104 protein-coding genes, 6 tRNA genes, 3 pseudogenes and 1 riboswitch (2 of these 114 running past the window's edge) are annotated in these 109,897 nt (G+C 74.4%); of the genes and pseudogenes, 59 read left to right on the top strand and 54 right to left on the bottom strand.

Annotated elements, in window-relative coordinates; genetic code table 11:
* Positions 1-556, bottom strand: partial view of a helix-turn-helix transcriptional regulator gene (locus CG736_RS29700; protein ID WP_100589217.1) — the 5' portion only. Its footprint begins 290 nt before the window's first position; only the first 556 of its 846 coding nucleotides appear in the window; its start codon is at positions 554-556; the stop codon falls past the left edge of the window.
* Between the two features lie 148 nt (positions 557-704).
* Between CG736_RS29700 and CG736_RS29695 the strand changes: the two genes are divergently transcribed.
* The 4 genes and pseudogenes from CG736_RS29695 to CG736_RS29680 form a co-directional block, all read left to right on the top strand.
* A complete protein-coding gene (locus tag CG736_RS29695; protein WP_100589216.1) occupies positions 705-1,484 on the top strand; it encodes an NAD(P)H-dependent oxidoreductase in 780 nt (259 codons plus the stop codon).
* 104 nt (positions 1,485-1,588) lie between these two features.
* Positions 1,589-2,140 carry a nuclear transport factor 2 family protein gene (locus CG736_RS29690; protein ID WP_100589215.1) on the top strand — a complete coding sequence of 184 codons (552 nt, stop codon included), beginning with the start codon at positions 1,589-1,591 and terminating at the stop codon, positions 2,138-2,140.
* A gap of 215 nt (positions 2,141-2,355) precedes the next feature.
* Positions 2,356-2,630, top strand: a pseudogene (locus tag CG736_RS29685) (ABC transporter ATP-binding protein); the annotation flags it as partial.
* Positions 2,620-3,022, top strand: a pseudogene (locus CG736_RS29680) (LuxR C-terminal-related transcriptional regulator); the annotation flags it as partial. The pseudogenes CG736_RS29685 and CG736_RS29680, both read left to right, overlap by 11 nt.
* Here CG736_RS29680 and CG736_RS29675 read toward each other — a convergent pair.
* Together CG736_RS29675 and CG736_RS29670 are read right to left on the bottom strand one after the other, a co-directional pair.
* On the bottom strand, positions 2,977-3,450 hold the full coding sequence (locus CG736_RS29675) for a hypothetical protein (protein WP_100589214.1): 474 nt from the start codon (positions 3,448-3,450) through the stop codon (positions 2,977-2,979). The pseudogene CG736_RS29680 and the gene CG736_RS29675 sit on opposite strands and share 46 nt — an antisense overlap.
* A gap of 64 nt (positions 3,451-3,514) precedes the next feature.
* Positions 3,515-4,480 carry a helix-turn-helix transcriptional regulator gene (locus tag CG736_RS29670; protein WP_100589213.1) on the bottom strand — a complete coding sequence of 322 codons (966 nt, stop codon included), beginning with the start codon at positions 4,478-4,480 and terminating at the stop codon, positions 3,515-3,517.
* A 107-nt stretch (positions 4,481-4,587) separates the two neighbouring features.
* Between CG736_RS29670 and CG736_RS29665 the strand changes: the two genes are divergently transcribed.
* On the top strand, positions 4,588-5,400 hold the full coding sequence (locus tag CG736_RS29665) for an alpha/beta fold hydrolase (protein ID WP_157815790.1): 813 nt from the start codon (positions 4,588-4,590) through the stop codon (positions 5,398-5,400).
* A gap of 7 nt (positions 5,401-5,407) precedes the next feature.
* Here CG736_RS29665 and CG736_RS29660 read toward each other — a convergent pair whose 3' ends face one another.
* Positions 5,408-6,343 (bottom strand): LysR family transcriptional regulator, encoded by a 936-nt coding sequence (locus CG736_RS29660; RefSeq protein WP_100589211.1) that lies wholly within the window; start codon positions 6,341-6,343, stop codon positions 5,408-5,410.
* A gap of 143 nt (positions 6,344-6,486) precedes the next feature.
* On the opposite strand from CG736_RS29660, the gene CG736_RS29655 reads away from it, so the two are divergent.
* Both CG736_RS29655 and CG736_RS29650 read left to right on the top strand, forming a co-directional pair.
* Positions 6,487-7,704, top strand: coding sequence for an MFS transporter (locus tag CG736_RS29655; protein ID WP_369880699.1), 1,218 nt, complete (start codon positions 6,487-6,489; stop codon positions 7,702-7,704).
* A gap of 29 nt (positions 7,705-7,733) precedes the next feature.
* On the top strand, positions 7,734-8,288 hold the full coding sequence (locus tag CG736_RS29650) for a cysteine hydrolase family protein (RefSeq protein WP_232734262.1): 555 nt from the start codon (positions 7,734-7,736) through the stop codon (positions 8,286-8,288).
* 55 nt (positions 8,289-8,343) lie between these two features.
* Here CG736_RS29650 and CG736_RS29645 read toward each other — a convergent pair whose 3' ends face one another.
* Positions 8,344-9,120, bottom strand: a complete 777-nt coding sequence (locus tag CG736_RS29645; RefSeq protein ID WP_100589209.1) for a helix-turn-helix domain-containing protein — start codon at positions 9,118-9,120, stop codon at positions 8,344-8,346.
* Positions 9,121-9,346: 226 nt separating this feature from the next.
* On the opposite strand from CG736_RS29645, the gene CG736_RS29640 reads away from it, so the two are divergent.
* The 4 genes from CG736_RS29640 (at position 9,347) to CG736_RS38130 (ending at position 13,493) form a co-directional block, all read left to right on the top strand.
* Positions 9,347-10,015, top strand: a complete 669-nt coding sequence (locus tag CG736_RS29640; protein ID WP_100589208.1) for a DUF4097 family beta strand repeat-containing protein — start codon at positions 9,347-9,349, stop codon at positions 10,013-10,015.
* 129 nt (positions 10,016-10,144) lie between these two features.
* Positions 10,145-11,155 (top strand): ATP-binding cassette domain-containing protein, encoded by a 1,011-nt coding sequence (locus CG736_RS29635; protein WP_100589207.1) that lies wholly within the window; start codon positions 10,145-10,147, stop codon positions 11,153-11,155.
* Positions 11,152-11,928: an ABC transporter permease gene (locus CG736_RS29630; RefSeq protein WP_100589206.1), complete on the top strand. Its 777-nt coding sequence runs from the start codon at positions 11,152-11,154 to the stop codon at positions 11,926-11,928. The genes CG736_RS29635 and CG736_RS29630 overlap by 4 nt, the downstream gene beginning before the upstream one ends.
* A 158-nt stretch (positions 11,929-12,086) precedes the next feature.
* The gene (locus tag CG736_RS38130) at positions 12,087-13,493 is read left to right on the top strand and encodes a prolyl oligopeptidase family serine peptidase (protein WP_100589205.1); all 1,407 of its coding nucleotides are present in this window, start codon (positions 12,087-12,089) and stop codon (positions 13,491-13,493) included.
* Positions 13,494-13,521: 28 nt separating this feature from the next.
* On the opposite strand, the gene CG736_RS29620 is transcribed toward CG736_RS38130, so the two are convergent.
* Genes CG736_RS29620 through CG736_RS29600 form a run of 5 tightly spaced genes read right to left on the bottom strand, consistent with a single transcriptional unit; the run spans position 13,522 to position 17,084 of the window.
* Positions 13,522-14,424, bottom strand: coding sequence for a hypothetical protein (locus CG736_RS29620; RefSeq protein WP_100589204.1), 903 nt, complete (start codon positions 14,422-14,424; stop codon positions 13,522-13,524).
* On the bottom strand, positions 14,421-14,945 hold the full coding sequence (locus CG736_RS29615) for a SigE family RNA polymerase sigma factor (RefSeq protein ID WP_100589246.1): 525 nt from the start codon (positions 14,943-14,945) through the stop codon (positions 14,421-14,423). The genes CG736_RS29620 and CG736_RS29615 overlap by 4 nt, the downstream gene beginning before the upstream one ends.
* A 59-nt stretch (positions 14,946-15,004) precedes the next feature.
* On the bottom strand, positions 15,005-15,994 hold the full coding sequence (locus tag CG736_RS29610) for a transmembrane transport protein (RefSeq protein ID WP_100589203.1): 990 nt from the start codon (positions 15,992-15,994) through the stop codon (positions 15,005-15,007).
* Complete coding sequence (locus CG736_RS29605) at positions 15,991-16,899, bottom strand: ABC transporter ATP-binding protein (RefSeq protein WP_100589245.1); 909 nt, start codon at positions 16,897-16,899, stop codon at positions 15,991-15,993. The genes CG736_RS29610 and CG736_RS29605 overlap by 4 nt, the downstream gene beginning before the upstream one ends.
* Positions 16,896-17,084, bottom strand: a complete 189-nt coding sequence (locus tag CG736_RS29600) for a hypothetical protein (protein ID WP_043915176.1) — start codon at positions 17,082-17,084, stop codon at positions 16,896-16,898. Before CG736_RS29600 ends, CG736_RS29605 begins: the two co-directional genes overlap by 4 nt.
* Before the next feature lie 120 nt (positions 17,085-17,204).
* On the opposite strand from CG736_RS29600, the gene CG736_RS29595 reads away from it, so the two are divergent.
* The 4 genes from CG736_RS29595 (at position 17,205) to CG736_RS29580 (ending at position 20,608) form a co-directional block, all read left to right on the top strand.
* On the top strand, positions 17,205-18,329 hold the full coding sequence (locus CG736_RS29595; RefSeq protein ID WP_198520651.1) for a sensor histidine kinase: 1,125 nt from the start codon (positions 17,205-17,207) through the stop codon (positions 18,327-18,329).
* Positions 18,326-18,559, top strand: coding sequence for a hypothetical protein (locus CG736_RS38125; RefSeq protein WP_100589201.1), 234 nt, complete (start codon positions 18,326-18,328; stop codon positions 18,557-18,559). The genes CG736_RS29595 and CG736_RS38125 overlap by 4 nt, the downstream gene beginning before the upstream one ends.
* A gap of 64 nt (positions 18,560-18,623) precedes the next feature.
* A complete protein-coding gene (locus tag CG736_RS29585; RefSeq protein ID WP_100589244.1) occupies positions 18,624-19,280 on the top strand; it encodes a response regulator transcription factor in 657 nt (218 codons plus the stop codon).
* 125 nt (positions 19,281-19,405) lie between these two features.
* A complete protein-coding gene (locus CG736_RS29580; protein ID WP_100589200.1) occupies positions 19,406-20,608 on the top strand; it encodes a serine hydrolase in 1,203 nt (400 codons plus the stop codon).
* Between the two features lie 58 nt (positions 20,609-20,666).
* Here CG736_RS29580 and gap read toward each other — a convergent pair whose 3' ends face one another.
* The 4 genes from gap to CG736_RS29560 form a co-directional block, all read right to left on the bottom strand.
* Positions 20,667-21,665 (bottom strand): type I glyceraldehyde-3-phosphate dehydrogenase, encoded by a 999-nt coding sequence (gene gap, locus CG736_RS29575; protein ID WP_043915181.1) that lies wholly within the window; start codon positions 21,663-21,665, stop codon positions 20,667-20,669.
* A gap of 177 nt (positions 21,666-21,842) precedes the next feature.
* Positions 21,843-22,799 carry a GlxA family transcriptional regulator gene (locus CG736_RS29570; RefSeq protein WP_100589199.1) on the bottom strand — a complete coding sequence of 319 codons (957 nt, stop codon included), beginning with the start codon at positions 22,797-22,799 and terminating at the stop codon, positions 21,843-21,845.
* Positions 22,800-22,858: 59 nt separating this feature from the next.
* Positions 22,859-23,530, bottom strand: a complete 672-nt coding sequence (locus tag CG736_RS29565) for an NAD(P)-dependent oxidoreductase (protein ID WP_100589198.1) — start codon at positions 23,528-23,530, stop codon at positions 22,859-22,861.
* A gap of 171 nt (positions 23,531-23,701) precedes the next feature.
* Positions 23,702-24,271 carry a DinB family protein gene (locus CG736_RS29560; protein WP_232734261.1) on the bottom strand — a complete coding sequence of 190 codons (570 nt, stop codon included), beginning with the start codon at positions 24,269-24,271 and terminating at the stop codon, positions 23,702-23,704.
* Positions 24,272-24,410: 139 nt separating this feature from the next.
* Between CG736_RS29560 and CG736_RS29555 the strand changes: the two genes are divergently transcribed.
* Both CG736_RS29555 and CG736_RS29550 read left to right on the top strand, forming a co-directional pair.
* The gene (locus CG736_RS29555; RefSeq protein WP_100589196.1) at positions 24,411-25,403 is read left to right on the top strand and encodes a YafY family protein; all 993 of its coding nucleotides are present in this window, start codon (positions 24,411-24,413) and stop codon (positions 25,401-25,403) included.
* Positions 25,400-25,780: a MerR family transcriptional regulator gene (locus tag CG736_RS29550; protein ID WP_100589195.1), complete on the top strand. Its 381-nt coding sequence runs from the start codon at positions 25,400-25,402 to the stop codon at positions 25,778-25,780. Before CG736_RS29555 ends, CG736_RS29550 begins: the two co-directional genes overlap by 4 nt.
* Before the next feature lie 21 nt (positions 25,781-25,801).
* Here CG736_RS29550 and CG736_RS29545 read toward each other — a convergent pair whose 3' ends face one another.
* The gene (locus tag CG736_RS29545; RefSeq protein ID WP_100589194.1) at positions 25,802-26,323 is read right to left on the bottom strand and encodes a DinB family protein; all 522 of its coding nucleotides are present in this window, start codon (positions 26,321-26,323) and stop codon (positions 25,802-25,804) included.
* A 4-nt stretch (positions 26,324-26,327) separates the two neighbouring features.
* Positions 26,328-27,128, bottom strand: coding sequence for a VOC family protein (locus CG736_RS29540; protein ID WP_100589193.1), 801 nt, complete (start codon positions 27,126-27,128; stop codon positions 26,328-26,330).
* A 332-nt stretch (positions 27,129-27,460) separates the two neighbouring features.
* Between CG736_RS29540 and CG736_RS29535 the strand changes: the two genes are divergently transcribed.
* Positions 27,461-28,570 carry a PD40 domain-containing protein gene (locus tag CG736_RS29535; protein ID WP_100589192.1) on the top strand — a complete coding sequence of 370 codons (1,110 nt, stop codon included), beginning with the start codon at positions 27,461-27,463 and terminating at the stop codon, positions 28,568-28,570.
* 192 nt (positions 28,571-28,762) lie between these two features.
* Positions 28,763-29,761 (top strand): PD40 domain-containing protein, encoded by a 999-nt coding sequence (locus CG736_RS29530; RefSeq protein WP_100589191.1) that lies wholly within the window; start codon positions 28,763-28,765, stop codon positions 29,759-29,761.
* On the opposite strand, the gene CG736_RS29525 is transcribed toward CG736_RS29530, so the two are convergent.
* Both CG736_RS29525 and CG736_RS29520 read right to left on the bottom strand, forming a co-directional pair.
* Entirely contained in the window at positions 29,749-30,348 is a 600-nt protein-coding gene (locus CG736_RS29525) for a hypothetical protein (protein ID WP_100589190.1), read from the bottom strand. The genes CG736_RS29530 and CG736_RS29525 overlap by 13 nt on opposite strands.
* 26 nt (positions 30,349-30,374) lie before the next feature.
* Positions 30,375-30,884, bottom strand: coding sequence for a histidine phosphatase family protein (locus CG736_RS29520; protein WP_100589189.1), 510 nt, complete (start codon positions 30,882-30,884; stop codon positions 30,375-30,377).
* Between the two features lie 96 nt (positions 30,885-30,980).
* On the opposite strand from CG736_RS29520, the gene CG736_RS29515 reads away from it, so the two are divergent.
* Together CG736_RS29515 and CG736_RS29510 are read left to right on the top strand one after the other, a co-directional pair.
* Positions 30,981-31,565 (top strand): HhH-GPD-type base excision DNA repair protein, encoded by a 585-nt coding sequence (locus CG736_RS29515; protein ID WP_100589188.1) that lies wholly within the window; start codon positions 30,981-30,983, stop codon positions 31,563-31,565.
* A gap of 54 nt (positions 31,566-31,619) precedes the next feature.
* On the top strand, positions 31,620-32,114 hold the full coding sequence (locus CG736_RS29510; RefSeq protein ID WP_100589187.1) for an FBP domain-containing protein: 495 nt from the start codon (positions 31,620-31,622) through the stop codon (positions 32,112-32,114).
* A gap of 10 nt (positions 32,115-32,124) precedes the next feature.
* Here CG736_RS29510 and CG736_RS29505 read toward each other — a convergent pair whose 3' ends face one another.
* Entirely contained in the window at positions 32,125-32,643 is a 519-nt protein-coding gene (locus tag CG736_RS29505; protein WP_100589186.1) for a YbhB/YbcL family Raf kinase inhibitor-like protein, read from the bottom strand.
* A gap of 50 nt (positions 32,644-32,693) precedes the next feature.
* The gene (locus CG736_RS29500) at positions 32,694-33,530 is read right to left on the bottom strand and encodes an alpha/beta hydrolase (protein WP_100589185.1); all 837 of its coding nucleotides are present in this window, start codon (positions 33,528-33,530) and stop codon (positions 32,694-32,696) included.
* Positions 33,531-33,624: 94 nt separating this feature from the next.
* On the opposite strand from CG736_RS29500, the gene CG736_RS36630 reads away from it, so the two are divergent.
* The 3 genes from CG736_RS36630 (at position 33,625) to CG736_RS29485 (ending at position 36,027) form a co-directional block, all read left to right on the top strand.
* On the top strand, positions 33,625-34,788 hold the full coding sequence (locus CG736_RS36630) for a hypothetical protein (protein ID WP_157815789.1): 1,164 nt from the start codon (positions 33,625-33,627) through the stop codon (positions 34,786-34,788).
* Between the two features lie 68 nt (positions 34,789-34,856).
* The gene (locus CG736_RS29490) at positions 34,857-35,153 is read left to right on the top strand and encodes a type II toxin-antitoxin system VapB family antitoxin (protein ID WP_014136828.1); all 297 of its coding nucleotides are present in this window, start codon (positions 34,857-34,859) and stop codon (positions 35,151-35,153) included.
* A 205-nt stretch (positions 35,154-35,358) separates the two neighbouring features.
* Positions 35,359-36,027 (top strand): LytR C-terminal domain-containing protein, encoded by a 669-nt coding sequence (locus tag CG736_RS29485; RefSeq protein ID WP_100589184.1) that lies wholly within the window; start codon positions 35,359-35,361, stop codon positions 36,025-36,027.
* Between the two features lie 79 nt (positions 36,028-36,106).
* Here the strand turns inward: CG736_RS29485 and upp are convergent, their stop codons facing one another.
* Positions 36,107-36,742 (bottom strand): uracil phosphoribosyltransferase, encoded by a 636-nt coding sequence (upp, locus tag CG736_RS29480; RefSeq protein ID WP_043915202.1) that lies wholly within the window; start codon positions 36,740-36,742, stop codon positions 36,107-36,109.
* A 159-nt stretch (positions 36,743-36,901) separates the two neighbouring features.
* Between upp and CG736_RS29475 the strand changes: the two genes are divergently transcribed.
* The 10 genes from CG736_RS29475 to CG736_RS29435 all read left to right on the top strand — a co-directional run bounded on the left by CG736_RS29475 (position 36,902) and on the right by CG736_RS29435 (position 45,939).
* A complete protein-coding gene (locus CG736_RS29475; protein ID WP_100589183.1) occupies positions 36,902-37,162 on the top strand; it encodes a hypothetical protein in 261 nt (86 codons plus the stop codon).
* Between the two features lie 285 nt (positions 37,163-37,447).
* Entirely contained in the window at positions 37,448-38,014 is a 567-nt protein-coding gene (locus tag CG736_RS29470) for a hypothetical protein (RefSeq protein ID WP_100589243.1), read from the top strand.
* Between the two features lie 29 nt (positions 38,015-38,043).
* Positions 38,044-38,583: a tRNA adenosine(34) deaminase TadA gene (tadA, locus tag CG736_RS29465; RefSeq protein WP_100589182.1), complete on the top strand. Its 540-nt coding sequence runs from the start codon at positions 38,044-38,046 to the stop codon at positions 38,581-38,583.
* 53 nt (positions 38,584-38,636) lie between these two features.
* A tRNA-Ser gene (locus CG736_RS29460) sits at positions 38,637-38,723 on the top strand.
* A 109-nt stretch (positions 38,724-38,832) separates the two neighbouring features.
* Positions 38,833-39,255, top strand: coding sequence for a hypothetical protein (locus CG736_RS29455; RefSeq protein WP_152645234.1), 423 nt, complete (start codon positions 38,833-38,835; stop codon positions 39,253-39,255).
* The gene (locus CG736_RS38725; RefSeq protein ID WP_100589181.1) at positions 39,252-42,965 is read left to right on the top strand and encodes a HEAT repeat domain-containing protein; all 3,714 of its coding nucleotides are present in this window, start codon (positions 39,252-39,254) and stop codon (positions 42,963-42,965) included. Before CG736_RS29455 ends, CG736_RS38725 begins: the two co-directional genes overlap by 4 nt.
* Before the next feature lie 379 nt (positions 42,966-43,344).
* Positions 43,345-43,509 (top strand): hypothetical protein, encoded by a 165-nt coding sequence (locus CG736_RS37225; RefSeq protein WP_189273132.1) that lies wholly within the window; start codon positions 43,345-43,347, stop codon positions 43,507-43,509.
* 76 nt (positions 43,510-43,585) lie between these two features.
* Positions 43,586-43,879, top strand: coding sequence for a Dabb family protein (locus CG736_RS29445; protein WP_043915225.1), 294 nt, complete (start codon positions 43,586-43,588; stop codon positions 43,877-43,879).
* Positions 43,880-44,085: 206 nt separating this feature from the next.
* Positions 44,086-44,943, top strand: coding sequence for an RNA polymerase sigma factor SigF (locus CG736_RS29440; protein WP_369880686.1), 858 nt, complete (start codon positions 44,086-44,088; stop codon positions 44,941-44,943).
* A 174-nt stretch (positions 44,944-45,117) separates the two neighbouring features.
* Positions 45,118-45,939 (top strand): RNA polymerase sigma factor SigF, encoded by an 822-nt coding sequence (locus tag CG736_RS29435; protein WP_369880711.1) that lies wholly within the window; start codon positions 45,118-45,120, stop codon positions 45,937-45,939.
* Between the two features lie 19 nt (positions 45,940-45,958).
* On the opposite strand, the gene CG736_RS29430 is transcribed toward CG736_RS29435, so the two are convergent.
* Both CG736_RS29430 and CG736_RS29425 read right to left on the bottom strand, forming a co-directional pair.
* On the bottom strand, positions 45,959-46,807 hold the full coding sequence (locus CG736_RS29430; RefSeq protein ID WP_100589179.1) for a tyrosine-protein phosphatase: 849 nt from the start codon (positions 46,805-46,807) through the stop codon (positions 45,959-45,961).
* Positions 46,808-46,910: 103 nt separating this feature from the next.
* Complete coding sequence (locus CG736_RS29425) at positions 46,911-47,114, bottom strand: hypothetical protein (protein ID WP_043915228.1); 204 nt, start codon at positions 47,112-47,114, stop codon at positions 46,911-46,913.
* Positions 47,115-47,264: 150 nt separating this feature from the next.
* Between CG736_RS29425 and CG736_RS29420 the strand changes: the two genes are divergently transcribed.
* Positions 47,265-48,221, top strand: coding sequence for an aldo/keto reductase (locus CG736_RS29420; protein ID WP_100589242.1), 957 nt, complete (start codon positions 47,265-47,267; stop codon positions 48,219-48,221).
* 73 nt (positions 48,222-48,294) lie between these two features.
* Here CG736_RS29420 and CG736_RS29415 read toward each other — a convergent pair whose 3' ends face one another.
* The 3 genes from CG736_RS29415 to CG736_RS29405 all read right to left on the bottom strand — a co-directional run bounded on the left by CG736_RS29415 (position 48,295) and on the right by CG736_RS29405 (position 53,786).
* On the bottom strand, positions 48,295-49,248 hold the full coding sequence (locus tag CG736_RS29415; protein WP_100589178.1) for a C40 family peptidase: 954 nt from the start codon (positions 49,246-49,248) through the stop codon (positions 48,295-48,297).
* Positions 49,245-50,585, bottom strand: a complete 1,341-nt coding sequence (locus CG736_RS29410) for an SPFH domain-containing protein (protein WP_100589177.1) — start codon at positions 50,583-50,585, stop codon at positions 49,245-49,247. The genes CG736_RS29415 and CG736_RS29410 overlap by 4 nt, the downstream gene beginning before the upstream one ends.
* 192 nt (positions 50,586-50,777) lie before the next feature.
* A complete protein-coding gene (locus CG736_RS29405; RefSeq protein WP_100589176.1) occupies positions 50,778-53,786 on the bottom strand; it encodes an Ig-like domain-containing protein in 3,009 nt (1,002 codons plus the stop codon).
* 238 nt (positions 53,787-54,024) lie between these two features.
* Between CG736_RS29405 and CG736_RS29400 the strand changes: the two genes are divergently transcribed.
* A complete protein-coding gene (locus CG736_RS29400; protein WP_157815788.1) occupies positions 54,025-54,501 on the top strand; it encodes a globin domain-containing protein in 477 nt (158 codons plus the stop codon).
* Positions 54,502-54,512: 11 nt separating this feature from the next.
* Positions 54,513-55,721 (top strand): globin domain-containing protein, encoded by a 1,209-nt coding sequence (locus tag CG736_RS29395; RefSeq protein ID WP_100589174.1) that lies wholly within the window; start codon positions 54,513-54,515, stop codon positions 55,719-55,721.
* Positions 55,722-55,758: 37 nt separating this feature from the next.
* Here CG736_RS29395 and CG736_RS29390 read toward each other — a convergent pair.
* From CG736_RS29390 to CG736_RS29380, 3 genes are all read right to left on the bottom strand, one after another.
* Positions 55,759-55,834: transfer RNA gene (locus CG736_RS29390), tRNA-Arg, on the bottom strand.
* Positions 55,835-55,871: 37 nt separating this feature from the next.
* A tRNA-Arg gene (locus CG736_RS29385) sits at positions 55,872-55,944 on the bottom strand.
* A gap of 208 nt (positions 55,945-56,152) precedes the next feature.
* Positions 56,153-56,243 (bottom strand) — tRNA-Ser (locus CG736_RS29380).
* A gap of 201 nt (positions 56,244-56,444) precedes the next feature.
* Between CG736_RS29380 and CG736_RS29375 the strand changes: the two genes are divergently transcribed.
* On the top strand, positions 56,445-59,660 hold the full coding sequence (locus CG736_RS29375) for a PAS domain-containing protein (RefSeq protein ID WP_100589173.1): 3,216 nt from the start codon (positions 56,445-56,447) through the stop codon (positions 59,658-59,660).
* Positions 59,661-59,663: 3 nt separating this feature from the next.
* Here CG736_RS29375 and CG736_RS29370 read toward each other — a convergent pair whose 3' ends face one another.
* Both CG736_RS29370 and CG736_RS29365 read right to left on the bottom strand, forming a co-directional pair.
* Positions 59,664-61,088, bottom strand: coding sequence for a cell wall metabolism sensor histidine kinase WalK (locus tag CG736_RS29370; RefSeq protein WP_304528228.1), 1,425 nt, complete (start codon positions 61,086-61,088; stop codon positions 59,664-59,666).
* 4 nt (positions 61,089-61,092) lie between these two features.
* A complete protein-coding gene (locus CG736_RS29365) occupies positions 61,093-61,770 on the bottom strand; it encodes a response regulator transcription factor (RefSeq protein WP_100589172.1) in 678 nt (225 codons plus the stop codon).
* A gap of 133 nt (positions 61,771-61,903) precedes the next feature.
* Here CG736_RS29365 and CG736_RS29360 point away from each other — a divergent pair, with 133 nt between their 5' ends.
* Positions 61,904-62,530, top strand: a complete 627-nt coding sequence (locus CG736_RS29360; protein ID WP_100589171.1) for a PepSY domain-containing protein — start codon at positions 61,904-61,906, stop codon at positions 62,528-62,530.
* Between the two features lie 51 nt (positions 62,531-62,581).
* Here the strand turns inward: CG736_RS29360 and CG736_RS29355 are convergent, their stop codons facing one another.
* Together CG736_RS29355 and CG736_RS29350 are read right to left on the bottom strand one after the other, a co-directional pair.
* Positions 62,582-62,860: a hypothetical protein gene (locus tag CG736_RS29355; RefSeq protein ID WP_100589170.1), complete on the bottom strand. Its 279-nt coding sequence runs from the start codon at positions 62,858-62,860 to the stop codon at positions 62,582-62,584.
* Positions 62,857-64,518, bottom strand: a complete 1,662-nt coding sequence (locus CG736_RS29350) for a long-chain fatty acid--CoA ligase (protein WP_100589169.1) — start codon at positions 64,516-64,518, stop codon at positions 62,857-62,859. Before CG736_RS29350 ends, CG736_RS29355 begins: the two co-directional genes overlap by 4 nt.
* A 323-nt stretch (positions 64,519-64,841) precedes the next feature.
* On the opposite strand from CG736_RS29350, the gene CG736_RS29345 reads away from it, so the two are divergent.
* The gene (locus CG736_RS29345) at positions 64,842-65,813 is read left to right on the top strand and encodes a DMT family transporter (protein WP_157815787.1); all 972 of its coding nucleotides are present in this window, start codon (positions 64,842-64,844) and stop codon (positions 65,811-65,813) included.
* 694 nt (positions 65,814-66,507) lie between these two features.
* Here the strand turns inward: CG736_RS29345 and CG736_RS29340 are convergent.
* Positions 66,508-67,872, bottom strand: coding sequence for an FAD-binding oxidoreductase (locus CG736_RS29340; RefSeq protein ID WP_100589167.1), 1,365 nt, complete (start codon positions 67,870-67,872; stop codon positions 66,508-66,510).
* A 105-nt stretch (positions 67,873-67,977) separates the two neighbouring features.
* Here CG736_RS29340 and CG736_RS29335 point away from each other — a divergent pair, with 105 nt between their 5' ends.
* The 3 genes from CG736_RS29335 (at position 67,978) to CG736_RS29325 (ending at position 70,321) form a co-directional block, all read left to right on the top strand.
* Complete coding sequence (locus tag CG736_RS29335; RefSeq protein ID WP_100589166.1) at positions 67,978-68,199, top strand: hypothetical protein; 222 nt, start codon at positions 67,978-67,980, stop codon at positions 68,197-68,199.
* An 81-nt stretch (positions 68,200-68,280) separates the two neighbouring features.
* Positions 68,281-69,753: a hypothetical protein gene (locus CG736_RS29330; protein WP_100589165.1), complete on the top strand. Its 1,473-nt coding sequence runs from the start codon at positions 68,281-68,283 to the stop codon at positions 69,751-69,753.
* 4 nt (positions 69,754-69,757) lie between these two features.
* Entirely contained in the window at positions 69,758-70,321 is a 564-nt protein-coding gene (locus CG736_RS29325) for an NUDIX hydrolase (RefSeq protein ID WP_100589164.1), read from the top strand.
* Between the two features lie 68 nt (positions 70,322-70,389).
* Here the strand turns inward: CG736_RS29325 and CG736_RS29320 are convergent.
* Together CG736_RS29320 and CG736_RS29315 are read right to left on the bottom strand one after the other, a co-directional pair.
* Positions 70,390-70,475: transfer RNA gene (locus CG736_RS29320), tRNA-Ser, on the bottom strand.
* 62 nt (positions 70,476-70,537) lie between these two features.
* On the bottom strand, positions 70,538-72,250 hold the full coding sequence (locus tag CG736_RS29315; protein WP_100589163.1) for a S1C family serine protease: 1,713 nt from the start codon (positions 72,248-72,250) through the stop codon (positions 70,538-70,540).
* Positions 72,251-72,491: 241 nt separating this feature from the next.
* Positions 72,492-72,643: riboswitch (TPP riboswitch) on the top strand.
* On the opposite strand from CG736_RS29315, the gene CG736_RS29310 reads away from it, so the two are divergent.
* The 4 genes from CG736_RS29310 (at position 72,634) to CG736_RS29295 (ending at position 76,798) form a co-directional block, all read left to right on the top strand.
* Entirely contained in the window at positions 72,634-73,992 is a 1,359-nt protein-coding gene (locus CG736_RS29310; protein ID WP_100589162.1) for a cytosine permease, read from the top strand. Its footprint overlaps the riboswitch before it by 10 nt.
* Positions 73,993-74,138: 146 nt before the next feature.
* Positions 74,139-74,951 carry a glycerophosphodiester phosphodiesterase gene (locus tag CG736_RS29305; protein ID WP_232734258.1) on the top strand — a complete coding sequence of 271 codons (813 nt, stop codon included), beginning with the start codon at positions 74,139-74,141 and terminating at the stop codon, positions 74,949-74,951.
* A gap of 261 nt (positions 74,952-75,212) precedes the next feature.
* Positions 75,213-75,755, top strand: coding sequence for an ATP-binding protein (locus tag CG736_RS29300; protein WP_232734268.1), 543 nt, complete (start codon positions 75,213-75,215; stop codon positions 75,753-75,755).
* A 65-nt stretch (positions 75,756-75,820) separates the two neighbouring features.
* Positions 75,821-76,798, top strand: a complete 978-nt coding sequence (locus tag CG736_RS29295) for a DUF5926 family protein (RefSeq protein WP_100589161.1) — start codon at positions 75,821-75,823, stop codon at positions 76,796-76,798.
* Positions 76,799-76,987: 189 nt separating this feature from the next.
* On the opposite strand, the gene CG736_RS29290 is transcribed toward CG736_RS29295, so the two are convergent.
* Positions 76,988-77,644 (bottom strand): bifunctional DNA primase/polymerase, encoded by a 657-nt coding sequence (locus tag CG736_RS29290; RefSeq protein WP_100589160.1) that lies wholly within the window; start codon positions 77,642-77,644, stop codon positions 76,988-76,990.
* A gap of 363 nt (positions 77,645-78,007) precedes the next feature.
* Between CG736_RS29290 and CG736_RS29285 the strand changes: the two genes are divergently transcribed.
* The 3 genes from CG736_RS29285 to CG736_RS29275 all read left to right on the top strand — a co-directional run bounded on the left by CG736_RS29285 (position 78,008) and on the right by CG736_RS29275 (position 82,405).
* Complete coding sequence (locus CG736_RS29285) at positions 78,008-79,378, top strand: PP2C family protein-serine/threonine phosphatase (RefSeq protein ID WP_100589159.1); 1,371 nt, start codon at positions 78,008-78,010, stop codon at positions 79,376-79,378.
* A gap of 139 nt (positions 79,379-79,517) precedes the next feature.
* The gene (locus CG736_RS29280) at positions 79,518-81,008 is read left to right on the top strand and encodes an aminopeptidase P family protein (RefSeq protein WP_100589158.1); all 1,491 of its coding nucleotides are present in this window, start codon (positions 79,518-79,520) and stop codon (positions 81,006-81,008) included.
* Between the two features lie 380 nt (positions 81,009-81,388).
* Complete coding sequence (locus CG736_RS29275) at positions 81,389-82,405, top strand: helix-turn-helix domain-containing protein (RefSeq protein ID WP_100589157.1); 1,017 nt, start codon at positions 81,389-81,391, stop codon at positions 82,403-82,405.
* 7 nt (positions 82,406-82,412) lie between these two features.
* Here the strand turns inward: CG736_RS29275 and CG736_RS29270 are convergent, their stop codons facing one another.
* The 5 genes from CG736_RS29270 to CG736_RS29250 form a co-directional block, all read right to left on the bottom strand.
* Positions 82,413-83,180, bottom strand: coding sequence for a MerR family transcriptional regulator (locus CG736_RS29270; protein ID WP_100589156.1), 768 nt, complete (start codon positions 83,178-83,180; stop codon positions 82,413-82,415).
* An 81-nt stretch (positions 83,181-83,261) separates the two neighbouring features.
* Positions 83,262-83,684 carry a MarR family winged helix-turn-helix transcriptional regulator gene (locus CG736_RS29265; protein ID WP_100589155.1) on the bottom strand — a complete coding sequence of 141 codons (423 nt, stop codon included), beginning with the start codon at positions 83,682-83,684 and terminating at the stop codon, positions 83,262-83,264.
* Between the two features lie 54 nt (positions 83,685-83,738).
* Entirely contained in the window at positions 83,739-84,800 is a 1,062-nt protein-coding gene (locus CG736_RS29260) for a hypothetical protein (protein ID WP_100589154.1), read from the bottom strand.
* Positions 84,801-84,894: 94 nt separating this feature from the next.
* Positions 84,895-85,218: a co-chaperone YbbN gene (locus CG736_RS29255; RefSeq protein WP_100589153.1), complete on the bottom strand. Its 324-nt coding sequence runs from the start codon at positions 85,216-85,218 to the stop codon at positions 84,895-84,897.
* Positions 85,215-85,658, bottom strand: a complete 444-nt coding sequence (locus CG736_RS29250) for a MerR family transcriptional regulator (protein WP_100589238.1) — start codon at positions 85,656-85,658, stop codon at positions 85,215-85,217. The genes CG736_RS29255 and CG736_RS29250 overlap by 4 nt, the downstream gene beginning before the upstream one ends.
* A 110-nt stretch (positions 85,659-85,768) precedes the next feature.
* Here CG736_RS29250 and CG736_RS29245 point away from each other — a divergent pair, with 110 nt between their 5' ends.
* From CG736_RS29245 to CG736_RS29235, 3 genes are all read left to right on the top strand, one after another.
* The gene (locus CG736_RS29245) at positions 85,769-86,572 is read left to right on the top strand and encodes a GNAT family N-acetyltransferase (protein ID WP_100589152.1); all 804 of its coding nucleotides are present in this window, start codon (positions 85,769-85,771) and stop codon (positions 86,570-86,572) included.
* A gap of 98 nt (positions 86,573-86,670) precedes the next feature.
* Positions 86,671-87,033, top strand: coding sequence for a YciI family protein (locus CG736_RS29240; protein WP_100589237.1), 363 nt, complete (start codon positions 86,671-86,673; stop codon positions 87,031-87,033).
* Between the two features lie 5 nt (positions 87,034-87,038).
* The gene (locus CG736_RS29235; RefSeq protein WP_100589151.1) at positions 87,039-88,280 is read left to right on the top strand and encodes an RNA polymerase sigma factor; all 1,242 of its coding nucleotides are present in this window, start codon (positions 87,039-87,041) and stop codon (positions 88,278-88,280) included.
* On the opposite strand, the gene CG736_RS29230 is transcribed toward CG736_RS29235, so the two are convergent.
* Entirely contained in the window at positions 88,277-89,461 is a 1,185-nt protein-coding gene (locus tag CG736_RS29230; RefSeq protein ID WP_100589150.1) for an ROK family transcriptional regulator, read from the bottom strand. The two genes, CG736_RS29235 and CG736_RS29230, sit on opposite strands and share 4 nt — an antisense overlap.
* Positions 89,462-89,624: 163 nt before the next feature.
* Here CG736_RS29230 and CG736_RS29225 point away from each other — a divergent pair, with 163 nt between their 5' ends.
* The 4 genes from CG736_RS29225 (at position 89,625) to CG736_RS29210 (ending at position 93,123) form a co-directional block, all read left to right on the top strand.
* On the top strand, positions 89,625-89,852 hold the full coding sequence (locus CG736_RS29225; RefSeq protein ID WP_043915261.1) for a hypothetical protein: 228 nt from the start codon (positions 89,625-89,627) through the stop codon (positions 89,850-89,852).
* A 164-nt stretch (positions 89,853-90,016) separates the two neighbouring features.
* Positions 90,017-91,531 carry an LCP family protein gene (locus tag CG736_RS29220; RefSeq protein ID WP_100589149.1) on the top strand — a complete coding sequence of 505 codons (1,515 nt, stop codon included), beginning with the start codon at positions 90,017-90,019 and terminating at the stop codon, positions 91,529-91,531.
* A gap of 32 nt (positions 91,532-91,563) precedes the next feature.
* A complete protein-coding gene (locus CG736_RS29215) occupies positions 91,564-92,175 on the top strand; it encodes a hypothetical protein (protein WP_100589148.1) in 612 nt (203 codons plus the stop codon).
* A gap of 198 nt (positions 92,176-92,373) precedes the next feature.
* On the top strand, positions 92,374-93,123 hold the full coding sequence (locus CG736_RS29210; RefSeq protein ID WP_232734257.1) for an AfsR/SARP family transcriptional regulator: 750 nt from the start codon (positions 92,374-92,376) through the stop codon (positions 93,121-93,123).
* Here CG736_RS29210 and CG736_RS29205 read toward each other — a convergent pair.
* The 6 genes from CG736_RS29205 to CG736_RS29180 all read right to left on the bottom strand — a co-directional run bounded on the left by CG736_RS29205 (position 93,098) and on the right by CG736_RS29180 (position 102,894).
* A complete protein-coding gene (locus CG736_RS29205; RefSeq protein WP_100589146.1) occupies positions 93,098-94,090 on the bottom strand; it encodes a hypothetical protein in 993 nt (330 codons plus the stop codon). The genes CG736_RS29210 and CG736_RS29205 overlap by 26 nt on opposite strands.
* A 52-nt stretch (positions 94,091-94,142) precedes the next feature.
* A complete protein-coding gene (locus tag CG736_RS29200; RefSeq protein WP_100589145.1) occupies positions 94,143-97,169 on the bottom strand; it encodes an AfsR/SARP family transcriptional regulator in 3,027 nt (1,008 codons plus the stop codon).
* Positions 97,170-97,398: 229 nt separating this feature from the next.
* Positions 97,399-98,649, bottom strand: a complete 1,251-nt coding sequence (locus CG736_RS29195) for an MFS transporter (protein WP_100589144.1) — start codon at positions 98,647-98,649, stop codon at positions 97,399-97,401.
* A gap of 7 nt (positions 98,650-98,656) precedes the next feature.
* A complete protein-coding gene (locus CG736_RS29190) occupies positions 98,657-99,298 on the bottom strand; it encodes a pyridoxamine 5'-phosphate oxidase family protein (RefSeq protein ID WP_100589143.1) in 642 nt (213 codons plus the stop codon).
* Between the two features lie 188 nt (positions 99,299-99,486).
* Positions 99,487-102,588, bottom strand: coding sequence for a BTAD domain-containing putative transcriptional regulator (locus CG736_RS29185; RefSeq protein ID WP_198520647.1), 3,102 nt, complete (start codon positions 102,586-102,588; stop codon positions 99,487-99,489).
* A 235-nt stretch (positions 102,589-102,823) separates the two neighbouring features.
* Positions 102,824-102,894: transfer RNA gene (locus CG736_RS29180), tRNA-Gly, on the bottom strand.
* Between the two features lie 155 nt (positions 102,895-103,049).
* Between CG736_RS29180 and CG736_RS38100 the strand changes: the two genes are divergently transcribed.
* Together CG736_RS38100 and dcd are read left to right on the top strand one after the other, a co-directional pair.
* Positions 103,050-103,250, top strand: coding sequence for a hypothetical protein (locus tag CG736_RS38100; RefSeq protein ID WP_043915270.1), 201 nt, complete (start codon positions 103,050-103,052; stop codon positions 103,248-103,250).
* 81 nt (positions 103,251-103,331) lie between these two features.
* A complete protein-coding gene (gene dcd, locus CG736_RS29170; protein ID WP_100589142.1) occupies positions 103,332-103,907 on the top strand; it encodes a dCTP deaminase in 576 nt (191 codons plus the stop codon).
* Between the two features lie 83 nt (positions 103,908-103,990).
* Here dcd and CG736_RS29165 read toward each other — a convergent pair whose 3' ends face one another.
* The 5 genes and pseudogenes from CG736_RS29165 to CG736_RS29145 form a co-directional block, all read right to left on the bottom strand.
* Complete coding sequence (locus CG736_RS29165; protein WP_100589141.1) at positions 103,991-104,884, bottom strand: metal-dependent hydrolase; 894 nt, start codon at positions 104,882-104,884, stop codon at positions 103,991-103,993.
* A gap of 104 nt (positions 104,885-104,988) precedes the next feature.
* A complete protein-coding gene (locus tag CG736_RS29160) occupies positions 104,989-105,903 on the bottom strand; it encodes a Yip1 family protein (protein ID WP_100589140.1) in 915 nt (304 codons plus the stop codon).
* A 172-nt stretch (positions 105,904-106,075) separates the two neighbouring features.
* A pseudogene (locus CG736_RS29155) lies at positions 106,076-107,149 on the bottom strand (sugar phosphate nucleotidyltransferase); the annotation flags it as partial.
* 254 nt (positions 107,150-107,403) lie between these two features.
* Entirely contained in the window at positions 107,404-108,492 is a 1,089-nt protein-coding gene (locus tag CG736_RS29150) for a LamG domain-containing protein (RefSeq protein ID WP_157815786.1), read from the bottom strand.
* Positions 108,493-108,582: 90 nt separating this feature from the next.
* On the bottom strand, positions 108,583-109,897 hold the 3' portion of the coding sequence (locus tag CG736_RS29145) for a (Fe-S)-binding protein (protein WP_100589137.1). It continues 899 nt past the right edge of the window; 1,315 of the gene's 2,214 nt are visible here — the last part of the coding sequence; its start codon lies off the right edge, out of view; the stop codon is at positions 108,583-108,585.

The raw sequence follows: 109,897 nt of genomic DNA, 5'->3' as shown, positions 1-109,897 counted from the left end.
GGCGGGGGTCGTCGGGGTACTGGCCGGCGGCCAGGCGGAGGTGGCCGACGACGTCGAGGGTGCAGCTTTCCCAGTCGGCGTAGAGGCCGCGTTCGGCTTCGTCGAGGAAGATGTGGCGGGCCGTGTTGAGGCCGGGGGCGGTGCGGCCGAGGAGGAGGGCGGCGAGCCGGTTCGTGGCGAGGACGTCCAGGCGGTGGTTGATGATCAGCGCGGGGGCGTCGGGGACCAGGTCGAGGACGCGCAGGAGTTCGGGGCGGATCCGGGTGGCCGGGGCCTTCGCGGGACGGCGGCGTTGCCGGGCGAGGCGGTAGAGGTGTTCGCGTTCGGTGTCGTCGAGGTCGAGGACCCGGCCGAGTGCGTCGAGCACCTGCTCGGAGGGCTGGGTGGCGCGGCCCTGTTCCAGGCGGACGTAGTAGTCGACGCTGACGCCGGACAGGTGGGCGACCTCTTCGCGGCGGAGCCCGTCGACCCGGCGGCGGCGGTCGGTGGGGATGCCGGCGGCGGCCGGGTCGACCCGGGAGCGCCTGGTCCGCAGGAAGCCCGCGAGATCGTCCATGCCGGTCAGTATGGCCGCGGTCGGTGCGGTTGAGAGTGGCCCTGTCAGTACCAGGAAGTCCGGTCCGACGGACGAGGAGCCCCTGAACGCCGGGCGTTGCGGCGGCCAGGATCGGAGGCGTTCGATCCGTTGGAGAGGGAGTCCCGCTGTGAAGACGCTGATCGTCCATGCCCACCCGGAGCCGAGGTCGCTCAACGGTTCGCTGAAGGACCTCGCGGTGTCCACCTTGGAGGGCGCCGGGCACGAGGTGCGGGTGAGCGACCTGTACGCGATGAACTGGAAGGCCGTCGTGGACGCCGCGGACTACGGCCCGGAGGCGTCGAGTCCGTTGAAGGTCGCGCTGGACTCGGGGCGGGCGTTCGAGACGGGGGCGCTCTCGCCGGACGTGCGCGCCGAGCAGGAGAAGCTGCTGTGGGCGGACACGATCGTCTTCCAGTTCCCGCTGTGGTGGTACGCGATGCCCGCGATCCTCAAGGGCTGGGTGGACCGGGTGTTCACGTACCGCTTCGCGTACGGGGTCGGCGAGCACAGCGCCGCCAAGTACGGCGAGCGCTTCGGCGAGGGCACTCTCGCGGGCCGGCGGGCGCTGCTGTCGGTGACCGTCGGCGGCCCGGAGTCGCACTACGCGGCGCGCGGGATCAACGGCCCGATCGACGATCTGCTGTTCCCGTTCCAGCACGGGATCCTCTACTACCCGGGCGTCGAGGTGCTGCCGCCGTTCGTGCTGTACGGCGCCGACCGGATGACCGACGAGGACTACCCCGCCGTCGCCGAGGCCTGGGAGCAGCGTCTGCTCACGCTGGAGTCGACCGAGCCGATCGCGTTCCGCCGGCAGAACTTCGGCGACTACGAGCTCCCGTCGCTGCAGCTGAAGGAGGGGCTGGAGCCCGCGGGCCGCACGGGGTTCGGGCTGCACGTGCGCGGCTGAGCGTCGGCGGACGAGGTCTTGATCTCAAGTGGGCTTGAGGTTCTAGCCTCGGTGCCACGCGGCCGGTCGGCCGCGACTGGCCGCGCGACCCGGGGAGTCACGACATGACCATCAGCACGGAGGCGTTCGCCGCTCTGGAGCGGCGGGTCGGGGTGCTGACCGATCGCGCCGAGATCACCGGGCTCATCGACGGCTATCTGATCAGTCTCGACACGGTGCCCCGGGGCGGCGGCCGGTTCGACGAGGCCTGGGCGCGGCGGTACTTCACGTCCGACGTGCGGATCAGCACGCCGGTGGGGCAGCACGAGGGGATCGCGGGGCTGGCCGAGGCCGAGCAGGTCACGCTCGGAAAGTTCGAGCGGACTCAGCACGTCGGCGCCAACTACCTGATCGACCTGGACGGCGACCGGGCCGCGGTGCGCTGGAACGCCCTCATGACCCACGTCCATCTCGCCACCACCCAGCGGGCCCGCGGCGAGGACCCCGGCGGCCACTTCGACGTCGGCGGCACCTTCACCGGCGAGGCGGTCCGCACCCCGGACGGCTGGCGCCTGCGCCGCCTGGACGTCCAGGCCGTGTGGACGACCGGAAGCGGTCCGCTCACCCCGACCCCGAAGGCCGAGGCGACGCTGCGCGACCTTGCGGGCGGGGCGTGACGTCGCCTCCACTTCGGCGGGGCGGGCGCGTTGGAGGTTCGGCGAGTGCCGGGCGGCGGGTTCGGCGCCGAGCGGTGGGCGCCCGCCTTCGCCTGGCCGCCGCCTGCTCCGAAGCCGGGGGAGGTGGAGAAATCTCTACTTCGCGGACGCCGGGGAATGCCAGTGCGCCGGTCGGCCGCAGTTCCTGGCGTTGGTCACGTGTTCGCGCGAGGTGCGTGACCGGGCCGGCGGTGGTCTTCGCGGACGAGCCGACGGGTGCGCTGGACACCCGGACGGCGGCGGTGCTCGGGCTGCTGCGCGAGTCGGTGGAGGTCGGCGGGCAGAGACGCTGGTGATGGTCACCCACGATCCGGTGGCCGCGTCGTACGCGGACCGGGTGGTCCTCCTCGCGGACGGCCGGTTCGCCGGCGAGCTGCACCGGCCGTCCGCCGCGGCGGTGGCGGCACGGATGACCCGGCTCGGGGCGTGGGACGACGACGGGCACCGGCGGCATCGGCCACCTGCTCAAGGACAGCATCTTCGACAACGGGCAGTTCGTCGACGCGATCCGCCGGTTCGCCGCCGGCGGCACCGCGATGGATCCGGCCGTGGTCTACCAGCTGATGGCCAGTCACTCCCGCGACCGCCCGCTCGGCACGCTGAGCGCCCGGGAGCGCGAAGTCCTGGAGCTGATGGCCGAGGACTGCTCCAACACCGCCATCGCCCAGCGCCTGTTCGTCACCGAGCACCGAGGGCGCGGCGGCCAAGCACATCTCGAACATCTTCGTGAAGCTCCGCCTGCCCCCGGACAGCGACAGCAACCGCCGCGTCCTGGCGGTGCTCGCCTACCTCAACGCCTACGCGCCGGCCCTGCGGCGGGCCCTGGCCCGGTCGAGCCGGTAGTAGAGCTCGTACTCCTCGGGACCGACCCAGGCGAACTCACCGGCCTTGCGCGCCATGACCGCGGCCGCCGCCGCGGCGACCATCATGGCCACGGGGGTGCCGAACAGCACCAGGAGGACGAAGGCGGGGCCGCGGGTGAGGCCCAGCACGAGCTCGCTCTCCAGGAAGAACACCGCCCCCGCCACCAGGGACGCCCGCACGGGCCACCGCCTGGTGCGCGCACCCTTTCGGCTCGCGGCCAGCGAGACCCCGGCCGCCAGACCCGGCAACGCCCCCGTGACCAGGCCGAACCCGACGGTCGCGAGCCCGGGCCCGGTCCCGTGCCTGAAGGACATCGCGACGCCCGCGCCGATGAACAGGTACGGCACGGCCCCCGCCGCCGCGCCCAGCCCGGTGGCGTGCCGGACGACCGTCGATCTGCGAAGCATGACGCCCACCCCCTTCGACGGTGGACTGTATACGAATCACCCGGCGCGCGGACAGGGTGAGCCCTCAACTCGCGGGGTTGGCCGTGAGCAGGGCGTGCCCGAGCGGGGTGAGGGTGTGCTGGACCCGGCGGCCCTGACGGGCGGTGGTGATCAGGGCGGCGGCGCGCAGGGCGTTGGTGTGGGGGGAGGCGGACGGCGGGGCGATGCCGAGGGCGGCGGCCAACTCGGTGGTGGTGCAGGGGCCTTGGGCGATGGCGCGGAGGGCGCGGGTGCGGGCCGGGCCGAGCAGGGCGAGCAGGCCGTCGGGGGCGTCGGCGGGCCGGGCGGGGCGGGCTGCGGGATGCAGCAGCGCGGCGGGGCGGCCGGGCGGGTGCAGGACGGCGCACTTGTCGAGGAACAGGTTGGGGTGGAGCTGCAGTCCGCGGCCGGCGAGTCGGTGACGGACCGTCGGGCCGGGGCGGTCGACGGTGAGGGTGCCGGTGTCGTGCCAGCCGAGCCGGGGGTGCAGGCGGTCGAGCATCGCGGCGGGGCCGTCCGTCGCCACCGCCTGTGCGTGGCAACGGACTTCGGCGTCGAGGGTGCGGTGCAGGTCGCGCCATTCGGGGGCCAGGCACTCCCGGTAGAGGGCGGCGGCGGCGTTCACCACGGGCCGCAGCGCGCGGGCGCCGTCCTCGCGCAGGCGCTGGACGACGGGTGGTGCGGTGCGGTCGTAGCAGTGGTCGAGCTCGGTGCGGATGCGGTCGTCGTCGGCGGTCAGCACGCTGTCGAGTTCGTCGGCGAAGCCGCGCAGGTAGGCGGTGCTGTCGGCGAGCAGGAAGTCGGGGACGCCGCGCGGGCTGGCGGCGAGCAGGTCGAGCAGCGGTGCGGCGCGGTGCGGGACACGGGTGCGGATGCGCCGCCACCAGCGGCCTCTCGGACCGGTGCGGCGGTGCGCGGAGACGGCGAGGGAGCCGATCAGGAGCTGTTCCAGCGGCGAGATGCTGAAGCTGGTCCGGGCCAGGTCGGAGACGTCGAGGACGAGTTCGATCACGGGCGTCTCCCCTCGGTGCGGGCCCGGTGGGCGTTTTGTCGCTATGAGGCCCACGGCCTCACAGCTCCCCCGCAGCCGACGGGCGTTGCGACAGTTCGGGCATGCTGATGGACGATCATAGGGCGAAGTACGTTGAGGTTCCCGGCGGTTACCTGCACTGCCGGACGGTCGGCGCCGGCCGGGACGTGGTGCTGTGCAACGCGGGTGCGGCGGACCTGCGGATGTGGGGGTCGACGCTCCCGTGGCTGGCCAGGGCGGCCCGGGTGACGACCTTCGACTACCGCGACACCGGCCTGTCCTCGGCGGGGACGGAGCCGTACAGCGAGGTCGAGGACATCGCGGCGGTGTTCGACGCGGCCGGGGTGACGGACGCGCTGCTGGTGGGCGTCTCGGACGGGGCGCGGCGCGCGCTGGCGTTCGCGCACCGGTACCCGGAGCGGGTGGACCGGGTGGTGGCCGTGGGCGGCACGTTCGGGGCGTTCCCCGAACCGAACGCGGAGGAGGCGGCCTCCCGCCCCGAGCTGCTGGCGCTGTTCGCACGGATCGCGGAGGTCAGGGCGGCCGAGGGGCTGCACGCCTCGGCGGCGGTGGACGTCGACGCGTGGGGTTCGGCGCTCGGGCCGGACCAGCGGCGGCTGATGATCGGCCTGGAGGTGGCGAACTCGCACTGGGTCACGCTGCCGGACGAGGAGTACCTCGGTCGCGAGCCGGACCCGCCCGTCAACACCCGGTTCGCCGAACTCGCCGTCCCCGTCAGCGTCCTGGTCGGCGGCCACGACCTGGCCAGTACCCGGCTGTGGGCCCGGCGGCTGGCCGCGCAGGCGCCGGACGCGGAGCTGACGGTGCTGCCGGGGGCGGACCACTATCCGATGCTGTCGGCGCCGGCCGCGTTCGAGGCCTTCCTGCGCGCGCTGCTCTGAGCGGCCGTCAGTCCCGGTGCACCCAGGCGGGCGTCCAGGTGCCGGGGGCGTCGTGGGCGGCCCTGGTGGCGGCCAGGTGCGCGCGCAGGGCGGCCAGCGCCGGGTGCGGGTTGTCGCGGTGCCACACCAGGGAGTGCGGGTAGACCGGGGTCGGATCGGTGAGCGGGATCCGGCGCAGGCCGTGGCTCGCCGGCCAGACCAGGCGGGTGCCGTCGCTCAGGAAGGTGGCCAGCGCCGGGGTGTCGGCGACGGTGTCGAGCAGGGCGTCGGAGCCGAAGTTGGGGCCGGCGGCCTCGATGGTGAGGCCGAACTCGGCAACCAGGTCGTCGTAGTAGGCCGCCCACTCGGAGCCGGGGAGGATCCCCGGCATCCAGATCCGGTGGCCGACGAGTTGACGCGGCGTCACCGAACGGGCCCCGGCCAGGGCGTGGGCCGGGCCGGTGAGCAGCTGGAGCTGTTCGTCGATCACCCGGGCGGAGAGCAGGTCGTCGGGCAGCGGCCGGCCGGGGGCGGCGACGGCGCGGAAGGTGGCGTCGATGGCGCCGGACCGGACGGCGCGGACGGCCTCGTCGATGTCCAGCAGCTTCACCACGTCGAGTTCGATCCCGGGGTGGGTGCGGTGGAAGTCGCGCAGCAGTCCGGAGGCGGCGCCGCGCAGGTTGATCACGTCCACCCGCAGGGGGCGGCGAGCGGTGTGCACGGAGGCGACGGCCCGGTCGGCGACCCGCAGCAGCTCGCGGGCGTGCGGCAGGAACGCCTGGCCGTCGATGGTGGTCTCGGCGCCCCGCGGGGTGCGGGTGAACAGCCGCACCCCGAGGTCGCGTTCGAGGGCGGCGATGCGCTTGGAGACGGCCTGCTGGGTGATCGCCAGGTCGACGGCGGCCTTCTGGAACTGGCCCGCCTCGGCGACGGCGAGGTAGGTGCGTACGGCTTCGAGGTCCACGCCGACCCACCTTAGTGAACAACCACTGGTTGTGCGTTCGGCCTGCGACGGTTGTTTGACCTGCGGCTCGGCAGCCCGGTTTGCTCTGCCTGGTCAACGCGGCTTTGTGCAGGGCAGGGGGCAGGGTGGGCAGGCGACGTCCCTTGGGGCGGCAGTTCGGGTGGCTGTGGGCGTCGTACGCGGTGAGCGCGTACGGGTCGGGGCTGGGGTTCGGGGCGCTGCCGCTGATCGCGGTGCTGGTGCTGCACGCCGGCCCGGCCGAGGTGTCGGCGCTGTCGGCGGTGGGCCCGGCGGTGGGGGCGCTGCTGGCGGTGCCGCTCGCGCCGTGGGTGGAGTTCCGGCGCAAGCGGCCGGTGATGGTCGCGGCCGACCTGGTGCGGTTCGCCGCGATGGCGTCGATCCCGCTCGCGTACGCGTTCGGGGTGCTCGGGTTCGGCCAGCTGTTCGCGGTGTCGGCGGTGGTCGCCGCGGCGAAGATCGCGTTCGGCGCGGCCAGTGGCGCGTACCTGAAGGCACTGGTCCGGCCGGACGACCTGCTGGTCGCCAACGCCCGTTTCGAGTCGACCAACTGGAGTTCGATCGCGATCGGGCCGCCGCTCGGCGGGGCCGCGATCGGCGTGTTCGGACCGGTCAGCACGGTGCTGGCGGACGCGGGCAGCTACCTGCTCTCGGCGCTCGGCCTGGCGGCGATCCGCGACCGGGAGGAGGCGCCGCAGCCCCGGAGCGCAGGGCGGACCGGATCGCTCCTCGACGGCTGGCGGCACCTGTTCGGCGACCCCGGGCTGCGCGCGCTGTACCTGAACAACCTGCTGGTGTCCGGCCTGATCATGGCCACCGAACCGGTGCTGGCCGTCCTGCTGCTGCGCCAACTCCACTTCCCCGCCTGGCAGTACGGCCTGGCGTTCGCCGCCCCGTGCCTGGGCGGGCTGGTCGGCTCCCGGCTGGCCCGACGGGTGGTGGCGCGGTACGGGCGGGCGTGGGTGTTCCGGACGGTCGGCACGCTGCGCGCGATCTGGCTGATCGGACTGGTCTTCGTCCGGCCCGGCGTGGTCGGGCTGGTCACGGTGATGGCCGTCGAGCTGGCGATCATCGTGAACATGAGCCTGTTCACGCCGGTGCTCGCCACCTACCGGCTGGAACGCACCCCGCAGCACCTGGTCGCCCGCACCCTGACGGCCTGGTCGATCGGCCAGCAGGGCGCCATCGCCGTCCTCACCGCGCTCGGCGGCCTGCTCGCCGACCTGACCGGCCCGCGCACCACCCTCACCGTCGCCGGGCTGCTCGCCCTGGGCACCCCGCTGCTGCTCCCCCGCCGCGAACCGGCGCCGCACCCGCCCGCGCTGCTCGACAGCCGCGCCTGACCAGCCCCGCCGAGAGTGAGGACACCACCGTGCGGAACACCGCGCTGCTCCTGCTGGACTGCCAGCCCGCCGTCCTGTCCGCCCTGCCCGACACCGGGCCGCTGCTCGACCGCCTGGAGCGGGCCGTCGCCGCGACCCGCGCGAGGGGCGGCACGGTGGCCCACGTGCGGACCGCGTTCACCGAGGACGACTGGGCGGCCGTCCCCGCCGGCAACGCCGTGTTCGCGGCGGTCGCCCGGCACCGCGCCCTGCACCACGAGGACCCGGCTACCGCCTTCCACCCGCAACTGGCCCCGCGCGAAGGCGACTTGGTGGCTCGCAAGACCCGCGTCTCCGCGCTGTCCGGCACCGACCTGGACCGGCGGCTGCGCGCCCGCGGCATCGACGCCCTGATCGTCGCGGGCCTCACCACCGGCGGCGCCGTCCTGTCCACCGTTCTGGACGCGTCCGACCGCGACTACCGCCTGCGCGTCCTGTCCGACGGCACCGCCGACCCGGACCCGGAGGTCCACGCGCTCGTGCTGCACCGGGTGCTGCCGCCGCGCGCGGAGCCGGTCACCTTCGCGGAGCTGTTCGACCGCTGAGGACTGCTGGACGACGCCGCCCGGCCCGGCCAACGGCCGGACAGAGCAGGGCAGTTCAGCTCTTGCCGCCGTCGGCCCCGCGCTCGGGCGCTGCGGCGGCGCCGGCGGCGTCGTCGGCCTCCGCCTCGGGCTTGACGTAGAGGATCTCGCGGGCCTGCTCGGCCATCCGGAACAGCCCGTCGGAGACGAAGTCGAGGAACCGCGCGATGTTCTCCAGCCGGGCTGCGGCCGGGGTGCCCGGGCCGAGCACGGGAACGCCCTCGCGGACGGTGGCGACCACGGCGGCGTTGGCGCGGGCGCTGGCGATGGTGGCCTGGTACCAGATGTCGTCGTCGATCACGTACCGCTCGCGCCGGCGGTCGTCGCGCTCGCGACGGATCATGGTCTGCTCGTCCAGGAAGGCGACCGCCTTGGAGATGGACGCCGGGCTGACCTGGAGGCGCTGGGCGAGTTCGGCCGCGGAGAGGACGCCTTCGTCGGTGACCATCAGGGCGGCCAGCACCCGGGCGGGCATCCGGCTCATGCCGGAGTGCATGAAGACCGTGGTGACGGTCTCCTCGTAGGCGCGCACCGCGTCCGGGTCGCGCCCGTCGGCGGGCCGGTCGGCGTACGGGTCGCGCGGCAGGGCCGAGCGGCGCTGGGCGCGGTGCTCGGTGGCGCGGTGGGCGAGGTCGGCCCGGTAGCCGCCCGGGCCGCCGTTGCGCATGACCTCGCGGGTGACGGTCGAGGTCGGCCGGTCGAGGCGGCGGGCGATCTCGGCGTACGCGAGGTCCTCGACCAGTCCCAGCGCGATCTGCTGGCGTTCCTGCTGGGTGAGCCTGCCTCCCGGCATCGCGGTCTCCTTCGTCGGCGTACACGGTGCGCCCCCAGCATAGCGTTCACCCCCATTTCATTGCAACGACTATCGCCCTGACGTTGCGTTATCAAGCTCTCCATTGCAACGATTTATTGCCTCCCACCTGCATTGATGCCATTTGATTGCAACAACTGCGTTGCCAACTCCTTGAACGCAACGTAGCGTTTCCATCATCAGAAACGAAGCGCGCAAGGAGTCCACGATGCAGAAGTTCGCCACCCCCACCGCCATCACCGCCGTCATCGACATCCCGGCCGGCCACCTCCGCCTGATCGCCGCCGACCGCACCGACACCGTCGTCGAGGTGCTCCCCTCGAACCCGTCGAAGAGCCGTGACGTGAAGGCCGCCGAGCAGACCGAGGTGGTCCTCGCCGACGGGGTGCTGCGGATCGTCACCGCCGACGCGAACCACCGTCTGATCGGTCCGACCGGCGCGCTGGAAGTGACCGTCCAGCTGCCGAGCGGCTCGCGGATCGAGGCGAAGGCCGCCGACGCCGACCTGCGCGGCGTCGGACGGCTCGGCGAGGTCGCCTTCGAGAGCGCCCGGGGCCCGGTCAAGGTCGACGAGGCGGCCGGCGGCCGATTCGTCCTGCAGGACGGCAGCATCGAGGTCGGCCGCCTCACCGGGTCGGCCCGGCTCGACACCCAGCGCGGCGACCTCACCGTCAACGAGGCGGTCCGCGGCGACCTGGTGCTCACCACCCAGTCCGGTTCGATCACCGTCGGCGCCGCCCGAGGCGTCTCCGCGTCGCTGGACGCCGGCACCTCCTACGGCCGCATCCACAACGCACTGCGCAACGCGGACGACGTGCCCGCGGTGACCATCCGCGCCACCACCTCCAACGGCGACATCACCGCCCGCACCGTCTGACCGCCGCACCGCACGGCACCACCCCGCACCGCACGGCGCGCCACCTCGCACCGCCCCGCACCGCACGGCCGCCGCCCGGCGGCGGCCCCCTCCGGCACCAACCCGCCCCGCTGTAGAAGGAGTTCTCCCATGACCGGCCTGGCCATCGCGGCACAGGGGCTGCGCAAGTCCTACGGGGACAAGACCGTCCTCGACGGTGTCGACCTGTCCGTCCCGGAAGGGACCGTCTTCGCCCTGCTCGGCCCGAACGGGGCCGGCAAGACCACCGCCGTCAAGATCCTCTCCACCCTCGTCCGGGCCGGCCGGGGCAGCGGGCCGATCCGGATCGGCGGGCACGACCTGGCCGCCGCCCCGCAGGCGGTGCGCGCCGCGATCGGCGTCACCGGCCAGTTCTCCGCCGTCGACGGGCTGATCACCGGCGAGGAGAACATGCTGCTGATGGCGGACCTGCACCACCTGCCCAAGGCGGAGGGCCGCCGGGTCGCCGCCGACCTGCTGGCCCGCTTCGATCTCACCGAGGCCGCGAAGAAGCCCGCCTCCACCTACTCCGGCGGCATGAAGCGCCGCCTGGACATCGCGATGACCCTGGTCGGCAACCCACGGATCATCTTCCTGGACGAGCCGACCACCGGCCTCGACCCCCGAAGCCGGCACGGCATGTGGCAGATCATCAGGGAGCTGGTCACCGGCGGCGTCACCGTCTTCCTCACCACCCAGTACCTGGAGGAGGCCGACGAACTCGCCGACCGCATCGCCGTCCTGCACAACGGCGTGATCGCCGCCGAAGGCACCGCCGAGGAGCTCAAGCGGCTCGTCCCGGGCGGCCACGTCCGACTCCGCTTCACCGACCCGGCGGCGTACCGGTCCGCCGCCGACGCCCTCCCCGAGGGCGCCCGCGACGACGAGTCGCTGACCCTGCTGGTCCCCAGCGACGGCAGCCAGCGTGCGCTGCGCTCGGTGCTCGACCGGCTGGACGCCGCGGGCGTCGAGGCCGAGTCGCTGACCGTGCACACCCCCGACCTGGACGACGTGTTCTTCGCCCTGACCGGCGCCCCGGCCGTCCCCCACCAGTCCGCCCCGTCCACCCCGTCCACTGTCCCGGCCGTCGCGGCCGGTTCCGCCGAGGAGGCCGCCCGATGAGCTCGTTCGCCCTTGCCGTCCGCGACTCGTCCACCATGCTGCGGCGCAACCTGCTGCACGCCCGGCGCTACCCGTCGCTGACCCTGAACCTGCTGCTCACCCCGGTGATGCTGCTCCTGCTGTTCGTCTACGTCTTCGGCAACGCGATGAGCGGCGGGGCCGGCCGCGCCGCCTACGTCGCCTACCTGGTGCCCGGCATCCTGATGATGACCATCGGCTCCACCGTGATCGGCACCGCCGTCTCGATGGCCACCGACATGAACGAGGGCATCGTCGCCCGGTTCCGCACCATGGCGATCCACCGCGGGTCGGTGCTGTTCGGCCGGGTGATCGGCAGTGTGCTGCAGTCGGTGCTGAGCGTGCTGCTGGTCGGCGCGGTCGGTGTCGCCGTCGGCTTCCGCTCGCACGACGCCACCCTGCTGGAGTGGCTGGCCGCGTTCGGCCTGCTGGTGCTGGTCGCGCTCGCCCTCACCTGGATCGCCGTCGGCATGGGCCTCGGCAGCCCGAACGCGGAGGCCGCCAGCAACAGCGCACTGCCGCTGATCGTGCTGCCGCTGATCTCCAGCGCGTTCGTCCCACTGCACTCGATGCCCGGCTGGTTCCAGCCGATCGCCCAGTACCAGCCGTTCACCCCCGCCATCGAGACCCTGCGCGGCCTGCTGCTCGGCACCCCGATCGGCAACAACTGGTGGATCGCCCTGCTGTGGTGCGCCGCCCTCACCGTGCTCGGCTACGTCTGGTCCCGCTCGCAGTTCGACCGCGAGTCCGAGTAACCCGCACCACTCCCGGCGGAGCTGACGTCACGTCAGCTCCGCTGGTGCATCCGGGGGTTGTCCCCCCTGCCGATCCGGGTGGCGACCCCATCCCGCGGCGGCACGCGATCGGACAGGGTGGAGCGACCGACCGCCTTCGATCACGGGGAGAGCACGCCATGGGACACCGGCACAGAACAGCACTGCTGGGGTTGGTCGCACTCCTGCTCGCCCTCCCGGCGGCCACCCCCGCGGCCGCCGCCCCGGCCGACGCCGGCTCCCGACTCGCCCACACCGCCGTCGAGTTCACCAGCGCCGACGGCACCCGACTGCACGGCGAACTGGTCGCCCCGCAGGGCGCGAGCGGCGCCCCCGGACTGGCGATGATCGCCGGGGCCGGCCCGGTCGCCATGGACGAACTCCGGCCCGCCGCCGAGGCGTACGCGGCGCACGGCGTCCCGACGCTGATCTGGGACAAGCGGACCGCCGGCTACTCGACCCTGAGCCGGGACTACGACCGGCTGGCCGACGACGCCCTCGCCGCCGTCCAACTCCTGCACTCCCGGCCCGAGATCGACCCGAACCGGGTCGGCCTGTGGGGCCTGTCGGAGGGGGCCTGGGTGGCCACACTGGCCGCCGGACGGACCTCCGAGGTGTCCTTCGTGGTGACCGCCGGCGCGGTCGGCCTCAGCCCGGCCCGCCAACAGGCCTGGGCCTACGGGGAGTTCCTCCGCCACGCGGGCATCGGCGGCTCGCTGGCGCCGACCATGCAGAGCACGCTGATCCGGGAGCTGTCCGCCGCCGGACTCTTCCCGGAGGCCGACTACGACCCGGTGCCCGCCTGGGAGCGGCTCCGACTGCCGGTGCTGGCCGAGTGGGGAACACTGGACCGCGAGGCCGTGCCCGCCGAGAGCGAACGGATCGTCCGGGACGCGTTGGACCGCGCAGGCAACCGCCACTACACGATCCGCAACGTCCCGGACGTCCGCCACAATCTCCGCCGTAGCTTCGCCGACGGCTTCGACCGTCCGAGCCAACTGCCCGACGACTACGCCGACTTCGAGTCCCGCTGGATCACCGGTCTGGCCGCCGGCCTGCCACCGGTGTCGGTGGACGCCGCCCCCGCGCAGGAGCACGCCAGCCGGCCGCTCGCCCCGCTCGGCTGGTACGAATCGCCGTGGCTGCAGGCCGCGTCGGCCGTCGTCTGCCTGCTCGGTTTCGTCGGCCACCTGTCCGTCGGCGCGGTCCGCCGACTGCGCCGCCGCCCCGCCCCCGTCGGAGTGCCCCGCCCGGCCCGCTGGGCCGCCCTGACCGGTACGTTCGCGGTCGTCGGCACCCCGCTCTACCTGCTGTTCATGGCCATCACGGCAGCCGCCCTGCCCGGACCGGTCCTGCTGGGTCGGCCGGTGGTCTGGTCGGTTCTCCAACTGGCGTCCGTGGCAACGGTGGTGGCCTTGGCACTGACTGTCGCGGCGGCCGTCCGGAGCCACCCGGCGAACGGCAGCCGGGTGCGGCTCGGGCTCCTGGCGCTCTCGGGCGCGGTGTTCGTCCCGTGGGCGCTGTACTGGGGGCTGCTGCGCCCCTGAGCTGTACCGGGACCGGTACGTCGCAGCTCTAGTGCTGCTTGATGACGCCCTGCCAGACCGGGTCCAGGGCAAGGGCCGTGAGCTGCTCGCCGTTGAGGACCGGCGGGCCCGAGTAGAGATCGGTCGCCCCACCCGGGGCGGGGACGGTGCTTGAGGACGCGGTGACCATGCTGCCGTCGGTGCTGTACAGGGTGGCCTGCCAGTCCTGGAGGCCGGCCGCCGCCGCGGGGAGCGTCACCATCAGCAGGCTGCCGTCGGGACGGTGGGTGACCGTGCAGGCGGGCGCCGTACCGCAGTCCGCGGTCGGCTTGTAGTCCGTCGATCCGCTCGGCACGCCGACCACCTGGGTGAGCTCGATGCGGATGGTGCCGGTCCGCGGGCCGTTGGTGATGGTGTGTGCCACACCGATCCGCCATGGCTTCCCCGACCCGGGCTTCGGGCCCGGGTCCTTCCAGGTGGCGAGGATCCGGTAGCCGGCCGGGACCCGCTCGGCCAGCAGATCCGGGACGAGCGCACCGGCCGTGGGCGCGTCGGAGGGCTTGCCCGACGGGCTGGAGTTCGTGGGATCGGTCGACGGCTTACCCGATGACGTGCCGGACGGCTTGCCCGACGGCGTGCCGGACGGCTTGGCGGACGGTGTCCCGGACGGCTTGTCGGACGGCTTGTCGGACGGCTTGGCCGACCCCGACGCGCCGGCCGCCGGTCCGATGCCGACCGTCGGGCTGCCGCCGCCGATGCCGACGGCGAACGCGCCGGCCATCGCGACCGCCGCGACCGCCGCGACCCCGCCCGTCACGACGGCGGCGCGCCGACGCCTGCCGAGCCGGCCGCGGCGCAGCAGCTCCGCCGTCGGCGGCGGTCCGGACGGGGACTGACGGTCCGCCAGCACCTCCAGCGCCTGTGTCAGGTCCTCGTTCTCGTTGATGCTCATGGGCTGACTGCCTCCTGATCCCTGGACCGGCCCTCCGGCCGGTCCTTCGACATGACGGTGCGCAGCCGGGCCAGTGCCCGGAAGTGCTGGCTCTTGACGGTGCCGACCGAGCAGCCGAGGACGGCGGCGGTCTCCTTCTCGGAGAGGTCCTCCAGATGCCGCAGCACCACCACCGCACGCTGCCGGGCGGGCAGCGAGCGCAGGGCGCGGTGGAGTTCGTCCGTCTCGCCGTACTCGTCGCCGGCCGTGCCGGGCCGGTCCGGGAGCTCGGCGGTGAGCGTCTCCCGGCGTCGGCGGCGCCACCAGCTGATGTGGCCGTTGACGAGCATCCGCCGCAGGTACGCGTGCGGATCGTCGGCGACCGCCCGGCGCCAGCGGACGTACAGCTTGACCAGGCAGTCCTGCAGCAGTTCCTCGCCGCGGTTGCGGTCTCCCGCGATCAGCGTGGCCGTCCGCAGGTGCCGGGGCCAGGCGACCGCGACGAAGGCCGCGTAGGCGTCGTCCTCGGTTTCTCGACTCACACCGCACACACGCCCGAGTCGGGGTGAAAGGTTGTCAGCAGTTTTCCGGCGGTCTCCGTTCAGTCGGCGCGGGTCCGCAGCCGTCGTACGGCGAGGATCGCGGTGGCGGCGGTGAGCAGGGCGAACAGGGCGCTCTCCACGGCCTGGAAGGTCCAGTAGCGGGCGGCGGGCTGCTGGGTGATCTCCACGTGGATCCGGTGGTCGGCGAGGCAGCGGGGCAGGTCGGTGAGCGAGCTGTGGTCCATGCAGTCCTGGAACCAGTCGGTGTGTCCGACGGGGGCGCCGGCCTCGTCGAGGATCGCGCTGGTGTCGATCACCCAGGGTCCGCCGGGGACCCGCAGGCCGCCGATGTCGCCGTAGGTGCCGATCTTGCTGAGGTTGGCGACGATCGGCGCGGTGAGCTGCACCCTGGTCCGCTCGGGTGCCTGGTAGTGCGGCCGGACGAAGGCCGGGACGGCCAGTTGCAGGGCGGTGAGCACGGCCAGCGTGGCGGCCATCGCGGGCACGGTGCGGCGCAGGTGGAGGCCGAGGGTGGTGCCGAGGACGGACGCGAAGGCGGTGCAGGCGACGGGTGCGAGCCCGTGCGAGGCGAAGGCGACGGGTTCGAAGCGGGCGCCCTCGACGGCGAGGACGGGGCCGGTGGCCCAGCCGAGCAGCAGCGCGGCGGCGGCGACCGCGAGGGTGCAGCCGCCGGCCACCACGGTGAGCTTGACGGCCAGCCAGCGGCGGCGGGTGATGCTCTGGTTCCACACCAGCCGGTGGGTGCCGGCCTCGAACTCGCGGGCGATCAGCGGGGCGCCGCAGAACACGCCGAGCACGGCGGGCAGCACCAGCAGCAGGTAGCCGAGCAGGTCGGCGCGCAGCCGGTAGCGGTCGGCGAAGGCGCCGAGCGGCCCGGCGCAGTCCCGGCCGGCGCAGTGCGCGAGGACGTCCTGGTGGGCCCGGTGGACGTCGAGGCCGAGCAGCAGCAGGTAGCCGGCCAGCAGGAGCAGCGCGGCCAGGCCGAGCAGGGCCTGGGCGCGGAACTGACGCCAGGTCAGCCAGATCATCGGCGGGTCTCCGGTCGGGTGGTCGGGGCTGCGGGACCGCCCGGCCGGGCGGCGCGGGCCAGGTGGGCGAGGACGAGTTCTTCCAGGTCGGGTGCGGTGACGGCCCACCGGCGGTCGGCGGGCAGCGGCCGTTCGGTGCGGACCAGGGCGGTGGCCGGGCCGTCGGACGGGTCGGTGCGGGCCAGCACGGTGACGTCGGGCGGCAGGGCGTCGAGGTCGGCGGCGCGGCCGGTCACCCGGGTGTGCCGGGCGATCAGCGGCTCGATGTCGTCGTGCAGGTGGACCCGGCCGTGGGCGAGCAGCACCAGGTGGTCGCAGACCCGGGCGACGTCGGGCAGGGCGTGCGAGGAGAGCACGGCGGTGGCGCCGAGTTCGGTGACGGACTCCATCAGGTGGTCGAGGAAGGCGTGCCGGGAGAGCGGGTCGAGGGCGGCGGCGGGTTCGTCGAGGATCAGCAGGTCGGGGCGCTTGGCGGCGGCCACGGTGAGGGCGAGTTGGGCGCGCTGCCCGCCGGACAGCCGGCCGGCCTTCTGCCGGGGGTCCAACTCGGCGCGGGCCAGGCGGCGTTCGGCGAGCGCCCGGTCCCAGCGCGGGTTGAGGCGGGCGCCGAGTCGCAGGTGCTCGGCGACGGTGAGGTCCGGGTAGACGGGGGTGTCCTGGGCGACGTATCCGACCCGGGCGAGGTGGTCGGGGCGGGTGCCGGGCTCGGCGCCGTGCACCCGGATCCGCCCGGAGGTGGGGCCGATCAGTCCGCAGGCGAGCTGCATCAGGGTGGACTTGCCGGCGCCGTTGGGCCCGACCAGGCCGACCACCCGGCCCGCCGGAATGCTCAACTCGACGTCGGCGAGGGCGGTTCGTCGCCCGTACCGCTTGGTGAGCCCGGTGGTCTCCAGCACCGCGGTCACCACTGCCCGTCCTCCGCGTCCTGCTCGGCGCGCCGCGCCCGCCAGGCCCGGACCAGGCGGTACCCGCCCCAGCCGAGGGCGATCAGTACGCCCAACTGCGCGGCCCACCAGGCGTACAGCAGCGGGCTGCGTTCGGTCTTCTCGGCCACCGCGAGCAGCGCGGCACCGGTCGTCGTTGCGGTCATGGCCCCACGTTCCCGCCGGGCGGCAGCGGCCCGCAGCGGCCGAAGGTACGGTCCGGGCGGCAGCGGCGTCGTACTTTCGGCCGGTACGCGGTGGCGGGGGATTCGCCTAGCGTGGCGGCCGTGAGACGAACGTCGATGGTGGGGAACGCGGTGCTGGGGGCGGGATTCGCCCTGGTGCTGCTGGTGATGGCGGCGCAGTACGCGTCGCAGGGCCGGGTGTGGGCGCTGGATGCGGCGACCGGCGCGGTGGTGTGCGCGCTGGCGCTGGGGCGGGAGCGGCATCGCGGGGGCGCCGCGGCCGTGGGGCTGGCGGTGGCCGGTGCGGCGGCGCTGGTGGCGCGGCTGACGGGGCTGCCCGGGGAGCCGGGCGCGGCGGCGGTGGTGGGGCTGCTGGTGCTCGGCGGTTCGGCGGTGCGGACCCTGCCGTGGCGTTCGGCGGTGGCCCTCGGCGTGGCCGGACTGGCCCTGATGACGGCGGGCCTGTTGGCCGCGCAGGCCCCGGCCACCCCGTTCCGGGTCGGCATCGAGGTGTGGGCCCTGGCCTTGGCCGCCGGGCTCGGACTGCGTCTACTGGACCACCGCCGCCGGGCCGCCGCAGAGGCCGCCCGGCAGGACGAACGTCTCGCGCTGGCCCGGGAGTTGCACGACCTGGTGGCGCACCACATCACCGGCGTCGTGGTGCAGGCGCAGGCCGCCCGGATCGTCGCCCGCAAGCGCCCCGAGCAGTTGGACGAGACCCTCGCGGGGATCGAGACGGCGGGCGCCGACGCGCTGTCCGCGATGCGCCGGGTGGTCGGCCTGCTGCGCGCCGGCGACGACACCCCGGGGACGGCGCCCACCGCCCCCGGCGCGGCCGAACTCACCGCCCTGGTCGAGCGGTTCGAGGGCCACGGCCCGGCGGTCCGGCTGCGGCTCCCCGATCGGGACGCGACGCCGTGGCCGCCGGAGGTCGCCACCACTGTGCACCGGATCGTCCAGGAGTCGCTGACCAACGTCGCCCGGCACGCCGCGCACGCCCGCACCGCGGAGGTCGCCGTCGCCCACGCGCCCGGCGCACTGACCGTCACCGTCACCGACGACGCCCCGCCCGCCCCCGCCCGCCACCTGCGCCCCGTCGGATTCGGCCTGCTCGGCATGCGCGAACGCGTCGAGGCCCTCGGCGGCACCTTCACCGCAGGCCCCGGCCCCACCGCGGGCTGGACCGTCCACGCCGAACTGCCGGTACCGGCGGGCGGTGCCCGATGACCGCCCCCGACCTGCCCACCTGCTGCTCGGCACCGGCCCGCACCGCCGCCGCTGCCGCCGGCGCGCCCGGAACCTCGACCACGGTCGCCAATGACCTGCCCGCCCGTACCCAGGACCGGCTGTCCGCCGGATTCGGGATTCTCGGCGGCACCTTCACCGCCGGCCCCGGCCCCACCGCGGGCTGGACCGTCCACGCCGAACTGCCTATGCCGGCGGGCGGTGCCCGGTGACTGCCCCCGACCTGCCCACCTGCTGCTCGGCACCGGCCCGCACCCCGGCCGCAGGCGGTGCCCGGTGACCATTCGCGTGCTGCTCGCCGATGACCAGGCGATGATCCGCGGCGGGCTGCGGCTGATCCTGGAGGACCAGGAGGACATCACCGTGGTCGGCGAGGCCGCCGACGGGCCCTCGGCGGTCGAACTCGCCCGGCGGCTGCGCCCCGACGTCTGCCTGGTCGACATCCGGATGCCCGGCCTGGACGGCATCGACGTCACCCGGGCGCTGGCCGGCCCCGGTGTCGCCGACCCGCTGCGGGTGGTCGTCGTCACCACCTTCGACCTCGACGAGTACGTGCACGGCGCGCTCCGGGCCGGCGCGGTCGGCTTCGTCCTCAAGGGCGCCGCGCCCGCCCTGCTGATCGAGGCGGTCCGCGCCGCGCACGCCGGCGACGCGCTGATCTCGCCGTCCCTCACCCTCCGGCTGCTGCGCGGCCTCGCCCCCGCGCCCGCCCCGGCGGCCGTTCCGCCCGACCGCCCGCTCTCCGCCCGGGAGACCGAGGTGGTCCGCGCCATCGCCCGGGGCCGCACCAACCAGGAGATCGCCGCCGACCTGTTCATCACGCTCAGCACCGTGAAGAGCCACCTGACGGCTGTTCAGCAGAAGCTCGGCGCCCGCAACCGGGTCGAGATCGCCGCCTGGGCCTGGCAGCACCGGCTGGTGGACCGCCCCTGACCCGCTCCGGGGCCCGACCTCGGGGGCGGCTCAGGGTCCGTCCCGGATGCCTCGCGCGGCACCCGGACGACAGACTTCCGTACGTCAACGGGCACGGCAGCAACGAGGGTTGAGGAGTACGGGGGATGCGCGTGAAGACCATGGGACGCGGGCTGGCGGGGACGGCCGCGATCGGCGCACTGGTGGTGGCGCTCACCGCCGGGACGGCCGCGGCCGCGCCCGCCGCCGGTGCGACGCCGCCGAACGCGGCCGCGCTGCGCGCCTCCATCACGGGCCTGCCGACCGATCAGCTCACCAGCGCCGTCGTGCTGGTGGACGGCAACGGCGGCCGCTGGTCGGGCACCTCCGGGGTCGGCGACCCGGCCACCGGGCGGCCGGTGAAGGCCGACGGGGAGTTCCGGATCGGCAGCATCTCCAAGGTGTTCACCGCCACCGTGCTCCTCCAGCTGGCCGCCGAGCACCGCGTCGACCTGGACGGCACCGTGCAGCAGTACCTGCCCGGCACCCTGCCGAAGGGCTACCCGGACGTCACCGTGCGGCAGTTGCTCAACCACACCAGCGGCCTGCCGACCGGCCAGGGGCAGTTCCCCGACGACGGCACCCCGGAGTGGTTCGCCGCCCACGCGAGCGACGGCTTCACCCCGCAGGAGGTGGTCAGGCGGGTCATGGCCAACCCGAAGCAGTTCGACCCGGGCACCGCCCAGCAGTACAACGGCGTCAACTACTACCTGGCGGGCCTGGTGATCGAGCAGGTCACCGGCCACACCTTCGCCCAGGAGCTGGGCGCCCGGATCGTGCGCCCGCTCGGCCTGCACCACACCTCGGCGCCCGCCGCCGACGACACCGCGCTGCCGAACCCGAGCGCGCACGCCGTCCTCACCGTCACCCGCCCGGACGGCAGCACCGGCCTGGCGGACGTCACCCGGCAGAGCCCCTGGCCGTGGGCCGAGGGCGGCATGATCTCCACCGCGCCCGACCTGGACCGCTTCATGTCCGCGCTGCTGCACGGCAGGCTGCTGCCGCCCGCCCAGCAGGCCGAACTGTTCGCCGTCCCCGACGTCCCGAACATCCAGAACGACCACTGCGACATCGGCCCCACCGCCGGCCGGGCCTGCTTCAGCACCGGCCTGATGCGCTTCTCCCCCGCCCCCGGCGTCGAGTTCTGGGGCAAGACCGGCAGCCGCCCCGGGTACACCAGCGCCGTCTTCGCCACCCGCGACGGCTCGCGCGAGCTGGTCTACTCCTTCACCCCGACGTCCCGCGCGGGCGCCCCGTTCTCCGCCCAGTACCGGGTCGCCGCCGCCGCGTTCGACCTGCCGGCCCTCTGACACCGGCACGCGGAGGGGCCCGCACCGCGCGTCGCGGTGCGGGCCCCTCGCCGTGGCGTCAGCTCGCGGCGAGCAGCTCCAGGCTGTCGATGACCCGGTGCGAGAAGCCCCACTCGTTGTCGTACCAGGCGACCACCTTGACGTGGCGGCCGTCGACCCGGGTGAGCTCCGAGTCGAAGATCGACGACGCCGGGTTGCCGACGATGTCGGAGGAGACCAGCGGGTCCTCGGAGTACTCCAGCACGCCCGCGAGCTTGCCGCCGGCGGCCTCGCGGTAGGCGGCGAGCACCTCCTCGCGGGTGACGTCGCGGGAGACGGTGGTGTTCAGCTCGACGATCGAGCCGACCGGGATGGGCACCCGGATCGAGTCGCCGGACAGCTTGCCGTCCAGCTGCGGCAGCACCAGGCCGATCGCCTTCGCGGCGCCGGTGGTGGTCGGCACGATGTTGACGCCGGCGGCGCGGGCCCGGCGCGGGTCGCGGTGCGGGCCGTCCTGGAGGTTCTGCTCCTGGGTGTAGGCGTGCACGGTGGTCATGAACCCGTGCTCGATGCCGGCCAGTTCGTCGAGGACGGCGGCCAGCGGGGCCAGCGCGTTGGTGGTGCAGGACGCGTTGGAGACGATGGTGTGCGCGGCCGGGTCGTACGCCTCGGTGTTGACGCCGTAGGCCAGGGTGACGTCGGCGCCGTCGGACGGCGCGGACACCAGGACCTTCTTCGCACCCGCGGCCAGGTGGGCCCGGGCGGCCTCGGCGGAGGTGAACCGGCCGGTGGCCTCCAGCACGATGTCCACGCCGAGGTCGGCCCACGGCAGGTCGGCGGGGTTGCGCTCGGCGAGCACCTTGATCCGGCGGCCGTCCACCACCAGGACGTCGCCCTCGACGGTCACCGGGCGGCCGAGCCGGCCCGAGGTGGTGTCGTAGGCCAGCAGCCGGCCGAGCGCGGTCGGCTCGGTCAGGTCGTTGACGGCGACGACCTCCAGCTTGCTGTCGCGCTCCAGCAGGGCGCGCAGCACGTTGCGGCCGATGCGGCCGAATCCGTTGATGGCGATGCGGGTCATGGAAGGTGCCCTTCTGTGCGCTGGGTGAACTCCTCCACTTTCGCTCGCCGGACCGGCCGATGGCAGTGGCGTCCGCGCCATGGTTCGCAAGGATCGTGCCAATGCCCGGAGGCGACGGGAAAACGCTTTCCCGATCGGCCTGGAAAACGCTTTCCCGCCTACTGGCGAGAAGCGCTCTCACTCCCCCTTGGCGAAGGTCCGCCGGTACTCGCTCGGCGTGGTCCCGAGGATCTGCTGGAAGTGCGTGCGCAGGTTGGCGCCGGTGCCGAGGCCGGTGGCGGCGGCGATCTGCTCCACCCCCTGCTCGGAGCGTTCCAGCAGCTCGCGGGCCAGGTCGACGCGGGCCCGCAGCACCCACTGCATCGGCGTGTACCCGGTGTCCTCGACGAACCGCCGGGAGAAGGTGCGCGGCGAGACCGCCGCGTGCCGGGCCAGCGTCCGCACCGTGAGCGGCTCGTCCAGCCGGTGCAGCGCCCACTCGCGGGTGGCGGCGAACCGCTCGCCGATCGGCTCGGGCACGCTGCGCGGCACGTACTGCGCCTGGCCGCCGCTGCGGTACGGCGCGGCCACCAGCCGCCGCGCGGTGTGGTTGGACGCGGCCACCCCGAGGTCGCGGCGCAGCATGTGCAGGCACAGGTCGATGCCGGACGCCGCGCCCGCCGAGGTGAGCACGCTGCCCTCGTCCACGAACAGCACGTTCTCGTCGACCCGCACCCGCGGGTACTTCGCGGCCAGCGCCCGGGTGTAGTGCCAGTGCGTGGTGGCCCGGCGGCCGTCCAGCAGGCCGGTGGCGGCCAGCGCGAACGCCCCGGTGGAGATCGCCGCCAGCCGGGCCCCGCGGGCGTGCGCCGCGCACAGCGCCTCGACCACGGCGGCCGGCGGGTCGTCCCGGTCGGGGTGGCGGTAGCCGGGCACGAACACCGACTCCGCCCACTCCAGCGCCTCCAGCCCGTGCGCCACGTGGTACGACAGCCCGTCCCCGCCCGCCACCAGCCCGGGCGCCGCCCCGCACACCCGCACCTCGTAGGGCATGCTCGCGCGGGTCGAGAACACCTGCGCCGGGATCCCGACGTCGAGCGGTTTCGCACCGTCCAGGACCAGCACGGCCACCCGGCGCAGACGAGGAGCAGACATCCCTTCACCCTAGGCGGCCGTCGCCGGAGCCGACCGCAGCGGTGGTCCCCGACGTCCGCTCAGTCGGCGATGCCGAGGACCTGTCGGATCGTCCCGGGGTCGTCGAGGCTGCGCAGCATGCAGTGTGCGACGTCGGCCCGGGAGACGCTGCCGCCGCCGCGCACGTTCCGTCCGTGGGCGGTCCGGTAGTCGCGGGTGAGGGCCTTGTCGGTGAGCCGGGGCGGGCGGACCACCGTCCAGTCCAGGGTGCTGGCGCGCACCGCGTCCTCCATCCGGGCCAGGTCGGCGTAGTGGGCGCGCAGCACTCGTTTCACCAGCGGTGTCAGCAGGTACCGCAGCACCGGGCCCTCGCCGGGGTCGTGGCGCGGCGGGTGCGGCCGGTCGGGGGACGGCACGGTGCCGACCGGCGCGGCGCTGACCACCACCAGCCGCCGGACGCCGGTCTGCCGCATCGCGCCGATGACGGCGCGGGTGCCGTGCTCGGCCACTCCGATCCCGGCCTTGCCGACCGCGCCCAGCCCGGACAGCACCGCGTCCGCGCCCTCCACCGCCGCCCGCAGTTCGGCCGGCCCGGCGGTCGCCAGGTCGGCCTGCACCACCCGTGCCCAGGGCTGTTCGCCCAGTTTGGCGGGGTTGCGCACCACCGCGGTGACGTCGTGCCCGCGTTCCAGCGCCTGGTCGAGCAGGTGCCGGCCGATGCCGCCGGTGGCGGCCAGTACGGTCAGTTTCATCGCGCCCCTCATTCTCTTCTCCACGACCTCGAAGCCATCCCCGTAAGGATTCTGACGTTTCGTCAGTTCGGATCGCTCCGAGGCGGGAGCGCGAGGCGTTCCCGGCGCGAACGCCGAGGGCCCGCCCGGCCGACCGATCGTCGACCGCGCGGGCCCGGTGGAGTTCGGTGCTCAGCCCATGCTCTTCGCCCCGTCGATGGCCTCTCGGATGATGTCGGCGTGCCCGGCGTGGTGGGTGGTCTCGGCGATGATGCCCAGCAGGGCGCGGCGGACCGACCGGATCTCGGGGTTGAGGTCCCAGGGGGCCGGGGGCAGCTGGTAGCCGGTGTTCAGGTCGGCGTCGGTGAGGCCCGCCACCAGCTGGTCGGTGGCGGCGGCCACGGCCTCGTACGCGGCCAGCACGCCGGCCAGCGTCTCGCCGGGGAGCAGGCGGAACTCCTCGGCGCGGCGCCGGTAGTCGGCCTCGGTGAAGTTCATGAAGTCCGGCAGCGCGGCCGGGCCGAACTCGACGAACGCCGCCCAGACCCGCTCCGTCACGGTGACGTGCTTGATCAGGCCGCCGAGGCACAGCTCGCTGACGGTGGTTCGGCGCCCGGCCTGCTCGTCGTCCATGCCCTCGGTGGTCAGCCGCATGAAGTACCGGGCCTGGCGCAGGGCTGCCAGCAGATCGGCCCGCTCACCGGTCGGCCGCTCGTCCGTGATGGTGGTGGAGTACTCGCCGACGGGGGTCTCGGTGGTCATCGTCTCGCCTCTCTGGCACGTCAACATCGGTTCCCTGCAAGCGAGTTCCGCACCATTTCGCGGTGTCTCCCTCGCTCGTGCTCCACACTAGGAGCCATTGCGGTCAGTTTCCGGCCGCAATCGAAAGGAGGATCTGAGCATGGCCGACACCAGTGCCCGCACCCTGCGGCTGCTCACCCTGCTCCAGTCCCACCGCTACTGGCCCGGCGGGGAGCTCTCCGCCCGGCTGGGCGTCTCCGCCCGCACGCTGCGGCGCGACGTCGACCGGCTGCGCGAGCTCGGCTACCCGGTGGAGGCCCGGCGCGGCGTGGACGGCGGCTACCAGCTCGCCGCGGGCGCCGCGCTGCCGCCGCTGGTGATCGACGACGAGGAGGCGGTGGCGCTGGCCGTCGGGCTGCAGGCGGCGGCCGACGGCGCGGTCGAGGGCCTCGCGGAGGCGTCGGTGCGGGCGCTGGCGAAGGTGGTGCAGGTGATGCCGGCCCGGCTGCGCCGCCGGGTGGAGGCGCTGCGCACCGTCACGGTGCCGGCCGCCTGGCCGGGCCGGGGCGGCGGCGAGGCCCGGATCGACCCGGACGCCCTCACTGCCGTCGCGCTGGCCTGCCGCGACACCGAGCGGCTGCGTTTCCGGTACGGCACCGCGGACGGCCGGGCCGGCGAGCGCCACACCGAGCCGCACCACCTGGTCCGGCTGGGACGGCGCTGGTACCTGGTGGCGTACGACCTCACCCGGCAGGACTGGCGGACGTTCCGGCTGGACCGGCTGGAGGCGCCCGTCCCGACCGGCGCCCACTTCCGGCCGCGCCCGCTCCCGGCCGCCGACGCCGCCGAGTTCGTCCGGGCGGGCCTGACCGGCCAGGCCCGCCAGTACCGGGTCGAGGTGCTGGCCGCCGCCCCCGCGGGGACGGTCCGGCAGCGGATCGGCAGTTGGGCCCAGGTCGAGGAGGTGGCCGAGGGCCGCTGCCGGATCGTGATGAGCACCGAGTCGCTGGACTGGCCCGCGATGGCGATCGGCTCGCTGGACGTCGACTTCCAGGTGGTCTCCCCGCCCGAGCTCACCGAGCTGATGGCCGCCTGGGGCGAACGCTTCACCCGCTGCGCCGTGCCCAACGGGCGGGCAGAATCGGCGTCGTGACGACTCAGCAGCTGCTCACCCCGGCCGAGGCCGCCGAACGCTCGGGCTTCAGCCTCGACACCCTGCGCTACTACGAGCGGATCGGCCTGCTCACCGCCATCACCCGCGCCACCAGCGGGCACCGCCGCTTCACCCCGGACGACCTGGCCTGGCTGGGCGTCCTGCGCTGCCTGCGCGACACCGGCATGCCGATCGCCGACATGCGCCGCTACGCCGAACTCGCCCGGGTCGAGGGCCCGGGCAGCCTCCGCGACCGGATCGCCCTGCTGGAACGGCACGACGCCGCCGTCGACGAGCAGATCGCCCTGCTGGAGCGCCAACGCACCCACCTGCGCGACAAGATCGCCTACTACCGGGAAGTCCTGGACGGCGGCTGACGACCGCGGTTCGACGGCGCCTCAGCCCATGGTGCGCTGCCCGTCCAGGGTCTCGCGGAGGATGTCGGCGTGCCCGGCGTGCTGGGTGATCTCCGCGAGGATGTGCAGCAGGACCCGGCGCACGCTCCACACCGCGCCGGGTTCGAACCAGGGCGCGGACGGCAGGGCGTGCTCGCCGTCCAGGTCGAGGGTGGCGACCAGGCCGTCGGTGTGTTCGGCGACCGCCCGGTAGCGCTCCAGCAGGACGTCCAGGCTCTCGCCGGGCAGCATCCGGAACTGGTCGGCCCAGGCCTGGGCGTCGGACGGCGCGCCCGCGGAGCGCATCGCCTCCGCGCCGCCGAGCGCGAACCGCGTCCAGCGTTCCTCGATCCCGGCGACGTGCTTGATCAGCCCGCCGAGGGTGAGTTCGCTGACGGTCAGGCGCTGCCGGGCCTGGTCGTCCGTCAGGCCGCGCACGGTGTAGCGCAGGAAGCCGCGGTGCCGGTCGAGCGCGGCCAGCAGGTCGGCGCGTTCGCCGGTGAGGTCGGGGAGCGGGGTGACCATCGGTTCAGGCCACCTCCACGGTGGCCGGCGGCTCGCCCTCGGCGGCGGACGGGTCGATCAGCGAGAACGCCGCGCCCTGCGGGTCGACGAAGGACGCGAAGCGTCCGAACGGGGTGGTGATCGGTCCGAACACCAGCCGTCCGCCGGCCTCGGCGACCCGGGCGACCGCGGCGTCGCAGCCGTCGACCACGAAGTACACGCTGATGAACGACGGTACCTGCGTGGGCACTTCGGGCGTCATGGCCATCGAGCCGAGGACCGGCGTGTCGCCGATGCTGAAGACCCGGTAGTCGACGTTCGTGTCGGCGACCTTCCGCACCCCGTAGGAGAAGACCTTCGGGAAGAAGGTGTTGGCGGCGGCCGGGTCGCGGGTGAACACCTCCGCCCAGCCGTAGCTGCCGGGCGCGTCGCGCAGCGCGAAGCCGGTGTGCTCGCCGCCCTGCCAGATGCCGAACACCACGCCGCCCGGGTCCTTGGCGAGCGCCATCGAGCCGAACGTGCCGACCTTCATCGGCTCCAGCAGCAGGGTGCCGCCGGCCGCCCGGATCCGCTCCGCGGTGGCCTCGACGTCGACCGAGGCCAGGTAGAGCACCCAGGCGGACTGCCCGGGGCCCTGGCCGGGCATCGGCGGCACGATCGCGGCCACCGCCCGGCCGTCCCGGTACGCCTGCGTGTAGTTGCCGTACTCGGTCGAGGATTCGCCGAACGTCCAGCCCAGCACTGAGCCGTAGAAGCTCTTGGCGCCCTCCAGGTCGGTGAACATCGCGTCCGCCCAGACCGGGGTGCCTTCGGGTTGCGCAGCCATGGTGCCTCTCGCTCCGCTGTCGGGGATCGGGGATCCGCGGCCCGGCGAAGGGCCCGGCCGCGGGCAGAACCACCTGCGTTGCCACGCTAACCAGCGAGGTCACGGGTTTCCCGGCGGCGCGCGCGACCACCACCCGACGGGCCGTCAGCAGCCGGGCGGACCAACGGAGAAACGGGGTTCGAACGCCTGTTACGGGGCGGTGACAGCGCTCGCACGGGCCGGGGTCATCCGACTGCGAATCTATTGAACGTCGCCCGAACGGCAGCGCAGCAGAGCGCGGAACGGACCGGGCGGAAACCATCGTCGAGCACTGTTTCCAGGGGGAATCATCCATGTCCGCGCGCGCCCGCCTCCGCCGTTCCGCCGCTGTCGCCTTCGTCTCCGCGGTCACCGCCGGCTCCGCTCTGCTGCTGACCGCCTGCGACCCGTCGGCCGACGCCAACGCCGCGAAGTCCGGCAGCGCCACGCCGAGCGCCGCGACCGGCTCCCCCTCCGCGCCCGCCTCCGCCGCGCCCTCGGCGTCCGCGTCCGCGTCGACCACCGCCTCCCCGTCCGCGCCGGCCTCGCCGAGCAGCTCCGCCTCCGCGCCGGCCGACCGGCCCTCCGCCACCCCGACGAAGGCCGCGCTGAACCTCACCAAGGGCACCGGGCTGACCATCAGCAACGGCACCCGCTACGTGGTGATGGACGGCAAGGTCGTCGACTTCGGCACCGTGGTCCGCGACCTCGCGTGGTCCCCCGACGGCAAGCACGCCGCGTTCATCGACGGCAACGGCAACCTGGAGACCGCCGACCCGGACGGCAGCCACAAGGTCCTGGTCGCCAAGGCCCCCTCGGGCGTCACCTGGTCGCACCCGACCTGGCAGGTGTTCACGCCCACCGCCAACGAGTCCCTGAGTGACCTCAAGGCCAAGAACAACCTGCTGTTCACCGCGGACGACCACGGCGCGCTGCGCCTGTTCGGCGTCCCCGCGCAGGCCGGCGCCACCCCGGCGCCGCTCCGCCTGGGCACCTTCAGCGACGACAACGTCAAGCCGCTGCCGGAGACCGGCAACCAGTGGCTGAACGCCGGCGGCCGGTTCGGCAGCGCTGCCTACGCCAACAAGGACGACGGCCAGGTGTACCTCCGCGACGAGTACCTGCGCCAGCAGGGCGCGGCCGTCTCCAAGGGCTCGCAGCCCGACCTGTCCGACGAGGGCGACCTGGTGTTCGTCCGGTCCGTCGGCGGCCACGACCACCTGTTCACCAAGACCGGCGGCTACAACGGCCCGGAGCGCGACATCACGCCGAAGGCCACCGTCGACTACACCGAGCCGACCTTCTCCCCGGACGGCGCGACCATCGCCTTCCGCGCCCCCGACGGCATCTACACCATGCCCGCCAAGGGCGGCACCCCGAAGAAGGTCAGCGACACCGTGGGCCTGCCCGCGTTCCGCGGCTGACACCCGTCCGGCCCGGTCCGCGCACTCGCGGGCCGGGCCCCGCAACTGACGCGTCGACACCGCCAACAGCCCTGGGACGCAAGGATGTTGGCGATTGCTGACAGGATGTGTACGAGGCGCATGCCATCATGGCGGCGGCCCGGTCACCGACCGGTCCGCCGCACGTAGATCTGTTCCATGGGGGAATCTTCGATGAGCGAACGCATCCGTCTGCGCCGGTCCGCCGCGGCCCTGCTGGTGGCCGCCGTCACCACCGGCTCGGCCCTGCTGCTGACCGCCTGCGACCCGGAGGGCGACACCAGCGCGACTACCGCTCCCAGCAAGGCCGTTGACAGCCCGTCCGCGGCCGAACCGTCCGGCCCGGCCGGCGGCTCGCCCGCCCCGGCCGGCGGCAAGCTGAACAAGACCGCCGGCACCAAGGTCACCGTCAGCACCGGCACCAACACCGTGCTGATGGACGGCAAGTCCGTCGACTTCGGCACCGTGGTCCGCGACCTGGCCTGGTCCCCGGACGGCAAGCACGCCGCGTTCATCGACGGCGCGGGCAACCTGGAGACCTCCGACCCGGACGGCAGCCACAAGACCGTCATCGCCAAGGCCCCGTCCGGCGAGACCTGGTCCCACCCGACCTGGCAGGTGTACGGCCCGGACGAGCCGCACGGCGCCGGCACCTACCTGCTGTTCACCGCCGACGACAAGAAGGCGCTGAAGCTGCTGTCCGTCGAGGCGAAGGCGGGCGCCAAGCCGGATGCGCTGCACGTCGGCGACTCCGAGGCCGAGAAGCCGCTCCCGGACGTCGGCAACCTGTGGCCGAACTCGGCCGGCAAGGCCGGCGCGACGGTGTACGCCAACAAGAACGACGGCCAGGTGTACTTCCACGACGTGATCGCCCGCACCAACGGCGGTGTGATCACCAAGGGTTCGCAGCCCGCGCTGGCCGACGACGGCACGGTGGTGTTCGTCCGCTCGGTCAGCGGCCACGCCCACATCTTCGCCAAGGCGCACGAGCAGGGCGCCAAGGAGGTCGACCTGACGCCGGACGCCTCGGTGGACTACACCGAGCCGGTGATCTCGCACGACGGCAAGAACATCGCGTTCCGCGGCCCGGACGGCATCTACACCATGCCCGCCAAGGGCGGTAAGCCCGACCGGATCACCGACACGGTCGGGCTGCCCGCCTACCGCTCCTGAGCCAGGCGGGCCAACTCCTGCTGGAGGTTGGGGAGTTGCTGCTCGGCGAGGTCGTGCGGCAGCCACTCCACCGGGTCGATGAAGCGGAACAGCACCCGGCTCGGAGTGATCGCGAACTCGTAGTCCTCGAAGCCCACCACGGCGCCCAGCTCACCCCGGGCGGCGCCGCGCACCACGTGCGCGGTCAGGTCGTCCGGGGCGTCCTGCTGATCGGCCGTCACCTGACGGCGGGCGTTCGGGCGGCCCAGGTACGGGCAGACCATCGTCGCGTACAGCATGCACGCCCGGTGGCCGGGGGCCTCCATGGTGGGCGCCAGGTTCCGGTACGGCCGGCCGGCCGCCAGCGCCTCGCCGATCGCGGCCGCCTCCTCTCCGCCGACCACCCGCCACACCGGGCCGCGCGGCATCAGCGTGTTGCACACCGAGCACAGCCGCTCCCGGGCGCAGGCGGCGGACCGCTCGTAGTCGGTCAGCCCGAACTGCGGGTGGCCGCCCTCCCACGGGGTGATCGCGGGCACCGGGTAGCCGCGCTCGTCACGCGGGCGGACGGCCACGGCGGGCGGCTTGGGCACGGAGTCGAAGCGCATGCCCCATGCCTATCACGCCCGACGACTCACCCGCGCGGCACCGCATACTCGGTCAACTCGGCACTTCCCGGGACGAGTTGACTCCACTCGCCGGGCACGTCGAGGACCGCGATCCCGGCCGTGGCGAACTTCTCCCGCAGCCGCTCCAGCGGCTCGCTCTCCTTCTCCCCCGCCAGCGCCAGCACCAGCTCCTGCACCTCGGGCCGGTGCCCGACCAGCATCGCGGTGCGCACCATCGGCGGCAACGCCCGCACCAGGCCGATCAGTTCGTCCACCTCGCCCTTGTAGGCCCGGGGCTCCAGGACGAGTTCGGGCTCGCCGCCGAGCGCCGGCTCGGCCAGCTCCCAGGTCTGCCGGGTGCGCACCGCTGTCGAGCACAGCACCCGGTCCGGCACCAGCCCGTGCGCGGCCAGCCAGCGCCCGGCCGCCGCCGCGTCGGCCCGGCCGCGCTCGGCCAGCGGGCGCAGCTCGTCCGGCACGTCCGGCCAGTCCGCCTTGGCGTGCCGCAGCACGATCAACCGCCGCTGTTGGGTCATCCCCCCAGTGTGGCCCGCTCCGCCGGTGGTGTGTTGCGGGACGCGCCGCCGGGGACCGGCTGCCAGGATGGGAGTCCCGACCCCCTGGAGCACGTCATGGCCCCCGCCGTCCACCTCGCCCAGCAGGACGACGCCGACGCGCTGCTCGGCCGCAGCCCGCTGGCCGCGCTCACCGGCATGCTGCTGGACCAGCAGGTGCCGATGGAGAAGGCGTTCAGCGGCCCGTGGGTGATCGCGCAGCGGATGGGCGCGGACGACCTGGACGCGCACGCCGTCGCCGCTGCCGACCCGGAGGCGTTCGCCGCGCTGTTCGCCGAGAAGCCGGCCGTGCACCGCTACCCGGGTTCGATGGCCAAGCGGGTCCAGCAGCTCTGCGCCCACCTGGTCGAGCACTACGACGGCGACGCGGAGGCGGTCTGGCGCGACGCCCCCACCGGCGAGGACCTGCTGGCCCGGTTGAAGGCGCTGCCCGGTTTCGGCGCGCAGAAGGCGCAGATCTTCCTGGCGCTGCTCGGCAAGCAGTACGGCGTCCGCCCGCCCGGCTGGCGCGAGGCGGCGGGTGCGTACGGCGAGGAGGGCTGCCACCGCTCGGTCGCCGACATCACCGGTCCGGAGTCGCTGCTGAAGGTCCGCGCCACCAAGCAGGAGGCCAAGCGTGCTGCGAAGGCCGCCAAGGGCTGATACCGCCGGAAAACCGGACGACACGTCCGGGGCGGCTCCGCTAGCGTCCGGTCCATGCGTGCCTTGACCGAGCCCGAGATCCGCGCCTCCTTCGTCAACTGCTCGAAGGGCGAGGCCAAACGGCTGCCCGTCCCGCGCGAGCTGGCCGAACAGCGCTGGGACGACCTGGACTTCCTCGGCTGGCGCGACCTCGGCGCGCCCGACCGGGCGTACCTGGTCGCCGAGCTCGACGGAGACCTGGTCGGGGTGACGCTCCGGTCGCCGAACGTCCGGCGCAGCCTGACCAGGACGAACGTCTGCTCGGCGTGCATCACCGCCCACCAGGGCAGCGGCGTGTCGCTGCTGACCGCTCCCCGGGCGGGCGTCCGCGGCCGCGAGGGCAACTCGGTCGGCACCTACCTCTGCGCCGACCTGGCCTGTTCGCTGTACGTGCGCGGCATCCGCCGCCCGGCGACGGTCAGCCGTCCGGACGAGTCGCTCCCGCTGGAGGACCAGATCGCCCGGACGGTCGCCAACCTGGAGGCGTTCCTCCGCCAGGTGCTGGCCTGACGCCCCGCCGTCAGGCGGACTTGTACTCCACGGTGAGCAGGGCGCGGCCCAGCGCGTGCGCGGTCAGCGCGAAGCCGACCTGCGCGGCGGGGGTGTCGCGCTCCACGCCGAGGTTCGCCACGTCCAGGGCGTGCACCACGAACACGTAGCGGTGGGCCGGCCCGGGCGGCGGGGCCGCGCCGTCGTACCGGTGACCGGGGAAGTCGTTGCGGACGTGGAACGCCCCGCCGGGCAGCCCGCCGTCCTCCGACCCGGCGCCGCGCGGCAGTTCGGTGGTGTCGGCGGGCAGGTCGACGGCCAGCCAGTGCCACCAGCCGGCGCCGGTCGGCGCGTCCGGGTCGTAGCAGGTCACCGCGAACGACCGGGTGCCCGCCGGGAAGCCCTCCCAGGACAGCTGCGGCGACCGGTTCCCCGCCCCGTACACGTGCGCGTCCGGCATGGTGGCCCCGTCGACCAGGTCCGCGCTGTGCAGCTCGAACCTCGGCACCGGCGGCAGGAAGTCGTACGGGAGCGGGATGCGGCCGGTCATCGGTGTCCTCTCGCAGGTGTTCGCTGGTACGCCGGGCAGTCTACGGAGCGTCAGGCGCGAGCCAGCGCGTCGACGGCCGAGCCGAGCACCGTGTCGGTCCGGCCGAGGTCGAAGACCAGGTCGAAGTGGTTGCGGCCGCCGATCAGCAGTTCCCGCACCGGCACGGCGGCGTCCCGGGCGGCGTGCGCGAACTCGGCCTGCTGGCGGGCGAACTCGCCGGTCTCGTACTCGCCGAGCGCCACCACCAGCGGCGGCAGCGCCGTGAGGTCGGCGAGCAGCGGGCTGAGTCGGCGGGCCCGCTCGACGTCCAGGCCGAGCGGCTCGTTGACGTAGCTGAGGGCGATCGGCTCCAGGTCGTAGACGCCGCTGAGCAGCGCCGCCCCGGAGATCCGTCCGCGCAGGCGTCCGTCGAGCAGTGCGGTGGCGGCCAGGTGCGCGCCCGCTGAGCTGCCGCTGAGCACGATCCGCTCCGGGTCGACGTCCAGTTCGGCGGCGTGCTCGACCAGCCACACCACCGCCTCGGTGACCTGTGCGGCGATCTGCTCCACCGTCCAGGCGGGCGCCAGGCCGTAGCCGACGGCGGCGTACGCGGTGCCGCGGGCCACGAAGTCCAGCGCCGGGAAGACCGAGTCCTCCTTGCCCAGCTCCTGCCAGTAGCCGCCGTGCACGAAGACGTGCAGCGGCGCGCCGGGCACCGCCGGGAAGAAGTCGATCAGTTCCGGCCCGTCCGCCCCGTACCGCAGCTCGCGGTGCCCGGGCAGCTCCCGCAGGGCCCGGCCGCTCTCCCGGGCGTACGCAGCGAGTTCCGCGTCGAAGTCCGACACCCGGCTGCTGGGCGAGTACTCCCGATCGAGTTCCCGCTGGTCGAAGCCCCGGTAGACCGCCACCCTGCCGCTCCCCTCACCCAACCAGGTATAGACCAATACAGGAGGCCGCGGCTAGCGTGGTCACTCCCTGTACTTCCTTCTCCGGAGTTGCCCCGTGGAGACGTCCGTCCTCGCCTTCGCCACCGACCTGCTCGACGAAGGGGCCGACACGTTCTTCGGCAACCTTACCGACCGGGCCGGCGTCGGCGGCGTCACGCTCGCCTCCGTCTACCACGAGGCCCGCGACGTCTTCCCGCACAACCCGCACCGGGTGCTGCGCTACCTCGAACCCGGCGCCGCCTACTTCCGCCCCGACCCCGCCCGCTGGGCCGGCCGGCGCCTCGCCCCGCTGCCCTCCACCGCGATCGGCACCCGCGACCCGTTCGCCGAGGCCGCCGAGGAGACCCGCCGACGCGGCCTCAAACTGCACGCCTGGACGGTCTTCTGCCACAACGACCGGCTCGGCTTCGCGCACCCCGACTGCGCCCCCGCCAACGCCTTCGGCGACCGCCACCTCACCGAGCTCTGCCCCGCCAACCCCGAGGTCCGCGCGTACTGCCACACCCTGGTCGAGGAGCTCGCCCGCTACGGCGTGGACGCGATCCGCGCCGAGTCCCTGCACTTCCACGGCCTGGCCCACGGCTACCACCACGAGCGCTACTTCGAGCAGCTCGGCCCCGTCACCGAGGCCCTGCTGTCGATCTGCTTCTGCCCGCACTGCCTGGCCGCCGCCACCGCCGCGGGCGTCCCCGCCGAGCGCGTCCGCGACACCGTCCGCGCCGAACTGCGCGCCCGCCTCGCCGACGAGACCCGCGCCCTCGCGCCCGTCCCGCTGGACGAGCTGGCCGGCGGCGCCCTCGCCGCTTACGTCGACGCCGGTGCCCGCACCGTCACCACGCTGGCCGCCGAACTCGCCGCCACCGCCGCCGCCCACGGCATGCGCCTGACCTTCATGGACGGCGGCGGCCCCGGCACCGGCTGGCTCTCCGGCATCGACCTGCCCGCGCTGGCCGGCGCCGCCCACCAGATCGAGACCCTCGGCTACGCCAGGACCCCCGAGGCCGTCCGCGAGAAGGTCGCCGCCTTCGCCCTGCACGGCGTCCGCCCGCAGGACATGGCCGTCATCCTCCGCCCGATGTCCTCCGACTGCGACGGCCCGGCCAACCTGGCCGCCAAGATCTCCACCCTGCGCGAGCTCGGCGTCCCCGAGGTCGAGTTCTACAACTACGGCCTGATGCGGCTCTCCTCGCTCGACCGGATCGGCGCCGCACTGCGCTGAGGCGGAAATCCGGTCGGCGTTGGTCCCGCTTGCTGCGCCCGCCATGTCCCAAACGGTAGGCTTTCCGTGTGATCTTCAAGCGCATCGGTAACGGGCGGCCGTACCCGGATCACGGCCGGACCAGCACTCGCCAGTGGGCGGACGTCGCGCCGCGTCCGGTGCGGCTCGACCAGTTGGTGACCACCAAGGGCCAGTTGGACCTGGAAACCCTCCTCGCGGAGGACTCCACCTTCTACGGGGACCTGTTCGCCCACGTGGTGAAGTGGCGCGGCGACCTGTACCTGGAGGACGGGCTGCACCGAGCCGTTCGAGCGGCCCTCCAGCAGCGTCAGGTCCTGCACGCCCGCGTGCTGGAGATGGACTGACGGACCGCCACCCGCTGTCGGCTGCAACCGATGGTCGGTGTCGGTACGTCCTTTCGAGTGCCGTCGTCCCCCGGATGATGATCATCCAGTACCTGCGCCGCTGTTGTCGGATTAATCTGGCGACTACCGCGGCGCACGCGGCCTTCTTCCACGGCCGCACCGCGGTCACCGGCACCCCACCCTGGCACCTATGGGGAGACAGACCATGAGCATGTTGACTCCCCGGGGGTTGAAGGGGAAGCAGTACCGGGTCACCGGCAACAGTTACCCCCGTCTCGGACGTCCCCCGCGTCGCGGCCGCAAGGTCGTCATGGCCGTCGGCGGCGTCCTCGCCCTCGGCCTGGTCTCGGTCGGCGGAATCCAGCTGTACGACGTGTTCACCGGCAAGAACAAGCACGGCGCCGCGCAGGCCTGCGCCTCGCCGGGCGCGACCGGCAAGCCGCTGGCCGCCCCCGAGGGCTCCCCGTCCGCCGCGCCCGGCGCCGTCCCCGGCAACACGGCCGTGCCGCAGCCCGCCACCGTCACGGTGAACGTCTACAACGCCACCGACAAGTCCGGCCTGGCGGCGCGGACCGCCGACGAGCTGAAGAAGCGCGGCTTCCAGGTGGGCCAGGTCGGCAACGCGCCGTCCGCGCTGGACCGGAAGGTCCCCGGCACCGCGCAGGTGCTGAGCGGCCCCGGCGGACTCGGCGCCGCCACCCTGTTGGTCTCCCAGGTCGCCTCCGCCACCAGCACCGAGGACGCCCGCACCGACGCCACCGTGGACCTGGTCATCGGCGACGCCTTCACGGCGCTGGCCGACCCGAACCAGGCCGCGGCCGCGCTGGCCGAGCTCACCAAGCCCTCGCCCAGCCCGGAGCCCGGCCACTGCTGACCGGCCCGCGAAACGCGGAGATCCGGCCGGGAGCGACGTGTTCGCTCCCGGCCGGATCTTCGCGTTCCGCCGTGCTCCGTCAGCCGGCGGTGCCGTACAGGCGGTCGCCCGCGTCGCCCAGGCCCGGGACGATGTAGCCGTTCTCGTTCAGGCGCTCGTCCACGGCGGCGGTCACCACGGTGACGGGCTGGCCGGCCAGCTCGCGCTCCATCACGGCGACGCCCTCGGGCGCGGCGAGCAGCACCACGGCGGTGACGTCGGTGGCGCCGCGGTCGAGCAGCATCCGGATCGCCGCGACCAGGGTGCCGCCGGTGGCCAGCATCGGGTCGAGGACGTAGACCTGCCGCCCGGAGAGGTCGTCCGGCATCCGGGTCGCGTACGTGGAGGCCTCCAGGGTCTCCTCGTTGCGGACCATGCCGAGGAAGCCGACCTCGGCGGTGGGCAGCAGCCGGGTCATGCCGTCGAGCATGCCGAGGCCGGCCCGCAGGATCGGCACCACCAGCGGACGCGGGTAGGACAGCCGGGTGCCCTGGGTGACGGCGACCGGGGTGGTGATCTCGACCGCATCGGTGCGGACGTCCCGGGTCGCCTCGTACGCGAGCAGGGTCACCAGCTCGTCGGTGAGCCGCCGGAAGGTCGGCGAGTCCGTGCGCTCGTCGCGCAGGGTGGACAGCTTGTGGGCGACCAGCGGGTGGTCGACGACGTGGAGACGCATGACAACGACGATAACGGCCGTCGGCACATGTGTACGACTTCGCACGGTTCGCCCGGACCCGCCGCGACCTGCTGCGACCGGCCGGGAATCCCTCCGGAATCACCGATTCCCGGCCGTCGCTGTGGTATCGGCGGGTGACATCTGGGAAAGTCGGAGGCTATGAAGAGCAACCCGACGCGGGCATGGACCGCCGGCGCGGGCGGGTCCGGCTCGACAGACGAGTCCCGTCCGGAGCCCGCGGCCGCCGAGGAGACCGAGGCAGAGACCGCCGAGGAGACCGACGCGGAGCGGCGCAGGCGCCGGGCCGTGTTCCTCCGTGAACTGGCCGAGGCCCGCGAGCTGCGCGCCCGGGTGCAGCCCAGACGCACCAAGGAGCGCCGGATGCGCGAGGCGATGCGGATGCGAACCTTCCGGATCTGAGCCGCCCGGGGCCGCGCCCCGCAGCACGGTCGCGCCCCGTGAGCCCCTGTCCGCCCCCCGCCCGGGGGCGTCCGAGGGGCATGATCCACGCCTGGACCGGCCGGAGACCGGCCATTCCGACACGACCTGCGAAGACGCGCTGCCGAACACCCCCCGCAGCGGCGGCCTTTCTGTCACGATGCGGTGGGACGGTCCGACCAGCGGACCGCCCGCTGGCGCGGGGGCGGCCGGACCGCACCCGCCCGAGATCGCCGACAGCCGAGACCAATCTTGGGAGTGTCCCTGGTGGCGTACTTCGCTGCAGTGCTTGCTCGCACCGGTGCCGGGTGGGATGTGAGCGAGACCGAACTCGACGACGTAGAGACCCTGGCCGACCTGACCGACCTGGCCCGCGAAACGGCCGAGGACGACGACACGGTGCTGGTCTTCATCGAGCAGGAGGACGCGTGGTTCGCCGTCCTGCGGATCGACGGTGAGGACGACCCGCGGATCTTCGTCTCGGACGCGGCCGCCGCGGCGCGCAGTTCGTACGGCTCGGTCCTCACCGACGAGCTGATCGAACAGGACGGGGAAGCCGACTTCGACGACCTGGACGGCCTGGTGGCCGGCCTCGACGAGGACGACGACGCCGCCGCGAGCGACGAGGCCGACGACGCGGACGAGGACGACGAGCCGGCCGGTCGGAACGCCACCCCGGTCGGGCCGATCGGCGACTCCGAGCTGCTGAGCGAGTTCGGCCTCGGCCAGGCCGCGCTGCTGGAGCTGGCGGGCGAGGGCGCGGCCCCGGGCGACGCGCTCGGCGAGATCGCCGAGGCGCTCGGCTGCGGCGAGGTCCTGGAGGCCGTTCGATAGCGGCGGGCCCGGTGTCCGACACTGGGTCCATGCAGTCCGTCCCCTCCCTCTCCAGCACCCTCGGCGAACGGCCGCGGATCGCGCCGCTGCCCGCCCCCGAACGCCCCGATCCGGTCCGCGACCGGTGGCGGGAGCCGATGCGCCGCGCCATCGACGAGGCGGCGCTGGCCACCGCGACCGGCGACGTGCCGGTCGGGGCGTTCGTGCTCGGCCCGGACGGGTCGGTGCTGGGCCGCGGCCACAACGTCCGCGAGGCGGTCGGCGACCCGACCGGGCACGCCGAGGTGGTGGCGATCCGTCAGGCGGCGAACGCCGTCGGCGAGTGGCGCCTCAGCGGCTGCACCCTGGTGGTGACCCTGGAGCCGTGCACCATGTGCGCGGGCGCGATCGTGCTGTCCCGGCTGGACCGGGTGGTCTACGGCGCCCTCGACCCGAAGGCCGGCGCGGCCGGCTCGCTGTTCGACGTGCTGCGCGACAACCGGCTCAACCACCGCCCCGAGGTGATCCCGGGCGTGCTCGCCGACGAGTGCACCGCCCAGCTGCGGGCGTTCTTCGACACCCACCGCTGAACCGCGCCGATACGGATTTCGTCCGCCCGCACCCATCCGGTAGAGTTCCCCTCGGTAGCGTGTCCGAGCGGCCAAAGGAGCACGCCTCGAAAGCGTGTGTGGGGGCAACTCCACCGTGGGTTCGAATCCCACCGCTACCGCCTGCGAAGAGCCCCGACCTGACGGTCGGGGCTCTTCTGTGTTCCCGGCGTCCCGCAGTGGCGGCCCATTTCCGGTTGGCGGGGCCGCAGTTGAGGGGATGATGCCCGCATGGGGAGTTCGCGGTGGCGCTGGTTGGTGTGGGTCGGGGCCGGGATCTCGGTGGTGGGGCTGGCGGTCTTCCTCTGGGGGGAGGGGCTGGACCGGGCGAATCAGTGGGCGGGTGTGCTGGGCCTGTTCGTCGGGCTGGCGGGCCTGGTGCTGTCCGTCACCGGCGGCGTGCGCGGCCGCGGCGGCGGCCAGTCCGCGGACGGCGCGGCGGCCGGCGGCTCGGTGCGGCTGGTGCGGAACGTGAAGGGCGACGTGGTGATCGGCGGCGGCGCCGCGCCCGGACCCGTCCCGGAGGCCTCGGCGGCACCCGTCACCGACGCGGCGGGTGACGGCCAGTCGGCGCGCGGGACCCGCGCGGGCGGGGACGTGAACCTGGTGGACGGGGTGGAGGGTTCGGTCCGGTTCGGCGAGCAGCAGCCGTGAGCGGATTCTGGCGCCGGCTGTTCGGCGCGGAGGGCGCCGCGGCCGGCGGCGGCCAGTCCGCGGAGCATGCCACCGCGGGCGGCGACCTGACGATGATCCAGCACGCGCAGAGCGTGCAGATCACGGTGGGCGCCGCGCCGCCGCCCCCGGGCGACCTGGACGAGGCGCGCCGCCGGCACGCGGTGCGGCTGCGCGAGCGCTACCACCGGCTGGACCTGGAGGTGCTGACCCCGCTGTCGGAGCAGGACGAGCACCCGGCGGTGCACCTGCGCGAGGTGTTCGTGCCGCAGCTGGTGCGGGCCGACCCGCCGCCGGTGGAACTGCCCCGGGAGCTGCTGAAACGGCTCACCGAGACCGGCGAGCTGGACCCGGACCGGCTGCCGCCGGGCGTGGAGCGGGAGACGGTGCGGCGGGTCCGGGAGGCCTACCGGCGCCGCCCGGCGGTGCCGGTGCTGCCGCTGCTGGCCGGGCCGGACGGCCACCGGGCGGTGCTGCTGGGCGACCCGGGGTCGGGGAAGTCCACGCTGGCCCGGTTCCTCGGCCTGGCGCTGACCGAGCCCCTGGTGCACCCGGGCGCGGCCGTCCCGGACCAGGTGGCGGCGCTGGCGGGCCGGCTTCCGCTGATCGTGGAGCTGCGCCGGTACGCGGACCCGGAGTGGCGGGAGCGGACCTTCGAGGACTTCCTGGCCCATCTGCACGGCACCGAGGGCCTGGGCCTGGCGGCGGGCCTGCTGGAGCGTCAGCTGACCGAGCATCCGGCGGCCACCCTGGTGGTGTTCGACGGCCTGGACGAGCTGTTCGACCCGCAGGTCCGGGAGACCGCGAGCCGCCGGATCGCCGCGTTCGCGGCCCGCTACCCGCAGGTGCGGGTGCTGGTGACGTCCCGGGTGATCGGCTACCGGCGGGAGCCGCTGGACGCCGCCGGGTTCGGGCACTACATGCTGCAGGACCTGGACGACCGGCAGATCGACACCTTCGCGGCCCGCTGGTACGCCACCGCCTGCCCGGGCGACCCGGTGGAGGCGCAGCGGCTGCACCGGCGGGTGACGGCCGCGGTGGCGTCCTCGGCGCCGGTGCGGGAGCTGGCCGGCAATCCGCTGATCCTGACCATCCTGGCGATCATCGGCCGCCGCCGGGAGCTGCCCCGGGACCGCCGCACCGTGTACGAGCACGCGGTGGCGGTGCTGGTCGAGCACTGGGACCCGAGCAAGTACCTGCAGGACCGGCGGGTGGACGGCGGGATGCCGTACCTCGCGTCCGACGACCGCCTGGAGCTGCTGCGGCTGGTGGCGCGGCGGATGCAGGAGGGCGGCGACGGGATCGCCGGGAACCACATTCCGGGGCGGGTGCTGCTGGCGTCCTTCGAGGGCTACCTGCGGGAGCGCTACGAGCTGCCGGCCGACCGGGCGGCGCCGGTGGCGCGGGCGATGCTGCAGCAGTTCCGGGAGCGGAACTTCATCCTGAGCCGGTTCGGCGGCGAGGTGTACGGCTTCGTGCACCGGGCGTTCCTGGAGTACCTGGCGGCGTCCGACATCGCGTACCGGTTCAACCGGGAGCGCTCGCTGACCGAGGACCAGCTGCTGGAGGGCGTGTTCGCGGCCCGCTGGCGGGACCCGGCGTGGCGGGAGGTGCTGCTGCTGCTGGCGGGCGAGCTGGACGAGCGGTTCGTCGGCGAGGCGGTGTCGCGGCTGCTGGCGGCGGCGCCGGCCCTGCCGGGGGCGGGCGACCCGGTGCCGGAGTGGCTGGTGCTGGCGGTGCGCTGCCTGGGCGAGGTGCGCAAGCTCGGGCTGGTGACGGCGCAGAGCGAGGCCGTGGTGGACGCCCTGGTGGCGCTGTTCGAGGCGTACGCGGCGGAGGGTTCGACGGTGCTCCCCGGCGACATCGTGGAGGCGCTGGACGGGCTGCGGCCGGTGCTGACCGGGCTGGGGCCGCACTGGGTGGGGCGGGAGCGGTTCCTGCGCTGGTACCTGGTGTACGGGCACCACGCGCAGCGGGAGTCGCCGCTGCTGGCGGTGGGGGCGGTGACGGCCCGGCTGGCGTGCGCGCTGCTGCTGAACGATCCGCGCGGCCCGGCGGTGCTGCGGGCCTGGGCGGAGCACGGCTGGTCGCCGGCGCAGCGGGCGGCGGCGTTCGCGGCGCTCGCGGAGGGCTGGGCGGGCGATCAGCGGGTGGGGGCGTTCGTGCGCCGCCGGATCGAGGAGGACCCGGACCCGCTGACCCAGGAGGCGGCGGTGGCGGCGCTCGCCGACGGCTGGGCGGGCGAGGAGGCGAGCGGGGGGTTCCTGCGGGCCCGGGTGGCGGGCGCGCGGGGCGAGAACCGGTTGAACGAGATGCTGGCGCTGGGCAAGGGCTGGGCGTGCGACGGCCCGGCGCAGGAGTTGCTGCGGGAGATCGCGGCCGCCGATCCGCAGCCGGAGCTGCGCGGGCTGGCGGTGTTCGCGCTGACCGTGAACGAGCGGGTGGGCGGCGGCGCGCCGGCCGAGTTCCTGCGCGAGCGGGTGCGCACCGACCGGGATCCGGGGGTGCGCGGGCTGGCGCTGCAGGCGATCTGCCTGCGGCCGGCGGAGGATCCGCGCAACGCGTCGTTCCTGCGGCTGCTGGCGGGGACGGACAAGGATCCGCGGGTGCGGATGGCGGCGCTGGCCGGGCTGGCCCGCGGTTGGGCGGGCGACCCGGAGGTGGCGGAGTTCCTGCGGCGGCGGGTCGCCGAGGACCCGGATCCGATGGTGCGCCGGCGGACCCTCGCGGTGCTGGCGCACCGTTGGGCGGGCGACCGGCAGGTGGCCGAGCAGCTGCGCGGTTTCGTCGCCGGGAACGGGCAGCCGGAGGTGCGGGCGTTCGCGTTGACGCTGCTCGGGCAGGGCTGGGCGGGCGACCCGGAGGTGGCGGAGTTCCTGTTCGAGCGGGCCCGGGCGGCGGACGGGCACGGGCGGGCGCAGGCGACCGGCGAGCTGGCGGCGCACTTCGCGGACGCCCCGGAGCTGGACGCGTTCGTCCGGCACGAGGCGGTGCACTCGCCGGACCCGCTGGTGCGGGGCGCGGTGCTGACCGCGCTGGCGGACCGCCGCTCGCCGAGCGGGCAGGCCCGGGCGCTGTTCCTGGAGCGGGCGGTGGCCGACCCCGATCCGCGGACCAGGGACCTGGCGCTGGCGGCGGTGGTGCGCTGCTACGACGGCGAGGAGCGGGCCGGGGTGCTGCTGCTGGCGCGGGCCGCGCACCTGCGGGACGCGGCGGTGCGGCTGTCGGTGCTGCGGGCGCTGCTGGCGCACCGGCCGGGCGATCCGGCGGTGCGGGCGCTGCTGCGGGAGCGGGCGGTGGCGGACACCTCGGCGGGGATCCGGGCGATCGCGCTGCACGCGCTGTCCCGCGACCGGGCGACCCGGCCGGCCGGGCTGCTGCAGGAGCGGGCGGTGGCGGACCCGGATCCGCTGCCGCGCCGGGTGGCGCTGCGGGCGCTGGCGGCCGACCCGGAGGTGGCGGAGTTCCTGCGGCTGCGGGCGGTGGCGGACGGCGACGAGGAGGCGCGGATCGCGGCGCTGCGGGCGCTGGCGTTCGCCTTCCCGGGGGCGCGGACGGTGGAGCTGCTGGCGGCCCGGGCGCGGGCGGAGCGGCTGCCGGGGGTGGCGGTGGAGGCGGCCCGGCTGGGCGAGGCGCTGCGTTCGCCGGGGGCGCCGTGGACGACGGACGGCTCCGCACTTCCGGGCGGTTGACCACCGTGCCTCGGACGTGCGGAGCCGGGACGAACCTCACGGTCCGCGAGGGGGGCGGCAGCTCCGGGGGGACGAGCTGCCGCCCCGGAGCGGAGGTCCCACAACCGGGTCCGCGTCGGGGGGAAGCCGCGGTGCCCGGTCCCACAGCGGGGACCTCCGGATCGCCGTACCGGGGATTCCTGCCAGATCCTCGGTACATCAACCATCCTGCCGTGCCATCGGGACGGGCACACCCGGAGAAAGCCCTGCCCGCGCAGGACCTTCGTCCTGGCGGGTGAACACGGTCCTCACCCCTTGCGCCGTCCGGTGGATAAGCTGCGGGTGGCAGGGCCGTGCGGGGAGAGGACGGCGGCCCGACTCAGGGAGGCAGGCGCGTTCGATGGCTCAGGCGAAGAAGGTGGCCATGTGGATCGTGGTCATCTTCGTCATCTACACGATCATCACCTCGCCGGTGCGCGCCGCCGAGCTGGTGCAGTCCGGCTTCGTCGGGATCTCGGACGCGGCCAAGGCCGTCGGGTCGTTCATGACCGGACTGGTCCGCTAGTACCGTTTGCGTGGTTCGTCCTTCGGGGGCGCTCCCCGGCCGGGGCGTGCCCTCCTGATCCGCGAGGAGCGGCATCGTGATCCGGCACCTGGTCCTGTTCAAGCTCAATGACGGCGTCGGCAAGGACGACCCGCGGGCCCTGGCGGGCGCGAAGGCCTTCGAGGAGCTGGGCGCGCTGATCCCGGAGCTGCGCGAGTGGGAGTGCGGCTGGAACATCACCGAGCGGGACATCGCCCACGACTTCGCGATCAACAGCCTGGTCGAGGACCGCGACGCGCTGGCCGCCTATCTGGGCCACCCGGCCCATCAGGCCGCCGCCGGGCAGTGGCGTTCCTTCGCCACCTGGGTGATCGCCGACCTGGAGGTCTGACCGCCCGTCACCCCCCGCCGTACCCGTACGACCACCGCGACCCCCCGTCTGTCGAACAGGCCGGGGGTCGCGGCGCGCTCCGCCGAATGCTGGACAGGGCGTCAACACGCCTCCGTCGGGTGCTTGCCCGGCCGCAGAGCGACTTGTGATGCTATGACCGGTTTTGACGGAAATTTTGGCGAGGTGGTCCACAAGGGAGGGGTGACGTGTCGGTGCGGACGCAGGGCAGCAGTGCGCCGGAGGACCGGGCCGAAGAGCTGCCGGACCCGGTCGAGCTGGCCGCCCGCCGCACCGGCGGGCGCGGCGCGATCGACGTCCGGACGCTCACCCGGGTGCTGTTCGAACGGCTCGCCGAACTGTCGTCCGACGCCCCCGAACGCACCCGGGTCCGGGCCGCGCTGATCGAGATCAACATCCCCCTGGTCCGCTACGCCGCCACCCGCTTCCGCAGCCGCAGCGAACCCATGGAGGACATCGTCCAGGTCGGCACCATCGGCCTGATCAACGCCATCGACCGGTTCGACCCGACCCGCGGCGTGCAGTTCCCCACCTACGCGCTGCCCACCATCCTCGGCGAGATCAAGCGCTACTTCCGCGACAACGTCCGCACCATGCACGTGCCGCGCCGGCTCCAGGAGCTGTGGGTCCAGGTCAGCGGCGCGATGGAGGAGCTGACGATCACGCACGGCCGGGCCCCCAAGGTCCCCGAGATCGCCGCCAACCTGCGCATCCCCGAGGAGGACGTCCGGGCCTGCCTGGACGCCGGCCGCGCCTACAACGCCGCCTCGCTGGAGGCCGCCCAGGAGCACGAGGGCGGGCTCGCCCTGCTGGACCGGCTCGGCTACGAGGACTCCGCCCTCACCGACGTCGAACACCGCGACATGGTCCGCCACCTGCTGGTCCAACTCCCCGAACGGGAACGGCGGATCATCATGCTGCGGTTCTTCGCCAACCTCACCCAGTCGCAGATCTCCACCGAACTCGGCATGTCCCAGATGCACGTCTCCCGACTGCTCTCGCGGATCCTCACCCGGCTGCGCACCGGCAACTCCTGGGAGGAGTGAACCGCCCGACGCCACTCCTCGGGGACGACTGGCCGCGATCGGGTTTGCCGGGCCCGATGATCCGGTATTGAGCAGGAGGACACGTCAGTGGGGGGCCGCCGCACGGAGCGGCACCCGTTCGGCAGGCAGTCACAAGGGGGTGGGCGCGTGTTCACAGAACAGGGCAGTGCGGTCATCGAGTCCGTCGTCGTACCGATCCCGGCCCAGGCCGGTCCCGCCGAGGCCCCCGACCGGGCGCTCGACACCCGTACGCTGTCCCGCTCGCTGTTTCGCAGGCTCGCCGTCCTGGAGCCCGACAGCGCCGAGCACGGCTACGTCCGCGACACACTGATCGAGCTCAACCTGCCGCTGGTCAGGTACGCGTCCGCGCGCTTCCGCAGCCGCAACGAGCCGATGGAGGACATCGTCCAGGTCGGCACCATCGGCCTGATCAAGGCCATCGACCGGTTCGACCCGGAGCGCGGCGTCGAGTTCCCGACCTTCGCCATGCCCACCGTGGTCGGCGAGATCAAGCGCTTCTTCCGCGACACCAGCTGGTCGGTGCGCGTCCCGCGCCGCCTCCAGGAGCTCCGCCTGGCCCTCACCAAGGCCGGCGACGAGCTCTCCCAGCGGCTCGACCGCTCCCCCACCGTCCCCGAACTCGCCGCCTACCTCGGCGTCTCCGAGGACGACGTGGTCGAGGGCCTCGCCGTCGGCAACGCGTACACCGCCAGCTCCCTCGACTCCAGCCCCGGCGAGGACGACGGCGGCGACGGCCCGCTCGCCGACCGCCTCGGCTACGAGGACCTCGCCCTCGAAGGCGTCGAGTACCGCGAGTCGCTGAAGCCGCTGCTGGCCAAGCTCCCGCCGCGCGAGCGCCGCATCATCATGCTGCGGTTCTTCGGCAACCTGACGCAGTCCCAGATCGGCGAGGAGATCGGCATCTCGCAGATGCACGTCTCGCGGCTGCTCACCAAGACCCTCGCGCACCTCCGGGAAGGCCTCACCAGCGAGTGATCAGGGGCCCCGCGAGCCCCTAGGCGGTGCAGGTCGCCCGAAGCGCCAGAAGGTGATCGTCCGTCAGGCCGAGGCCGTCGTGCCAGAAGTCCTCGAAGGTGGGCCAGCCGGAGGCGAGTTCGTCGAAGGCGGCGTTGAGGTAAAACGTTTCGGCACGGGCCAGCGGGCGCATCAGCGGGTCCACCCGGGCGATCCGCGTCGCGGCGCGCTCGTTGGTGAGGAGGTAGTCGGCGAGGACCGCCTCCCGGTCCACGCCGAGGGCGGTGAGCAGCAGGGCGGCCGTCCAGCCGGTGCGGTCCTTGCCGGCGGTGCAGTGGAACAGCACGGGGCTGCCGTCCGCCTCGGCGATCAGTCGCAGGACGGTGGCGAAGCGGGAGCGGGCCAGCGGGTCGGTGACGAACCAGCGGTACATCGAGGTCATCATCGCGGTGCCGCGCCCGTCGCCGAGCACGGCGTGCATCGCGTCCGGTTCGCCGCTGCCCAGGGCCCGCCGCAGGTCCACGTAGAGGTCGAAGTCGGCGGAGAACACCGGCAGGTGGTGCAGGGCCGGGCCGAGGCCGTCCGGGGAGGGCACGCTGAGGGTCGCGGCGGCGTCCATCGGCAGGACCGCCGTCGGCAGGCCGGGGACCAGGTCGGCCCCGAGTTGGCGGACCTCGTCCAGGCTGCGCAGGTCGACGACGTGGCGCAGGCCGAGCGCGCCGAGCAGTTCGCGGTCGCGGTCGCCGAGGCGGCTCAGCGCCTCGGTGCGCAGCAGCAGGCCGGGGCGGACGGTGCGGCCGCCGGCGGTGCGGTAGCCGCCCAGGTCGCGGGCGTTGACGGCGGCCGCCAGGCCGAGGCTGCGGGCGGTCTCGGTGGACGGCGCGGACACGGGGCCTCCTGGCGGGCTGCGGCGGTTGCCGCCAGTGTAGGCGCGCCGACCCGCGGGACCGTCCGGGGCGTCCGGCCGGCCCCGGGCGGGCGGGTTCCGCGAATTACTTGACGGCCAGCCAGATCACGCCGACCACGACCGCCAGGGCCACGACGGCCCCGATGACGATCAGCGGGGTGCGGCTCGACGAGGAGCTGCTGCTGCCGTAGGTGGTGACGGTGCCCGGGGCCTGCGCGGCCGGGGCCTCGTCGACGAACGCCCGGAACATCTGGGTGGAGCCGGCGGGGTCGTAGTCGTTGTCAGCCATGGACGGGACTCTAGCCAACCCCGACGGCCCGCCGACACCCCGGACCCCACTGCGGGCGCACTCTGCACGGAGCCCTCACCTCGGACGACAGCCCGATGAACAACCGGTCGCACCGGAATGAAGCAGGACCCGAACGGGTTGTCCTCGGGCATGACTTCCACTGACACCTCCCGGGTGACGCTCGGTACCTCCGACCTCGCCGTGTCCCAACTCTCCCTCGGCGGAAACGTGTTCGGCTGGACGGCCGACGAGGAACAGTCCTTCGCGGTGCTCGACGCGTACGCGGCGGCGGGCGGCAACTTCGTCGACACCGCCGACGTCTACTCCTCGTGGGCGCCGGGCAACTCCGGCGGCGAGTCCGAGACGGTGATCGGCAACTGGCTGCGCAGCCGCGGCAATCGCGAGCAGATCGTGGTCGCCACCAAGGCCGGCATGGCGCCGGGTCTGGACAACCTGAGGCGCGACACCGTTCGGCGCGCCGTCGAGGGCTCGCTGCGCCGGCTGGGCGTCGAGCGGATCGACCTGTTCTACACCCACCGGGACGACCTGGACACGCCGGTCGAGGAGATCGTCACGACGCTGGACGAGCTGGTCCGCGAGGGCAAGGTGCGGGAGCTCGCGGCGTCCAACATCGGCCCGGAGCGGCTCGCCGCCTCACTGGAGTTCGCCGCCCGCGAGGGCCTGGCCCGGTACGTGGCGGTGCAGCCGCACTACAACCTGGTCTCCCGCGACACCTACGAGGGCGACCTGGCCGGGGTGGTCGCCGCGCACGGCCTGTCCGCCGTCCCGTACTACGCGCTCGCCTCGGGCTTCCTGACCGGCAAGTACCGGCCCGGCGCGCAGGTGGACAGCGTCCGGGCGCAGGGCGCGTCCCGGCACCTGGAGACGGCGCGCGGCCCGCGGGTGCTGGCCGCGCTGGACGAGGTCGCGGCCGCGCACGGCGCCGAGGTCTCCTCCGTGGCGCTGGCCTGGCTGGCCGCGCAGCCCACGGTCGCCGCGCCGCTGGCCAGCGCCCGCACCGTCGAGCAGCTGCCCGCGCTGCTGGCCGCCGCCTCGCTGCGGCTGACCGAGGCCGAGCTGAAGCTGCTGGACGGCGCGTCGGCCTGATCGTCCGTCAACGCGCCGGCGGCGCCCCTCCCGCGGCTGCGGGAGGGGCGCCGCCGTGGTGTGGCGGGCCCGGTCAGGGGCGGCCGAAGAAGTCGGGGTAGTAGCCGCTGTTCAGGTGGGAGACGCGGACGTTCTTGCCGGGACGGGGGGCTTCGACGTACGTCCCGTCCCCGAGGTAGATCGCGACGTGGTGGATGCCGGAGACCCGGCCGTTGCTGGACCAGAAGATCAGGTCGCCGCGCTGGAGCTGCTTCGAGGTGATCGGGGTGCTGGCCCGGTACTGGTCGTCGGCGACCCGCGGGGTGGACACCCCGGCCCGGCGGAACGCCTGCTGGACCAGGCCCGAGCAGTCGAAGCCGTTCGGCCCGTTGCCGCCCCACACGTAGGGCTTGCCGACCTGCGCCAGCGCGTACGACAACGCGGCCTCGACGCCGCTCGCCGCGGGCGCGGCCGGCTTCGGGGGCTGGGCGGTGGAGCCGGAGCCGCCCCCGCCGGCGCGGGAGACGTACACGTCGTAGTGGCTGGTGTAGCGCCACTCGCCGGCGGCGTTCCTGAACCAGTAGACCTTGCCGTCCCAGCCCTGCCGGATCCCGCCGGACGAGGACTGCGAGGAGCCGGAGCCCTGCGGCTGCGACTGGCCCTTGGAGCCGCCGGTGCGCTCCAGGTAGACGTTGTGCCACTGGGTGTAGCGCCACTCGCCGGACGCGTTCTTGAACCAGTAGACGTGACCGTCCCAGCCGGGGCCGGACGGGGCGGGCATGGCGTGCGCGGTGGTCGCGCCCAGGCCCAGGCCGACGGCTCCCGCGCCGGCCAGCACGGTGGTGGCCAGACAGGTCGAGCGCACGGCGCGGTGTATTCGGCCCGCCCGCTCGACGGCGCCCGGGGCGGCGGCCGGGGCGGGGCGGGTGCACTCCGCGCACCGGCAGGCCGACGGCCCGGCGGATTCGGCGAAGCCCAGCAGTGGGGCGCCCGACCAATCGGGCAGATCGGCGGGGTCGGTGGATATCGAGGCGAGCGGGTTCGTCACGCGGGCTTCCCTTCCTTGCGGCCCGACCGGGCGGCCGGGGCAGGCACCGAGGCGGTCACCCCGGCCGGGGCGACGAACGCGACCAGCAGCTGCTCCATCAGGGCGCTGCGCGCGCTGTCGTCCAACTCGTGGGCGGTGGCGCGCTCCAGGCGGCGCACCGCCAGTGCCGCGGCCTCCACGGCGTCGTCCACCAGGACGGTCCGCAGCCCGGCGTCCAGATCGGCCAGCCGGCGCCGGCGCATCGACTCGGCGACCTCCGGCGCGTAGTCCAGGGTCAGCGGCTGCACCGAGTACACCTCGATGCCCGCCGGGGCGGTCTCCGCGGCCAGCGCCCGGGTCAGCTCGTCGGCGAACCACTGGCCGTCGCGCAGCGCGGGCCCGGGGGCGGAGTTGGAGTCGCACGGCAGGACGGAGGACGTTCGGGTCAGAACGGCCTGCACCTGCTCGCGCAGATACGTTTCGTGGTCGGCGATGCCCAGGGTGACCCGCGCGGTGTCCTTGACCCGCCACACGATCAGCACCCGCACCAGCAGCGGGGTGCCGGTCCGGTCGGTGACCTGCACCGGCTCGCTGCGCCAGTGGCGCAGCCGGACGTCCACCCGGCGGCGGCGCACCAGCGGGTTCACCCACAGCAGGCCGGTGCGGCGCACGGTGCCCCGGTAGCGGCCCCAGCGGGTCAGCACCCGGGTCTCGCCGCCCGGGTTGGACAGCAGTCCGCCGATCGCCAGCAGCATCGCCAGGCCGATCGCGCTGACCGCGCCGACGGTCCGGTCGTCGACCTGGAGCCCGTCGGCCTTCACGGCGGCGGTGCGCACGTCCGGCAGGCCCGACAGGTGCGGGAGCACCCCGGCGCGGGCCAGCACCAGCAGCACGCCGGCGGTGCCGAGCAGCAGCGCCAGCAGCGGCAGCCAGCCCGGCAGGGCGAACGCCGGGCGCTCGCGCAGCGACTGGTCGGCGCGCGGCGGGCGCCGGTGGGTGGCGGCGTCCGCGACCGTCGGGTGGGCGGTGGACCCGGCCCGGTCGGACCGGCCCGCGCCGAACGGTCGCGGCCCGCCCCGGTCGGCGGGTTCCGACGTCGTCCGGGGGCCGGGCGGGAACGCGGACGGCTCGTCCGCGCCGACCGCCGGCAGGGCCGCCGCTTCGACGGTCGGGAGCTGCTGGGTCGGCGCGCTCCGGTCGAGCGGCTCCTCGGCCGGTGCGACGGGCCTGATCAGCGGGTTGTTCACCGCCTGGGCGACTGCCTTGGACAGTTGGGTCGCACCGACGGGGTCGGCGGGGGGTTCGGCGGCGGAGGGCCAGGAACGGGGTCGCGGCGACGAGTCGCGGGTGACGTCCATGCACGTGTCCTAAGGGTTCAGAGTGTCGCGCAACGGGCGGCCCGGATCTGACGGGCAGTGCCGGGGACCCAGGCTAGGCTGATTGATCATCAAATGCGACGAATGCCATCCGGTGTGTCGCTATGTCGGAAAACACGTCGCCCGAGGCACCGCCCGCCGCACACTGCGGGGCGGGCGGTACCGAACCGGCCGTCAACGACGGCGGGCACTCCTCCGACGGCGGCCGAACACCCGCCGCGCCAGCAGCCCGAAACCCGCCGCGATCAGCAGTGCCCCGCAGGCCAGGCCGCGCCACCCGGTGGCCGCCGCCCGACGCTCGGCCGCCGCCACGCCGCCCGGCGGCGGCGCCGACGTCCGCCCCCGCGCGGCCTCGTCCGCCGACGAGCCGGTCGGCTCGGCCGACGCGACCACCGGACCCGACAGGGCACCGACCCGTGCGGCCGAGGGCGTGGCCGTGGGCGTGGGCGAGGCCGGGACCGACGGCACCGGGCTCGGGCTCGACGCACCGGTGGACGGCGCGGCCGTCGGCGACGGGCTGCCGGACGGCGCGCCTGCCGCGTCCGGGGCGTCCGGCTCGGCGGGGCGGGCCGCGAACGGCGACTGATCGCCCGTCAGCGTCGGCTTCAGGAAGGGCGGCACCGGCTCCACCGCCGGTCCGGGCTCCTGCGCCGACGGCGCGCCGGAAGCCGGCCCGGAAGCCGGCGCGGAGGCCGGGGCGGAGCCGGACGCGACCGGGCCGGTGCCCGCCGTCGGCGCCGGCGTCGCCTCCACCGGCACCACGACCGGCAGCAGCTCCGGCGGCGCCGGCACCGCCGGGGGCGTGCTCGCCGGGGAGACCGAGGCCGAGGCGGACGGGCTCGTCGCGACCGGGCTGCGGGAAGGCGGCGCGGTCGGCGAGGCCGTGCCCGAGGGGGCGCCCGACGCCGCGGGCGCCGCCGTCGACGGCTTCGGTGCGCTCGGCGACGCGGTGGACGCCCCTGCGGTGCTGCTGCCGCCGGCCGACGAGCCGGGCACCCGGACTGCGACGGGACCGCCCGCGGTGCCGTTGCCCGCCGGGTCGGTGGCGGTGGCGATCAGTGTGACCTCGCCGCCCGCCAGGTCGTGGGTGGCGGTGCAGGACCAGCTGCCGTCGGCGGCCGCCACGGCGCTGCACACGGTGACCCGGTCCTGCCCGCTCCGGCCGGCCGTGACGGTGACGGTGGAGCCGGGCTCGGCGCGGCCGGTGATCACGGGCCGGGCGGAGTGCAGGAGCTCACCGGCGGTCGGCGAGAGCAGCTGCGGCTTGTCGGGCGCCACGGTGTCGACCGTGAGCTCGACGGGCTTGCCGTCGGAGGTGTTGCCGGCCCCGTCGCGGGCGTGCGGGGTGAGCCGGCGGACGCCGTCGGCCAGGTTCTCCACCGGCAGGCAGGACCAACTGCCGTCGGCGGCGACGCCGGTGGAGCACAGGTCGAACTCCTCCGGCCCGCCGTCCGCGGAGACGGTGACGGTGGAACCGGGTTCGCCGAGCCCGGTGACCAGCAGCCCCGGGTCGTTGCTGTAGGCGGGCAGGGTGAGCACGGGGGCGGTCGGCGCCGTGGTCTTGACGGTCAGTCGGAACGGCTCGCCGCGCAGCACGGCGTCGCGGGTGGTCTCCGCCAGGACGAGGGTGTGGGTGCTCTCGCCGAGCGCGTTGTCGGGGCGGCAGTTCCAGCTGCCGTCGGCGCCGACCTGCGCGAGGCACAGGGCGGTGCCTTCCTCCTGGACGGCGATGCCCGATCCGGCGACGGCGCCGTCGCCGCGGAACTCGGGGCGGGTCTCGCCGGTGACGGCGCCGGGGATCGGCAGCGCGATCTCCGGCCCGGGGGCGGCGGGGCCGACCGTCAACGCGATCCGCTGGTCGACGACCTGCCCGGAGTCGGCGAAGCCGTCGGGGGCGGCGAGTTGGGAGGCGTCGCGGGCCAGCCGGAGCCGGACCCAGGTGTCGCCGCCGGCGGCGCCGGCCGGGACCTTCCACTCCAACTGGGCGCTGCTCGCCCCGGCGGGGACGTCGGTCTGCACCCGCTCCGCCGGGTCGAACCGCCCGTTGTGGTCGAAGTCGATCCAGCCGGCCAGCACCGCGGACCCGGCGCCGGGGCTGACCGGCACCTCGGCCCGGTAGGTGCGCCCGGCGGCGGTCTCGGTGGGGAGGGTGAGGGTCGGGTCGGCGCCCCGGTAGTCGGCCCGGCCGGGCCGGAGCCGGGGCGGCGCCGGGTTGGCCCAGGGGCTGCGCCGGTCCGCCGCGGCGGCGCTCTCCGCGCCGGGGGCGAGCGGGCCGGTGGCGGCGGCGGGCGGGACGGGCAGCACCGGCTTCTCGACGGTCTGGGCCAGACCGGGCCGGGAGCGGGTGGCGGCCGGGGTGGCGTCCTGCCCGAGGAACAGGTCGGAGAGCAGGTGGGAGGCGTTGCCGTAGCTCTCCGGGGCGCTGCCGAGGCCCTCGTCGACGGTGACCGTCCACGTCCGGCCGAGCGCCGCGGGCGGTGTGGTGGAGCCGTCCCGCGCGGTGGAGCGCTGTTCGACGCGCAGGTCGACGGTGCTGACGGTGCCGGCCAGTTCGAGGGTGCCGGCGCCGTCGGCGTCGCCGTCGCGGGCGCCGGCCCCGGCGGGGGCGAGTTCGCCGGGGCCGACCGTCCAGCCCGCCCAGCCGGCCCGGCCGACCAGGGCGGGGGCGGTGGGGCTGCCGCCGGCGACCGTCAGCCGGGTGCTGCTGCCGGTGGTGCCGCCCTTGCCGGTGGACAGGCCCGTCAGGCCGCTGAGGTGCAGGCGGGGGTTGCGCACGGGGCTGGAGAAGGAGAGCCGCAGGGTGCCGAGGGCGCGCCAGGAGCCGTCCGCCCGGGGCTGGTCCTCGGCGGCGCGGAAGGTCTCGGCGGGGTCACCGGGGCGGATGCCGTCGCTGTAGGCGCTGCCGGTCCGTTCGGCGAGCCGGCCGGGCGCGGCCTCGACGCTCGTGCCGGGGGCGGCCGTCCAGTCGAACTGGACGGCGAGCCCGGAGGGCAGTTGGGCGCGCCGACCGGCCGACCAGCTGCCCGGCGTCTGCTGGGCGGCCACCGGCGGGGTGCCGAGGCCGGTGAGCAGCCCGGTGGCGATCAGGGCGGTGGTGGTCCGGCCGATCCGGGGTCCGGGCCGGTCACGGTCGGCCGGGCGGGCGTCGGGGGCCGGGGCCCGGTGGAGGAACTGTCGGCACATCCGGCTCTCCTCTCGGTGTCTGCGTCCGCCGAATTCGCGGCCCAATGCCATGCACCCGAATGGCCATGACGATCAGACAAAAGGGAATCACGATCTGGTTTCGGTCATACCGCGACACCTGGCGAATTCGCCCGACACCACCCGATTGACGGTCACTCGTTCGGCAGCATCTGGATACCCGTCGGGCCGGGCTTCAACTCGCCCAAGCAGGCATCAATCGGACGCTACTGTCCAGTACTTGACTGATCATCAGGTCACCCTGTTGGAATTGGTGTGTTTATCAGTAGAGTCGGCCGCCGTGACCATTGATTCCGCGCTCATCAAAAGCAGCTTCGCCGCCGTCGAGCCCCGCGGCAGCGAGATCACCACATACTTCTACGCCCATTTGTTCGAGCACAACCCTGATGTTCGCAAGCTCTTCGCCGAGCACCTCGACGAGCAGCAGGACCGCCTCTGGGCTGCGCTGACCACCCTGGTCGACAAGCTGGACGACACCGACACCGTGGTCGCCGTGCTGCAGGGCCTGGGCCGCCGGCACGCCGGCTACGGCGCCCTGCCCGCGCACTTCCCCGCCGTCGGCGCCAGCCTGCTGGCCGCCCTCGCGCACGTCGCCGGGGACGCCTGGACGCCGGCGGCCGAGGCCTCCTGGACCGCCCTGTACGGCGTCGTCGCCGAGGTCATGGGCGGGGCACTGACCGAAGCCGCCACGGGCTGAGGACCTCCCCGGTGCCCTTCGACCCCGCGGTCGTCCGTGCCAGCTTCGCCGTCGTCGAACGCCGTGCCGACCACCTGACCAAGTACTTCTACGCCCACCTGTTCACCAACAACCCGGGCGTCGAAGCACTGTTCCCGGCCCGGCTCGCCGAGCAGCGGGACCGCCTGTTCGCCGCCCTCACCCAACTGGTGCTGCGGCTGGAGGACCCGGAGAAGCTCACCGGCTACCTGGCGGCGCTCGGGCGCGACCACCGCAAGTTCCAGGCCGCGCCCGAGCACTACCCCGCCGTCGGCGCCAGCCTGATCGCCGCGCTGAAGCACTTCTCCGGCAATGCCTGGACGCCCGAGGTCGAGCAGGCCTGGGCGGAGGCGTACGGCGTCATCGCCCGGGCCATGATCGACGCGGCCGCGGCCGTCCCCGCCGACACCCCGCGCTGGTGGGACGCCGAGGTGACGGACGTCCGCCGGGCCGCCCCCGACCTGGCCGTGCTCACGCTGCGGCCCGACCGCCCGTACCCGTTCACCGCCGGCCAGTACCTGACCGTCAGCTCCGAGCGACACCCGCAGGTCTGGCGGCCCTACTCCCCGGCCTGCGCACCACGACCCGACAACACCCTGGAACTGCACGTCCGCCGGGTCCCCGACGGGCTGCTGTCCACCGCACTGGTCAACGACGTCCGGCCCGGTGAGACCCTCCGGCTCGGCCCGCCGCTCGGCGAGGCCGTGCTCGCCGAGGGCTCCGAACGGCCGCTGCTGATGGTCGCCGCCGGCACCGGCTGGGCCCAGATCAAGGCCCTGCTGGAACAGCTCGTCCGGGACGGCGGGCGGTCCGCCACCGTGTTCGTCGCCGCCCGCGACGACCACGACCAGTACGACCTGGCCGCCCTGCACGACCTGGTGAAGGAACACGCCTGGCTGCACGCCGTGCTCTCGGCGCCCGCGCCCGGCGCGTCCCGCGGCGCCGCGATCCGACTGCTCCGCGACGGCCTGCGCGACTACGGCGACTGCGCCGGCCACGACATCCACCTGTCCGGCCCGCCCGACCTCGCCCCCGCGCTCACCGCCCAACTCCTCGACCAGCACGCCGATCCCGAACTCGTCCGGCACGACCCGGTCACCGCCACGTTCAACCGCAGCCGCCCGCTCACGCCCGCGGAATGGTTCCTGGAGGAACGCGACGTGCCCTGGATCAACCGGACCGAACTCGGCCCGCCGACATGACGACGAAGGCCCCGGGTGGAAACCCGGGGCCTTCGGCTGGTGCGCTCAGCAGGATTCGAACCTGCAACCTCTTGATCCGTAGTCAAGTGCTCTATCCGTTGAGCTATGAGCGCTCGGACGGCCCCTTGCGGAACCGCGAGCGGAGATGAGTGCGCTCAGCAGGATTCGAACCTGCAACCTCTTGATCCGTAGTCAAGTGCTCTATCCGTTGAGCTATGAGCGCTCGCCCCGTCGGCCTTGGCCTCCTGGGCGGTGCGGGGACAACATTACATGACCGGCGACCTGGGGCGAAATTCATTGCCGTCGGCCCCGTCAAGGCCGCCACGGCGGCCGTCCGACAGCCGTTCGACGACTGTCCGGCGAACGATCCGGCCCCCTCCGGACAACGCAGGAGCCCCGTCGGTCTGTGACCGACGGGGCTCCCGGTGAAGCGGAGGCGGAGGGATTTGAACCCTCGATGGACGGTAAAGCCCAAACCGCATTAGCAGTGCGGCGCCATAGACCGGACTAGGCGACGCCTCCAACACCCGGACTGCGACCGGGACTCCGGCGCACTCCGTGCGACTGCGATGATGCCACAGCCGAAGGCTCCGGCACCAACCACCACAACGATACTGGCCGGGTCGTCCACGGCGCAAAGAAGAATGAGATACTCCAGTCTCCGAGGAGAGCCAGAGCCGCCCGTCGAAGCGGCGGCCCGAAGGCGTGAGGAGACCTGTCGACGTGAGCAGCAGGCCGACCCGAGGCGCTGCTCGCCTCGCCGCGATACTCGACGCACTGCCCGACCCCCTGCTGCTGGTGAACTCCAACGGCACTGTGGTCGACGTCAACAAGGCCGCCGTGGAGAGCCTGCAGGCCCCCGGCACCTCGTTGGTCGGACGGGGAGTGCTGGACCTGCTGCCGGAGTTCGACCCCAGCCGAATCCCCGGTTCGATGCGGCCCCCGGCGAGCGAGACCCAGAGCCTGGAACTACCGGTCCGGATGACCGCCCGACGCACCGACGGCACCACCTTCGCCGTCGAGGTGTCCGGCAACGACTTCAAGGACGAAGGCGGCGGGGAGGCGCACGGGTTCCTGTCCTTCACCACCACCGACCAGGACCTGCTGCTGCTCCTGGTCCGCGATCTGTCGACGCGCCTGGGCGTGGAGTCCGAACTGAGGCGCCAGCACAAACAGACCGAGATGATCCTGCGGGCCGCGGCCGAGGGCGTCCTCGGCGTCGACCTGGAGGGCCGCGTGGTGCTGGTCAACCCGGCCGCCGCGCACATCCTCGACTTCCGGGCCAGCGAGCTCGGCGGCCGTGAACTGCACCCGCTGATCCAGCACTCGCAGCCCGACGGCAGCCCGCTGGCCGCCGAGAGCTCGGCGCTGAACGACACCCTGCACTCCGGCCGCAAGCACCGGATCCGCAACACCGTGCTGTGGCGCAAGGACGGCACCCCCGTCACCGTCGACCTGACCACCGCACCGGTCCGGGACGGCGAGCAACTGGTCGGCGCGGTCATGACGTTCACCGACCGCACCCACGAACTCGCCCTGACCGCCCGGAACGAGCACCTGACCGCCGTCCTGGAGTCCGAACTCGGCGGCGCGCTCGGCGCCCTGCACCGGCGGATCGACGCGCTCGCCGCCGACCCCGCCGGGCAGCTCTGGCCGGAGGCCAACTGGACGCTGCGCCGGCTCGCCGACGAGTGCCGGCGGTTCGGCCGGCTGATCGAGGGCGTGCTGGAGCACCAGCGCTTCGAGGCCGCCGCCGACCGCGGCAAGGCCGCGCTGGACCGTGAGCGGATCGGCCTGGACGAGGTCGTGCAGCTGGCCGTCGACCGGGCCGGCGAACTGGTCGGCCCCGGCCGGGTCCGCTACTCGGTGCACGCCGCCGCCGTGAAGGTGCTCGCCGACCGCGAGCGCCTCGCCCAGGCCCTCGCGCACCTGGTCGCCGACGTCAGCGGCGTCACCCCGGTGCCCGAGCCGGCCCGGGCCGAGGACGAATCCGCCACCGCCGGCGGGCCGTTCGCCGGACCGGCGCCGGACCCGGGGCAGCCGCCGATGGTGGTGCTGGCCGCCGCGCAGCGCGGTCAGGTCGCCCGGATCGAGGTGCGCGGCCCCGCGCAGAGCGCCAGCGCCGTCCACCTGCCGATCGCCCGCGCGGCCGTGCAGCGGCACGGCGGGGTCCTGCAGCGGCACGACCTGCCCGGCGGCGGCGGGGCCACCTACGTGGTGGAGCTCCCGCTGGATCCGGACGGCGGCGACGGGGACGCGCCGGACAAGCAGCAGCACGTCCCCAAGGACTCCGACACCGCGATGCTGCCCGACCTCCCCGGGCAGCCCGCCGCGGCCGAGTCGACGCCCGCCGAGGCCGACGGACCGTCAAAGGCCGAGCCCGCCGAGGAGGACGCCGGCGGCGCCGCCCGGGCCGACGACACCCAGGGCTCCGGTCGGCGACGGGCCCGGCCGGCCCGCGAGGAGGCCCCCCGGCCCGGCACGCCGATCGCCCTCGGGCCCGGCCCGTCCGCCGCCGCCGAACCGGTCGAGCAGCGGCCCGCCGTCGAACCGCCCGCGCCCACCGGGCGGCGGGCCCGCCGGGCGGCGCACGCGGGCTCCGGCGACAGCTCGCCGGCGCTGCAGCTGCCCGGCGTCCCGGACCCCGGCACGGCGGTCTACCCGGGCCTGGAGAACGCGCTGCCGACCGCTCCGCCGGAACCCGTCACCCCGCCGAGCCAGCCCACCGGACGCCGCCGCCGGCTGGCCCTGCCCGCCGACACCGCGGAGAGCGCGGAGGAGGTGACGACGGTCCTGCCGCCCGTCCCCGCCACGGCCCCCGAACCCTCCGCCGCGCTGGAGGTCGCCCGGACCGCCGCGCCGCCCGCTCCCCCGATGCCGCCCGTGCCGCCCTCGCTGCCGGCCACGGCCGACGGCGGCCAGCCGCAGCCCGTCGGCAGCGGACTGGGCGAGCTCGTCCCGCCGCGGCCGATGGGCGGCCTCCAGAACGGCTTTCCGGGCGCGTTCCCGCCCCCCGGGACGCCGCAGCAGGCCGAACTGCCCGCCGCCGCCGGCGAGGGCGTCCCACCGGCCGTCAACGGGCAGGCACTGACCGCCGGTTCGGGCGGCGGCGCACCGGCGCTGCCCGCCGGGCCCGGCGCGGTCGAGGGCCGGACGCCGCCCCGGCCGATCGCCGAGCTGCCGCCCGCCAAGGAGCCCGCGTTCGACGGGCCCCGGCCGCTGCTGGTGTGGCCCGAGCCCGACCCGTCCACCCGCGGCGCGCTGGAGCACCGGGGCTTCCGCCCGGTCGTCGTGGCCTCCCGCGAGGAGGTCGACGCCCAGGTGCCGCAGACCCCCGCCGCGCTCTTCGTCGACCCGCTGACCGGCCCGATCACCCGCACCGCGCTGCAGTCGCTGCGCACCGCCGCCCTGGCCGGACGGATCCCCGTGCTGCTGGCCGCCGGACTCGGCCAGGCCACCCGGGACGCCGCCTACGGAGCCGACCCGGCCGTGCTGCTGCGCGCCCTGGCGCCCCGCGACGGCGAGAACCACGCCGCCCGGGTCCTGCTGGTGGAGTCCGACCCCGAGGTGGCCGCCGCCCTGGTCGCCAGCCTGGAGCGGCGCGGCATGCAGGTGGAGCACGCCACCGACGAGAACGAGGCGGTGGCCCGGGCCAGCAGCATCCAGCCCAACCTGGTGGTGCTCGACCTGCAGCGGATCGAGCGCCGCAGCCTCGGCCTGCTGGACTGGCTGCGCGCCAACGACCGCCTGCACCGCACCCCGCTGGTGGTGTACACCTCGGCCGACCTCGACCCGCAGGCCCGCCAGGGGCTGCGCACCGGCGCGAACGTGCTGTTCCTGGCCGAGCGCTCCACCACCGAGGACGTGCAGGGGCGGATCGTCGAACTGCTGGCCCGGGTCGGCGCGCTGGGGCAGGTGGCGACGGCCGCGTCGTTCTGACGCTCAGTCGGCGGACCCGGCCCGCGGCAGCCGGGCCACCAGGCGGGCGCCGGTGCGGGCGGGCTCGGCGGCCAGGGTGCCGCCGTGGTGCCCGGCGAGATCCCGGGCGATGGCCAACCCCAGCCCGGCGCCGCCCAGTTCGCGGCTGCGGGCGTCGTCGAGCCGGGTGAAGCGCTCGAACACCCGCTCCCGGTCGGCCGCCGGGATGCCCGGCCCGTCGTCGCACACCTCCAGCACCGCGTCCGGGCCCCGGACGGTGAGTCGGACCTCCACCCGGTCGGCGGCGTAGCGCTGCGCGTTGTCGACCAGGTTGGTGAGCAGCCTGGTCAGCCAGGTGCGGTTGCCCAGCACCTCCGCGCCGTCGGCGAGTTCGGCTGCGACCGGGACGCGGTCGGCGGTGCGGGCGGCCAGCGCGGCGGCGAACAGGGCGGCCAGGTCGAGGAGTTCGACGGCGACCGGGTCGGCGGCGTCCAGCCGGGCGAGCAGCAGCAGGTCGGCGGCCAGGTCCTGCAGGCGGACGGTGTCCTCCAGGGCGTCGGCGAGCAGTTCGGGCCACAGCTCGGGGTCCGGGTGGGCCAGCGCGACCTCCAGTTGGGTGCGCAGCACCGCGATAGGGCTGCGCAGTTCGTGCGAGGCGTCGGCGATGAAGCGGCGCTGGCGCAGGCCCGCGTCCTCCAGCCGGTCCAGGGTGGCGTTGACGGTGACGGCCAGCCGGGCCACCTCGTCGCCGGTGTGCGGGACGGGGACCCGGCGGTGCAGGTCGTGGCCGGTGATCTCGGCGACCTCGGCGCGGATCGCCTCCACCGGGCGCAGCGCCCGGCCGGTGACCCGCCAGGTGACGGCCGCGACCAGCAGCACCAGCACCGGGACGCCGACGGCCAGCGCGGTGCCGGTGGTGTCCCCGGCGGCCTCGACGTCGCGCAGCGAGGCGGCGGCGTGCACGGTGAGCGGCCCGTCCGGTCCGGAGACGGACATGGTGATCACCTGCTGCCGGCGGTCGTGCAGCCGCGCCCCGACCACCAGCGGCCTTTCGTCGGGCGGGAGTTGGAGCAGGCTCCGATCCGGGCCGGGGGCGCTCGGGCCGGGCGGGTTCGGGAGGGGCGGCGCGGCGGCCGGGCGGATCAGCAGGTCCGGGGTGACGGCGACCGGCTTCCCGTCGGCGTCCAGCACCCAGACGGAGGATCCGCCTCGCGGGGCGAGGACCGACGGCAGGTGCTCGCGGGAGGCCAGCTCGACCACCTTGCCGGCCTGTTCGACCGCGGAGTCCCGGGCGGTGCGCAGCAGGTTGGCGTGCAGCACGGCGAGCAGCGCGGCCGAACTGCCGCCCAGCGCGAGCGTCACCACGGCGGTGGCGGCGAAGGTGGCCCGGGCCCGCACCGAACGCGGCAGCAGCCGCCGCAGGCGCGGCGGGACCCGTGGGCGGCGCACGCGGTCAGCCACCGTCCACCGCCAGCCGGTAGCCCGCGCCGCGGACGGTGCCGACGGTGCTGCGGCCGAACGGGGCGTCGATCTTGCGGCGCAGGGCGCTGATGTGGACCTCGACGATGTTCGGGTCGCCGTCGTAGGCGGAGTCCCAGACGTGCTCCAGGATCTCCCGCTTGGAGACCACTCCGCCGGCCGCCCGGGCCAGGCACTCCAGGACGGCGAACTCGCGGGCGGTGAGCCGCACTTCGGCGCCCGCGCGGGTGCAGGTGCGGCGGGCGGGGTCGATCGCCAGGTCGCCGAACTCCAGGGTCTGCGGCAGTCGGCGGCCGGTCCGGCGGACCAGGGCGCGCAGCCGGGCCACCAGCACCACGTACGAGAATGGCTTGGACAGGAAGTCGTCGGCGCCGGTGTCCAGCGCCTCGGCCTCGTCGAGTTCGCCGTCCTTGGCGGTGAGCATCAGGATCGGGGTGTCGTCGCCGGCGGCCCGCAGCCGGGCGCAGATCCGGTAGCCGTTCAGCCGGGGCAGCATGATGTCGAGCACGATCGCGTCGTAGTCGTGCTCGGTGGCCAGCCAGAGGCCGTCCGCGCCGTCGTGGGCGACGTCGACGGCGAACCCCTCGGCCCGCAGGCCGCGTTGCAGTGCGGCGGCGAGCCGCCGTTCGTCCTCGACCACCAGTACGCGCATGGGGACCAGCGTGGCAGGCGCCGGGCCGGGCGGCGGGGGCAACTTCAGCTTGGCTTCAGGCGGGTGGCGGCATGCTGGGCGCCCGGCCGGCGGATCGGTCCCGGCCGGGTCGTCGAGGGGAAGTGGTGGGCAGATGTCCGAGCCGCAGTCGGAGCCGCAGTCGCCGGAGCCGGGGCCGGGGCCGTTGGCGTTCGACCCGGAGGTCGCGTTCGAGAAGCCGGCCGGGGCGGAGCCGCGTCGGCGCCGGGTGCCGCTGCCGAAGCGGCGGGGCGGCCGCTGGGCGCTGGGCGCGGCGGCCGTGGTGGTGGTGGTGGGCGTCGCCGCGACCGTGGCCGGGGTGGCGCTGCACCACCCGGAGCGCGGGCGGCCGATGCACGAGCGGGGGTTCGCGCACCGGGTGCCGGGCGCGCCCGAGGCACCCGATGCGCCCGGCGCGTACGGACGGCCGGGGACTCACCAGGACGGGCGGCCGGGGGCCCACCAGGACGGGTGGAAGACGGCGCACCGCGGCGCCGAGGGCGGCGGGGCGGCGACGCTCGCTCCGGCCGCGCTGCCGGCCGTGCCCGCCGATCAGGCGCTGGCCAAGGCCGCGGGCGCGGTGCCCGACGGGAAGCCGGACGCCCTGTCGGTGGTGGGCCGGGAGGGCGGCGGCAGCTCCTGGGCGGTGGAGGTGCTCGGCGCGGACGGGGTCCGCCACCTGGTGACGGTGGACGGCGCCGACGGGTCGATCACCGGCAACACCGTCGTGAACGGCCGCTGAGCGCACGCGAAGGGCCCCGCCGCGGCGCTGCGGCGGGGCCCTCGGGGTCGGTCAGCGGTGGGCGTGCACCGCGGCGCGGCCGAGTCCGCGGCGGATCGGCCGGCGGTCGGCCGGCACGGTGACGACGAACGCCGGGGCGATCGGCAGCACCACGGTCGCGCCGTGGTGCAGGCCGAAGCCGACGCCGATCACCCGGCCGCGGACCCCGCCGACGACGCAGTCGGTGGGGCAGCCGGTGGGGCAGCGCGGCGTCGCCCGGGCGGCGGTGGCCCGGCCCGTCGTCGACGTCCGCCACCGGCCGCCCACCCGGCACACGCCGTTCGTGGTCATCCCTTGCCGATCACCGTCACGTCCAGCCGGTCGGCGGCGTAGTCGGCGCGGATCACCTTCTTGTCGAACTTGCCCACCGAGGTCTTCGGCACCGCCTCGATCAGCGACCAGCGCTCGGGCAGCTGCCAGGAGGCGACCCGTTCGGCCAGGAAGGCCCGCAGCTCGGGCAGTCCGGCGGTGGCGCCGGGCCGCAGCACCACGGTGGCCAGCGGGCGCTCGCCCCACTTCTCGTCCGGGACGGCCACCACGGCGGCCTCGGCCACCTCGGGGTGGGCCATCAGGTGGTTCTCCAGGGCCTGCGAACTGATCCACTCCCCACCGGACTTGATCACGTCCTTGGCCCGGTCGGTGAGGGTCAGGTAGCCGTTGGCGGTGATGGTGCCGACGTCGCCGGTGCGCAGCCAGCCGTCCGGGCTGAACTTGTCCTCGGGCCGGACCGCCTGGCCGTCCGCGCCGCCGAAGTACGCCCCGGCGATCCACGGGCCGCGCACCTCCAGCTCGCCCTCGGCGACGCCGTCGTGCGGCACCGGTTCGCCGCCGGGGCCGATCAGCCGGGCCTCCACGGAGGCGGGGAAGACGCCCTGGGTGACCCGGTAGGTCCACTCCTCCTCGCCGGTGACGCCGGCCGGCGGGTGGGCGACGGTGCCCAGCGGGGAGGTCTCGGTCATGCCCCAGGCGTGGATGACCCGGATCCCGTGCCGTTCCTCGAACGCCTTCATCAGCGCGGGCGGGCAGGCCGAGCCGCCGATCACCACGGTCTTCAGGGTGGAGGTGTCGTAGTCGCCGGCGTCCAGCTCGTCCAGCAGGCCGGTCCAGATGGTCGGGACGGCGGCGCTGAAGGTCGGCTTCACCTGGTCGATCATCGCGGCCAGCGGCTTGGGCTGCAGGAAGCGGTCCGGCATCAGCAGGCTCGCGCCGGTCATGAACGCCGCGTGCGGGATGCCCCAGGAATTCACGTGGAACATCGGGACCACCGGCAGCACGGTGTCGCGGGCGGTCAGGCCGAAGCTGTCGGCGGCGATGATCTGCATCGAGTGCAGGTAGATCGACCGGTGGCTGTACACCACGCCCTTGGGGTCGCCGGTGGTGCCGGAGGTGTAGCAGAGCGCGGCGGCCTGCTTCTCGTCGATGTCGGTCTGCCACGGGTAGTCGGTCCGGCGGCCCGCGATCAGTGCCTCGTAGTCGTGCACCGTCCCCTCGAAGCCCGCCAGCAGCGCCGGATCGTACGGCCCGGCCACCACCAGGTGCCGGACGACGTCGCCGACCTGCGGCAGGACGGCGGCGAGCAGCGGCAGCACCGATCCGTTGACGATCACCACCCGGTCCGCGGCGTGCCGGAGGATGTACGCCAGCTGGTCGGCGGGCAGCCGCAGGTTCAGGGTGTGCAGCACGGCGCCCATGGACGGGATCGCCAGGTACGCCTCCTGGTGCTCGGTGTTGTTCCACATCAGGGTGCCGACGGCCTCGCCGTCCGCGACGTCGAACTCCTCGCGGAGCGCGTGCGCGAGCTGCGCGGCGCGGGCGCCGATCTCGGCGAAGGTCCGCACGACCGGGCCGTTCTCGGTCCAGGTGGTCACGGTCGACCGGCCGTGGATGGTGGACCCGTGCTGCAGAATCCGGGCGACGGTGAGTGGAACGTCCTGCATCGTGCTGTACACCAGGGTCCTCCTTGACCGGCCCGCGGTTGTTACCCGCAGGTAGTAGGCGATGCCCTCGATTGTTTCCCCGGCACACCCGCGCTGTCAGTAGCCGCAACCGAGATGAGACCGACGCCGCGGACCTGCACGGCTGTCCGTCTCCGCGCGTGTCCGTCCGGGTCCGCGGCGTGTTCGGAATCCGGGGCTCCGCCACTGTTCCCATGGTCGCGCCCCGGAGGCCGGTGGGCGGCAGACCGCCCCCGATCGGCGGGCGGCAGCCGGCCTCGACCGATGGGTGGTAACCGTCTTTGACCAAAAGCACTCCTTACGCCACACTCGATCTCATGCCAGGCACCTCCCTCACCGTTGAAAGCACTACTGAACTCCCCGCTATCACCTCCATTTCCAAGGTCGAAGGCGGCTCCGGTCGGGCGCGGGCCAGCGGAATGCGGCGACGGCTGGGCGGCATCCCGGCCCCGGTGCTGTGCGTGGTCTCGATGGTGGCGGTGCAGCTCGGCGTGGCGGCCTCCAAGCCGCTGTTCGGAGTGCTGGGAGTGGCCGGCGCGACCTTCCTGCGGATCTCCTTCGCCGCCGTCGTCCTGCTCGCCTTCACCCGCCCCCGGCTGCGCGGCCGCAGCCCGCGCGACCTGGCGATGGCCGGCCTGCTCGGCGTGGCGTCCGCCGGCATGACCCTGCTGTTCGCCGCGGCCGTCGACCGGCTGCCGATGGGCACCGCCGCCACCATCGAGTTCCTCGGCCCGCTCGCCGTCGCGCTGGTCTTCGCCCGCCGCGCCGGACACGTGCTGTGGGCGATGCTCGCCGCCGGCGGCGTGGTGCTGCTCACCCTGTTCGGCCACGGCGAGTCCGGCTCCGGCCTGGACCCGGTCGGCCTGGCCTGTGCCTTCGGGGCGGCCGCCTGCTACGCCGGCTACATCCTGTTCACCGACAAGGTCGGCGCGGCGTTCCGGGGGTTCGAGGGCCTGGCGGTCTCGTTCACCGTCGGCATGGTCGTGCTCGCCCCGTTCGGCGCCGCCGAGGCGCTGCACGGCCTGTCCGGCGCTTCCTCCCCCGCGCTGCTGCTGCTCGCCGTCGCGGGTGTCGCGCTGCTCTTCCCGGTGCTGCCGTACGCGCTGGAGATGGTCGCGCTGCGCCGGATGTCCCAGCGGGTGTTCAGCGTGATCGTCAGCCTGGACCCGGCGGTCAGCGCGCTGGTCGGACTGCTGGTGCTCGGCCAGGTGCTGGGCCTGCCGCAGCTGATCGGCATCTGCTGCGTGGTCGCCGCCAGCGTCGGGGCGACCCTCACCGCCCGACGGTAGGGCGGTCCTTCCGGTCGGAAAACCCCTCGGGGGTGCGGCGGTCGCCGCACCCCCGAGGGGTTTTCCGTTCGTCTGTGCACCCCGAGGCGGGTGACCCTTTCCACTCCCGGGTGCTCCGGCGGCAGGTGCTCCGGCCGGTCCGGCGCCCCCGCCGGTCCGTCCGCACCTCCCGCCGGGAGGTCAGTGGCGATGGACCGGCGCGAGGACGGCGCCGGCGTCGGAGGCCGCACCGCCGATCGGGCCGTGGCCTGCGGCCGGGCGGGTGGTGCGTAAGTGCGTCATGGATTCCTCCGTGCTGCCGATGGTCGCTCCGGTCACTGCCGATGACCGTGAATCGCTGCCCTTCACTTCCGAGGACCAGAATTCCGCAACAAATCGACAAAGCACCAGCACCGCTGGGCCTTTTCCCTCATTAGCGTGATCCGCGCACCCCCGCGCATGCCCCTGCCCGGGGGCCCCGGGTCTGCGGAAGACCTGCACGGAGCTGGCCTTTTGCCCGACCCCGGGCGGTCGGCGACCCCGGCCGGGCGGGAGCGCGAGCCGCCGTTTCACGGCGAGTCGCGCCACCCCTCGGGCGCGCGAACGGCGCACCCACGCCCCGTTCCGGTGCGCCGACCGTCGAATGTCGATATTCCAGCGGGGTGGTCGGCCGGGCCCGATTCCAGGGAAATCCGATCCGAATTCCGAACGATCCTCAGATCATCTTTCCCGGATTGAGCAGGCCCAGCGGGTCGAAGACCGCCTTGATCTGCCGCTGCAGCTCCAGGCCGACCGACCCCAGCTCCCGGGCCAGCCACTCGCGCTTCAGCAGCCCGATGCCGTGCTCGCCCGTCACCGTGCCGCCCAGCGCCAGGCCGAGCGCCATGATCTCGTCGAAGGAGACCCGGGCCCGCTCCACCTGCTCCGGATCCCGGGCGTCGAAGATCACCACCGGGTGGGTGTTGCCGTCGCCGGCGTGCGCGACCATGCCGATGGTCAGCCGGTGCCGCTCGGCGATCTCGGCGACGCCGTTCAGCATGGCGGCCAGCGCGCTGCGCGGCACCGCCACGTCGTCGATCATCGTGGTGCCCATCCGCTCCAGCGCGGGCAGCGCCAGCCGGCGGGCCTGGAGCAGCAGTTCCGACTCCGCCCGGTCCTCGGCCGGCACCACCTCGGTGGCCCCGGCGGCGGTGCACAGCTCGCCGACCGCGGCCAGCAGCTCGCGCTGGTCCGGGCCGTCGAAGGCGACCAGCAGCAGCGCCCGGGTGGACTCCGGCAGGCCCATCTGCGCCATCTCGTTGACCGCGCGGACGGTGGTGGCGTCCATCAGCTCCATCAGCGAGGGCGTGAACCCGGCGGCCATCACGTCGCACACCGCCCGCCCGGCGGCGTCCACCGAGTCGAACTCTGCCGCCAGCACCAGCTGCGGGCCGGGCGCGGGGCGCAGCGCGAGCACCGCCTCGACCACCACGCCGAGGGTGCCCTCGGAGCCGACCAGCAGCCGGGTCAGGTCGTAGCCGGCCACGCCCTTGGCCGTTCGCCGTCCGGTGCGCAGCAGTCGGCCGTCGGCCAGCACCACGTCCAGGCCGAGCACGTACTCGCCGGTCACGCCGTACTTCACGCAGCACAGGCCGCCGGCGCCGGTGCCGATGTTGCCGCCGATGGTGCAGGACTCCCAGCTCGACGGGTCCGGCGGGTAGGCCAGCTGCCGGGCTTCGGCGGCCCGGGACAGTTCGGCGTTGACCACGCCGGGCTGCACGATCGCGATCCGGTCGACCGGGTCGAGGTGCAGGATCCGGTTCATCCGGGTCAGCGAGAGCAGGATGCAGCCGTCGACGGCGTTCGCGCCGCCGGACAGTCCGGTGCGCGCGCCCTGCGGCACCACCGGGACGCGCAGTTCGGTCGCGGTGCGCATCACGAACTGCACCTGTTCGACCGTCTCCGGGAAGACCAGCACCGCCGGCTCGCCCGCGTCGCAGAATCCCGCCATGTCGCGGGCGTACGCGCCCGTGACGTCCGGGTCCACCGCGACGGCGCCGTCCGGCAGTCCCGCGCGCAGCCGTTCGACCAACTCACCCACGACAACCTCCACTCGTTCCGCCCGCACTCTCCTCCCCCGTCCGGCCCCGGGCAAGCGTCGCCGCCCCCTGTCGGGCTGTCGGTCGGTTCGGGCACCCTGGTACCCATGCGCGCACCCCGTGTCCAGTGCCCCGCCTGCGACCGCCCGGTCGCCCTGATGCCCACCCGCCGCACCGGCTACGGCGTCATCCACGACCACAAGCGCGACCGCCGCTCGCTACAGCTGTGCGACGGCAGCATGCGCCAACTCCCGCTCAGCGACGCCGCCCTGTGGCAGGACGCGCTCCCCGGGCTGCCCGCCCCGGACGGGCCGCCGACGCTGTTCTGACGGCCCGTCGGTCCGGGGCTGGTCAGCGCCGGACGCCGCAGGTAGCGTCCCGGTGCGACGGTTCGTCCTGGGGGGCACGGCATGGCGTACGACGGCGGCAGGCAGTACCAGTACCTGGAGTCGCTCGACTCGGCCCGGACGGCCGGGCCCGGGGACGGCCGGGGCGAGGAGCTGCAGCTGCAGATCTTCACCGAGGTGCTGCTGACGCTGGCGCTCGGCCGCGAGGTGGTCGTCCCGCAGTCGTTCGCCTTCGACTCGTTCGGGTTCCACCGGGTCGCGGCCACCGTCCTGCGCGCCAGGGACAGCAGCGCACCGGGCGAACACCCGTTCCGGCTCCACCTGTTCGGGGCGCGCTCGTACGAGGAGGCGGTGGCGGGCATGCTCGCCAGGACGGTCGATCCGGCCGGCCCGTTCCTGAGCCTCCTGCTGCCCGAGCTCAGCGACCCCGCCGCCCACGGCCTCGACCCCGGCGAGGTGCGGGAACAGGCCGCCGACTTCGACCGGCTGCTGAGCGCCGAATGGCTCGACCCGGAACGGGCCGACGGGCTGGCGGTGGTCCGCGACGAGTTCCGGCACCTCCCCCGGGTGGCGGCCCGGCCGCCCGCCCGGCTGTACGCCCTCGGCGAGCTGGTGGTCGCCGCCGTCGACCCGGCCTCGCCGATGGGACGGGCAGTGGCCGACCTGCCCGAGCCGTACCGGGAGGTGCACGCCACGCTGGCCACCGCGATCCGCCGCCTCGGCGTCGACCGGCCGCAGGCCTTCCACCACCGCAGCCGGTTGCGGCTGGCCCGGCCGTGGCCCGGCGACGCCGCCGGACGGACCCCCGAGGAGATCGTCGGCGGGCCGGAGACCCTCGGCCTGGTGGTCGAGTTCGTCGACACCCTCTACAACCTGACCGTGGTCGACTCCATCGGCGTCGCCGACACCACTCTCAGCACCGGCCAGGGCCTCGACGACGCCCGACTGGCCGCCCGCGCCGCCGCCCAGGAACTCGCCCTCGCCCAGTACCGCCACCGAGCCGGGCAGACCCGCCCGGAGACGGACCGGGCCGGCTCGGGACCGCTGTTCGAGATCAGGCTCGGCGCGGCGGCCGGCCTCGCCGACGACCGGGTGCGCGCCCGGATGGCGGCGCTGCGCACCGACGCCGGCGACGCGATCGCCGCCCTGATGCAGGCCCGCGCCGAGCGCGGCCGCACTGCCAAGTCGCCGTTCTGGAAGGGCATCGAGCGGTTGCGGACGGCCGAGGACCCGCTCGCCGCGCGCAAGGCGCTGGACGCCCACCTGGCCCGGGTCGCCGCCGTCCTCGGCGACCGGACCGGGCTGGCCCCGATCGGCGGGTTCGCGATCGAACTGGTGCTCACCGCCGCGGGCGCGGTCGGCCCCGCGCTGGCCACCGAGGTGTGGCGGCTGCCCGGGCTGGTCGGCTACCCGGCGATGGCGGCCGGCGCGGTCGGCAACGTCCTGTACCGCAAGAGCAAGGACAGCCTGGCGCGCCGGCTCTCCAGCAGACGGCTGGCCTGCGCGCTGGGACGAGTCGTCGACCTGAGGAGCTGACACGGTGACAGATCCCGAGCACCCGGACGCCATCCGCCGCACCCGGGAGGTGCTCGCCTACCGCAACCGCTTCGTCGACGTCTACGACGACGAGGTCGCCTTCCCGAGCGGCTCCGCCGGCCGCTACCTGAGGATCCGTCACCGTGCCGAGGGCCTCGGCGTGGTGGTGCTCCCCGTCCACGGCGAGCTCGTCGGGCTGGTCCGCACCTACCGCTACCCGCTCGGCCGCCCCCAGTGGGGCCTGCCCCGCGGCTTCGCCCATAACGCCGACCCGCTGGTCACCGCGCGCGCCGAACTGCACGAGGAACTCGGCGTCCCCGACGCCGAGTTCCACCTCCTCGGCACCATGACCCCCGACTCCGGCCTGCTCGCCGGCGCCGTCGCCGTCGTCCACGCCACCGTCCCCGACCCCGTCCCCACCGGCGCCCCCCGCGACCCCGACGAAGTCGTCGAGACCCGCTGGCTCCCCCTCCCCGACCTCCACCACTGGATCACCACCGGCCGCCTCGACGACGGCATGACCCTCGCCGCCCTCACCCTCGCCCGCGCCCACGGCCGCCTCCCCTGACGCACCGTCACCCGCGAACGCCGAACGGCCCCCGACCGGAGGTACAGGTCGGGGGCCGTTCTCAGGCGCGGAGGGTGTGGGATTTGAACCCACGGTGGCGCGAAGCCACGACAGTTTTCAAGACTGGTCCCTTAGGCCGCTCGGGCAACCCTCCTCGGCGGAGGCCAGCCTAACGGGTCGGGGCGGGTTCGGTGCACACCGTTCCGGTGGGGTGGGTCAGTTGTCGCCCTTGCGTTCGCCGAGGGTGACGGTGGTCTTGGCGGCCTTGCCGTCGCGGGTGTACTCGACCTCGACCTTCTCGCCGGGCTTGTGCGTCCAGATCTCGCTGACCAGGGTCGGGCCGCTGTCGATGGCGATGCCGCCGAGCTTGGTGATGACGTCGCCGGCCTTCAGGCCGGCCTGGTCGGCGGGGCCGCCGGGGGTGACGGCGGGGGTGTCGCGGACCGGGGCGGTGGCGATCTGGGCGCCGTCGCCGCGGTAGTCGTCGTTGCGCAGGACGCCGAGGATCGCGTAGACCGGCGTGCCGTCCTTGATCAGGGTCTGGGCGACCCACTTGGCCTGGTTGATCGGGATGGCGAAGCCGAGACCGATGGAGCCGGCCCGGCCGGAGCCGCTGGTGTTGGACTGGATCGCCGAGTTGATGCCGATGACCGAGCCGGAGCCGTCCAGCAGCGGGCCGCCGGAGTTGCCGGGGTTGATCGAGGCGTCGGTCTGCAGGGCGTTCATGTACGAGGACTGGGCGCCGGTCTCGTCGCCGGAGGCGACCGGGCGGTCCTTGGCGGAGATGATGCCGGTGGTGACGGTGCCTTCGAGGCCGTAGGGCGCGCCGATGGCGATGGTGGCGTCGCCGATGGCGACCTTGTCGGAGTCGCCGAGCGGCAGCGGGACGAGCTTGTCCTTGGGCGGGTTCTCCAGGCGGATGACCGCGACGTCGTAGCCCTCGGCGCGGCCGACCACGGACGCGTCGTAGGAGGAGCCGTCGGAGAACTTGACGGTGAGCTTGCCGCCCTTGGCCGCGGGCGCGACCACGTGGTTGTTGGTCAGGATGTGGCCCTCGGTGTCGAAGACGAATCCGGTGCCGGTGCCGGACTCGCTGGAGTTCGAGGCCTTGATGGTGACGGTGGACGGCAGCGCCTTGGCGGCGATCCCGGCGACGGACTCGGGAGCCCGGTCCAGGTTCTGGTGGGTGTTGCCGACGGTGACGGTGGTGCTGCTGTGGCTGGCGCCGGTGCCGCCGCTGCCGCCCTTGTCGGAGACGGACGCGCCGATCGCGCCGCCGGCCAGGCCGGCCACCAGGGCGACCGCCGCGACCAGGGCGACGAATCCGCCGCGCTTGCCCTTGCCGGACCCGCCGGGGGCGGGCTGCGGGCTGCCCCACGGCGCACCCGGTTCGCCCGGTCCGCCGACACCGCCGGTGCCGCCGGACGGGTGGCCCCAGCCGCCCACCGGGTGGCCGGCGCCGAACGGGTGCTGCGGCTCGCCGGGGACGCCGGGCGCACCCGGGGCGCCGGGCGCACCGGCCTGGGCGAGCGGCGGCACGGCCGGGACGGCCGCGGTCGGCGCGTAGGGGTTGACCGGTGCGTCGGCGGCGGGCTGCGCGTAGGGGCCGGCCGGTGCGGCGACGCTGCCGTACGGGTTCTGGAACGGCGGCGGCGCGTCCACCGGGGCGGCGGGCGGGGCGGCCGGCGCCCCGGGCACCTTCCCGAGCTGCATGGTCTCGTCGGGGGCCGGCGCGGCGGGCACCTTCCCGAGCTGCATCGTCCCGTCGGAGACCGGCGCGGCCGGGGCCGCCGGCAGCACCGGCGGCGGCGCGTCGAGGTAGGCGGGAGCGGGCGCGGGCGTCCCGGAGCCGGCGGAGGCCGCCTCGGTGCCGGTGGCCGCGGGGGCCTTCTCCGGCGGGGTGGTACCACTCGCGTGCTCGGTGCTCACGGACGACCTCCATCGCTGACAGAATCTTGGGCCGCGGTCCGTCGCGCCGGCGGCGCGGCCACAGCCTCGGGGCACAGTTTTTCCTATGCCGGATTCGGACACCGTAAGCGGGCCCCTGAAGAAATCATGAGAAGCCTTAGGCCTCGCTGACATGCACATCAGTGGTCCCGCGGTGCGGACGCCGATCCCCCCGGCCTTGGCGTTCCCCAGCCCGGAGGCTAGCCTGTCGCTCCTGTAAACCGAAGAACGTCGCGGGAGCTTGGACCAGCCAGGCTGAGAGTGCGCCGGATCGACCGTAGGGCATGGCGGTGACGCCGCCCCGGTCGAGGGGGCGCTGACCGCCTGAACCTGTCCGGATAATGCCGGCGTAGGGAGTATCGGCCATGACGGCTGTTCCGTCTGCCCAAATTTCCGATCATGAGGCTGCCGCGCGGGCCGAGGCCCCGCTGACCCTCGACACGGCGCCGCCGCGCACCCTGGACTTCCGGGCGCTGTTCGCCCTGTGGGCCAACCTCGGGGTGAGCCTGATCGGCTTCACCAGCGCCGCGACGGTGCTGGGCAAGCAGGGCCACGAGCTGGGCTTCACCGCGGCGGTGACGGCGATCGTGGCGGGCACCGCGATCGGCACCGCGATGCTGGCGGTGGCGGCCCTGGTGGGCGCCCGCACGGGTGCGCCGGCGATGGCGGTGCTGCGCGGCCTGTTCGGCACCCGGCTGTCGTACGTGCCGACGGTGCTGAACATCCTCCAGTGCGTCGGCTGGGGCGTGTACGAGCTGACGGTGATCGCCTGGGGCGCCCAGACGGTGGCCGGCACCGAGGGCTGGCGCTGGCTGTTCGTGCTGCTGGCGGGCGTGCTGACGACGGTGCTGACGATCTGGCCGCTGGGCGCGATCGCGGTGCTGCGCAAGTACGTGGCGGTCGCGGTCGGCGTGGCGATGGTCTACTTCACGGTGCAGTTCGCCCGGCTGGGCTTCCCGGACCCGGGCGCGGGCAACTGGGACGGCTTCCTGTCGGCGACGGACGCGGTGATCGCGGTGTCGATCTCGTTCGTGCCGCTGGCCGCCGACTACACCCGGCACGCCCGCAGCTCGGCGAAGGCGTTCTGGGGGACGTTCTCCGGCTACACGGTGGCCCAGGTCTGGTGCTACGTGCTGGGCGTGGTGGCGCTGCTGCAGTCCGGCGGCGACCCGGACAAGATCCTCGGCTCGTTCACCGGCGTGGCCGCGGGCTGGGCGTTCCTGCTGGTGCTGGTGCTGCGCGAGTCGGACCAGTCGTTCGCGAACGTGTACTCGACGGCGATGTCGATCCACAACCTGTGGCCGAAGGTGGACCGGCGGGTGCTGACCGGCGGCATCGGCGTGCTGGTGACGGTGCTGGCGCTGCGGATCAAGGAGTTCACCGAGTCGTACTACGCGTTCCTCGGCCTGATCGGATCGGTGTTCGTGCCGCTGTTCGCGGTGCTGGCGGTGGACTACTTCCTCGGCGCGGGCCGGCGCGGCTGGAACCTGACGCAGGACGCCCCGGCGCGCTGGGTGATGCTGCTGCCGTGGGCACTGGGCTTCGCGGTGTACCAGTTCCTGGCGCCGACGGCGGTGGCCGGCTGGTGGACCGACCTGTGGGCGAAGGCGCAGGAGGCGGTGCACTTCACCCCGCAGGCGTGGAGCTCGGCCTCGTTGTTCTCGTTCCTGGTGGCGGCCCTGGCGACCGGCGCGGTGACGGCCCTGGAACGCCGGCAGGCCTGACCGCCCGCGGGCGTCCGACGGGCTGACGGTCCGCGGGCGTCCGACGGGCTGACGGTCCGCCAGCCGTTCGCCCCCGGGGAGCTGTTCACCGGAGCGTTGCCGTGCCGGAAGCGGGCCGTCATCCGGTGCCGCGTAGGGTGGTTGACGTGAACACCCAGCACAGCGCCTCGGCCCCGCTCCCCGCTCCGATCGACCGCTCGTCGGTCAAGGTGATCGCCCACCGCGGGTCCTCCGCGGCCCTCCCGGAGCACACCGAGGAGGCGTACCGGCAGGCGCTGGAGGAGGGCGCGGACGGGCTGGAGTGCGACGTCCGGGTCACCGCCGACGGGCAGCTGGTGTGCGTGCACGACCGGACGGTGGGCCGCACCTCCGACGGGCAGGGCGTGGTGTCGACCATGACGCTGGCTCAGCTGTCCGAGCTGGACTTCGGTTCGTGGAAGCACCCGGAGCAGCCGCAGCGCAGCTCGGTGCTCACCCTGGAGCGGCTGCTGGAGCTGGTCGCGGACACCGGGCGGCGGGTGGAGCTGGCGATCGAGACCAAGCACCCGGTGCGGTACGCGGGCCGGGTGGAGTCCGAGCTGCTGCGGGTGCTGGGCCGCTTCGGTCTGCTGCCGGCCGCGCCGGAGGAGTCCACGGTGCGGGTGATGAGCTTCTCGGAGCTGGCCCTGCACCGGGTCCGCCGGGCCGCCCCGGCGGTGCCCCGGGTGTACCTGTGGGAGCGCTCGGTGCCGCTGCTGGGCCGGACCAGGTCGCTGCCGGGCGGGGCGTCGATCGCCGGCCCGGGCATCTCGCTGGTGCGCCGCGACCCGGGCATGGTGACGGCGCTGCGCCGGGCCGGGCACCGGGTGCACGTGTGGACGGTGGACCGCCCGGAGGACGTCGAACTCTGCCTGGAGCTCGGCGTGGAGGCGCTGATCACCAACCGACCGGCGGACGTGCTGGCCCAGTTGGGCCGCTGAACGGGCCGGCCGGCCCGGTGCCCGCCGGGTGGCACGCGGGCTCCATTGGCGTGGCATAAATACCGAACGGGGTATTTCCCGTTGCCCATTCGGACAACCCCCGGGACGCGACAGAAAGGTGAGACGCTCCTCACCTTTCGGCCGCGAGCCGTGCGGATCCCGTTAATGCCGCGATCGGATCGTCGAACGCCCGTTTCCGATGCAATAACGGCGGGCATCCATCCCTCGGCAGAAGCTGAAGGAGGTCCGGGGGTGGCGTTGATGGTGGCGCGAGCTGTGCCAGTTCAGGCCGGGTCGACCTCATCGGCCATGGCCGTTCCGCACGGTCCGGCCAGTGTCTCGACCGCGCGGCGGAGGCTGCGCAACGATCTCGGTGATCGCTCGATACCGGATGCGGTGATTGACGACGCGGTGTTGATCCTCTCCGAACTGCTCAGCAATTCCTGTCGTCATGCCAGGCCGCTGCCGGCCGAAGATCCGGAGCCCGGCGACAGACCCGGCAGATCCGCCGACCGTCGCCCGCACGTCGACGACGACGACGACGCGGAGATCGGTACCGTGCTGGTGAGTTGGCGGATGCGCGGGGACGGCCTGCTGACCCTGGAGGTCACCGACGGCGGGGCGACCACCCGGCCGGTGCCGGCCAGTCCCTCGGTGTCGGCGCACGGCGGCCGGGGGCTGAGCATCGTCGGCAAGCTGGCGACGGACTGGGGAGTGCGGCACGCACCCGGTCAGGTGACGGTGTGGGCGGAGCTGCCCGCGTTCGAGCAGGTAAGGGGCGGCGGGGAGCGGCGCAGCGCCTGAACCGCGGGCCGCGGGCGAAGTAGGCTGCGCGGTGCAAAGTCCGACGTCCCCGGGAGAGCCGCACCATGGCCAAGAAGGCCGCGAAGAAGCAGCCCAGCCAGTCCACCGTCGTCGAGGGCGAGATCCCGGTCGTCGGAGCGCGCGAGGCGTGCCCGTGCGGTTCGGGCCGCCGGTACAAGGCCTGCCACGGCCGTCAGGCGGCGCACGCGGTGCAGGAGTTGGTGCACCGCCCGTTCGAGGGCCTGCCGGGCGAGGCCGACTGGGTGGCGCTGCGCGAGCTGGTGCCGGCCGCCACGGTGCCGCTGACGCTGGCCGCCGGGGTGGCCGAGCAGGCCGTCGGCGAGGTTCCGTCGGTGACGCTGGCGACGGTGCTGCCGCTGGCCTGGCCGGCGCTGCGGCGCGCCGACGGCTCGATCCTGCTGGGCCTGCAGACCCAGTCGTCCTCGGGCGACCTGAGCCGTGACCTGGCGGACGCGCTGGAGCTGGCGCTGGCCACCGAGCCGGGCACCCCGGTGCCGGCCCGCCGGACCGACCCGGGCGCCCGCCGCCTCCAGGAACTGCTGGACACCACGGCCGAGTTCGTGCCCGCCGTGCACACCGGCTTCGAGTTCTGGCTGGAGGACGCCGAGTCGGCGACCGGCGAGGTCGCGGCCTCGCTGGAGCGGGCGAACGCGTCGGCGATCCCGACCGAGAAGCTGGCCGGGGTGGACTCCGCGTACTGGTGCGGCACGCCGGACAAGAACCACCTGCGCTGGGTGATGACGGTGCCGGAGGAGCAGCTGCTGGACGCGCTGGCCCGACTGTCGGCGTCCGGCGAGAGCTCGCTGGGCGAGGGCACCAAGCTGGTCGGCTCGTTCCGGGCGCACGGCCTGACCGTGCCGGTGTGGGACCTGCCGGTCGACATGGCCGCCGCCGAGGTGGAGAAGCCGGCCGTGGAGTTCGCCGCGAAGCTGGCCGAGGTGCTGGCCGCGCCCGCGCCGCTGACCGCCGACGAGCGCCGCGCCCGCGCCAACCTGGTGAATCGTCAGATCACCCTCAACTAGCCGGAAGTGACCCGCATCACATTCCCGTCCGGCCGCCGAAAATCCCAAGGGCCTTTCGGCGTGGACAAATTGGCGCGGAGCCGGATCTTTGTTACTGTTTGAACAGTCCGACCGCTGGTGCATCCCCCGTCGCCAGCGGTCGGGCCTTTTCTGTTTCCGGGCCTGTGGTGCAACTGATCTGACGATCGGTCAGCAGTGCGGCAGGGTGACGGCACTGGCGGTGATCAGCCCGCCCAGCAGGGTGCCGACCTCGGGCAGCCAGGGCCGGCCCGGGCCCGGGCGGCGCACCCAGTGCACCTGGCCCTCGCCGGTCCGCGAGGGCGGCAGCACCAGGTAGCCGCCCGCCCCGTGGTACCGCAACACGCCCGGCACCCAAGGCCGTTCGGACAGCAGCGCGCCGAGCTCCGGCAGCGTGTAGGGCGCCGTCAGCAGCACGAACCGGCCGGGCGTGCCGAGCACCGGGCCGTACGGGACGCCGATCTCGTCCAGGTGCCGCAGCAGCCACGGACCGGCCGGGCGGGGCAGGCTCACCGCGCACAGCGACCGGCCGGTGGCGACCAGCACCGGCGCGCCGGGCGCGCGCCGCTCCCACCAGTGCCGGACCATCCGCGGATCGGTGGTGGCCGCCTCCAGCGGCGGGTCGCACGGGTGCGCGCCGGGCGTCGGGCAGAGCCGGTCCGGGCACGAGCAGGCCGGGCCGCGCAGCGCCCGCGCGCCGGGCACCACCGGCCAGCCGCAGCCGACGGCGGCCTGCAGTGCGGCGGTCAGGGCCAGCGTCCGGCCGCGGCGGCCCGGCCACCACTGGCCGACCCGCTCGGTCAGCAGCTCTCGGCGGTGTCGGCGCATGGCGGCTCGTTCCTCTCCGCGTCGGTCGGCCTGGGCCGGGGGTGCGGGCGGTGCGGTTGCGCTCAGGGCCTGTTCGGCCGAGCCCGCGCTGCGCCGCTGGAACGAGAATCCCCCATACGTCCGGATGGACGCGGGTCGGCCGACACCGGTTCCACCGTACGAGTGAGTGCCCGGCGCCCCGGGTGGCACCTGCGGGGCCTCACCGTACGATCCCTGGCACGTTCGGCCCGCCGCTCTCCTGGACATGCCCCGATCGGCCTGTGTACAAGTGGGGGAATCGTGCCGAGTAGTGAGTAAAGACATCGTTTTCGGTCGGTCTCGGGGGTCCTGCGTGACACGTTCCGGATTGTGGGGAGTTGCGACATGACCGACGTCCAGCCGCTGGCGGCGGAGGCCCTGAGGTTCGAGCAGGCGCTGCTGCCGGAGCTCGGCGAGGCGCCCTCGGCGGACCTGCAGGACCGTTTGGCCGGATGGCTGTCCGATTTCACCGGCCTCCAGGATCACCTGGAGCTGCTGGCCAGGGCCGACGGGCTGGCCGGCACCCTGGACGCGCTGCTGGACTCCGGCGCGGCGCTGCTCGGCGCCCGCCGCGGCCTGGTGGTCACGCTGCGGCCCGGCCCGGCCCGCACGCTGGCCCGGCCGGTCGGCCTCGGCCTGGACCCGGCGACGCTCGGCCAGCTGGAGACCATCCCGGCCGAGCACGGCCCGTTCGCCGACCTGCTCAGCCTGCCCGGCACGACCGGCCGGCTGCTGATCTCCGACCTGGCCACCGACCCGACGGTGGGCCCCCGGTTCCGCGAGATCGCCGCCCAGCTGGGCCTCGGCGCCTGCTACGCGCTGCCGCTGGCCACCGAACGCGAGGGCGCGCTCGGCGCCGCGGCCTGGTTCTACGAGGAGCCGGGCCGCCCCGGCGAGCGCCGCGAGCACCTGGTGCGCCGCTACTGCGAGTTCGCCGCCCCGCTGCTGGCCCGCCAGTTGGAGGCCGACCGGGCGGTGCGCGCCACCGCCGCGCTGCGCCGCTCGCTGCTGCCCGACCACCTGCCGGTCCGGCCCGGCCTGCGGATCGCCGCCCGCTGCGTGCCCGCCGCGCTGGAGCACGCCGCGGGCAGCGACTGGTACGACGCGGTCCCGCTGCCGGACGACACCCTCGCGCTGACCGTGGGCAGCGTGCTCGGCGGCGGCCCCAGCGCCGGTCCGGGCGCGGGCGCCTGCGCGGCCGCCGCGATGGGCCGGGTGCGGGCGGCGCTGCGCGCGTACGCGGTGCTGGAGGGCGAGGACCCGGTGTCCGTGCTCGGCGACCTGGAGCTGCTGCTGAAGACCACCGAGCCGACCCGCTCGGCGACCGCCGTGTACGCCAACGTCGACCCGGCCGAGCGCCGGATCGCGCTGGCGGGGGCGGCGAACTGCCCGCCGGTGCTGCTCACCCGGTACGGGGCGAACTTCGTGGAGACCTCGCTGTCCGCCCCGCTGGGCATGCTCAGCTGCTGGGAGGCGCCCGGGGTGGAGCTCACCGCGGAGCGCGGCGACGTGCTGGTGCTGTACACCGAGGGCCTGGCCCGCAGGTTCGGGGCCAACCTGCACGCCGGGCAGAGCGCGCTGCGCCGAGCCGCCGCGGACGCCCCGCGGGACGTCCGGCTGGATCCGGAGCGGCTCTGCGACCACCTGCTGGCCGAGGCCGGCGGCGAGGGCCCGGGCGAGGACGACCTGGTGCTGCTGGCGGCCCGCTTCGAGTGACCGCGGGCCGGCCGCGAACCGCAGGTCGAACGGCCTTTCTTCCCTCGAACGGCCCTACGTACCATGGGGGCGACGTCCGCCCTCGCGCCCCGCGACCCGGGGAGTGCGGGGCGGTACCACGCGCAAGGAGGCGACGTACGTGACCGAGGACCGCAGCCCGGCGGTGTCCGAGAACCCCGAAGGGACCGCCGAGGGCGAGGAGGACGAGCCGATCAAGAGCCGCAAGAACGGCCTGTACGGCGACATCTCCGACGAGCTCGCCGCGTCCATGCGCACCGGCTGGGCCGACACCGAGCTGCACGGCCTGCAGCCGGTCGCCCAGGCCCCCTACGCGGCCGAGCGCCGCGCCAAGCTCTCCGCCGCCTTCCCCGGCGAGCGGCTGGTCGTCCCCGCGGGCAACCTGCGCACCCGCGCCAACGACACCGAGTACGCGTTCCGCGCCGCCAGCGAGTACGTGCACCTGACCGGCAACCAGACCGAGGACGCGGTGCTGGTCGCCGAGCCCGTCGAGGGCGGCCACCGGTTCGCGCTCTACCTGCTGCCGCGCTCCGACCGGGAGAACGGCGAGTTCTGGCTCAGCGGCCAGGGCGAGCTGTGGGTCGGCCGCCGCAACTCCCACGCCGAGGCCGAGAAGCTGTACGGCCTGCCGGTGCGGGACGTCCGCAAGGCCGCCGAGGAGCTGGCCGCCGACACCGTCCCGACCCGCCTGGTGCGCGGCTACGACGCCGGCCTGGAGGCCGCCCTCGCCGAGCAGCTCGACGAGGAGAAGGACCAGGAGCTGACGGTCTTCCTGTCCGGGCTGCGCCTGGTCAAGGACGAGTGGGAGATCGGCGAGCTGCGCGCCGCCTGCACCTCCACCGTCAACGGCTTCACCGACGTGGTGCGCGAGCTCGGCCGGGCCGTCGCCACCTCCGAGCGCTGGATCGAGGGCACCTTCTGGCGCCGCGCCCGGGTCGAGGGCAACGACGTCGGCTACGGCACCATCGCCGCGGCCGGCCCGCACGCCACCACCCTGCACTGGGTGCGCAACGACGGCGACGTCCGCCCCGGCGAACTGCTGCTGCTGGACGCCGGCGTGGAGACCCACACCCTCTACACCGCCGACGTCACCCGCACGCTGCCGATCAACGGCACGTTCACCCCGCTGCAGCGCAAGATCTACGACGCGGTGTACGACGCCCAGGAGGCGGGCATCGCCGCGGTCCGGCCGGGCGGCGGCTTCCGCGACTTCCACGACGCCGCGCAGCGGGTGCTCGCCGAGCGCCTGCTGGAGTGGGGCCTGATCGACGCCTCGGTGTACGACGTGGAGAAGGTGCTGGAGCTCGGCCTGCAGCGCCGCTGGACCCTGCACGGCACCGGCCACATGCTCGGCCTGGACGTCCACGACTGCGCGCACGCCCGCCGCGAGAACTACGTGGACGCGGTGCTGGAGCCCGGCATGGTGCTGACCGTCGAGCCCGGCCTGTACTTCCAGGCCGACGACCTGACCGTCCCCGAGGAGTACCGCGGCGTCGGCGTCCGGATCGAGGACGACATCCTGGTCACCGCCGACGGCAACGAGAACCTCTCGGTGGGCCTGCCCCGACAGGCCGACGAGGTGGAGGCCTGGATGGCCTCGCTGAACGGCTGACTCGACCTCGCACCGAAGCCCCCGTCCGGTCCGCCGGCGGGGGCTTCGGTGCGCTCAGTGCCGTCGGCCCCACCCGGAGCGGGCGGCAGCGAGCACGACAATCTTCTCGAAACGGGCACGACCGGGCGTGAACATGGCTGCTCTCCGGGAAAAGGGTGTGGTGGACGTCCGCGGGAGGCACTTCTGTGGCCTGCGCGTGTTGACGCTCCCATCCTCCCGGGAGGTTGCAGATCAGTTCCAAAGGTTTTCCGCCCCCGTCCGATCACCCTTCGCCGCCGCCCGTGCGCACCCGGTCCGCCCCGGCCCGGCGCGCGGCACGGCGGCGGGGCGGACGGCTACACTCGCCGCGAACCCGCCACCGGCCGCACCTGGAGCACCACATGGCCGAGCCCGTGCCCGTCACCATTGGAAAGCGCCCGGCTCCCGTGCACACCGTCGCGGTGTACGCCTTCGCGGGCATGGCCCCGTTCGAACTCGGCGTGGTGGTCGAGGTGTTCGCCCTCGCCCGCCCCGAGCTCGCCGGCCTGCTGGCCGCCCCCTGGTACGACGTGCGGGTGTGCGCGGAGCGGCCCGGACACCCGCTGGAGGCGGTCGGCGGATTCACCCTGACGCCCCGGCACGGCCTGGAGGAACTCGCCGCCGCCGACACCGCCGTGGTGGTCGGGGTGCCCGACCCGTACGGCCAGGTGCCGCCCGCCGTGGTCGCCGCGCTGCGCACCGCGCACGCCCGCGGCGCCCGGGTGGTGTCGATCTGCTCCGGCGCCTTCGCGCTGGCCGCCGCCGGCCTGCTCGACGGCCTGCCCGCCACCACGCACTGGCGGTGGGCCGAGGAGCTGCGCCGCCGCCACCCGCACGTCCGGGTCGACCCGGACGTGCTGTACGTGGACAACGGCCAGGTGCTGACCAGCGCGGGCAGCGCCGCCGGCATCGACCTGTGCCTGCACCTGGTCCGGCAGGACCACGGCGCCAAGGTCGCCAACACCGTCGCCCGCCGCTTCGTCGCCCCGCCGCACCGGGACGGCGGACAGGCCCAGTACGTCGAGGCGGCGGTGCGCCCGGTGGACGAGCCCGAGGACGGGGTGGCCCGGTCGATGCGCTGGGCGCTGGACCACCTCGCCCGGCCGCTGACCGTGCCGCTGCTGGCCCGGGCGGCCGCCATGTCCGACCGCTCGTACCTGCGGCACTTCACCGCCCGCAACGGGGTCAGCCCGATGCGCTGGGTGGCGATCCAGCGGATCGCGGCCAGCCTGCCGCTGCTGGAGTCGCCGGAAGGCAGTGTCGAGGAGATCGCGGCGGCGGTCGGCTTCGAGTCGGCGGCGACGTTCCGCCACCACTTCGGCCGCACCATGCGCACCTCGCCCACCGCCTACCGGCGCACCTTCGGCCGGGCCGCATGACGCTGCGTCAGAACCGCTCCTGCCGGTCCGCGTTGGCGTGGACCGCGTCCCGCAGCCACCCGGCGAGGCCCGGGGCGAGCTGCTCGTAGGTGGCGGTGAACCGCGGGTCGGCGACGTACATGTCGCCGAGGCAGCGGTGCATCTGCGGGGCGCACTCGTAGAAGTTCAGGCCGATGTGGTTCCGGTGCTGCTCGGCGGCGTCCATCGCCTCCGGGCTGTCGGGGGCCGCGCCGGCCGTGAACGCCGCCACCAGGGCGTCGTTCACGGCGTCCGTCTCCTCCTTGATCCGCTCCCAGTCCGCCTTGGTGTACTTCGCGGTCCGCTGCTGGGACTGCTTCCAGGCGTCGGTGTCGCCCCAGCGCTGCTCGGCCTCGTCCTCCCAGCTCTCCTGGTAGTCCTTGCCGAACACCTCGAACTTCTCCTCCGGGGTCAGCTGAATGCCCAACGTCCTTGCCTCCATCGCTCGTTCGACTGCCGCGGCGAGGTTCTCCAACTTCCTGATCCGGTCGCCGATCAGCTCGCGCTGCCGGCGCAGGTGCTCGGTCGGGCTGACCGAGCGGTCGTCCAGGATCGCCGCGATCTCCTCCAGCGGGAAGCCGAGTTCGCGATAGAACAGGATCTGCTGCAGCCGGTCCAGCTCGGCGTCGTCGTACCGCCGGTAGCCGGCCGGGGTGCGTCCGCCGGGCGACAGCAGCCCGATCTCGTCGTAGTGGTGCAGGGCGCGCACCGTCACTCCGGCGAGCCGGGCGAGCTGCCCGACGGTGTACCCGCTCATCGCGTCGCCTCCTTTCCTTCCCGCTGCGCACCAGCCTCCGGCCTCACGCCGCGTGAGGGTCAAGCCGGCCCGGCCGCACGGTTATTCGGACGCGCCGTAGCGGATCAGGTAGTCGGCGAACCGGTCCAGGTCCTCGTCGTCCCAGGAGGTGAAGCGGTCGGTGAAGGCCCGCCGGCGCTGCTCGTACGCCTCCGCCAGCAGCTGCTCGCCCGCGTCGGTCAGGTGCAGCAACTGCCCGCGCTGGTCGTCCGGATCGGCCTGGCGGCCCAGCAGCCCGAGCCGCTCCAGCGCGCCGACCTGCCGGCTGACGGTGGACTTGTCGAGCATGAAGTGCGCCGCCAGGTCCGCGGCCCGGCAGGACCCGCGCTCCTTGACCAGGTCGAGCATGCTGTACGTGACCAGCGAGAGCTCGGGGTGCAGCTGGGCTGCCTTGTGGCGGGCCCGGCGGGCGAACGCGGTGAGCTCGCGCTGAATGGTCTCCAGCGCGGCGTCGCGGTCGGGCATGGCAGTGGCTCCTTCGTCGTGCGGTGTTGCGACCCACGGTAGGGGCAGCAGTCCTCAGACGCCGACCGCCTCCTCCATCTCCTCGTCCGCCGGCTCCCCGGCGTCCGGGCCGGGGGCCGCGGCGAGGGCCCGGGCGCGCTCGGTGCGGGCGGCCAGGACGAGCAGCGCCGCACCGGCCGCGAGCCAGCCGAACAGGGTGGCGACGTGGCCGCCGAGCCCGGCCCGGCCGCCGAAGTGGACGTGGTCGCGGACGCCCTCCAGGAAGCCTGCGCCGTTCCAGAAGGAGTGCAGGGCGCCGTAGAAGCCGTTCTGCAGCTCGGGCTGGAAGATGCCGCCGGAGCTGGTGAAGTTGAGCATCACGAACAGCACCATCATGGTCAGCGTGGTCCACCGGCCGAGGAAGGTGTGCAGGGCGGTGCCGATCGCGATGATGCCCGCCGAGTACAGCCAGCTCATGGCCCAGAGGCCGAACAGGCCGTGGTCGACCAGGTGGAACACCGGCCCGGCCAGCGCCGCGCCGAGCAGGCTGACCACCAGCGCCACTCCGAGGCCGAGCAGCGCCCGGGCCCGCATCGCCAGCGCCGCACCGGCCGCGCCGAGCACCGCGACCGAGCCGTAGGAGCCGATGCTCAACGCCACCAGCAGGAAGAACAGGCCCTGCCCGGTCGGGTCGCCGGCCGGCAGCAAAGTCAGCTCCTGGACGGCCAACGGCTTGCCCTGCTGGGCGGCGACCGTGGTGAACACTTTCTCGGCGGCGCTCGCCGAGGTCTCCGAGTTCGCGGTGGCCACCAGCAGGGTCGGCGCGTCGCCGCCCGGCACGTACGCGGCGACCAGCTCCCGGTCGAGCAGCCGGGTGCGGGCCGCGTCGGGGTCGGCGACGGTGGTGACGTCCAGCCTGTCGCCGGCCTTGTCCTGGAGCGTCTGCGCCAGCGCCCCGGCCTGCGGGCCCTGGCCGACCACGGCGACCGGCAGCCGGTGCGGGGCGGGGGCGTGGAAGGCGGAAAGGTACGCGACGCCCATGCCGAGGCACATCAGCAGCGGGGTGACCAGGTGGGTGAGGACGTGCCGCAGGGCGGGGCGGGACACCGCTGGCAGCGAGGACATCTCTGACTCCATGGTTGATAAATACAACTAATATCTAGTTGCACTTTACAACGCACAAATGCTTCGCATCCAGACTCCCGCCCGCCCCGTGACACAGCTCACCCGCCTACAGCAGGTCGTCCAGCTCCCGCAGCAGTCGGGCCTTGGCGCGGGCCCCGACCATCGAGCGCACCGGCTCGCCGCCCCGGAACACCATCAGGGTCGGCATCGACAGCACGCCGTACGCGGCCTGGGTCTCCGGGTTCCGGTCCACGTCCAGCGCGACGACCTTCAGCCGGCCCGCCTGCTCCGCCGCCACCTCGACCAGCACCGGCGCCAACTGGCGGCACGGCGGGCACCAGTCGGCGGTGAACTCCACCAGCACCGGGCCCTCCGCCCCCAGCACCTCGCTCGCGAAGTCCTGATCGGTCACTTCCTGTACGCCGCTCATCGGGTCCCCTCTCCTCGTTCGATCGTTCGGTCGTCCGTGCGGGCCAGCTCGCAGCGCGGCTCCCGGTCCGCCGCGGCCAGCGCGTCGCGCGCCGCCTCGGCCTGCGTCAGCTGGGCCGCCACCTGCTCCCGGACCTCCGTCAACCGGGCCACCATGGCGTCCAGTTCGGCCAGCTTCGCCCGGTACACCTCCAGCGAGGCCGGGCAGGAGTCGCCGGCCGGATGGCCGGCCTGCAGGCACTCCACGAACGGCCGGGTCTCCTCCAGCTCGAACCCGAAGTCCTGCAGCACCCGGATCTGCCGCAGCAGCCGCAGATCCTCCTCGTCGTACGCCCGGTACCCGTTGCCGCCGCGCCGCGCGGGCAGCAGCCCCCGCGACTCGTAGTACCGCAGCGCCCTGGTGGTGGTCCCCGCCCGCTGAGCCAGCTCGCCGATCCGCATGGCCACGACGCTAGACCTTCACCCCGGCGTCAACGCCAGGGGCGGTCCCGGGCGGCCCCGGTCCGCAGAATGGCCGGAAAGCGCTTGCCAAGATCCTCTACCCTCGCCTGATGACCGACCTGAACAAGGCCCTGCTCGCGGCCTACGACGAGCACCTGCGCGGCCTCGGCCCCGTCCGCGACGGCGAGATCCGGGACACCGACGGCCCGCTGCTGCGCAAGTGCGGCGGCTTCCGCGGCTTCCTCACCTCGCCCGCCGCCGACCTCGGCCTGCGCGGCGCCGAACTCGACGACCTGATCGCCCGCCAGCGCGACTTCTTCGCCGCCCGCAGCGAGTCCGTCGAGTGGAAGACCCGCGGCCACGACCTGCCCGCCGACCTGCCGGAGCGGCTGACCGCGGCCGGCTTCGTCGCCGAGGACCCGGAGACCGTCCTGGTCGGCCTGGCCGCCGAACTCGCCACCCCGACCCCCGCCCCCGAGGGCATCACGCTGCGCCGGGTCACCGCCCGCACCGACATGCGGCGGATCGCCGCACTACAGACCGAGGTCTGGGGCGAGGACTGGAGCTGGCTGGTCGGCGACCTGACCGAGAACGCCGCCGCCGACCCCGAGGGCTTCCTGGTGGTGGTCGCCGAGACCGACACCCCCACCCCCGAGGTGGTCTCCGCCGCCTGGCTGACCCGCACCCCCGGCACCGAGTTCGCCGGCCTGTGGGGCGGCTCCACCCTCGCCGCCTGGCGCGGCCGCGGCATCTACCGCTCGCTGGTCGCCCACCGCGCCCGCTGGGCCGTCGAACGCGGCATCCGCTACCTCCAGGTGGACGCCTCCCCCGACAGCACCCCGATCCTGCGCCGCCTCGGCATGCACGCCGTCACCACCACCACGCCGTACGTGTGGACCCCGCCCGCCTCCTGAGAATCTCTCGAAGACTCCGCTCCGCCGTGTCGAGAAGCCGCTCCCCGGCTCCGACCACCGGACGCAAGCACCCGACGAGCACAGAGGACGTGGTCCCCGTGAAGTACCTGCTGATGACGTACGGCAACCAGGAGAAGTGGGCGTCCGTCTCGGCCGAGGAGTGGCCGGAGGCGATCGCCCGGCAGGACGCGTTCAACCACCGCTACCGGGAGACCGGGGAGCTGATCGGCGCGTACGGCCTGGGCGACGCGGCCGCCAGCCGGCTGGTGCGCCGCCAGGACGGGCTGCCCGCGGTGAGCGACGGCCCGTACCTGGAGACCAAGGAGTACATGGCCAGCTTCTACCTGCTGGACTGCGAGAGCGAGCAGCGGGCGCTGGAGATCGCCGCCGACATGCCGTGGGCGGACCAGGAGCCGGTGGAGCTGTGGCCGATCCTGCACGAGACGCCGATGGGGGACTGAGCCGCGTGGACGACCGGACGGCCGCCGACCAGGACCTGCTGCGCACCCTCGCACCTCAGGTCCTGGCGGCGCTGCTCCGCCGCCACCCCGGCGCGTTCGACAGCTGCGAGGACGCGGTGCAGGAGGCGCTGCTGGCGGCCGCGGTGCAGTGGCCGCAGCAGGGCCGGCCGGAGAACCCGCGCGGCTGGCTGGTCACCGTGGCCTCGCGCCGGCTGGTGGACCTGGTGCGCGCCGACCGGGCCCGGCGCGAGCGCGAGGAGCGGCTGTTCCTGGCGACGCCGCAGTCGGAGCTGCTCGACCGGGCCGCCGACGCCGGCCCCGAGGCCGACCGGGACGACTCGCTGACGCTGCTGTTCCTGTGCTGCCACCCGGCGCTGACCTCGCCCAGCCGGATCGCGCTGACGCTGCGCGCGGTCGGCGGTCTGAGCACGGCGCAGATCGCGGCGGCGTTCCTGGTGCCGGAGGCGACGATGGCGCAGCGGATCAGCCGGGCGAAGCAGACCATCCGCTCGTCGGGGCTGCGGTTCGTACGGCCGGAGCCGGGCGAGCAGGCGGAGCGGCTGCGCGAGGTGCTGCAGGTGCTGTACCTGGTGTTCAACGAGGGCTACACGGCCACCTCCGGCGAGGACCTGACGACCCCTCGGCTGTCCGACGAGGCGATCCGGCTGACCAGGCTGCTGCACCGGCTGCTGCCCGAGGACGCGGAGGTGATGGGACTGCTGGGGCTGATGCTGCTCACCGACGCCCGGCGGCCCTCCCGGACGGGCCCGGCCGGGGAGCTGGTGCCGCTGGCCGAGCAGGACCGGACGTGCTGGGACGCGGCGGCGATCGCCGAGGGCGTGGCGCTGGTGGAGCGGGCGCTGCCGCACGGCCGGGTGGGGCCGTACCAGTTGCAGGCGGCGATCGCGGCGCTGCACGACGAGGCGCCGGACGTGGCGACCACGGACTGGCCGCAGATCCTGGCGCTGTACGACCTGCTGGTGCGGGTGGCGCCCGGTCCGATGCCGGAGCTGGGCCGGGTGGTGGCGCTCGCGGAGGTGCACGGCGCGGAGCTCGCGCTGAAGGAACTCCACGCGCTGGAGCCGGCGTTGGGCCGGCACCACCGCTTCCTGGCGGTTCGGGCCGAGCTGCTGGCCCGCACCGGCGAGGCGGCTTCGGCGGCGGAGACGTTCCGCCGGGCGTCCGCGCTGGCGCCGAGCCTGCCGGAGCGGCGTTTCCTGGCGGAACGGGCCCGGACGGTCGGCTAGGGCCTGCCGACCGCGGCGGCCACCGCGGCGTCGACGGCTCCGTACAGTTCGGAGCGCAGGCCGAGCCGGCTGGCGCGGATCTCGACGGCCTCGGCGACGGCGGGCTGCGCGTAGCGGTCGACGGACTCCCGGATGCCGTTGATCAACGGTGCTCCGGCCAGGCCGAGTTCGCCGCCGATCACGATGGCGGCGGGGTTGAGGCAGTTGACCAGGTCGGCGAGGACGCGTCCGATGGTGCGGCCGGCTTCGCCGATGACGCGGGCGGCGGCGGGGGTGCCGGCGAGTTCGCCGAGCGGCGGCAGGTCGACGGCGTCGTCGGGGCGGGCGCCGGGGGCGAGCACGTGGGCCAGTCGGCGGCGGACCTCGACGATGGAGGCGACGGACTCCAGGCAGCCGCGGTTGCCGCAGCGGCACCAGGTGCCGGTGTCGGGGAGCTGGATGTGGCCGATCTCGCCGGAGATGCCGCTGGCGCCGCGGTAGATGCGGCCGTCGAGCAGCAAGCCGGCGCCGATGCCGGTGGAGGCCTTGACGTAGATCAGGTCGTTGACGGCGTGTCCGCCGCTGTGGGCGCGTTCGCCGCGGGCGCCCATCTCGGCGTCGTTGCCGACGGTGACGGGACGGTCGAAGAGCCGGCCGAGTTCGGCGGCCGGGTCCATGCCGATCCACTGGGAGAGGGTGGAGGGCGCGCGGACCACGTTGGTGCGGGTGTCGAGGGCGCCGGGGATGCCGGCGGCGACGGCGGTGATCGCGTCCAGCGGGTGCCCGGCGGCGGCGAGGGCCCGGTCGGCGAGGGTGCGGGCGGCGGCCAGGACCTCGCGGGGGTGGTTGTCGACGTCGAGGTGGGCGGTGGCCTCGCCGAGCACGGCGCCGGTGGTGTCGGCGACGGCGGCGGTGACGTGGGTGTGCCCGAAGTCGAACGCGAGGACCAGGGCGTGGGCGCGACGCAGGGTGACGGCGGCGGCGCGGCGGCCGCGTCCGGTGGCGGTGGCGGCGGTGGTCTCGCCGGCGAGCCCTTCGTCGATCAGGTCGGTGACGGCGCTGCTGACGGCCGAACGGGAGAGCCCGGTGAGCCGGCTGATCTCGGCGCGGCTGAGCGTGCCGTGTTCGCCGAGGACGGCGAGCAGGGTGGCCCGGGTGCGCAGGCGGCGGGCCGAGGGGGCCGGGTGGGCGGGGGCGGTCATGCTGGGAACGGTAGCGGACAGCGACCGGATATACACCGTTGAACGGATTATTTACTGAATGACTTGTCCTCTTGACGGAGGAATTGGCCTATACCTATGGTCGAAGTCGGCTCCCTGTCACCCAGGAGAGCAGCAGCACCTCATGTGCGGGAGAGGAAGGCCGATGGACGCCCCCCAGAGCCGGCACCGCTGGTGCGTCGAGATCCCGCACGCCAACGAGATCCGCGCCGGCCGCCACCTGTTCATCGTGGACGCCCCCGCCGAGGACGACGCCCGCCGCGCCGCCATCGAACGCGCCGAGTCGGTCGAGGCCCGCCGCCACCGCCGCGGCGCCACCCTGGACCTCGCCCGGGCCACCGTGGTCCACCTGGCGCTGCTGCGCGTGCACTGACCCCCCGCTTCCCGATCCCCCGACGGCCGCCCGCCGTCGGGGGATCGTGCGTTTCCGCCGGGGTGTGACTTCACTGGACCGAATTTGTATGCTTCGCTGAACCTCTACAGCTTTGTAGAAGTTCGGGTCGGCGCACCGTCGGCCACAACGGGGAAGGGTGCGTCATGTCTGCACGCAGGGCGGGGGGCCGCGGCACCGGATCCGGGCGCGGCCGCAGGATCCGTCGGATCGCCCTGTGGAGCACCGCCGGCGTCGTCGCGCTCGCCGTCACCGCGGGCGGCCTGGTCTACTACCGGCTCAACGGCAACCTGAGCACCTTCGACTCCTCCGGCATCAGCAAGGACCGTCCGGACGCGGCCAGCGCCGACGCCCAGGGCCGGGTCCCGGTCAACCTGCTGCTGATCGGCTCCGACTCGCGCTCCGGCAGCAACAAGGACCTCGGCGGCGGCGAGGAGGGCGGCGCCCGCTCGGACACCGCGATCCTGCTGCACGTCTACGCCGACCACAAGCACGCCGTCGGCGTCTCCATCCCGCGCGACTCGCTGGTCGCCGTCCCGCCCTGCCTGCTGCCGAACAAGACCTGGACCAAGCCGCAGGCCAGCGCCATGTTCAACAGCGCCTTCTCGGTCGGCGACAGCGAGCAGGGCAACCCGGCCTGCACCCAGAACACCGTGGAGAAGCTCACCGGGCTGCGCGTCGACCACACCATGGTGATCAACTTCCAGGGCTTCTCCGACATGACCTCCGCCGTCGGCGGCGTCGACGTCTGTCTGCCCAAGCCGGTCTACGAGGGCGACCTCAACCCGAACCTCGGGCACCGCGGCAAGCTGCTCTTCAACCAGGGCCACCAGAAGATCTCCGGCCAGGCCGCCCTCGACTACGTCCGGATCCGGCACGGCCTCGGCGACGGCTCCGACATCGGGCGCACCAAGCGCCAACAGGCCTTCCTCTCCTCGCTGATCAAGCAGGTCAAGGCGGAGGGCATGAACCCCGTCGCGCTGCTGCCGCTGGCCGATGCCGTCACCAAGTCGCTCACCGTCGACGAGGGCCTCGGCTCGGCGCAGAAGCTCGTCGACTTCGCGATGTCGCTCAAGGACATCGACCTGCACGACATCAAGTTCCTCACCGTGCCCTGGCGTTACCAGGGCGAGCGGGTCGCCCTGGTGCACCCCGACACCGACCAGCTGTGGGCGGCCCTGAAGGCCGACCGCACCCTGGACGGGCAGGACGCCTCGGCCGGGGCGAGCGCCCCCGCCACCGAGAGCCCGAGCCCCGGCCCGACCACCGCACCGGTCAAGGTCAACGGGGCCGGCATCCGGGTCTCCGTCTACAACGGCACCGACACCTCCGGGCTGACCTCCAGGGCCGCCGAGGCGCTGGAGGGCTCCGGCTTCACCGTCACCGGCCGGGCCAACGCCTCCTCCCGCACCCACGCCACCACCCTCGTCGAGTACGGGCCGGGCGAGAAGGCCAAGGCCGAGAAGGTCGCCGAGCTGTTCCCCGGCGCCACCCTGCAGGCCGGCAGCCACGCCGGCATCGCCGTCACCCTCGGCGCCGACTACGCGGCGGGCAACGGCACCACCGCCGCCCCGCCGCTGCCCACCGGCCCGCTGCCCACCAGCGTCAGCCAGGCCCGCTCCGCCGCCGACGACGCCTGCTCCGACCTCACCTACGGCTGACCGGCACTCGACCTCCACGGGGGACAGCAGCGATGGACCCGCTCACCGGCCACGGCCCCACCCAGCAGGACCGCGCCGACTTCGAGTACGCCCTCGGCCGGGCGCTCGCCGACCCGGCGGTGCGCGCCGCACTGGCCGACGACACCGCGCGGGCCGCCCGGCTGCGGACCCTGGCCCGGCAGCGCACCGCGGAGATCCTGGCCGCCGCCGAACCCGAGTACCTGGCCTACAGCCGGCTCCGGGGCACCGCGGCGGACGCACCGGGCCCCGCCGCCGAACCCGGCGAGCGGCTGTCCGGCTGGTTCGGCGCGCTGGCCCTGGTGGTGCCGATCGTGATGGGCAGCGCCGCCGCCGTGTTCTTCCTGCTCGGCGCCGTCATCGGCCTGTCCGGCCCGCACGCCGCCTCCGCCGACGTGCTGCGCACCGCCGCCTGGAGCACCGTCGCGGCCGCCGTCGCCAGCGCCCTGATCGGCCTGCTCGGTCTGCTGTTCAGCGCCGCCCGCCAGCGGGCCGTGCCCGGCGAGGAGCCGCAGCACGCCCAGGACCTGGCCGCCGCCCGCACCGCCTGGCGCACCACGCTGCTCCACCGCGGCCTGATTCCCTTCCTGCTGGCCGACCTGCGCACCGCCGACCCCGGCCACTGAGAACCGCCGACCGCTCCGGCCCGGGGCGGGCTTCCGCGCGGGCTCGGCGCGGGCTCGGCGCGGGCTCGGCGCGGGCTCGGCGCGGGCGATATGGAGGTGATAACGCGGTGATGACGTGCCCTTCTAGGGTCGGCCCGTAGGCGGTCCCGGAGTGGGACCGCACCGGGCAGGGAAGAGGGCGACGCCATGGAGTTCCGGATGCTCGGTCCGGTCCACCTGCTGGCCGACGGCCGGGAGGACACGCTGAGCGGCACCAAGCAGCGGACGATGTTCGCCACGCTGGTGCTGGCCGCCGGTCGGGGGGTCTCGGACGAGCACCTCGGGCGGATGCTCTGGGACGAGCGCCCGCCCGGCACTGCCCCCGCGCAGCTCCACACCTACGCCTCGCGGCTCCGGCGCCGGCTCGGCCCGGACGTGCAGCTGATGCGGATCCGATCGGGGTACCGGCTGTTCGCCGAGCACGTGCCCTGCGACCTGACCCGGTTCACCGATCTGTCGGGCGGCGGCTTCCGGGCGCTGCGCGAGCAGCGCTTCGAGGCGGCGGCCGACCTGCTGCGGGCGGCGCTGGAGTGCTGGAACGGCGAGGCGCTGGCGGATGTGACGGACCATCTGGCGGCCGCGGAGCGCCCGCGGCTGGAGGAGGCCCGGCTGGCGGCCCTGGAGGCCCGGATCGAGGCGGACCTGATCACCGGCCGGCACCGTCGGCTGATCTCCGAGCTGACCGGCCTGGTCGCCCGGTACCCGATGCGGGAGCGGTTCCGGGCGCTGCTGATGACGGCGCTGTCCCGCTCGGAGCGGCAGGCCGAGGCGATGTCGCTCTACCTGGACGGTCGGCGGCTGCTCGCGGACGAGCTCGGCGTCGAACCGGGCCGGCTGCTGGTGCGGACGTACCAGGCGATCCTGAGCGGCGAGGCGCGGACCGTCATGCCGCCTCGGCCTGCGCACTGATCTCGTCGACGGTGCGGAGGGTGAGCAGCCGGGCCCCGGCGCCGAGCGCGATGGCCAGCAACTCCTCGGCCGGGTAAGGGTCGAGGACCGGGGGCGGCTCCAGCAGCAGTCGGTGCAGGCGGACCAGCAGGGCGCGCAGGGCGGTGCGCAGCCACAGCGGTCCGACCGCCACGCCGGCCGCCCACAGGGTGAGGCAGGCCGTCGCGGCGTACAGGGTCTCGTAGGCGGCGGCCAGTTCGCGCCCCGTCGAACTGCCGGCCGGTTCGGTCGGCAGTTCGGCCATCCGCCGGTGCAGCTCGTCACCGGCGACCAGCAGCGACTTGGCCAGGCCCTGCACCTCGGCGCCGGCGGCGTCGAGCGCATCACCGCCGACCAGTCGGGGCAGCGCCTGGACGGGGCTGCAGCCGCCCCGGGGGCGGGCGCCGGGCCCCGGGGCGTCCACCGTCGCGGGCAGCGGCGCGCCCAGCCGGACGGCCTCGGCGAGCCCCGCCCCGTCCACCGCCTCGGAGGCGAACCCGTGCACCAGCCACGGGAATTGGGCGGTCAGCGCGCCGCGCAGGCGTTCCACCCTCGACACCTGGGGGGCGGCCGGGTGGTCCAGCGCGGACGTCGCCTCGGCGACCAGGGCCGGCACCAGGGCCGAGACCACCGTGAGGGTGAGGTCCGCCTCGGCGGGGAGCACGTGCGCGCTGCGGGCCGCCAGCACGGTGGCGGCCTCGGCGGCGCCGAGCAGGGCGGCGGCCCGGCCCAGCGCGTGCGCGCCGGTCGCGCCGACCGTGCCGTCGTGCAGCGCCGCCCGCAGGGCGCGGTCGCCGGCGTCCAGGCTCTGCGCCCAGCCCGTGACGTGCAGCGGGAGCGGGCCGCCGCCGGTGGCGGCCGGGTCGAGGCCGAACAGCGCGTGCAGGCTGCTCGTGGTGCGGGTAGCGGACGGCGGGTCGGCGGGGTGCGGCTCGGCGGCGCTGGTCATCGCCGGCTCCTTCGGGGAACGGGGCAGCTGCGTCCCACTGTGCCCCGGCGGCCTATACGCCGCCGATATCGCCGCCGGGCGCTTCGCCCGCGGCCGGCCCGAGGGCCGACAGCTCCCGTTCCGCCAGCTCCAGATCGCGTTCGGCCCCGCCGGCCCGGAGCAGCTCGGCCGCCCGGTTCAGCCGCTCCCGCGCCTCGTCGGTGCGGCCGAGCGCGGCCGCGGCCCGCCCGAGCGCCACGCCGACCCGGCCCTCCGCGACGACGGTCCGGCACCGGCCGACCAGGTCCAGGGCGATCAGCAGCTCGGCGTGCGCCTCGGCGGCCCGGCCGCGGCGCAGCATCGTCTCGCCCAGGCCGAGCCGGGCGTGGGCGGAACCCAGCAGGTCGCGCCTGGCCATCACGACCCGGAGCACGACCTGGAGTTCACGCTCCGCGTCCGCGAACCGCTCCAGCTCCGACAGCACCCGGGCGTACCGGAAGTGGACCTGGGCGGTGACCCCGGTCTCGCCGATCCGCCGGGCGACCGCCACCGCCTGCTCGGCGTACGTCAGCGCCGCGTCGGGCCGACCGAGGTCCAGCTCGCCCTGCGCCAGGAAGCCGAGCACGTGCGCCTCGCAGGACAGGTCGCCCGCCGCCCGGAACAGTTCGACGGCCTCGGCGAGCCGGGCCCCGGCGGAGGTCGGATCGCCCTGGACGCGGTCCAGCACGGCCAGTGAGCGCACCGCCAGGGCGCGCCCGTGCTCCTCCCCGATCTGTTCGAACAGGGCCTGAGCGCGGAGCAGCGGTTCGGCGGCCGCGGAGACGTACTGGGTGCCGATCCAGCGTTCGCCCAGCGACTCCAGCACGGCGGCCTCGCCGCGCAGGTTCCCGGCCGCCCGGGTCGCGGCCAGCGCGCGGTCGCAGCTGTCCTGCCAGTCGTCGAGGTACTCCCTGGTCCGGAACAGCACGACGGTGCAGCCCAGCAGGTCCCAGGCCAGCTCGTCCAGGCCCAGCCGGGCGGCCTGGTCGATCGCGGCGACCAGTGACAGCCGCTCGGCCTCGAACCACTCCAGCGGGTCGGCCGTCAGCTCCTCCAGCAGCAGGGCGTCCAGTTCGAGGCGCGGGGCGGAGCCGTGGATCAGCGCGAAGTCCCCGCCGTACTCCACCCGGTGGGCGTGCTCGGCGACGGTCAGGTAGCCGCGCAGTGCCCGGTGCAGGCTCTGCGTCCGCTCGTCCTCGCTGTCCTCCGCCGCGGCCCGCTCGCGGGCGAACAGGGCGAGCAGGTTCTGCTGCCGGAAGCGCAGCCGGCCGGTGCCGTCGGTGCCGGTGACCTCCAGCAGTTGGACGTCGACCAGGTGCTCCAGCAGCTGTTCCGCCTCGAACGGGTGGACGTCGACCAGCGCGGCGGCCGTCCAGACGGTGACGTCGGGCGCCTCCAGCAGCGCGAGGCGGCGGTACAGCCGGGCCGCGTCCGGCGCCAACTGGCGGTAGCTGACCGCGAATCCGGCCCGGACCTGCGACTCGCCCTGGCTGAGCTCGTCCAGTCGGCGGCGCTCGTCGGCCAGCCGGGCCACCAGGTGGGGCACGCTCCAGTGCGGCTTCGAGGCCAGCCGGGCTGCGGCGATCCGCAGCGCCAGCGGCAGCCGGTCGCACAGTTCGGCCAGCCGCTCGGCCTGCTCGGGGTCGGCGGCGACCCGGTCCTCGGGCACGATCCGGCCCAGCAGTTCGACGGCCTCGCCCGGTGGCAGCATGCCGAGTTGGACGCGCACCGCGCCGTAACGGAGCATCAGCTGCTCCATCGGCTGGCGGCCGGTGACGATCACGCAGCACTGCCCGGTGCCCGGCAGCAGCGGGTCGACCTGCGCCGCGTCGCGGGCGTTGTCCAGCACCACCAGGGCCCGGCGGCCCGCCAGCAGGCTGCGGTACAGCTCGGTGCGTTCGCCGGTGTCGGCCGGGATCTGCTCGCTGGGCACGCCGAGGGCGCGCAGGAAGCGGCTCAGCACGTCGGCGGCGGTGGTCGGCTCCCGGGTCCCGTCGTGGCCGCACAGGTCGACGTACAGCCGGGCGTCCGGGAACCGGGCGGCGACGCGGTGCGACCAGTGCACGGCGAGGCCGGTCTTGCCGACGCCCGGGACGCCGGTGATCAGGCCGATGCCGGGCGGCTGCTCCTCCGCCCGGCCCTCCAGCAGCCGGTCGAGCGTCGCGGTCTCGGCGGCCCGGCCGGTGAAGGCCGGCACGTTGGGCGGCAGGAAGAACGGCGTCGGGCGGGATCCGGCCGCCGGCGCGGGCGGCAGCGGGATCGCCGGGAGCGGCGCCGGCGGTGGGCCGTCCTCGGGCGGGGCGAGCGCGGGGTCGTCGCGCAGGATCGCGTCGTGCAGTTGGAGCAGCGCGGCGCCCGGTTCCAGGCCGAGTTCCTCGACGGACTGCCGGCGGCCCTCGCGGAAGGTCTCCAGCGCCTCCGCCCGCCGTCCGGCCAGGTACTGGGCCCGCATCAGGATGTGCCGGGCGCGCTCGCGCAGCGGCTGCTCGCGGACCGCCGCCGCCAGCGACCCGATCACCTCCAGGTTCCGTCCGAGGGCGAGGTTGAGTTCGGCGAGCGCCTCCTGGCAGCACATCCGCACCTCCTCCAGGCGTGCGGTCTCGTCCTCGACCTGCCGCCCGGTGACGCCCTCCAGCACGGGCCCGCGCCACAGTTCGAGCGCGCGTTCGTAGCAGGCGGCGGCCTCGGCCGTCCGCCCGCCGCCGACCGCCTGCTCGGCCCGCTGGACGAGGTCCTGCAGGACCAGCAGGTCGATCCGGTGGCCGGCCGAGTTGAGCTGGTACCCGGGGTGGACGGTGGTGATCAGGCCGTCGCCGCAGCCCTCCGCCCGGAAGACCTTGCGCAGGCCCGCGACGCAGATCGCCACCTGGGTGCGGGCGGTGGCCGGCGGGACGCCCTGCCAGACCGCCTCGACCATCGCGTCCACCGAGACCACGGAGTCCGGGGACAGCAGCAGCAGGGCGAGGATGGTGCGCTGGCGCGGACCGCCGACGGCCGTGCGCCGGCCGTCGGCGGTGACCGACAGCGGGCCGAGCAGGCCGAATTCGATCCGCGCGTCCAACCGATCCCCCGTTCGCCGGACGCCTCTCCCCGGTACGGGCGCCTGTGCCGGGGAGCTTCACCCCTCCCCCTGCACTTGATCACAGTACCGGCGCGCTTCCCGTCCGCCGCGTCCGGCCGCTCGCGCGGTCCAACGGCCGGAGCCGCGGCCAAGGTCGGGCCGGGACCGGGGCGGCGACCGGCGGGCGCGCCGACGCCCGGGCCGGCTCAGGCGCGGTCGGGGACCCGGGTCAGGCGCGGTCGGGGACCCGGGTCAGGGTGCGGATCGGGCGGGTCAGCAGCAGGGCGGTGGCGGTCAGGGTGGCGACGACGAGGCCGGCGAGCAGGACGGGGGTGCTGCCGAAGGCGTGCACGGCGGGGCCCGCCAGGGCGCTGCCGAGCGGGTAGAGGCCGACGGAGCCCGCCACTTCGTACGCGTGGACGCGGTTGAGGACCTCGCCGGGGACCTGGGTCTGCACGCTGGTCGCCCACATGACGCCCCAGATGCCGATGCCCGCGCCGACCAGGACCTGGGTGGCGGCGAGCAGCCAGACCGGGGCGTCGAGGACCAGGGCGAGGGGGTAGAGCGGGTAGGCGAACATGGCGACGGCGCCGGCGGCGAGCGGCCGGGCGGGCTTGTACCGGATGGCGATCAGCCCGCCGGCCACGGTGCCCGCGCCGAGCGCGCAGTTGACCAGGCCGAACGCGGTGGCGCCGTGCCGGGGGACGATCAGGCCGGCGGCCAGGGAGAGCTGCGGGCCCCAGGCGAGCACGGCGTAGACCATCCAGATCACGATCACGCCCCAGAGCCAGCTGCGGGCGCGGAACTCGTGCCAGCCGACCACCAGGTTGCGCCACAGCCCGTCGCCGGCCGGCGGGGCGGGCACCCGGCCGAGGCGCAGCGCGAACAGGCAGCTCGCACTGGTCGCGTAGGCGAGGGCGGAGATCGCCATCACCCAGCCGGTGGAGCCGAATCCGACCAGCACGCCGGCCAGCGCGGGCCCGCCCAGCCCGGTGATCGCCTCGGAGGTGCGCAGCACCCCGTTGGCGCCCTGCACGTCCCGGGCGATCAGCGGGACGGTGGACGAAGCGCCGGGCTGGAACAGGGCGTTGGCGGTGCCGGCCACCGCCAGCAGGGCGTACAGCTGCCACAGGTGGTCGATGCCGTGCAGGAAGAGGACGGCGAGCAGGACGTGCGCGGTGAGGTTGGCCAGGTCGGCGACGATCATCATCCGGCGGGCGGTGAACCGGTCGGCGAGCACCCCGCCGAACAGCACCAGGCCGGCGAACGGGCCGACCAGGAAGGCCATCGCGTAGCCGGCGGTGGCCAGGCCGTGGCCGCTGTCGATCAGGCCGGCCGAGACGGCGACCGGGAGCATCGCCCAGCTGAGCAGGCCCGCGCTGCGGGCGGTGAACCAGTAGCGGAAGTTGCGGGACCAGATCGCCGGTTCGGCGGGCCGGTCGAGGGCCGGCGCGGGGGCTTCGGCCAGGCGTTCGAACACGGGTGGTTCAGTCCTTCGGGTCGGTGCGGACGGCGGCGAGTTCCACGCGCAGCGCGGCGTTCTCCGTCTCCAGCCGGGCGAGGCGCTCGCGGACCGGAGCGAGCGCCCGGTCGAGTTCGTCCTGGCTGAAGCGCGGGGTGATGTGGTTGGGGCAGTTCCAGGCGAACGCCTCCACCCGGACGGTGACGACCTGTTCGACCCGCCCGTCGGTGCGCGGGGAGTCGAGGCGGGCGACCAGCTCCGGGCACCGGTCGGCGGGGACGGCGGTGGCCCGGCCGAACAGCTTGAGCCGGGCCTGCCGGGCGTGGTCGAGGAAGAACAGCGACACCCGGTCGTCGGCGCGCAGGTTGCCGGTGGTCAGGTACTGCCGGTTGCCGCGGACGTCCAGGTAGCCGAGGGTGTGCTCGTCCAGCACGTGGACGAAGCCCGGCGGGCCGCCCCGGTACTGGAGGTACGGCCAGCCGTTCTCGTTCACGGTGCCGACCAGGAAGCCGTCGAGACTGCGGATGAACGCGGCGGCGGCGCCGGTGAGCGGCTCGGGCTCCCCGGCGGGCTCCCGCAGTCGGCGGCCGGCCGCGGCCGCGCTGCCCAGCTCCTGCTGGACGCGGTGCACCGCCGGGGTGGACGCCAGCAGGTCGTAGCGGCTCATGCGGGGTCCGGGAGCAGGGGCACGGTGTCACCTCGGGGTGTCGGCGCGGGCGGTGCGCCCACCGTACGGAGGCGGCCTGTACGCGCCCCCGCAGCCGGACCAGAGGCCGCCATCACGCCTCTGGCCTGCGGTTACTGACCCTCCGTCACGGTCGACCGGCAGAACGGCGGAAGTGCCGGTACTGCCGCTCAGCGCAGCCGGGTGACGCCCATCGCCCGGGACAGCCGCAGCGCCTCCCGCCAGTGCCCGACGGCGAGGCCGGGCGCGCCGAGGGCGGACTGCGCGCGGCCGAGCGCCAGCAGGGCCCGCACCTCCCCCGGCAGGTGGCCGGTCTCCCGGTGCACGGCGAGCGCCCGGTGGCCGCTGTCCAGCGCCGCCCGCGGCTGGTCCAGCCTGGTGCGGACGCAGGTCAGGGCCGTGAGCGCGTTGCCTTCGAGCATGCGGAAACCGGCCGCACGGGTGAGTCGGAGAGCGCTTTCCACGTGCGGCAGCGCGGCCTGCGGATCGGAGTCGGAGCGGGTGGTGGCGAGGCCGATCAGGGCGACGGCCTGCGGGTGCCGGTCGTCGCCGGCCTCGGCGAGGCGCAGCGCCTCCCGGTAGCCGGCGGCCGCGTCGGCCCGGCGGTGCGCGCGTTCCTGTGCGGCGGCCAGCGCGAGGTGGGCGCCCGCCTCCAGCGCGGGGTGGCGCACGCTCCGGGCGGCGGTGATCGCCGCCCGGGCGAGCAGCCGGCCGGCGGCGGGGTCGCCGAGGTCGGTGCGCGCCCCGGAGAGGCAGCTCAGCGCCACCGCCTCGCTGAACGTGTTGCCGGTGCTGCGGTGCATGGGCAAGGTCGCGTCGAGCAGCCGGACGGCATCGGCGGGGCGACCCAGGGCGCGGCGGACGACGGCCAGGTTGGTGCGGTCGACGGCCTCCTCGGCGTAGGCGCCGCAGTCGTGGTGCAGCCGGGCGGCCCGGGCGAAGTGCTCGGCGGCCTGCCGGAGCCGGCCGAGCTTCCCGCAGATCAGTCCGAGGACGGTGAGGTCGTCCGGGTGCCCGGCTGCGGCCGCGGTGAACTGCCGTGCGGCATCGGGACGCTCGGCGTAGGCGCGTTCGGCATCGCGACGTTCGGCATCGCGGCGTTCGGCGAGCCGGCGGGCGGTGGCGGGGAAGCCGGTGTCGCAGGCCTGCCGGACGACGGCGGCCAGGTCCCCGGTCCCGGCGCCCGTCAGGTACCGGTCGAACAGCCGCTGCCGCGCGGCGTCCGCCTCCTGACGTTCGGTCAACTTCCGGGCGTGGGCGCGCAGCAGCCCGGGCAGCGCGTACCGGCCGGCCGGGTGTTCGCGCAGCAGGTGGGCGTCGGCCAGGGTGCGCAGCAGCGCGGCGGCCTCGGCGGGGTCGGTCTCCGCGAGGGCCGCGGCGCCGTCGACGGTGGTGTCCGGGCCCGGGAGCAGGCCGAGCAGGCGGTACAGCCGCCGGGCGGGGCCGGGCAGCGCCCGGTAAGACAGGTCGAACGCGGCCCGGACGGTCGAGCGCGGGTCGCCCTCGACGTGCAGCAGGTCGAGCAGGTCGTCGCCGGCCAGCCGGGCGCAGTGCTCGGCGATCGTGCCGTCCCGGGCGACCAGGTCGGCGCCGGCGGCGCGGACGGCCAGCGGCAGCCCGTCGCAGAGCTCCACCAGGCGGCGGGCGGCGTCGGGTTCGGCGGCGGTCCGGCACTCGCCGACGACGCTGCCGAGCAGGTCGCGGGCCTCGTCCGGGTCGAGCGCGCCCAGCGTGAGGCGGCGGGCGCCGTCGCCGGCGACCAGCCCGGTCAGGCGGTGGCGGCCGGTGACCACGACGGCGCAGCCGCGGGCGCCGGGCAGCAGCGGCCGGACCTGCTCGGGGTCGCGGGCGTTGTCCAGCACGATCAGCGCCCGGCGGTCGGCGAGCAGTGTGCGGTAGAGCGCGGCGGCCTCGTCCGGGTCGGCGGGGAGCCGGTCGGGCGGGGTGCCGAGGGCGCGCAGGAACCGGGCGAGCACCTCGGCGGGCCGCAGAGCGGGCTGCGCGGAGTGGCCGTGCAGGTCGATGTACAACTGCCCGTCGGGGAAGTGCTCGCGGCGGGTGTGCGCCCAGTGCACGGCGAGGGCGGTCTTGCCGATGCCGGGCGGGCCGACCACCGTGACCAGGCGCGGCTGCGGGCCCGGGGAGACCAGGGTGTCGAGGACCTGGAGCTGGGCCCGGCGGCCGAGGTGGCGGCCGGTCTCGGCGGGCAGCTGGGCCGGCGGGCCGCCCACGGGCCTCCCGGGTCGGCTCGGCAGGCCGCTCTCCGACCGTACCGGTGGCGGGAGTTGACGCCGGAGCACCCGCAGGTGGGCGTCGTCGACCTCGGGGCCGGGGGCGATGCCGAGTTCCTCGTCGAGGCGCTCGCGCAGACGGTGGAACACGTCGAGCGCGGCGGCCTGTTCACCGTCGCCGGCCAGCGCGAGGATCAGCCGGGCGTGCAGTCCTTCGTGCAGCGGCTCGGCGTGCACCAGCTCCCACAGCCGGGGGACGGCGTCGGCGGGCCGGTGCAGCAGCAGGGCGGTGTCGGCGTACAGCAGCGCGGCGCGGATCCGCCGTTCGCCCGCCGCGACGGCGGCCGGGTGCCCGCGCAGCGCGAGGTCCGCGTCGGCGAGCACCGGGCCGCGCCACCAGCCCAGCGCCCGGGCCAGCGTCTCGTGGACGGTCGCCGGGTCCGGCGCGTGGTGCGTGCAGACGGTGCGGGCCAACAGGGCGTCGAAGCGGCCGAGATCGGTGTCCTCCGGGCCGGCCGTCAGCCGGTAGCCGACCGGCGTGCGGACCACCCCGCCGGCCCCGAGCAGGCGGCGGACCTGGCTGACGTAGGTGTGCACCAGGCTCTGCCGCGACTCCGGCGGCCCGTCCGGCCAGAGCGTGTCGGTGATCTCCTCCGGGGTGGCCGGCTCCGGGTGCTTGAGCGCCAGCAGTCCGAGCAGGCGGCGCAGCATCGGGCTGGCGACGGGAACGGTCCCGTCGCCCTGCCGGAGCGCCAGCGGCCCGAGGACCAGCAGCCGCGGCGAGCCCTCGGCACCCGCCAACTCGTTCTGATCATCAACGAGTTCGGCCATCTCCTCACCGGTCAGCGCGAACGCCTCGGCCAGCTTCCGGAGGGTGCCCGCCCGCGGCCGCCCGACCCGTCCCTGTTCGAGGTCGCGCAACGCCCGCGCACTGAGCCCGGCCCGCTCGGCGACCACCTGCTGGCTCAGCCCGGCCCGACGGCGCAACGCCCGCAGCCGGGGACCGAACGGAGCCCCGCCGACCGCCGCCGGTCCCGCCATCGCATCCCCCTCGTCCGCCCCGGACGGCCAGTCTGGCCGGGCCGTTCGCCCCCGGCAAGGGAGGACCGACGGGCGGTCGGCTCAGCCCGTCAGCCGGCCGAGCAACCGACTCCAGCGGCCGGGCCCGCACCCACGACGCCGCCGGCCAGCGGCTCTTCACCGACCTGCCGGTGAGCTCCGACGCCGGGCCGAACAACAAAAATCCCCAGGTCATCGACCTGGGGATTCCTTGAAGAGCGGGCGACGAGAATCGAACTCGCGCTCTAAGCTTGGGAAGCTCATGTTCTACCATTAAACTACGCCCGCACTGACGGTCCGTCAGGGACGGATCGATCAAGCACCACTGTACCCCATGCGGCGGGGCGGCAGGGCCGGGTTCCGGGTGGCGGCGAGCCTCGTGGGGTGGTGTCCGGTTGATCCCCTAATGTGACGCTGTCTGCGGAACTGTGGGAAGGGGACCGATGGAGCAGCGCACCGTGGTTCGTTGTGCCGAGGGGCATGTGTTCAGTACGGCGGCGTTTCCGATGCAGCAGTTGCAGGCGGGCCGGCTGGGGCCGGGGCGGTTGTTGCGGTGCCCGGGGTGCGGGCGGCTGCGGAATTCGGTGCCGGCGGACGTGTCGGAGCTGTCGGCAGCCCAACTGGGGCGCGGCGCGCGGCGGTAGGCCTTCCGGGCGGCCATCGCAGCAGGTCCACGGGCCGGTCGCTTTTGGGCGGCCCGGCCCGGGGCACGTACCCTCGGGGGCGTGCTGCTCTCTGACAATGACATCCGTGCCGAGATCGACAAGGGGCGGGTCGTCGTCGACCCGTTCGACCCGTCGATGGTCCAGCCGTCGAGCATCGACGTCCGCCTCGACCGGTTCTTCCGGGTTTTCGAGAACCACCGCTACCCGCACATCGACCCCTCCGAGGAGCAGCCGGACCTGACCCGGCTGGTGGAACCGGAGGGCGACGACGCGTTCATCCTGCACCCGGGCGAGTTCGTGCTGGCGTCCACCTACGAGGTGATCACGCTGCCGAACGACGTGGCGTCGCGGCTGGAGGGCAAGTCCAGCCTGGGCCGGCTCGGCCTGCTGACCCATTCGACCGCGGGCTTCATCGACCCGGGCTTCAGCGGCCACGTGACGCTGGAGCTGTCGAACGTGGCGACGCTGCCGATCAAGCTGTACCCGGGGATGAAGATCGGCCAGCTGTGCCTGTTCCGGCTGTCCTCGCCGGCCGAGCACCCGTACGGCTCGGAGCGCTACGGCTCCCGGTACCAGGGCCAGCGCGGCCCGACGCCGTCCCGGTCGTTCCAGAACTTCCACCGCACCCAGGTCTGAGCCGCTTCGGCAGAGCGCACGGACAGCAGACAGACGCCAAGGAGGGCCGGTCCCGCAGCCGCGGGGCCGGCCCTCGTCGTGCGTCAGGCGCGCTTGGGGCCGGTCCGGGCGACCAGCTCGGTGCCGTCCGCGGAGAGGGTCAACTCGGTGCGCAGTTCGACGAGTTCGCCGAGGTGGTGGAGGTGGGTTCCGCCGCAGGGGATCTCCGCGGCGCCGTCCGGGAGGTCGGCGTGCCAGCGGCGGCGGGCGGTGAGCTCGGGGCCGGGGACGTCGATCCGGACGGCCGCGTCGGCGGCGACCCAGGCGGCCAGCCGGGCGTTGACGTCCGCGGTGAGGGCGGGCAGCGCGTCGGCGAGGGCGGGGAGCTCCTCGGTGGCGTCGACGGTGAAGCCCTTCTTCTTCAGCGACTTGCCGATCCGGTAGGTGTCGGTGCTGGCCTCGGTGTCCATCACCGAGGTGTCCATGGCGAGGCTGTCGAAGTCCGGGTTCCCGAAGGCGTCGGCGCGGCCCGGGTCCTTGCGCCAGCGCGGCGCGAGCGCGGCGTTCAGGGCGAGCGCCAGCAGGTGGCAGCCGGTGTGCGCGGCGGACAGCAGCGCCCGGCGCTCGGCGTCGACGGCGAGTTCGGCGGTGCGGCCGACGGCCTCCGGCCCGAGCACGTCGGCGGGCAGCACGTGCAGCACCAGCCAGGACCACTCCTCGTCGCCGCGCCGGACCGGGATGTCGGCGCCGGCCGCGAACTCACCGGCCGGGCCGTGGCCACCGGTGAGGCAGTCGACGACGGGGTGCGCGACGCCGTCGACGGTGAGGGTGCCGAGGTCGGCGGGCTGGTCGGGCCAGGTGTGGTCGACGGGGTGGAACGGGGTGGCCTCGGTGACCACGGCGGTGCGCCCGTCCGGCAGGGTGTGCACGGCGAGGATCGGCGAGGCGCCGGTCACCGCCCCGGCCGGGAAGCTGACGTGGGTGGTGGGCAGGCTCATGCGCGGGCTCCGGACGGGTTCTGAGGGTGGGCCGAACACCCCACCCTACAAAGATCCCGCCATCCGGACGGCCGGGGCTCCGCGGCGGCCGCGGCGGCCGCGGCTCAGCCCAGCGTGGGCAGCTTGATCAGCACCAGCAGCGCGAGCAGCTGCACCGCCGCCGCCCCGGCCGCCTTGCCCCAGGGCAGGTCGTGGATCCGCCGCACCAGGATGGTCAGCAACGCCGCACAGCCCACCCAGGTCGCCCAGCCGACGGCCTGCACCACCAGGTTGTCGGCGGGCAGGAACAGCGCGAGCAGCAGGCGCGGGGCGTCGGTGGTCCAGCTGACCAGCACGGACAGGCCGACCGTCGACTGCCAGGGGCCGTCGCCGCCGAACTGCCGGGCCAGCGCGTAGGTGACGGCGCTGAGGATGCCGCCGGCCACCGTGAAGCCGATCGCGGCGGCGGCGATCGCCCACAGCGCGACCGCGAAGGTGGAGTGCACCACCTCGTCGTAGGTGCTGTCGAGGGCGAACACCGCGAGCACGCCGTACAGCAGCGACACGCACAGCGCGGGCAGCCAGACCTGGTGGTCGCGCATCCGGTCGAAGGTCGCGCTCGGGCGGCGGTAGATCCCGGCGAGCAGCTCCCGCCAGGGCAGCCGGGGCCCGCCGAGGTGCGGCGCGGCCTGCCCGCCGGCCCGGTAGACGGCGACGTTGTCCTCGACCGGCCGGCCGCCCTGCTCGTACGGCTGCTGGTAGTAGCCGTCGTCCGCGCCGCCGTACGGCTCGCCGTAGGACGCGTCGTACGGCTGCTCGCCGACCGCGAAGGCCCGGGTGTGGCCGGGCTGGTCGCCGTAGCGGTCGCCGGGCTGCGCGGGCGGGGGGCCGGGGTAGCCGGGGGTCGGGGCGGTGAAGTACTCGGGGACGCCGGTGGGCGCGCCGCGGTACGGGTCGCCCTGCGGGGCGCCCGGTTGGGGTGCCGTCCAGCCGTACTGGGGGTCGGCACCCCATCCGTCGTCGTGTCGATTGCCAGCCACGCCATGACGGTACCCGCAAGGGCCGGCCCCGGTCGGGTGATCATGACGGCGGGGCCGGATTGCAGCCGTCCCGTGACGCGGCCGCGCGGGGCGTGCGTCAGCCGGCGACGCGGCTGCCGGGCGCGTGCACCGCGGCGGCGTTGCTCAGGCCGGCCTCGCAGCCGCCGGGGCCGGCGGACAGGCGCACGGCGCCGACCGGCAGGCGGGTGCCGCAGGCGATCCGCAGGCCGTTGGAGAGCTCGTTCTCGGCCTCCAGGGCGGCGCCGTCGCCGATCACCACGCCGTCCAGCGAGCAGCGCTCACCGATCTCGGCGAAGGCGCCGACGATGGAGTCCTTGACGTACGCGCCGGCCTTGATCCGGGCGCCCTGGAGCACCACGCTGCCCTCGACGATGGCGCCGGCGGCGATCTCGGCGCCCGCCGAGACCACGGTGCCGGAGCTGAGCACGGCGGCCGGGTCGACCTGCGAGCCGGCCAGCAGCAGGGCCTCGCCGGTCGGGCCGGGGACGGCCGGGGAGTCGACCTTCCCGAGCACCAGGTCGGCGGAGCCGCGGACGAACGCGGCCGGGGTGCCGAGGTCCAGCCAGTAGGAGGTGTCGACGACGCCGCGCAGCAGGGCGCCGGTGGCGAGCAGCTCGGGGAAGGTCTCGCGCTCGACGGAGACCTCACGGCCGGTCGGGATGCGGTCGATCACCGAACGGGTGAAGACGTAGCAGCCGGCGTTGATCTGGTCGGTGACGATCTGCTCGGGGGTCTCGGGCTTCTCCAGGAAGGCGAGCACCCGGCCGCTCTCGTCGGTCGGGACCAGACCGAAGGCGCGCGGGTCGGCCACCCGGGTGAGGTGCAGGGTGACGTCGGCGCCGGAGGCGGCGTGCTCGTCGCGCAGGCCGGCGATGTCCAGGCCGGACAGGATGTCGCCGTTGAAGATCAGCACCGGCTCGTCGGGACCGCAGGTCAGGCCGGCCGCGGCGTTGCGGATGGCGCCGCCGGTGCCCAGCGGCTCGTCCTCGGTGAGGTAGACCAGTTCGAGGCCGTACGGGCTGCCGTCCTTGAAGTGGTCGACGAAGACGTCGGCCAGGTAGGAGGTGGCGAGCACGACGCGGGTGACACCGGCGGCCGCGGCGCGGGCCAGCTGGTGGGCGATGAACGGGACGCCGGCGACGGGCAGCATGGGCTTCGGCGTGTGCGTGGTCAACGGGCGCAGTCGAGTGCCCTTGCCGCCGACCAACATGATCGCCTCGGTCATGTGCTATCTCCCCTGGTCAGATTCCGGCGGCCCGGCTCGACTGGGTCCGGTGCGCTGCTCGGTGACTGTGTCGGACCGGCATCAGGCGGCCTCCGACGGGAACCGGCACCTTACCTGGCCCCGCCGCATACTCTATTTGCTCGAACACCGTGTCAAAACCACTGCCCCCGTCGGGCAGCTGTACGGGCGTCGACCGGGTCCGGGCCCCGTCCTCGCACCCGCGCCGCAGGCCACCGGGCCTGGGGCCGCAACCCCTACGGCAGCAGCCAGGAGCGTTTGGCGGTGGTTCCGGCGCCGGTGCCGCCGGAAGCGTTCAACTGGGCGACGGCGGTGGCGGGCAGCGCCTGGTCCCAGACCTGCACGTCGGAGATGGCGCCGTCCCAGAAGTCGCTCCAGGTGTTCTTGTAGCGCACCCGGCCGAGCTGGAGCCCGCCGGTGGTCTGCCAGACGCCCTGGACCGCGGTGGTCTGCTGGAGCACCCCGTCGACGTACAGCGTGATCTTCTTGGCGCCCGCGTCGTAGACGCCGGTGAGCAGCGTCCACCGGCCGGTGGTGGCGGCGCCGGCGGCGGTGGAGAAGGCCTGGTAGGTGGTGTTGTCCTGGGCTCCGGCGGCGGTCTGCACCTTGAACACCCACTGGTTGTGGGTGCCCCAGTCGTCCCGGCCCAGGTAGAAGGAGTAGTAGCTGTCGCCGCCCTGGGTGACCACGGCCCGGCCGCCGGTCGGCGCGTTGTTGCGGACCACCGCCGAGACGGTGAAGGACCGGGAGGTGTCGACCACGGGGCTGCCGCTGTCCGCCCAGCCGTCGGTGTTGCCGTGCAGGACCAGGGTGGGCCCGGTGTGGCCGGCGGTGCCGCCGACCGCGGAGCCGCCGCCGAGGGTGAGCCCGGGCAGCGTCGGCGCGGGCGCGTTCGGCTTTCCGGTGGCGCTCCCGGTGGGCTTGGCGCCGGTCCGGGCGGACGCCGAGCCCGAGGGCTGCGCGGAGCCGGACGCCGAGGCCGGGGCGGACGCGGACGCCGGGTCGGACGGGCCGGGGCTCGGGTCGGCGCTCGGTGCGCCGGAGGCGGGGCCGTCGGGCTGGGCGGTGACGGCGGGCGCGGAGGTGTTCCCGGCGTTGTCGGACGGCCCGGAGAGCGCGACGGCGGTGGCGACCGCGCCGCCGATCAGGGCCACGCCGAGCGCGCCGGCGCCGATCTGCAGCCGCAGGCGGCGACGTCGGTGCTCGCGTTCGTTGGCCTCGGCGAGCGCCGCCCAGTCGGGGGCCGTGCTGGTCACCGGCGGCAGTTGGTAGGAGGGTCTCCCGCCGAAGCCACCGGGCCCCGGTGTTCCCCCGTCAGCAGTCATGCGGCAGATGCTAGGTCATCGTTGATCATCCAGAACGCCCGGACCCCGGAGCCGCAACGGGCGTCCGGGGTCCGGGGAGCGGGGCGGGCGTCAGGCCTCGACCGGCTCCGCGTCGGCGGCGGGGAGGGCCTTGACCGACTCCAGCAGCAGCTGGGCGACGTCGACGACCTTCAGGTGCTCCTTGGCGGCGCCCTCGTTCTTCTTGCCGTTGACCGAGTCGGAGAGCATCACCAGGCAGAACGGGCAGGCGGTGGAGACGATGTCCGGGTTGAGGGACAGCGCCTCGTCCACGCGCTCGTTGTTGATCCGCTTGCCGATCCGCTCCTCCATCCACATCCGCGCGCCGCCGGCGCCGCAGCAGAAGCCGCGCTCCTTGTGGCGGTGCATCTCCTCGTTGCGCAGGCCGGGCACCTTGCCGATGATCTCGCGCGGCGGGGTGTAGACCTTGTTGTGCCGACCGAGGTAGCACGGGTCGTGGTAGGTGATCAGGCCTTCCACCGGGTTGACCGGCAGCAGCTTGCCCTCGTCGATCAGGTGCTGCAGCAGCTGGGTGTGGTGGATGACCTCGAAGTGGCCGCCGAGCTGCGGGTACTCGTTGGCGATGGTGTTGAAGCAGTGCGGGCAGGTGGCGACGATCCGCTTGGTCGGCGCGTCCTCCAGCGCGGCGTTCAGGGTCTCGACGTTCTGCGCGCCGAGCATCTGGAACAGGAACTCGTTGCCCAGGCGGCGCGGGGAGTCACCGGTGCAGGTCTCCTCCTTGCCGAGGATCGCGAACTTGACGCCCGCGGTGTGCAGCAGCTCGGCGAAGGCCTTGGTGGTCTTCTTCGCCCGGTCCTCCAGGGCGCCGGCGCAGCCGACCCAGTACAGGTACTCGACCTCGGCGGGGTCGATGTCCTCGCCGATCACCGGCACCTCGATGCCGGTCTCCTTCTTCAGCTCCTTGACCCAGTCCAGGCGCGCCTTGGTGGCCAGGCCCCACGGGTTGCCCTTGTTCTCCAGGTTCTTGAGCATCGTCCCGGCCTCGGTCGGGAAGTTGCTCTCGATCATCACCTGGTAGCGGCGCATGTCGACGATGTGGTCGATGTGCTCGATGTCGACCGGGCACTGCTCGACGCAGGCGCCGCAGGTGGTGCAGGACCACAGCACGTCCGGGTCGATGACGCCGCCCTCCTCGGCGGTGCCGATCAGCGGGCGCTCGGCCTCGGCGAGGGCCTCGGCCGACACCCCGGCGAGCTGCTCGCCCGACGCCTTCTCCTCGCCCTCCATGTCCTTGCCGCCACCGGCCAGCAGGTACGGGGCCTTGGCGAAGGCGTGCTCGCGCAGGCTCATGATCAGCAGCTTGGGCGACAGCGGCTTGCCGGTGTTCCAGGCGGGGCACTGCGACTGGCAGCGGCCGCACTCGGTG

The organism is Kitasatospora sp. CB02891 (genome assembly GCF_002803145.1).
Classification (GTDB): domain Bacteria; phylum Actinomycetota; class Actinomycetes; order Streptomycetales; family Streptomycetaceae; genus Kitasatospora; species Kitasatospora griseola.
The sequence above is the reverse complement of the archived record's forward strand: the minus strand, read 5'-3'. Positions and strand labels throughout refer to the sequence as shown.

Coding starts and splice junctions, on each gene's coding strand:
- CG736_RS29205 (WP_100589146.1), bottom strand. CDS start 94,090: ATGACCAGCGCCGCCGAGCCGCACCCCGCCGACCCGCCGTCCGCTACC.
- CG736_RS29620 (WP_100589204.1), bottom strand. CDS start 14,424: ATGAGCATCAACGAGAACGAGGACCTGACACAGGCGCTGGAGGTGCTG.
- CG736_RS37225 (WP_189273132.1), top strand. CDS start 43,345: ATGGCTCAGGCGAAGAAGGTGGCCATGTGGATCGTGGTCATCTTCGTC.
- CG736_RS29330 (WP_100589165.1), top strand. CDS start 68,281: ATGGCGTACGACGGCGGCAGGCAGTACCAGTACCTGGAGTCGCTCGAC.
- CG736_RS29640 (WP_100589208.1), top strand. CDS start 9,347: ATGCAGAAGTTCGCCACCCCCACCGCCATCACCGCCGTCATCGACATC.
- CG736_RS29630 (WP_100589206.1), top strand. CDS start 11,152: ATGAGCTCGTTCGCCCTTGCCGTCCGCGACTCGTCCACCATGCTGCGG.
- CG736_RS29580 (WP_100589200.1), top strand. CDS start 19,406: ATGCGCGTGAAGACCATGGGACGCGGGCTGGCGGGGACGGCCGCGATC.
- CG736_RS29560 (WP_232734261.1), bottom strand. CDS start 24,271: ATGACCACCGAGACCCCCGTCGGCGAGTACTCCACCACCATCACGGAC.
- CG736_RS29565 (WP_100589198.1), bottom strand. CDS start 23,530: ATGAAACTGACCGTACTGGCCGCCACCGGCGGCATCGGCCGGCACCTG.
- CG736_RS29425 (WP_043915228.1), bottom strand. CDS start 47,114: ATGGCTGACAACGACTACGACCCCGCCGGCTCCACCCAGATGTTCCGG.
- CG736_RS29405 (WP_100589176.1), bottom strand. CDS start 53,786: ATGTGCCGACAGTTCCTCCACCGGGCCCCGGCCCCCGACGCCCGCCCG.
- CG736_RS29185 (WP_198520647.1), bottom strand. CDS start 102,588: ATGGCGGGACCGGCGGCGGTCGGCGGGGCTCCGTTCGGTCCCCGGCTG.
- CG736_RS29245 (WP_100589152.1), top strand. CDS start 85,769: ATGACCGACCTGAACAAGGCCCTGCTCGCGGCCTACGACGAGCACCTG.
- CG736_RS29230 (WP_100589150.1), bottom strand. CDS start 89,461: ATGACCGCCCCCGCCCACCCGGCCCCCTCGGCCCGCCGCCTGCGCACC.
- CG736_RS29600 (WP_043915176.1), bottom strand. CDS start 17,084: ATGACCGCAACGACGACCGGTGCCGCGCTGCTCGCGGTGGCCGAGAAG.
- CG736_RS29545 (WP_100589194.1), bottom strand. CDS start 26,323: ATGGTCACCCCGCTCCCCGACCTCACCGGCGAACGCGCCGACCTGCTG.
- CG736_RS29220 (WP_100589149.1), top strand. CDS start 90,017: ATGTCTGCACGCAGGGCGGGGGGCCGCGGCACCGGATCCGGGCGCGGC.
- CG736_RS29190 (WP_100589143.1), bottom strand. CDS start 99,298: ATGAGCCGCTACGACCTGCTGGCGTCCACCCCGGCGGTGCACCGCGTC.
- CG736_RS29455 (WP_152645234.1), top strand. CDS start 38,833: ATGGGGAGTTCGCGGTGGCGCTGGTTGGTGTGGGTCGGGGCCGGGATC.
- CG736_RS29610 (WP_100589203.1), bottom strand. CDS start 15,994: ATGATCTGGCTGACCTGGCGTCAGTTCCGCGCCCAGGCCCTGCTCGGC.
- CG736_RS29210 (WP_232734257.1), top strand. CDS start 92,374: ATGCTCGGTCCGGTCCACCTGCTGGCCGACGGCCGGGAGGACACGCTG.
- CG736_RS29150 (WP_157815786.1), bottom strand. CDS start 108,492: ATGACTGCTGACGGGGGAACACCGGGGCCCGGTGGCTTCGGCGGGAGA.
- CG736_RS29355 (WP_100589170.1), bottom strand. CDS start 62,860: ATGACCACGAACGGCGTGTGCCGGGTGGGCGGCCGGTGGCGGACGTCG.
- CG736_RS29225 (WP_043915261.1), top strand. CDS start 89,625: ATGGACGCCCCCCAGAGCCGGCACCGCTGGTGCGTCGAGATCCCGCAC.
- CG736_RS29265 (WP_100589155.1), bottom strand. CDS start 83,684: ATGCCCGACCGCGACGCCGCGCTGGAGACCATTCAGCGCGAGCTCACC.
- CG736_RS29525 (WP_100589190.1), bottom strand. CDS start 30,348: ATGCGCTTCGACTCCGTGCCCAAGCCGCCCGCCGTGGCCGTCCGCCCG.
- upp (WP_043915202.1), bottom strand. CDS start 36,742: ATGCGTCTCCACGTCGTCGACCACCCGCTGGTCGCCCACAAGCTGTCC.
- CG736_RS29360 (WP_100589171.1), top strand. CDS start 61,904: ATGTCCGAGCCGCAGTCGGAGCCGCAGTCGCCGGAGCCGGGGCCGGGG.
- CG736_RS29530 (WP_100589191.1), top strand. CDS start 28,763: ATGAGCGAACGCATCCGTCTGCGCCGGTCCGCCGCGGCCCTGCTGGTG.
- CG736_RS29555 (WP_100589196.1), top strand. CDS start 24,411: ATGGCCGACACCAGTGCCCGCACCCTGCGGCTGCTCACCCTGCTCCAG.
- tadA (WP_100589182.1), top strand. CDS start 38,044: ATGCAGTCCGTCCCCTCCCTCTCCAGCACCCTCGGCGAACGGCCGCGG.
- CG736_RS29410 (WP_100589177.1), bottom strand. CDS start 50,585: ATGGACGTCACCCGCGACTCGTCGCCGCGACCCCGTTCCTGGCCCTCC.
- CG736_RS29690 (WP_100589215.1), top strand. CDS start 1,589: ATGACCATCAGCACGGAGGCGTTCGCCGCTCTGGAGCGGCGGGTCGGG.
- CG736_RS38125 (WP_100589201.1), top strand. CDS start 18,326: ATGACCGCCCCCGACCTGCCCACCTGCTGCTCGGCACCGGCCCGCACC.
- CG736_RS29215 (WP_100589148.1), top strand. CDS start 91,564: ATGGACCCGCTCACCGGCCACGGCCCCACCCAGCAGGACCGCGCCGAC.
- CG736_RS29645 (WP_100589209.1), bottom strand. CDS start 9,120: ATGCCGGGAGGCAGGCTCACCCAGCAGGAACGCCAGCAGATCGCGCTG.
- CG736_RS29665 (WP_157815790.1), top strand. CDS start 4,588: ATGGACGATCATAGGGCGAAGTACGTTGAGGTTCCCGGCGGTTACCTG.
- CG736_RS29295 (WP_100589161.1), top strand. CDS start 75,821: ATGGCCAAGAAGGCCGCGAAGAAGCAGCCCAGCCAGTCCACCGTCGTC.
- CG736_RS29310 (WP_100589162.1), top strand. CDS start 72,634: ATGACGGCTGTTCCGTCTGCCCAAATTTCCGATCATGAGGCTGCCGCG.
- CG736_RS29510 (WP_100589187.1), top strand. CDS start 31,620: ATGCGTGCCTTGACCGAGCCCGAGATCCGCGCCTCCTTCGTCAACTGC.
- CG736_RS29485 (WP_100589184.1), top strand. CDS start 35,359: ATGAGCATGTTGACTCCCCGGGGGTTGAAGGGGAAGCAGTACCGGGTC.
- CG736_RS38100 (WP_043915270.1), top strand. CDS start 103,050: ATGGAGCAGCGCACCGTGGTTCGTTGTGCCGAGGGGCATGTGTTCAGT.
- CG736_RS29520 (WP_100589189.1), bottom strand. CDS start 30,884: ATGACCCAACAGCGGCGGTTGATCGTGCTGCGGCACGCCAAGGCGGAC.
- CG736_RS29290 (WP_100589160.1), bottom strand. CDS start 77,644: ATGCGCCGACACCGCCGAGAGCTGCTGACCGAGCGGGTCGGCCAGTGG.
- CG736_RS29165 (WP_100589141.1), bottom strand. CDS start 104,884: ATGAGCCTGCCCACCACCCACGTCAGCTTCCCGGCCGGGGCGGTGACC.
- CG736_RS29635 (WP_100589207.1), top strand. CDS start 10,145: ATGACCGGCCTGGCCATCGCGGCACAGGGGCTGCGCAAGTCCTACGGG.
- CG736_RS29675 (WP_100589214.1), bottom strand. CDS start 3,450: ATGCTTCGCAGATCGACGGTCGTCCGGCACGCCACCGGGCTGGGCGCG.
- CG736_RS29275 (WP_100589157.1), top strand. CDS start 81,389: ATGGCCGAGCCCGTGCCCGTCACCATTGGAAAGCGCCCGGCTCCCGTG.
- CG736_RS29515 (WP_100589188.1), top strand. CDS start 30,981: ATGGCCCCCGCCGTCCACCTCGCCCAGCAGGACGACGCCGACGCGCTG.
- CG736_RS29540 (WP_100589193.1), bottom strand. CDS start 27,128: ATGGCTGCGCAACCCGAAGGCACCCCGGTCTGGGCGGACGCGATGTTC.
- CG736_RS29270 (WP_100589156.1), bottom strand. CDS start 83,180: ATGAGCGGGTACACCGTCGGGCAGCTCGCCCGGCTCGCCGGAGTGACG.
- CG736_RS29335 (WP_100589166.1), top strand. CDS start 67,978: ATGCGCGCACCCCGTGTCCAGTGCCCCGCCTGCGACCGCCCGGTCGCC.
- CG736_RS29570 (WP_100589199.1), bottom strand. CDS start 22,799: ATGTCTGCTCCTCGTCTGCGCCGGGTGGCCGTGCTGGTCCTGGACGGT.
- CG736_RS29345 (WP_157815787.1), top strand. CDS start 64,842: ATGCCAGGCACCTCCCTCACCGTTGAAAGCACTACTGAACTCCCCGCT.
- CG736_RS29505 (WP_100589186.1), bottom strand. CDS start 32,643: ATGACCGGCCGCATCCCGCTCCCGTACGACTTCCTGCCGCCGGTGCCG.
- CG736_RS38130 (WP_100589205.1), top strand. CDS start 12,087: ATGGGACACCGGCACAGAACAGCACTGCTGGGGTTGGTCGCACTCCTG.
- CG736_RS29285 (WP_100589159.1), top strand. CDS start 78,008: ATGACCGACGTCCAGCCGCTGGCGGCGGAGGCCCTGAGGTTCGAGCAG.
- CG736_RS29420 (WP_100589242.1), top strand. CDS start 47,265: ATGACTTCCACTGACACCTCCCGGGTGACGCTCGGTACCTCCGACCTC.
- CG736_RS29260 (WP_100589154.1), bottom strand. CDS start 84,800: ATGGAGTCAGAGATGTCCTCGCTGCCAGCGGTGTCCCGCCCCGCCCTG.
- CG736_RS29255 (WP_100589153.1), bottom strand. CDS start 85,218: ATGAGCGGCGTACAGGAAGTGACCGATCAGGACTTCGCGAGCGAGGTG.
- CG736_RS29250 (WP_100589238.1), bottom strand. CDS start 85,658: ATGCGGATCGGCGAGCTGGCTCAGCGGGCGGGGACCACCACCAGGGCG.
- gap (WP_043915181.1), bottom strand. CDS start 21,665: ATGACCCGCATCGCCATCAACGGATTCGGCCGCATCGGCCGCAACGTG.
- CG736_RS29535 (WP_100589192.1), top strand. CDS start 27,461: ATGTCCGCGCGCGCCCGCCTCCGCCGTTCCGCCGCTGTCGCCTTCGTC.
- CG736_RS29365 (WP_100589172.1), bottom strand. CDS start 61,770: ATGCGCGTACTGGTGGTCGAGGACGAACGGCGGCTCGCCGCCGCACTG.
- CG736_RS29300 (WP_232734268.1), top strand. CDS start 75,213: ATGGTGGCGCGAGCTGTGCCAGTTCAGGCCGGGTCGACCTCATCGGCC.
- CG736_RS29475 (WP_100589183.1), top strand. CDS start 36,902: ATGAAGAGCAACCCGACGCGGGCATGGACCGCCGGCGCGGGCGGGTCC.